Source organism: Halobaculum rubrum (genome assembly GCF_019880225.1).
Lineage (GTDB): Archaea > Halobacteriota > Halobacteria > Halobacteriales > Haloferacaceae > Halobaculum > Halobaculum rubrum.
Map to the genome: position 1 here is coordinate 2,796,374 of NZ_CP082284.1, position 112,712 is coordinate 2,909,085.

106 protein-coding genes, 3 tRNA genes and 3 rRNA genes (2 of these 112 running past the window's edge) are annotated in these 112,712 nt (G+C 68.8%); 43 read left to right on the top strand and 69 right to left on the bottom strand.

Annotated features, from left to right (window positions below):
- Nucleotides 1–76, bottom strand: partial view of a hypothetical protein gene (locus K6T25_RS14255; protein WP_222915215.1) — the 5' end (the start) only. 671 nt of this gene lie to the left of the window's left edge; only the first 76 of its 747 coding nucleotides appear in the window; its start codon is at nt 74–76; its stop codon lies beyond the left edge, outside the window.
- 59 nt (nt 77–135) lie between these two features.
- Here K6T25_RS14255 and K6T25_RS14260 point away from each other — a divergent pair, with 59 nt between their 5' ends.
- Nucleotides 136–354 carry a hypothetical protein gene (locus K6T25_RS14260; protein ID WP_222915217.1) on the top strand — a complete coding sequence of 73 codons (219 nt, stop codon included), beginning with the start codon at nt 136–138 and terminating at the stop codon, nt 352–354.
- A gap of 23 nt (nt 355–377) precedes the next feature.
- Here K6T25_RS14260 and K6T25_RS14265 read toward each other — a convergent pair whose 3' ends face one another.
- The 3 genes from K6T25_RS14265 to K6T25_RS14275 all read right to left on the bottom strand — a co-directional run bounded on the left by K6T25_RS14265 (nt 378) and on the right by K6T25_RS14275 (nt 3,223).
- The gene (locus K6T25_RS14265; protein ID WP_425600884.1) at nt 378–974 is read right to left on the bottom strand and encodes a uracil-DNA glycosylase; all 597 of its coding nucleotides are present in this window, start codon (nt 972–974) and stop codon (nt 378–380) included.
- A gap of 105 nt (nt 975–1,079) precedes the next feature.
- Nucleotides 1,080–2,954, bottom strand: coding sequence for a Glu-tRNA(Gln) amidotransferase subunit GatE (gatE, locus tag K6T25_RS14270; protein WP_222915220.1), 1,875 nt, complete (start codon nt 2,952–2,954; stop codon nt 1,080–1,082).
- Nucleotides 2,955–3,055: 101 nt separating this feature from the next.
- Nucleotides 3,056–3,223, bottom strand: coding sequence for an HVO_2901 family zinc finger protein (locus K6T25_RS14275; RefSeq protein WP_222915221.1), 168 nt, complete (start codon nt 3,221–3,223; stop codon nt 3,056–3,058).
- Nucleotides 3,224–3,426: 203 nt separating this feature from the next.
- Here K6T25_RS14275 and K6T25_RS14280 point away from each other — a divergent pair, with 203 nt between their 5' ends.
- Entirely contained in the window at nt 3,427–4,029 is a 603-nt protein-coding gene (locus K6T25_RS14280) for a winged helix-turn-helix transcriptional regulator (RefSeq protein WP_222915224.1), read from the top strand.
- Nucleotides 4,030–4,061: 32 nt separating this feature from the next.
- On the opposite strand, the gene K6T25_RS14285 is transcribed toward K6T25_RS14280, so the two are convergent.
- A complete protein-coding gene (locus K6T25_RS14285) occupies nt 4,062–5,486 on the bottom strand; it encodes a class II fumarate hydratase (protein WP_222915225.1) in 1,425 nt (474 codons plus the stop codon).
- 89 nt (nt 5,487–5,575) lie between these two features.
- Here K6T25_RS14285 and K6T25_RS14290 point away from each other — a divergent pair, with 89 nt between their 5' ends.
- The gene (locus K6T25_RS14290) at nt 5,576–6,061 is read left to right on the top strand and encodes an SRPBCC family protein (protein ID WP_222915227.1); all 486 of its coding nucleotides are present in this window, start codon (nt 5,576–5,578) and stop codon (nt 6,059–6,061) included.
- A 44-nt stretch (nt 6,062–6,105) separates the two neighbouring features.
- On the opposite strand, the gene K6T25_RS14295 is transcribed toward K6T25_RS14290, so the two are convergent.
- Nucleotides 6,106–7,029, bottom strand: a complete 924-nt coding sequence (locus K6T25_RS14295) for a DMT family transporter (protein WP_225917762.1) — start codon at nt 7,027–7,029, stop codon at nt 6,106–6,108.
- A gap of 284 nt (nt 7,030–7,313) precedes the next feature.
- Nucleotides 7,314–8,084, bottom strand: coding sequence for a 7-cyano-7-deazaguanine synthase QueC (gene queC / locus K6T25_RS14300; RefSeq protein ID WP_222915228.1), 771 nt, complete (start codon nt 8,082–8,084; stop codon nt 7,314–7,316).
- Nucleotides 8,085–8,269: 185 nt separating this feature from the next.
- On the opposite strand from queC, the gene K6T25_RS14305 reads away from it, so the two are divergent.
- Nucleotides 8,270–8,644: a 2Fe-2S iron-sulfur cluster binding domain-containing protein gene (locus tag K6T25_RS14305; RefSeq protein ID WP_222915230.1), complete on the top strand. Its 375-nt coding sequence runs from the start codon at nt 8,270–8,272 to the stop codon at nt 8,642–8,644.
- 98 nt (nt 8,645–8,742) lie between these two features.
- On the opposite strand, the gene K6T25_RS14310 is transcribed toward K6T25_RS14305, so the two are convergent.
- Nucleotides 8,743–8,816: transfer RNA gene (locus K6T25_RS14310), tRNA-Tyr, on the bottom strand.
- 117 nt (nt 8,817–8,933) lie between these two features.
- Between K6T25_RS14310 and K6T25_RS14315 the strand changes: the two genes are divergently transcribed.
- On the top strand, nt 8,934–9,710 hold the full coding sequence (locus tag K6T25_RS14315; protein ID WP_222915231.1) for a hypothetical protein: 777 nt from the start codon (nt 8,934–8,936) through the stop codon (nt 9,708–9,710).
- Between the two features lie 31 nt (nt 9,711–9,741).
- On the opposite strand, the gene K6T25_RS14320 is transcribed toward K6T25_RS14315, so the two are convergent.
- The 4 genes from K6T25_RS14320 to K6T25_RS14335 form a co-directional block, all read right to left on the bottom strand.
- The gene (locus K6T25_RS14320; RefSeq protein ID WP_222915232.1) at nt 9,742–11,700 is read right to left on the bottom strand and encodes a DEAD/DEAH box helicase; all 1,959 of its coding nucleotides are present in this window, start codon (nt 11,698–11,700) and stop codon (nt 9,742–9,744) included.
- An 86-nt stretch (nt 11,701–11,786) separates the two neighbouring features.
- The gene (locus tag K6T25_RS14325; protein WP_225917763.1) at nt 11,787–12,419 is read right to left on the bottom strand and encodes a hypothetical protein; all 633 of its coding nucleotides are present in this window, start codon (nt 12,417–12,419) and stop codon (nt 11,787–11,789) included.
- Between the two features lie 132 nt (nt 12,420–12,551).
- Nucleotides 12,552–13,112, bottom strand: a complete 561-nt coding sequence (locus K6T25_RS14330) for a TATA-box-binding protein (RefSeq protein WP_222915234.1) — start codon at nt 13,110–13,112, stop codon at nt 12,552–12,554.
- 77 nt (nt 13,113–13,189) lie between these two features.
- A complete protein-coding gene (locus K6T25_RS14335) occupies nt 13,190–13,381 on the bottom strand; it encodes a hypothetical protein (protein WP_222915236.1) in 192 nt (63 codons plus the stop codon).
- 95 nt (nt 13,382–13,476) lie between these two features.
- On the opposite strand from K6T25_RS14335, the gene K6T25_RS14340 reads away from it, so the two are divergent.
- Entirely contained in the window at nt 13,477–14,349 is an 873-nt protein-coding gene (locus K6T25_RS14340; protein WP_222915237.1) for a hypothetical protein, read from the top strand.
- A 37-nt stretch (nt 14,350–14,386) separates the two neighbouring features.
- Here the strand turns inward: K6T25_RS14340 and K6T25_RS14345 are convergent, their stop codons facing one another.
- Nucleotides 14,387–14,725: a DUF8124 family protein gene (locus K6T25_RS14345; RefSeq protein WP_222915239.1), complete on the bottom strand. Its 339-nt coding sequence runs from the start codon at nt 14,723–14,725 to the stop codon at nt 14,387–14,389.
- Between the two features lie 137 nt (nt 14,726–14,862).
- Here K6T25_RS14345 and K6T25_RS14350 point away from each other — a divergent pair, with 137 nt between their 5' ends.
- Nucleotides 14,863–15,144, top strand: coding sequence for a MoaD/ThiS family protein (locus K6T25_RS14350; RefSeq protein ID WP_222918078.1), 282 nt, complete (start codon nt 14,863–14,865; stop codon nt 15,142–15,144).
- A 59-nt stretch (nt 15,145–15,203) separates the two neighbouring features.
- On the opposite strand, the gene K6T25_RS14355 is transcribed toward K6T25_RS14350, so the two are convergent.
- The 4 genes from K6T25_RS14355 to K6T25_RS14370 form a co-directional block, all read right to left on the bottom strand.
- A complete protein-coding gene (locus K6T25_RS14355; protein WP_222915240.1) occupies nt 15,204–16,910 on the bottom strand; it encodes an aldehyde ferredoxin oxidoreductase C-terminal domain-containing protein in 1,707 nt (568 codons plus the stop codon).
- Nucleotides 16,911–16,970: 60 nt separating this feature from the next.
- The gene (locus K6T25_RS14360; RefSeq protein WP_222915242.1) at nt 16,971–17,270 is read right to left on the bottom strand and encodes a DUF7967 family protein; all 300 of its coding nucleotides are present in this window, start codon (nt 17,268–17,270) and stop codon (nt 16,971–16,973) included.
- Nucleotides 17,271–17,450: 180 nt separating this feature from the next.
- Complete coding sequence (locus K6T25_RS14365) at nt 17,451–18,932, bottom strand: MATE family efflux transporter (RefSeq protein WP_222915243.1); 1,482 nt, start codon at nt 18,930–18,932, stop codon at nt 17,451–17,453.
- Entirely contained in the window at nt 18,929–19,639 is a 711-nt protein-coding gene (locus K6T25_RS14370; protein WP_222915245.1) for a TetR/AcrR family transcriptional regulator, read from the bottom strand. Before K6T25_RS14370 ends, K6T25_RS14365 begins: the two co-directional genes overlap by 4 nt.
- A gap of 194 nt (nt 19,640–19,833) precedes the next feature.
- On the opposite strand from K6T25_RS14370, the gene K6T25_RS14375 reads away from it, so the two are divergent.
- Together K6T25_RS14375 and K6T25_RS14380 are read left to right on the top strand one after the other, a co-directional pair.
- On the top strand, nt 19,834–21,147 hold the full coding sequence (locus K6T25_RS14375) for a phosphoribosylglycinamide synthetase C domain-containing protein (RefSeq protein WP_222915246.1): 1,314 nt from the start codon (nt 19,834–19,836) through the stop codon (nt 21,145–21,147).
- A gap of 101 nt (nt 21,148–21,248) precedes the next feature.
- Nucleotides 21,249–22,109 (top strand): aldo/keto reductase, encoded by an 861-nt coding sequence (locus tag K6T25_RS14380; RefSeq protein ID WP_222915247.1) that lies wholly within the window; start codon nt 21,249–21,251, stop codon nt 22,107–22,109.
- A 60-nt stretch (nt 22,110–22,169) separates the two neighbouring features.
- Here the strand turns inward: K6T25_RS14380 and K6T25_RS14385 are convergent, their stop codons facing one another.
- The 7 genes from K6T25_RS14385 to K6T25_RS14415 form a co-directional block, all read right to left on the bottom strand.
- Entirely contained in the window at nt 22,170–22,364 is a 195-nt protein-coding gene (locus K6T25_RS14385) for a hypothetical protein (RefSeq protein ID WP_222915249.1), read from the bottom strand.
- Between the two features lie 94 nt (nt 22,365–22,458).
- On the bottom strand, nt 22,459–23,187 hold the full coding sequence (locus K6T25_RS14390; protein WP_222915251.1) for an energy-coupling factor transporter transmembrane component T family protein: 729 nt from the start codon (nt 23,185–23,187) through the stop codon (nt 22,459–22,461).
- Nucleotides 23,181–23,951, bottom strand: coding sequence for an energy-coupling factor ABC transporter ATP-binding protein (locus K6T25_RS14395; RefSeq protein ID WP_222915252.1), 771 nt, complete (start codon nt 23,949–23,951; stop codon nt 23,181–23,183). The genes K6T25_RS14390 and K6T25_RS14395 overlap by 7 nt, the downstream gene beginning before the upstream one ends.
- 9 nt (nt 23,952–23,960) lie before the next feature.
- A complete protein-coding gene (locus tag K6T25_RS14400; RefSeq protein ID WP_222915254.1) occupies nt 23,961–24,542 on the bottom strand; it encodes a biotin transporter BioY in 582 nt (193 codons plus the stop codon).
- A gap of 172 nt (nt 24,543–24,714) precedes the next feature.
- Nucleotides 24,715–25,503 (bottom strand): N-acyl homoserine lactonase family protein, encoded by a 789-nt coding sequence (locus K6T25_RS14405; RefSeq protein ID WP_222915256.1) that lies wholly within the window; start codon nt 25,501–25,503, stop codon nt 24,715–24,717.
- Nucleotides 25,504–25,602: 99 nt separating this feature from the next.
- Nucleotides 25,603–26,751: an SDR family oxidoreductase gene (locus K6T25_RS14410; RefSeq protein ID WP_222915258.1), complete on the bottom strand. Its 1,149-nt coding sequence runs from the start codon at nt 26,749–26,751 to the stop codon at nt 25,603–25,605.
- Nucleotides 26,748–28,451 carry a succinic semialdehyde dehydrogenase gene (locus tag K6T25_RS14415; protein WP_425600873.1) on the bottom strand — a complete coding sequence of 568 codons (1,704 nt, stop codon included), beginning with the start codon at nt 28,449–28,451 and terminating at the stop codon, nt 26,748–26,750. The genes K6T25_RS14410 and K6T25_RS14415 overlap by 4 nt, the downstream gene beginning before the upstream one ends.
- A gap of 184 nt (nt 28,452–28,635) precedes the next feature.
- Between K6T25_RS14415 and K6T25_RS14420 the strand changes: the two genes are divergently transcribed.
- Both K6T25_RS14420 and K6T25_RS14425 read left to right on the top strand, forming a co-directional pair.
- A complete protein-coding gene (locus K6T25_RS14420) occupies nt 28,636–29,388 on the top strand; it encodes an MBL fold metallo-hydrolase (RefSeq protein WP_222915263.1) in 753 nt (250 codons plus the stop codon).
- A gap of 951 nt (nt 29,389–30,339) precedes the next feature.
- Nucleotides 30,340–31,629 (top strand): Cdc6/Cdc18 family protein, encoded by a 1,290-nt coding sequence (locus K6T25_RS14425; RefSeq protein WP_222915265.1) that lies wholly within the window; start codon nt 30,340–30,342, stop codon nt 31,627–31,629.
- 257 nt (nt 31,630–31,886) lie between these two features.
- Here the strand turns inward: K6T25_RS14425 and K6T25_RS14430 are convergent, their stop codons facing one another.
- Nucleotides 31,887–33,533, bottom strand: a complete 1,647-nt coding sequence (locus K6T25_RS14430; RefSeq protein WP_222915266.1) for a hypothetical protein — start codon at nt 33,531–33,533, stop codon at nt 31,887–31,889.
- A 325-nt stretch (nt 33,534–33,858) separates the two neighbouring features.
- Here K6T25_RS14430 and K6T25_RS14435 point away from each other — a divergent pair.
- The 3 genes from K6T25_RS14435 (at nt 33,859) to rrf (ending at nt 38,847) form a co-directional block, all read left to right on the top strand.
- Nucleotides 33,859–35,330 (top strand): 16S ribosomal RNA (locus K6T25_RS14435).
- Nucleotides 35,331–35,679: 349 nt separating this feature from the next.
- Nucleotides 35,680–38,611 (top strand): 23S ribosomal RNA (locus K6T25_RS14440).
- A gap of 114 nt (nt 38,612–38,725) precedes the next feature.
- Nucleotides 38,726–38,847, top strand: a 5S ribosomal RNA gene (gene rrf / locus K6T25_RS14445).
- The 16S, 23S and 5S rRNA genes sit together here, the layout of an rRNA operon.
- A 522-nt stretch (nt 38,848–39,369) precedes the next feature.
- On the opposite strand, the gene K6T25_RS14455 is transcribed toward rrf, so the two are convergent.
- The 5 genes from K6T25_RS14455 to K6T25_RS14470 form a co-directional block, all read right to left on the bottom strand.
- A tRNA-Glu gene (locus K6T25_RS14455) sits at nt 39,370–39,444 on the bottom strand.
- 103 nt (nt 39,445–39,547) lie between these two features.
- Nucleotides 39,548–40,888 carry an amidase gene (locus K6T25_RS14460; RefSeq protein WP_222915270.1) on the bottom strand — a complete coding sequence of 447 codons (1,341 nt, stop codon included), beginning with the start codon at nt 40,886–40,888 and terminating at the stop codon, nt 39,548–39,550.
- A 101-nt stretch (nt 40,889–40,989) separates the two neighbouring features.
- The gene (locus tag K6T25_RS15840) at nt 40,990–41,145 is read right to left on the bottom strand and encodes a DUF7563 family protein (protein ID WP_284062460.1); all 156 of its coding nucleotides are present in this window, start codon (nt 41,143–41,145) and stop codon (nt 40,990–40,992) included.
- Nucleotides 41,146–41,280: 135 nt separating this feature from the next.
- Complete coding sequence (locus K6T25_RS14465; RefSeq protein ID WP_222915272.1) at nt 41,281–42,429, bottom strand: metal-dependent hydrolase family protein; 1,149 nt, start codon at nt 42,427–42,429, stop codon at nt 41,281–41,283.
- A 152-nt stretch (nt 42,430–42,581) separates the two neighbouring features.
- Entirely contained in the window at nt 42,582–43,913 is a 1,332-nt protein-coding gene (locus K6T25_RS14470) for an ABC transporter substrate-binding protein (protein ID WP_222915273.1), read from the bottom strand.
- Nucleotides 43,914–44,030: 117 nt separating this feature from the next.
- On the opposite strand from K6T25_RS14470, the gene udk reads away from it, so the two are divergent.
- Nucleotides 44,031–44,708, top strand: coding sequence for a uridine kinase (udk, locus tag K6T25_RS14475; protein WP_222915275.1), 678 nt, complete (start codon nt 44,031–44,033; stop codon nt 44,706–44,708).
- A 180-nt stretch (nt 44,709–44,888) separates the two neighbouring features.
- On the opposite strand, the gene K6T25_RS14480 is transcribed toward udk, so the two are convergent.
- Complete coding sequence (locus tag K6T25_RS14480; RefSeq protein WP_222915277.1) at nt 44,889–45,218, bottom strand: DUF5785 family protein; 330 nt, start codon at nt 45,216–45,218, stop codon at nt 44,889–44,891.
- 123 nt (nt 45,219–45,341) lie between these two features.
- Between K6T25_RS14480 and K6T25_RS14485 the strand changes: the two genes are divergently transcribed.
- The 7 genes from K6T25_RS14485 (at nt 45,342) to K6T25_RS14515 (ending at nt 53,515) form a co-directional block, all read left to right on the top strand.
- Nucleotides 45,342–46,676: an MFS transporter gene (locus K6T25_RS14485; protein WP_222915278.1), complete on the top strand. Its 1,335-nt coding sequence runs from the start codon at nt 45,342–45,344 to the stop codon at nt 46,674–46,676.
- A gap of 104 nt (nt 46,677–46,780) precedes the next feature.
- The gene (gene rqcH / locus K6T25_RS14490; protein ID WP_222915280.1) at nt 46,781–48,895 is read left to right on the top strand and encodes a ribosome rescue protein RqcH; all 2,115 of its coding nucleotides are present in this window, start codon (nt 46,781–46,783) and stop codon (nt 48,893–48,895) included.
- A 2-nt stretch (nt 48,896–48,897) separates the two neighbouring features.
- On the top strand, nt 48,898–49,620 hold the full coding sequence (locus K6T25_RS14495) for a DUF4013 domain-containing protein (RefSeq protein WP_222915282.1): 723 nt from the start codon (nt 48,898–48,900) through the stop codon (nt 49,618–49,620).
- A gap of 24 nt (nt 49,621–49,644) precedes the next feature.
- Nucleotides 49,645–50,364, top strand: coding sequence for a DUF4013 domain-containing protein (locus K6T25_RS14500; RefSeq protein ID WP_222915284.1), 720 nt, complete (start codon nt 49,645–49,647; stop codon nt 50,362–50,364).
- Nucleotides 50,365–50,446: 82 nt separating this feature from the next.
- On the top strand, nt 50,447–51,514 hold the full coding sequence (locus tag K6T25_RS14505; RefSeq protein ID WP_222915285.1) for an mRNA surveillance protein pelota: 1,068 nt from the start codon (nt 50,447–50,449) through the stop codon (nt 51,512–51,514).
- A 2-nt stretch (nt 51,515–51,516) separates the two neighbouring features.
- On the top strand, nt 51,517–52,098 hold the full coding sequence (locus K6T25_RS14510; RefSeq protein WP_222915287.1) for a GNAT family N-acetyltransferase: 582 nt from the start codon (nt 51,517–51,519) through the stop codon (nt 52,096–52,098).
- 85 nt (nt 52,099–52,183) lie between these two features.
- A complete protein-coding gene (locus K6T25_RS14515; protein WP_222915289.1) occupies nt 52,184–53,515 on the top strand; it encodes an MFS transporter in 1,332 nt (443 codons plus the stop codon).
- A gap of 1 nt (nt 53,516) precedes the next feature.
- Here the strand turns inward: K6T25_RS14515 and K6T25_RS14520 are convergent, their stop codons facing one another.
- Entirely contained in the window at nt 53,517–54,521 is a 1,005-nt protein-coding gene (locus K6T25_RS14520; protein ID WP_222915291.1) for an ornithine cyclodeaminase family protein, read from the bottom strand.
- 104 nt (nt 54,522–54,625) lie between these two features.
- Between K6T25_RS14520 and K6T25_RS14525 the strand changes: the two genes are divergently transcribed.
- Nucleotides 54,626–56,230: a hypothetical protein gene (locus K6T25_RS14525; protein WP_222915293.1), complete on the top strand. Its 1,605-nt coding sequence runs from the start codon at nt 54,626–54,628 to the stop codon at nt 56,228–56,230.
- Between the two features lie 32 nt (nt 56,231–56,262).
- A complete protein-coding gene (locus K6T25_RS14530) occupies nt 56,263–57,234 on the top strand; it encodes a DNA-3-methyladenine glycosylase family protein (RefSeq protein WP_222915296.1) in 972 nt (323 codons plus the stop codon).
- Nucleotides 57,235–57,325: 91 nt separating this feature from the next.
- Here the strand turns inward: K6T25_RS14530 and thiD are convergent, their stop codons facing one another.
- Together thiD and K6T25_RS14540 are read right to left on the bottom strand one after the other, a co-directional pair.
- Complete coding sequence (gene thiD, locus K6T25_RS14535; RefSeq protein ID WP_222915298.1) at nt 57,326–58,744, bottom strand: bifunctional hydroxymethylpyrimidine kinase/phosphomethylpyrimidine kinase; 1,419 nt, start codon at nt 58,742–58,744, stop codon at nt 57,326–57,328.
- Between the two features lie 3 nt (nt 58,745–58,747).
- Nucleotides 58,748–59,677 carry a sulfide-dependent adenosine diphosphate thiazole synthase gene (locus K6T25_RS14540; RefSeq protein ID WP_222915300.1) on the bottom strand — a complete coding sequence of 310 codons (930 nt, stop codon included), beginning with the start codon at nt 59,675–59,677 and terminating at the stop codon, nt 58,748–58,750.
- Between the two features lie 89 nt (nt 59,678–59,766).
- Between K6T25_RS14540 and K6T25_RS14545 the strand changes: the two genes are divergently transcribed.
- Nucleotides 59,767–60,306, top strand: a complete 540-nt coding sequence (locus K6T25_RS14545; protein WP_222915302.1) for a DUF555 domain-containing protein — start codon at nt 59,767–59,769, stop codon at nt 60,304–60,306.
- Between the two features lie 101 nt (nt 60,307–60,407).
- On the opposite strand, the gene K6T25_RS14550 is transcribed toward K6T25_RS14545, so the two are convergent.
- Nucleotides 60,408–60,641 carry a UPF0058 family protein gene (locus K6T25_RS14550; RefSeq protein ID WP_222915304.1) on the bottom strand — a complete coding sequence of 78 codons (234 nt, stop codon included), beginning with the start codon at nt 60,639–60,641 and terminating at the stop codon, nt 60,408–60,410.
- Between the two features lie 253 nt (nt 60,642–60,894).
- Between K6T25_RS14550 and K6T25_RS14555 the strand changes: the two genes are divergently transcribed.
- Nucleotides 60,895–61,299, top strand: coding sequence for a translation initiation factor IF-2 subunit beta (locus tag K6T25_RS14555; RefSeq protein ID WP_222915306.1), 405 nt, complete (start codon nt 60,895–60,897; stop codon nt 61,297–61,299).
- A 39-nt stretch (nt 61,300–61,338) separates the two neighbouring features.
- Here K6T25_RS14555 and K6T25_RS14560 read toward each other — a convergent pair whose 3' ends face one another.
- Nucleotides 61,339–61,518: a DUF7836 family putative zinc-binding protein gene (locus tag K6T25_RS14560; protein WP_222915308.1), complete on the bottom strand. Its 180-nt coding sequence runs from the start codon at nt 61,516–61,518 to the stop codon at nt 61,339–61,341.
- 200 nt (nt 61,519–61,718) lie between these two features.
- Nucleotides 61,719–62,747, bottom strand: a complete 1,029-nt coding sequence (locus tag K6T25_RS14565) for a transcription initiation factor IIB (RefSeq protein WP_222915310.1) — start codon at nt 62,745–62,747, stop codon at nt 61,719–61,721.
- A gap of 324 nt (nt 62,748–63,071) precedes the next feature.
- On the opposite strand from K6T25_RS14565, the gene K6T25_RS14570 reads away from it, so the two are divergent.
- The 3 genes from K6T25_RS14570 (at nt 63,072) to K6T25_RS14580 (ending at nt 66,218) form a co-directional block, all read left to right on the top strand.
- Nucleotides 63,072–64,244: a thiolase C-terminal domain-containing protein gene (locus K6T25_RS14570; RefSeq protein WP_222915311.1), complete on the top strand. Its 1,173-nt coding sequence runs from the start codon at nt 63,072–63,074 to the stop codon at nt 64,242–64,244.
- A complete protein-coding gene (locus tag K6T25_RS14575) occupies nt 64,241–65,743 on the top strand; it encodes a zinc ribbon domain-containing protein (protein WP_225917765.1) in 1,503 nt (500 codons plus the stop codon). The genes K6T25_RS14570 and K6T25_RS14575 overlap by 4 nt, the downstream gene beginning before the upstream one ends.
- Nucleotides 65,744–66,023: 280 nt before the next feature.
- Nucleotides 66,024–66,218 carry a cold-shock protein gene (locus tag K6T25_RS14580; protein WP_222915313.1) on the top strand — a complete coding sequence of 65 codons (195 nt, stop codon included), beginning with the start codon at nt 66,024–66,026 and terminating at the stop codon, nt 66,216–66,218.
- A gap of 4 nt (nt 66,219–66,222) precedes the next feature.
- On the opposite strand, the gene K6T25_RS14585 is transcribed toward K6T25_RS14580, so the two are convergent.
- Together K6T25_RS14585 and thrS are read right to left on the bottom strand one after the other, a co-directional pair.
- On the bottom strand, nt 66,223–66,591 hold the full coding sequence (locus K6T25_RS14585; protein WP_222915315.1) for a DUF8009 family protein: 369 nt from the start codon (nt 66,589–66,591) through the stop codon (nt 66,223–66,225).
- A gap of 340 nt (nt 66,592–66,931) precedes the next feature.
- Nucleotides 66,932–68,866 carry a threonine--tRNA ligase gene (gene thrS / locus K6T25_RS14590; RefSeq protein WP_222915318.1) on the bottom strand — a complete coding sequence of 645 codons (1,935 nt, stop codon included), beginning with the start codon at nt 68,864–68,866 and terminating at the stop codon, nt 66,932–66,934.
- Nucleotides 68,867–69,034: 168 nt separating this feature from the next.
- Between thrS and K6T25_RS14595 the strand changes: the two genes are divergently transcribed.
- Complete coding sequence (locus K6T25_RS14595; RefSeq protein WP_222915320.1) at nt 69,035–70,300, top strand: Zn-dependent hydrolase; 1,266 nt, start codon at nt 69,035–69,037, stop codon at nt 70,298–70,300.
- Nucleotides 70,301–70,308: 8 nt separating this feature from the next.
- Here K6T25_RS14595 and K6T25_RS14600 read toward each other — a convergent pair whose 3' ends face one another.
- From K6T25_RS14600 to K6T25_RS14635, 8 genes are all read right to left on the bottom strand, one after another.
- On the bottom strand, nt 70,309–71,148 hold the full coding sequence (locus K6T25_RS14600) for a ZIP family metal transporter (protein WP_225917766.1): 840 nt from the start codon (nt 71,146–71,148) through the stop codon (nt 70,309–70,311).
- A gap of 144 nt (nt 71,149–71,292) precedes the next feature.
- On the bottom strand, nt 71,293–72,495 hold the full coding sequence (locus tag K6T25_RS14605; RefSeq protein ID WP_222915322.1) for a mechanosensitive ion channel family protein: 1,203 nt from the start codon (nt 72,493–72,495) through the stop codon (nt 71,293–71,295).
- Nucleotides 72,496–72,602: 107 nt separating this feature from the next.
- Entirely contained in the window at nt 72,603–74,363 is a 1,761-nt protein-coding gene (locus K6T25_RS14610) for a tRNA uridine(34) 5-carboxymethylaminomethyl modification radical SAM/GNAT enzyme Elp3 (protein ID WP_222915324.1), read from the bottom strand.
- 160 nt (nt 74,364–74,523) lie between these two features.
- Complete coding sequence (locus tag K6T25_RS14615; RefSeq protein WP_222915326.1) at nt 74,524–76,677, bottom strand: DHH family phosphoesterase; 2,154 nt, start codon at nt 76,675–76,677, stop codon at nt 74,524–74,526.
- Nucleotides 76,678–76,815: 138 nt separating this feature from the next.
- The gene (locus K6T25_RS14620) at nt 76,816–77,418 is read right to left on the bottom strand and encodes a YIP1 family protein (protein ID WP_222915328.1); all 603 of its coding nucleotides are present in this window, start codon (nt 77,416–77,418) and stop codon (nt 76,816–76,818) included.
- 86 nt (nt 77,419–77,504) lie between these two features.
- Nucleotides 77,505–78,092, bottom strand: coding sequence for a thymidine kinase (locus tag K6T25_RS14625; protein WP_222915330.1), 588 nt, complete (start codon nt 78,090–78,092; stop codon nt 77,505–77,507).
- 268 nt (nt 78,093–78,360) lie between these two features.
- Nucleotides 78,361–78,445, bottom strand: a tRNA-Leu gene (locus K6T25_RS14630).
- A 129-nt stretch (nt 78,446–78,574) separates the two neighbouring features.
- Nucleotides 78,575–78,712, bottom strand: coding sequence for a DUF1660 family phage protein (locus K6T25_RS14635; RefSeq protein WP_222915332.1), 138 nt, complete (start codon nt 78,710–78,712; stop codon nt 78,575–78,577).
- 192 nt (nt 78,713–78,904) lie between these two features.
- On the opposite strand from K6T25_RS14635, the gene K6T25_RS14640 reads away from it, so the two are divergent.
- Nucleotides 78,905–79,498 (top strand): DUF420 domain-containing protein, encoded by a 594-nt coding sequence (locus K6T25_RS14640; RefSeq protein WP_425600874.1) that lies wholly within the window; start codon nt 78,905–78,907, stop codon nt 79,496–79,498.
- Between the two features lie 341 nt (nt 79,499–79,839).
- Here the strand turns inward: K6T25_RS14640 and purF are convergent, their stop codons facing one another.
- The 3 genes from purF to K6T25_RS14655 form a co-directional block, all read right to left on the bottom strand.
- Nucleotides 79,840–81,375: an amidophosphoribosyltransferase gene (purF, locus tag K6T25_RS14645; protein ID WP_222915334.1), complete on the bottom strand. Its 1,536-nt coding sequence runs from the start codon at nt 81,373–81,375 to the stop codon at nt 79,840–79,842.
- A 299-nt stretch (nt 81,376–81,674) separates the two neighbouring features.
- Nucleotides 81,675–81,851: a 50S ribosomal protein L37e gene (locus K6T25_RS14650; RefSeq protein WP_222915336.1), complete on the bottom strand. Its 177-nt coding sequence runs from the start codon at nt 81,849–81,851 to the stop codon at nt 81,675–81,677.
- A complete protein-coding gene (locus K6T25_RS14655; RefSeq protein WP_222915338.1) occupies nt 81,848–82,063 on the bottom strand; it encodes an LSM domain-containing protein in 216 nt (71 codons plus the stop codon). Before K6T25_RS14655 ends, K6T25_RS14650 begins: the two co-directional genes overlap by 4 nt.
- 335 nt (nt 82,064–82,398) lie before the next feature.
- On the opposite strand from K6T25_RS14655, the gene K6T25_RS14660 reads away from it, so the two are divergent.
- The 3 genes from K6T25_RS14660 to K6T25_RS14670 all read left to right on the top strand — a co-directional run bounded on the left by K6T25_RS14660 (nt 82,399) and on the right by K6T25_RS14670 (nt 85,863).
- Nucleotides 82,399–83,751 carry a ribonuclease J gene (locus K6T25_RS14660; RefSeq protein WP_222915340.1) on the top strand — a complete coding sequence of 451 codons (1,353 nt, stop codon included), beginning with the start codon at nt 82,399–82,401 and terminating at the stop codon, nt 83,749–83,751.
- Nucleotides 83,752–83,753: 2 nt separating this feature from the next.
- On the top strand, nt 83,754–84,803 hold the full coding sequence (idsA3, locus tag K6T25_RS14665; RefSeq protein WP_222915342.1) for a geranylfarnesyl diphosphate synthase: 1,050 nt from the start codon (nt 83,754–83,756) through the stop codon (nt 84,801–84,803).
- Between the two features lie 148 nt (nt 84,804–84,951).
- Nucleotides 84,952–85,863, top strand: coding sequence for a DMT family transporter (locus tag K6T25_RS14670; RefSeq protein WP_222915344.1), 912 nt, complete (start codon nt 84,952–84,954; stop codon nt 85,861–85,863).
- 84 nt (nt 85,864–85,947) lie between these two features.
- Here the strand turns inward: K6T25_RS14670 and bcp are convergent, their stop codons facing one another.
- From bcp to priS, 3 genes are all read right to left on the bottom strand, one after another.
- Nucleotides 85,948–86,430 carry a thioredoxin-dependent thiol peroxidase gene (bcp, locus tag K6T25_RS14675; RefSeq protein WP_222915346.1) on the bottom strand — a complete coding sequence of 161 codons (483 nt, stop codon included), beginning with the start codon at nt 86,428–86,430 and terminating at the stop codon, nt 85,948–85,950.
- Nucleotides 86,431–86,561: 131 nt separating this feature from the next.
- Nucleotides 86,562–87,599 (bottom strand): hypothetical protein, encoded by a 1,038-nt coding sequence (locus K6T25_RS14680; protein ID WP_222915349.1) that lies wholly within the window; start codon nt 87,597–87,599, stop codon nt 86,562–86,564.
- A gap of 21 nt (nt 87,600–87,620) precedes the next feature.
- Nucleotides 87,621–88,790: a DNA primase small subunit PriS gene (priS, locus tag K6T25_RS14685; RefSeq protein ID WP_222915351.1), complete on the bottom strand. Its 1,170-nt coding sequence runs from the start codon at nt 88,788–88,790 to the stop codon at nt 87,621–87,623.
- A 142-nt stretch (nt 88,791–88,932) separates the two neighbouring features.
- On the opposite strand from priS, the gene K6T25_RS14690 reads away from it, so the two are divergent.
- Nucleotides 88,933–89,787 (top strand): eIF2B alpha/beta/delta subunit family protein, encoded by an 855-nt coding sequence (locus K6T25_RS14690; protein WP_222915353.1) that lies wholly within the window; start codon nt 88,933–88,935, stop codon nt 89,785–89,787.
- 82 nt (nt 89,788–89,869) lie between these two features.
- Here the strand turns inward: K6T25_RS14690 and K6T25_RS14695 are convergent, their stop codons facing one another.
- The 12 genes from K6T25_RS14695 to K6T25_RS14750 form a co-directional block, all read right to left on the bottom strand.
- A complete protein-coding gene (locus tag K6T25_RS14695; protein WP_222915355.1) occupies nt 89,870–90,994 on the bottom strand; it encodes a Gfo/Idh/MocA family protein in 1,125 nt (374 codons plus the stop codon).
- Nucleotides 90,995–91,006: 12 nt separating this feature from the next.
- Nucleotides 91,007–91,975: a sugar phosphate isomerase/epimerase family protein gene (locus K6T25_RS14700; RefSeq protein WP_222915357.1), complete on the bottom strand. Its 969-nt coding sequence runs from the start codon at nt 91,973–91,975 to the stop codon at nt 91,007–91,009.
- A gap of 111 nt (nt 91,976–92,086) precedes the next feature.
- Entirely contained in the window at nt 92,087–93,166 is a 1,080-nt protein-coding gene (locus tag K6T25_RS14705; protein WP_222918085.1) for a CNNM domain-containing protein, read from the bottom strand.
- Between the two features lie 65 nt (nt 93,167–93,231).
- Nucleotides 93,232–94,314 carry a Gfo/Idh/MocA family protein gene (locus K6T25_RS14710; RefSeq protein ID WP_222915359.1) on the bottom strand — a complete coding sequence of 361 codons (1,083 nt, stop codon included), beginning with the start codon at nt 94,312–94,314 and terminating at the stop codon, nt 93,232–93,234.
- Between the two features lie 66 nt (nt 94,315–94,380).
- Nucleotides 94,381–94,575, bottom strand: coding sequence for a DUF8005 family protein (locus tag K6T25_RS14715; RefSeq protein WP_222915361.1), 195 nt, complete (start codon nt 94,573–94,575; stop codon nt 94,381–94,383).
- A gap of 1 nt (nt 94,576) precedes the next feature.
- Nucleotides 94,577–95,755, bottom strand: coding sequence for an ABC transporter ATP-binding protein (locus K6T25_RS14720; RefSeq protein WP_222915363.1), 1,179 nt, complete (start codon nt 95,753–95,755; stop codon nt 94,577–94,579).
- A 4-nt stretch (nt 95,756–95,759) separates the two neighbouring features.
- Nucleotides 95,760–96,695 carry a carbohydrate ABC transporter permease gene (locus K6T25_RS14725; protein WP_222915365.1) on the bottom strand — a complete coding sequence of 312 codons (936 nt, stop codon included), beginning with the start codon at nt 96,693–96,695 and terminating at the stop codon, nt 95,760–95,762.
- A complete protein-coding gene (locus tag K6T25_RS14730) occupies nt 96,692–97,696 on the bottom strand; it encodes a carbohydrate ABC transporter permease (protein ID WP_425600875.1) in 1,005 nt (334 codons plus the stop codon). Before K6T25_RS14730 ends, K6T25_RS14725 begins: the two co-directional genes overlap by 4 nt.
- A gap of 90 nt (nt 97,697–97,786) precedes the next feature.
- Nucleotides 97,787–99,277, bottom strand: a complete 1,491-nt coding sequence (locus K6T25_RS14735; RefSeq protein WP_222915367.1) for an extracellular solute-binding protein — start codon at nt 99,275–99,277, stop codon at nt 97,787–97,789.
- Between the two features lie 219 nt (nt 99,278–99,496).
- Entirely contained in the window at nt 99,497–100,564 is a 1,068-nt protein-coding gene (locus K6T25_RS14740; protein WP_222915369.1) for a TrmB family transcriptional regulator, read from the bottom strand.
- A gap of 75 nt (nt 100,565–100,639) precedes the next feature.
- Nucleotides 100,640–101,617: an aldo/keto reductase gene (locus K6T25_RS14745; RefSeq protein ID WP_222918087.1), complete on the bottom strand. Its 978-nt coding sequence runs from the start codon at nt 101,615–101,617 to the stop codon at nt 100,640–100,642.
- Between the two features lie 117 nt (nt 101,618–101,734).
- Complete coding sequence (locus tag K6T25_RS14750) at nt 101,735–102,703, bottom strand: aldo/keto reductase (RefSeq protein WP_222918088.1); 969 nt, start codon at nt 102,701–102,703, stop codon at nt 101,735–101,737.
- A gap of 151 nt (nt 102,704–102,854) precedes the next feature.
- Here K6T25_RS14750 and K6T25_RS14755 point away from each other — a divergent pair, with 151 nt between their 5' ends.
- The 8 genes from K6T25_RS14755 (at nt 102,855) to K6T25_RS14790 (ending at nt 108,350) form a co-directional block, all read left to right on the top strand.
- Nucleotides 102,855–103,343, top strand: coding sequence for a 50S ribosomal protein L11 (locus K6T25_RS14755; RefSeq protein ID WP_222915371.1), 489 nt, complete (start codon nt 102,855–102,857; stop codon nt 103,341–103,343).
- A 287-nt stretch (nt 103,344–103,630) separates the two neighbouring features.
- A complete protein-coding gene (locus K6T25_RS14760; protein WP_222915373.1) occupies nt 103,631–104,269 on the top strand; it encodes a 50S ribosomal protein L1 in 639 nt (212 codons plus the stop codon).
- Nucleotides 104,266–105,318: a 50S ribosomal protein L10 gene (locus K6T25_RS14765; protein ID WP_222915375.1), complete on the top strand. Its 1,053-nt coding sequence runs from the start codon at nt 104,266–104,268 to the stop codon at nt 105,316–105,318. The genes K6T25_RS14760 and K6T25_RS14765 overlap by 4 nt, the downstream gene beginning before the upstream one ends.
- An 18-nt stretch (nt 105,319–105,336) precedes the next feature.
- Nucleotides 105,337–105,684 carry a 50S ribosomal protein P1 gene (gene rpl12p / locus K6T25_RS14770; protein ID WP_222915377.1) on the top strand — a complete coding sequence of 116 codons (348 nt, stop codon included), beginning with the start codon at nt 105,337–105,339 and terminating at the stop codon, nt 105,682–105,684.
- A 180-nt stretch (nt 105,685–105,864) separates the two neighbouring features.
- Nucleotides 105,865–107,094, top strand: a complete 1,230-nt coding sequence (locus K6T25_RS14775; protein ID WP_222915379.1) for a tripartite tricarboxylate transporter permease — start codon at nt 105,865–105,867, stop codon at nt 107,092–107,094.
- Nucleotides 107,095–107,199: 105 nt separating this feature from the next.
- On the top strand, nt 107,200–107,385 hold the full coding sequence (locus tag K6T25_RS14780; protein ID WP_222915381.1) for an HVO_2753 family zinc finger protein: 186 nt from the start codon (nt 107,200–107,202) through the stop codon (nt 107,383–107,385).
- 1 nt (nt 107,386) lies between these two features.
- The gene (locus tag K6T25_RS14785; RefSeq protein ID WP_222915383.1) at nt 107,387–107,653 is read left to right on the top strand and encodes an elongation factor 1-beta; all 267 of its coding nucleotides are present in this window, start codon (nt 107,387–107,389) and stop codon (nt 107,651–107,653) included.
- Between the two features lie 250 nt (nt 107,654–107,903).
- Nucleotides 107,904–108,350, top strand: coding sequence for a universal stress protein (locus tag K6T25_RS14790; protein ID WP_222915385.1), 447 nt, complete (start codon nt 107,904–107,906; stop codon nt 108,348–108,350).
- A gap of 81 nt (nt 108,351–108,431) precedes the next feature.
- Here the strand turns inward: K6T25_RS14790 and K6T25_RS14795 are convergent, their stop codons facing one another.
- The 4 genes from K6T25_RS14795 to K6T25_RS14810 form a co-directional block, all read right to left on the bottom strand.
- Nucleotides 108,432–109,385 carry a biotin--[acetyl-CoA-carboxylase] ligase gene (locus K6T25_RS14795; RefSeq protein WP_425600885.1) on the bottom strand — a complete coding sequence of 318 codons (954 nt, stop codon included), beginning with the start codon at nt 109,383–109,385 and terminating at the stop codon, nt 108,432–108,434.
- A gap of 77 nt (nt 109,386–109,462) precedes the next feature.
- Nucleotides 109,463–109,915 (bottom strand): universal stress protein, encoded by a 453-nt coding sequence (locus tag K6T25_RS14800; protein WP_222915389.1) that lies wholly within the window; start codon nt 109,913–109,915, stop codon nt 109,463–109,465.
- A gap of 96 nt (nt 109,916–110,011) precedes the next feature.
- The gene (locus K6T25_RS14805) at nt 110,012–111,553 is read right to left on the bottom strand and encodes a bifunctional metallophosphatase/5'-nucleotidase (protein ID WP_222915392.1); all 1,542 of its coding nucleotides are present in this window, start codon (nt 111,551–111,553) and stop codon (nt 110,012–110,014) included.
- 64 nt (nt 111,554–111,617) lie between these two features.
- Nucleotides 111,618–112,712, bottom strand: the 3' portion of a protein-coding gene (locus K6T25_RS14810) for a YcaO-like family protein (protein ID WP_222915394.1). Its footprint extends 624 nt past the window's final position; 1,095 of the gene's 1,719 nt are visible here — the last part of the coding sequence; its start codon lies off the right edge, out of view — the gene reads right to left on this strand; its stop codon occupies nt 111,618–111,620.

Sequence of the window (112,712 nt, forward strand, 5' to 3'; positions counted from 1 at the left end):
GCGGCGTCGTCTCGACGAGTTCGGGCAAGGCGAGTCCGGGGCGTGGCGGGTCCGCGAGGACGGCAACGACGGTCATACTCCGCAATCGGGCGGCACGGGCAAAGGGGTTATCACACGTCCCGACGCAGGCGAGGCATGGAGTTCACCGCGTCGTTGGTCCGCATGGGGTCGCTGCTGTCGGTGCTCACCGCCGCCGCCGCCGTCGCGTTCCTGCTCGCGACCGGGGGCGCCGTGCGCGACGTTCCGACGGTCGGCCTGGTCGCGACGGCGGGGCTGCTCGTCGTCGCCACCCTCGCGGCCGTCGCGTGGGGGCGTCGGTCCGCCCGTGTTCCGTGGGAGACGCCGTACTGGTAATACGGAGAGGCGACCGGAGGTCGTCAGCGACTCCGGCGACCCTTGGTCTGCCGGTAGTCGCGCGAGAAGACGTTCTCGCGGACGTGCTCGAGGAACGCGTCCGCGTCGGCGTCGGTGAGGTCGTCGAGGTCCTTCATCGGGAGTAACTCGAACCCGCGACCGCGGACGGTGGTCGCGTGTTCGGCATCGGCGTCGAAAGAGTCGGGCGCGCGGGTGGTGTACTCGAGGGCCAACGCCTCCAGCGCGCGCTGGCCGACCGGGACGATCAGCTCGGGGTTGATCATCCGCACCTCGGCGTTGAGGAACGGCTCGCAGTTGCGCTCCTCCCCGTCGGTCGGGCGTCGGTCGGGGTGCCGACAGCGCGTGAGGTAGGTCGTATAGACGTTCTGGAGGTCGGGCTCGTCGGAGTCGGGCGGCGAGCGCGAGAGGCCCAACTCGCCGAGCACGCGCTGGATCCGTCGCCCCGCCCCGTCGCCGGTGAAGGGGACGCCCGTGCGCTCGGCGCTCTCGGTCGGCGCCTCCCCGAGGAACAGGATCTCCGCCTCGGCGTCGCCGTAGCCGTGGACGACGCGCTCGCGACAGTCGACGAGCGCGGGACAGTGCTGGCAGTCGGTGTCCATCCCGTAGGGGTTCGACAACTCCTCTTGATGCGGCACTATGTCCCCATCCGATCCGGGCGAGAATAACAGTGCGGGTCGACACCGGTGGCAGTCACCCGCCCCGGCTCAGGCCCGCTTCTGGATCTCCTCGCGCAACACGTCGCTGACGACCTCGCCGTCGGCCTTCCCGCGCAGCGCTCCCATCGCCTCGCCCATCAGGCCCGAGAAGGCACCCATGCCCTCGGCCTCGACCTGCTCGGCGTTACGATCCACAACCTCCGCAACCGCCTCGCGCACCTCGTCCTCGTCGACGCCCGAGAGGCCGGCCTCCTCGACGGCCTCCTCGGCGGCGAGGTCGGGCTGCTCCGCGAGCACGGTCAACACGTCGCTGACGCCCTCCTTCGCGAGGTCGCCCCCATCGATGAGCGTGAACACTCCGCGCAGGTGGTCGTCGGTCAGCTTCTCCACGGGCACGTCGTGGCGACTGAGTTCGGTGAGCGTGGACTCCAGCGTCGTCGCCGCGAACGTGGGATCGACGCCGTCGGCGACGACCTCCTCGAACAGCGGCATCCGGTGGCCGTAGGCGACCTGTTCTGCCAAGCCGGCGCCCAGGCCGTGTTCCTCCTGATAGCGCTCGACTTTCTCCGTGAGCAGTTCGGGCGTCTCGACCTCGCTGGGGTCCGGCTCGACCGGCGGCACGTCCGTCTCGGGGTACAGCCGCGCGGCGCCGGGGAGCGGCCGGAGGTAGCGCGTGGTGCCGTCGTCGTTGGCGCCGCGCGTCTCCTCGGGGACGCCCTCGATGGCCGTCTCCGCGCGCTCGGCGGCCGCGTCGATCGCGAGGTCGGCGGTCTCGGTGTCGTCGGCGACGAGCGCGACCGCGTCGCCCTCGTTCGCGTCGACCGCCTCGCGGAGCGCCTCGACCTCCGCCTCGGTGACGCCGTAGGCCGGGAGTTCGTCCGTGTGGAAGATGCCGCCGGCACCGTGGCGTTTCGCGTGGTCGGACAGTTCGGTGCCGAGGCGCCGGTCGGGGGCGATCTCCGTCCCGACGAGACCGTCGAAGCCCGCCAACCGGACCGCGCGGACGACACCGCCCGAGTCCAGCGCGCCGGCGATGACGCCCGAGTCGGTGTCCGCGAAGGTGTCGGTCACGTCGACGGGGTCGCCGACGGCGGCGTCTCGCTCGTCGAGTTCGGCGGCGATGTCGACCAGCTCCTTCTGTCTCCTGACCTCCGTCTCGACGATCTCGTCGATCTGGTCGAGCGCCTGCACGCCCTTGATCTCGACGCGCGCTCCCGCCGCGATGGAGACGTTCACGTCCTGCCGAATGGTGCCGAGGCCGCGTTTCACCGTCCCCGTGGACCGAAGCAGCATCCCGATGCGCTGGGCTGCCTCGCGAGCCTGTTCGGGCGTCGAGATGTCCGGCTTCGTGCCGATCTCGACGAGCGGGATGCCGAGTCGGTCCAGCGAGTAGCGAACCCCCTCCTCGGTCTCGTCGACGCGCTTCGCCGACTCCTCCTCAAGCATGAGGTCCTCGATCCCGACAGGGCCGTCGTCGGTCTCGATCTCGCCCTCCTGGGCGAGCAGCGTGGAGCGCTGGAAGCCCGAGGTGTTCGACCCGTCGATGACGATCTTGCGCATCACGTGCGCCTGATCGACCACGTCCATGTCGAGCAGGTCCGCGATCTGCATCGCCACCTCGAGCGCCTCCTCGTCCAACTCGTGGGGCGGTTCGTCGTCCTCCTCGACGAGACAGGTGCTGTCGTACCCGAGGTACTCGAAGGTCCGATCCACCTGCGACTCCTCCAGGGCCGCGTCGTCGATCTCTCCCAGCTCCGACTTCGTGGGGTGGAGATAGCGCGTGATCGTGCGCGCCGCGTCCTCGGGCTCGCGGAGCGTCGTCGGCGAATCGCAGAAGAGCTTCGTCGCCGTGTCGAGCTGCTGGTGGATCTCCAGCCCCGCGACGAGGCCGAGTTCCTCGGGGTCGAACGAGCGATCGGTCATTGCGCGGACCTGCGGCGGCCGGGGAGAAAAAAGGGTGTGAGTCGGTGCGGCCATCCGGCCGTCCTCACAGCCGTGGTCGCGGCGGCGGCGCGCGGGTTCCGCTACTCGACGCGCTTGAGGCCATCCCCGAGCCCGCTCGCGTTACAGCCCTCCTCGGGACACGCGTAGTGCCAGCCGTCCTCGGTCGCACGTCCCTCCGGGAACTCCGCCCCGCATCGTCGACACCGCAGGAGATCCCGACCGGTCGCTCGCGCTGTGAGCTGAGGCATACCCGATATCTTCGAGCGGGAGGAATTGAACGTACCGGTCCGTTCCGGCGGTAGCCGGCCGGAAGCGGCCGTCTGGGAGATCGATAGCCGGCGCCGTGATCGCCGGCGACCCATCGTGGTCTCCCGTCGGAGACGCGCCGAGTCACGACACGGGGTTCGGTCGAGGGCGTCGTTTTTCACCGCTCCGCACGTCGGGTCGGCCGATGCGCGATCTCGACGAGACCGACATGGAGATCCTTCGTATGCTCGCTGCCGACGGACGGCGGTCCTACAGCGACATCGGCGAGGCGATCGACCTCTCGGGACCGGCGGTGTCCGACCGCGTCTCGCGGCTCCGGGAGTCCGGCGTCATCAGACAGTTCACGATCGACGTGGACCGGTCCCTGCTGCGGGCGGGTACGCCGGTGTTGCTCCGCTTCGAACTCCCGCCGGGCGGCGCCGGCGACGTTCGCGAGTCCCTGCGGGCGAGCGAGGCGGTCGAACACGTGTTCACGACCGCCGAGAGCGACGTGGTCGCGTACGCGCGGGTCGCGGACGAGGCCGTCGACGAGTGGGTCGCCGCGGTGGTCGGCGCCGACGCCGTCGACGACTACGCGGTCGAACTCGTCTCCGAGGTCGACTGGAGTCCCAGCGTCAGCGCCACGGAGTTCGCGCTGGAGTGCGCCGAGTGCGGCAACAGCGTCACCAGCGAGGGCGACGCGAGCCGCGTCGGCGGGACGCTGTACCACTTCTGTTGTCCCACCTGCGAGTCGACGTTCGCGGAGCGGTACGAGCGGATGGAGGAGGGCGCGGGCGAGTCCGACTGAGGCCGACCGAGCCGTGCTCGGTCGCGGTTCCGTTACTCCTCGCCGAGGATGCCGCGGTGGGTCATCGCTTCCGGATCGAGCACTTCGTCGGCCTCTTCTTCTGTGAGGTACCCCTTCGCCAAGACGACCTCGCGGACCGTCTTGTCCTCCTTCAGCGCGGTCTTGGCGACTTCGCTGGCCTTGTCGTAGCCGATCGCGGGGTTGAGCGCCGTCGCCAGCGCCATCGACTGCTCGACGCGCGCTTCGGCGTACTCCTCGTTGGCCTCCAGCTTCGCGACGAAGCGCTCGCCGAACACCTCGCTGGCGTTCGCGAGCAGCTCGGCCGACTGGAGGAAGTTGTGCGCCAGCACCGGCTTGTAGAGGTTGAGGTCGATCTGGCCCTCGGCGGCGCCCGCGGAGACGGCGGCGTCGTTGCCGACCACCTGCTTGTGGACCTGGTTCACCGCCTCGGCGACGACGGGGTTGATCTTCCCCGGCATGATCGACGAGCCGGGCTGGTTCTCGGGCTGTTCGATCTCGCCGAGGCCGTTGCGCGGGCCCGACGCCAGCAGCCGGAGGTCGTTCGCGATCTTGTTGAGGCTCCCGGCGACGGTGCGGAGGGCGCCGTGTGCCTCCGACATGGCGTCGTGGGCGGCCTGCGCCTCGAAGTGGTTGTCGGCCTCGCGGAACTGCGTGTTCGTCTCCTCGGAGATGTACTCGGCGGCGAGTTCGGGGAACTCCGGGTCCGTGTTGAGCCCGGTTCCGACGGCGGTACCCCCGAGCGCCAGCTCGCGGAGGTGATACCGGGTGTCGCCGACGCGCTTGATCCCCTTCTGCACCTGGGCGCGGTAGCCGCCGAACTCCTGGCCCAGGCGGACGGGCGTCGCGTCCTGCAAGTGCGTCCGGCCGGTCTTGACGACGCCGTCGAACTCGACCTCCTTCTCCTCTACGGCGGCGTGAAGCTCCTCAAGCGCGGGGAGGAGGTCTTTCTCGACGGCCTCCAGCGCGGCGACGTGCATCGCCGTCGGGATCACGTCGTTGCTCGACTGCCCGAAGTTGACGTGGTCGTTCGGGTGGATGACGCGGTCGCCGATCTCTGCGCCCGAGATCTCGGCCGCGCGGTTGGCGATGACCTCGTTGGCGTTCATGTTCGAGGACGTGCCCGACCCCGTCTGGAACACGTCGACCGGGAACTGGTCGTCGTGCTCGCCGGCGATGACCTCGTCTGCCGCCTCGACGATCGCCGCGGCGATGTCCTCTTCCAGATGGCCTAGGTCGCGGTTGGCCTGCGCGGCCGACTTCTTCACGACGCCCAGCGCGCGGACGAACCGCCGTCCGAACGTCACGCCGCTGATGGGGAAGTTCTCGACCGCCCGTTGGGTCTGTGCGCCCCAGTAGGCGTCCGCGGGAACATGCATCTCGCCGAGGCTGTCGGACTCGACACGGAACTCCTCGTCCTCGTTGGTGTCCTCGCTCATACGCGACGCCTCGGGGGGAACGGTCGTAAAAGCCACCGATACCCCGCCGTCGCCGATGCGTGTTTCACCCTGCGGCCCCTGGATCGACTATGTCAACCTATCGACGACGCGTCCGCGTGGCGGCACCGTTCGACGAGGTGTGGACGTTCCACGCCGAGATCGCCGGTCTCGAGGCACTGACTCCCGAGTTCATGAATCTCCGCGTCGAGGGCGTCGTCGGTCCCGACGGCGAATCGGATCCCGAAACGCTCGCCGCGGGCACCGAGATCGAGATGAGCGCGCGGCCGTTCGGCGTCGGCCCCCGCCAGTCGTGGATCTCCCGCATCGACGAACGGGAGGAGGACCTCGACGCCGGCCGCGCACGGTTCGTCGACACCATGGAGGGCGGCCCGTTCCCGATGTGGCGTCACACCCACCGGTTCTACGAGCGCGGCGACTCGACGGTCGTCGACGACGAGGTCCAGTACGAACTTCCGGGCGGCGCCCTCGGACGGACGGCGTCGCCGCTCGGCTGGATCGGCTTCGAGCCGATGTTTCGGTATCGACACCGAGAGACGCGCGAGCTGTTGGAGTAGCGGTCGCTCCGGGCGGGTCAACGCGATTGCGAACCGGACCGCCGTTATGCGCCCCGAGCGCGAGCCGTCGTGATCACGCCGGCGAGCACGACGCTCCCGCCGACGAGCGTCACGAGCGAAGGGAACTCCGCGAGCAGCACCATCGCGAGGATCGTGCTACCGACGGGCTCGCCGAGCAACGAGACCGAGACGACGCTGGACTCGACGTGTGCGAGCGCCCAGTTGATCACCGTGTGGCCGAACACGCCGGGTCCGGCGGCCATCGCGAGGAAGAGTATCCACTCGTCGGTGCCGTAGCCGAACAGCGGGTGGCCGCGAGCGAGCGTCGCCGCCAGCAACGCGAGCGCGCACGTCGCGTACACGACGACGACGTACGGGAGCAGCGGCAGCCGCTGTCGGAGGGACCGACCGAGAAGCACGTACGCGGCGGCCGTCGCCGCGCCCAGCACCGCCAGCGCGTTCCCGTAGAGCGGGTCCGGACCGGTGACCGCCGGTGCGGCCCCCAACAGCGCGTCGCCGACGCTCATCACGGCCATCCCGACGAGCGCGACGGCGATACCGGCGATCGTCCTCGGGCCGACCCGCTCGTCGAGGAGCGCCCACGCGCCGGCGACGACGAACAGCGGTTGGGCCTGCACGAGCGTCACGCTCGCGGCGACGCTCGTCCACCGGAGGCTCTCGAACCACGACGCGAAGTGGACCGCGAGCGCGACCCCCGAAAGCACCGCCAGCAGGAGATCTCGGGTCCCGATCTTCCCGAATGCGGCCCGGTCGCGCGGGCGGGCGAGCGTGATCGGGAGCAACAGCGCGATCGTGAACACGACCCGGTACAGCGCCTTCACGAGGCTCGGGGCACCGCTCCACTCGACGAGGATGGCACTCGTCGAGACGGCGACGACGGCGACGGCGAGGCCAACGATCGGGGGAACGCGCTCCTCCAGCGCGTCGATAGCGGCGAGCGTCGACACACCCGGTGCTACGTGGGTGCGTGGGTAGCGCTTGCGGTTCCGGCCCGGGCGGCCGGAACCGGTCCGCCGCTCGCGGTCGAGTCGGGGGCCCGTCGATGTGGCGAACTGGCGACGCGGAAGTGCGTCCGTCGGCGGCCGGAGGTCCGACGGCAGGGTCCGCGGGCGTCGCGTCGCGCGACCGCTGTACGCCCGCGGGCGGGAAGTCAGGTCACGAGGGTGGTGGTCCCGCCATCACCCAAGAAGGTTCGCGGGGTCGCCCGTTCGTTCATTCGGCAGTGGTAGCGCTACGACTCCCCGGGTGTGTCCGCCTCGTCGATGTAGTCCGGACGGGTCTCGTACTCGATCGGGTCCTCGACCCCGAGTCGCTGAAACGCCTGCAGGCGGAACGCACAGGCGTCGCAGGTGCCGCATGCGGGCGCCTCCTCGCGGTAGCAGCTCCACGTCAGCTCGTAGGGAACGCCGAGTTCGGCGCCGCGAGCGGCGATATCCGTCTTCGAGTCCTCGACGAACGGGACGACAATCCCGATGTCGGTCTCCGGCTTCGTACCCACGTCCACCACCCGCTCGAACGCCTCGAAGAACTCGGGGCGGCAGTCGGGGTAGCCCGAGTAGTCCTCCGAGTGGGCGCCGACGAACACGGCCTCGCAGTCGTTCGCCTCGGCGTACGAGACGGCCATCGAGAGGAGGTTCGCGTTGCGGAACGGCACGTACGAGGAAGGGACCTCGTCGGCGTCGAGGTCGGCGTCCTCGACCTCCATCGACACATCGGTGAGCGAGGACGCGCCGATGCGCGCGAGATGGTCCGTCTCGATGTGGAGGAACTGATCGGCCGGTACGGCCAACGCCTCGCACAGCGCTTCGGCGCACTCCCGCTCCTTCGTCTCGGTGGTTTGGCCGTATGAGGTGTGCAGGAAGTGGAGGTCGTAGCCGCGCTCGCGGGCCTCGTAGGCGGTCGTCGCGGAGTCCATCCCGCCCGAAACGAGGACGACCGCGTCGGGACGATCGGACAGATCCTCGTTCGATGCTGCGGTGTCGGTGGGGTCGTTGGTCGGCATGGGTTCAGACACCGGGGGCGTCGGGGTCGATTCGTCGGTTGTCCTCCGCGGGTTCCCGTTCGGTCACGTCCGAAGGATACCGAGTACAGAAGAAATAGCTGTTCGAGTTGGACGCGACACGGTGTCGGGGAGCGGTCGGAGGCGACGCGGCGACGGTTTTTGTTCGTCCCGGTCGAAGAACGCCTGTGAGGCTTGACGGCGAGGCTGCCGATTCCCCGAGCCGCGTTCCGGTTCGGGTCCGCCACGACGACGGCGAGGTGACGCTTCACGTCGAGCGCGGCGCGAGGCTCCGGGACGCGCTGCTCGCCGCCGACAGCGACACCGACGCGGATCTGGATCTCTCGCCGTACGCGAACGCGACGGAGCGCCTCAACTGCGGCGGGCGCGGGCTCTGTGCCACCTGCGGCGTCCGCGTCATCGACGGCCCCGAGGCGTCCCACTGGCACGACTCCCTCGCCGAACGGTTCGGCTACCCGCGGCTCTCGTGTCAGATCGTCGTCTCGGAGCCGATGACGGTCGAACTCCTCACGGAGAAACGGGTGTGGGGCGGCCGCGAGTAGCGCTCGCTTCGCGGGCTGTGACTCGTCTCTTCAGATCGTGTTACGCAGGAGTTCACACGGCTCGCTCACTTCGTTCGCTCGCGACGTGCCGCGAGAAATCCGGGTTCCCCGATTTGAACGGGGGGCAAGCCGATCTACAGTCGGCTGCTCTACCAGGCTGAGCTAAACCCGGATACATCAACAGATACCCGCCGATTCGGACTTAAGGGTTCTCATTCGCCCCCGCCCGGTCACGTCGATTCGCGGTTCCGTCGCGGGGTTTATCGCCCGCGGCGAACACCGCGCGGACATGGCCGACGACGAGAGCAGACAGGCGACGTTCGGCGCCGGCGGCGAACTCTCCGAGCGCGACCCGGACGCCGACGGTGCGAACGACTTCGGCGAGCCGAAGGGAGCCGACGAGACCGACGGCGGGTACAACCGGTATGCGGTGTCGAGTCTGCTTCAGAAGGCGGTTCGCCGCTCGGACGAGGAGGTCGCCGCGTGGGCCGCCTGGGAACTCGCGCGCTCGGGGTTCGCGTGGAACCTCTGGGATCGGCTCCACCTGTACGTCGTCGAGGACCTCCGGGCCGGCCAGGCAGTCGCGCTGCTCGTCGAGCGCTACGAGCAACTCGCGACCGAGCGCTGGGAGCCCGGCGAGTGGCGCGGCCGGATCTGTGCGGTCCACGCCGCCCTCGCGTGCGCCCGGGCGACCTCCTCGCGGGAGTCGCCGAACGCCGACGAGTTCTTCCGCAACGCCGCGGAGGCGAGAGCGGAGGCCCGCGACCGCGGTGAGGAGCCGCAGATCGACTTCCCGGTCGGCGAGTTCGAGCCCGGCAGCGAGTACGACGTCGCCTTCGACAAACACACCGGCGAGGGCAGCCGCTTGGGCCGCGGCGGCGAGTTCTTCAAAACCCACGGCGCCCGGGTCGGTCCGGAGGGCGAGGACGAACTGAGCGCCCGCTGGCAGCGGCTGAACATGGCGCTCCACGAGGCTGAGTTCTCCGAGGAGCAGATCGAGCACGCCCTTGACCCGGTGGACCCAGACGGGAAATGGGAGGAACCGTCGTTCGACACGGAGAACTGACCGCGCCGGGTTCCCGTCGGTGACGGGTCGGCTACTCGACGGTGCGCTCGTGGACGCGGACGCCCTTCTCCGCGAGGTGGTTCATCTGCCGCTGGGCGAAGTCCTCCTCGCTGGTCCCGCGCGTGGCGAGCACGTACACCAACGCGGAGCCGGTGGGGCGCATCGTCCGGCCGGCGCGTTGGGCGCCCTGGCGGCGGCTTCCGCCGAGCCCGGACGCGACGATCGCGAGCCCGACGTTCGGCAGGTCGATCCCCTCGTCGGCGATCCGCGAGACGACGAGGGTGTCGCGCTCGCCCTGCCGGAACTCCTCGAACAGGCGCTGCCGGACGTGATGGCGCGTTTCCCCGGAGACGAACGGGACGCCAAGCGCCGCCGCGAGCGCCTCGCCTTGGTCGAGGTAGTCGACGAACACGAGTGCCCTCGCGTCGCCGTGGCGCTCGCGGAGGCGACGCACCTCCTCGATCTTCGCTGGGTTGCGGGCGGCGGCCATGTGTCGCTCGCGGCCGTCCGCGCTGGCCCACTCGTTTTGCGCCTCGTCGTCGCGCCAGGGAACGTACCGGATCTCCACCTCGGGCTCCTGCACGAACCCGGCGTCGAACAGCGCGCCCCAGTCGGTGCCGATCGGCGGGCCGATCAGCGTGAATATCTCCTCCTCGTTGTCGTCCTCCCGTATCGGGGTCGCCGACAGTCCGAGACGGTGTTTGCTCTGGAGATCGGCGGCCCGACGGAATATCGGCGCGGGAATGTGGTGTGCTTCGTCCGTGATCACGAGCCCCCACTCGCGGGAGTCGAACAGCGACCGGTGGCGGTCCATCCCCGCGGTCTGGTACGTCGCGATCGTCACCGGGGCGATCTCCTTCTCGCCGCCGTGGTACTCGCCGATCTGTGATTCGTCGAGGTCGGTGTGTTCCAGCAGTTCGGCGCGCCACTGGCCCGCGAGTTCCCGCGAGGGGACGAGGATCAGCGTCTCGCCGCCGACCGCCTCCAAGACGCCGAGCGCGGCGACGGTCTTGCCCGACCCGGGCGGCGAGACGAACACCCCCGCCCGCTGCTCGATGAACCGGTCGACCCAGTCCGTCTGGTACGCCCGAAGCTCCGTCTCCAGCGTCACGTCGAGCGGCTCCCCGGACTCCAGGTCGCGCTCGTCGATCACGGGGTAGCCCGCCTCGTACAGCACGCGCTTCACGTGGCCGATCTCCTCGTCGTTCACCCACGACTCGGTGTCCGAGAGGTCCGCCTGCAACGCCGCCCCGTCGAGCTTCTGTCGGGCGACGTTGCCCATCAGCTCCTCTCGGTCGGCCTCCAGCACCACGTAGCCGTCCTCGTGGGTCCGCAGGCGGAACTGGCGGGCGCGCTTCCACTGGTTCTCGGCCCACTCCTCCAGGTGCGGCGAGCGGCGCGGCAGCACCGACCGCATCCGCGCGAGCAACCCCGAGAACTCCTCGAACGGCGCGGCCCAGATGTCCTCCTGGCGGATCTCGTAGAGGTAGCCGCGGGTTCCCGGCTCCGTCCCCGTGGAGTCGACGAGGTGCGCGAAGTCGGCGAGCATCGCACGAGTGTACTGCGTCGGCTGATCGACCACGATCTGGCGCCGCGTGGGGAACATGACCACCCGTTCGCGCTCGGCGAGGTCGCCCCACGAGGTCGGGTAGTACACCACCGGGTCCGACTCCACGTCGACGCGCTCGACGGTACCCTCCTCCGCGAGCGCGTCGAGATGATCGCGCGCCTCCGCCTGCGTTCGGTCGGTTTCGCGGGCGACCTGTGTGGCTGTGAGCACCGGTCGCTGGGCCGCCTCGACGGCGTCGTAGAAGCGATCGATAGTGAGGTCGGCGGCGGTCTCGTCGGAAGCACTCTCGTCGAAAGCATGCTCTCCGGGAGCGGCCTCGTTGTCGTCGCTAGTGGCGACGCGGTCGTCGACGATGTCGCCGTCCGTACCGGTGCTACCGCCGTCACCGCTTACGGGCGACTCGTCGCCGTCGTCAGTCATCACTCGCGGTACGTCGCCGGCCCCTAAAGGGACCGCGCTCGGCGACCGGCTCGGGAGGGGAGCCGAAAAGTGGGTGCTCCCCGCGGTCAGCGCGCGTCGCAGGGAAGCTCACACAGCTCGCGCTTCGAGCGGAAGCGCGCGCCGCACTCGACACACTCGACGTACCCGTCGCCGGCGGCGGTGCGGACGCGGTGGCCCCCGACCGCGAACGGGCGGGTGACGACACGCGGGCGGATCCGACCGGGGATCTGTCGCTCCTTGTGTTCGGAGAGGTCCGCGCGCAGCTGGATCGTGTTGACGTCGGCCTCGTCCCAGCGGTCGGACGCCGTCGCGGCCTCCCAGTCGGCGATCGTCGTCCAGCCGGTGACCAGCACGGGAGAGGGCGTGTCCGTGTCGCCGATGACGATCACGAACCTGACGCCGTCGCGGACGAGCGCGAACCGCCAGCCGTCCGTGGAGTTCCAGCGGAGCTGGCCGTTCTGGATGGCGTCGCCGGCGACGGGAAGGGTTATGTAGCGACCCTGCTGGCGCAGCCGATGTCGAAAGTGGTCCGTCTGCGCATACTGTCCGGGGTCGCGTTCGGGCGGAGCCGAGACGTCACGCGCCCGGTCAGGGGTGTCGGGCGTGCGGGTTCGTGCCCGGGTGTTCGTGGACGAGCCGCCGCGACCGGTGTGCGCCGACGCCGCGCGGGCGTCGGCGGCGCCCTGTCGGGAAGCCACTGTGTCGGGGACTGTGCGCTCCGGGTATATACCTATTTCCCCGATAACGCGGCGTTCGGACGCCGGTCTCGGCACGGACGGATCGGTCTGTGGTCGCGACTCGTGAGAACGGGAACCGGTGGGGTGGCGGCGTTAGCCGAGGAGGCCGAGCGCCTCGATGCGGTCGACGATCTCCTCGACCGCCTCCTCGGCGTCGTCGGTGCGCTTGCCGCCGGTGATGACGATCTTCCCCGAGCCGAACAGGAGGATCACCACGTCCGGCTCGTCCATCCGGTAGACGAGGCCGGGGAACTGCTCGGGCTCGTACTCGACGTCCTCGAGCCCGAGGCCGATCGCGAGGGCGTTGAGGTTGAGCTGGTGGCCCAGGTCGGCCGACGAGACGATGTTCTGGACGGTGATGTCCGGGTCCTCCTCGACCGGGATCTTCAGCCCGCGGAGCTTCTCGAAGATGATCCCGAGGGCCTCGTGCACGTCGTCGATGCTCTTGGCGCCCGTACAGACGATCTTCCCGGACCGGAAGATCAGCGCGGCCGCCTTCGGCTCCTGCGTTCGGTACACCAGCCCGGGGAAGTTGTCCGGGTTGAAATCCGCGCCCGGAAGGTCCTCGGCTAGGGCTTCGAGGTCGAGCTCCTGCCCGATCCCCGTCGATGCTACAACGTTTTGAATCTCGATGGATTCTGCCGGGTCCGTCATGCGTCGTCGTTCCTCTGGATTCCTTTATAAACCGTGGGGTTATAAAGCCGGGTGTCTCTGCGGTCGCCGCCTTCCGGTCAGTAGTCGCTCGGAGGGTCGTTCGCCGAGTTGCCCGCGCCGCCACGTTCGACGAGCGCCTGTCGGACCGCCGATACCCCACAGCCCGCGAGCGATGCGGCGAACGCCGGGGACAGATCGAATCGCTCGCAGGCGACGGCGGCGTTCTGTACGGCCGCGACCGGTCGGTCCGGATCGCGCTCGCGGCTCATCGCTCGCGTCCGGCGGGAGGTTCGACGACGTGTGACATCAGTTCCGATGTCGTTCCCGTAAATTTATGTCTGGTGCGTGTGCCGTAGACGGTAGTATGTCCGGCGAGGTGACCGAGCGGTCCGTCGGCGCTATCCACGCCGACGAGGCGTCGGTCGCGAGCGCGGTCGCCGCCGTCGGCGGCGTTCACGTCGCGCTCCTCGCCGACCGCTCGGTCGACGGGTGGCACCGCGCAGTCGAGGCGGCGGGGCCGTCCTCGCCCGGACGATCGTCGCTTATCAGCGTCGACGAGACGGTCCGCGGCGGTGCAGTCTCCGCCTCGCCGGCGTCCGGCGGGCAACCCGTCGGCGACGGAGTCACCGTCGCCACCGTCGAGGCACCCCTCTTTGAGCCGAGCCAGTATCTCGAGACGGTGCTGGCCGACCTCGGCGACGACCTCGGCGACGACGGAACGGTCGTCGTCGACGACGTCGGCGCGCTCGTCCCCGCCGACGCCGACGTCGACTCGATCGTCCCGGGTCTCGTCGAGGCGGCCGCGGCGTCCGGGTTGGAGTTTCACACGTCGGTCACGACCAACGACGACGCCGTGCTCTCGGCACTGTCCCGCCGGGTTCCGGCCGACGACGACGCCGAGCGGCCGCTCACGGAGCGGCTGATCGCGCACCTTCGGCGCAGCGACCCGACCAACTTCGGATACCTCCGGCACCACTGGCGCGAGGCGCGCCGGGGACTGACCGCCGTGGAGATGAGCTACCCGCAGTCGAAACAGATCCACGCGAGCATCCCCGACCCGGAGACGACGCCCCGAACGCTCGGGGCGGCGCTGCAGGCGCTCGTCACGCTCGGCGCGCTCGACGTGTGGGGCGACACCGTCGCGGCCAATCGGTACGACCTCACCCGGTACGACCCGGCCCGCGTCGACACGATCGGATCGATTCTCACGAGGTCCGCCGAATCGCCAGCCGGCTGACCCGGCTCGCGACCGCACACCGGCGAGTTCCGTCGAGTCACTCCCCAGGCGGGGCGAGCGAGTGATCGATGACGTCGCCGCCGGGACGCATCGTCACCGTGCCCAGCGTCACCGTCTCTCCCTCCGCGGTCGTCCGTGCGACCGCGCGAAGCGTCTCCGGTCGGTCGAGTCGGTCCCAGGTAGCCACCTCGATCAGCCGCTGGAACTCGTCGGGGTCGCGCCACCCGGAGTCGATGTCGGAGGGGACGTGGACGACGAACCGGAACTCGTCGCTGGTCACGTGGATGCCGACGCCGAAGGTGTCGCCCTCGTCGTCGGCGGACTCCGCGGTTTCGGGGGCGGTCGGGTCGGCGTCGCCGGCGCCGTCGTCGCTCATCCATCCGTAGTTCTCGGCGGGGCCGCAAGAGTCCGTCGGGTGGGCTGGGACGCGTCCGAACGGCGAGGCGTCTGCAGCGACGGCGGCGACGCGTCCGAAGCTACATACCCGCTCGCGACCGACGCCGGAGTATGGCGATCGAAGTCGAGTGTCGGCTGTTCGGCCCCTTCCGCGAGGACGCCGGCGTCGAGGCGGTCGTCCGTGAGACGGACGCTGCCACCGTCGGCGACCTCCTCCGGGAGGTCGAGCGGAGCTACCCGGAACTCGGAGGACGGCTGGTCGACGAGAGTGGGGAGACGATCGCCGGATCGACGGTGGTGACGAAGGCGAAGAAGGACGTCCGCCACCTCGACGGCGTCGACACCGCGCTCGACGACGGCGACGTGATCCGGCTGGTTCCGTCGGTGTACGGCGGCTGACGCGGACGGTGTCGCCGCGGCGACTCGATCTCGCCGGCGCCGCAGCCGTCCGCGCCGCCTCAGTCGTCGGCGACGGCCTGGACCCCGACGGCGGTGTCCGCGGGCGAGTCGAGCGCGTTCTCCGGAACGGTGCCGTCCGCGTTCCACCCGCGGGCCTCGTAGTACTCCGCGATCGCGGCGTCGAGGTCGGGCACCTCGTCGGCGTACGGAAGGCCGTCGTCCGCGGCGTCCGTCCCGCGCCGGTTGTTGAAGTGGCGCTCGCGGGCGACGACGCGGGCACCGATCTCCAGCAGGCGCTCGTAGTCGGTTTCCAGCAGCGCGGCGAGACGCTCGTCGGTGACGTAGTCGCCGGCGAACGCGCAGACGATACCCGAGTCGCGGACGACGTTTCGGTTCTCCTCGTGGACCAGTCGTTCGGCCTTCCCGAGGGTGCCCTCGGGGTCGAGTTCGCCCGAGTATTCCAACCCGAGCATCCCCCCGTACATGTGGTCGGCGCCGCGGTTCGCGACGGCGTACGAGAGTCCCTGTCCGTGGAGGACGCGGCCGTCGTGGGCGGCGAACTCCATCCCCTTCACCGTGTAGTCGGCCACGCCCAACTCCTCGTGGGCTCGGTGGACGCCCTCCGCCAGGAGGTCGCCGCGGTCGGTCTCGCGGGTCGCGATCTCCCGCAGCACCTCCCGCGCCAACTCGGCGTCCCCGAACGCCTCCTCGCTCTTGAGGTAGGCGGCGACCGTGACGCCCGCGGAGATGGTGTCCATCCCGAGTTCGTCACACAGCTCGTTGGCCTCCATCACGTCGACGATGTCGCCGACGCCCTGACACGAGCCGAACGCGTAGACGGTCTCGAACTCCGGCCCCTCGGTCTCGACGCCGCGCTCCTCGTCGCGGGTCGGAAGCTTACACGCGTACGCACACTGCGAGCAGGCGCCCTTCCTGTACTTCTTCTCCTCGACGGCGTTCCCGCCGATGCCCGCCGCGGACTCGAACTCGTACTCGTCGAAGTAGCGCGTCGGGAGCGCGAAGTTGTCGTTGATGAACTCCGTCCCCCCGGTCGTCCCCTGGCGCTTCATCCGGTCGTCCGAGGTCGCGGCCTCCCGGTGAACGTCCATCGCGGGCGGATCCGACACCTCGATGTCGGGGCGGGCGTTGCCGTCGCCGGCGAACGTCACGCACTTGACGTTCTTGCTCCCGAGGACGGCGCCGAGGCCGCCGCGACCGAACGCCCGGGAGTCGAACGTCATCACCGAGGCGAACCGCACGAGGTTCTCGCCGGCCGGCCCGATCGTGATGCAGTGCTCGGGGCCGAGGTCGTGCTCGTCGGCCATGTACTCGGACACTGCCGAGACCGCAGCGCCCGCCAACTCGGGCACGCTCTCGAAGGAGACGCCGTCGTCGCGGACGTGGACCGCGAGCGGCTCGTCGCTCGCGCCGACGAACTCGACGACCGAGTAGCCCGTGTCCGCGACGTTGCGCGAGAGGTAGCCGCCGGCGTTCGTCGACGCGAGCCCGTCCGTCAGCGGCGACAGCCCCGTCATGTTCATGCGGCCGGTGAAGCTCATCCGGCTCAGTTGGAGCGGTCCCGTCGAGAGGTACGCGCGGTTCTCGGGGCCGAACGGGTCGGCGTCGGCGGGGATACGCTCGTGTGCCAGCGCCGTCGCGGCCGCGCGGCCGCCGATGAACTCCGAGAGCGTCCCCGAGATGTCCGTCTCCTCGACAGCGCGCTCGGTTACGTCGACCGTCAAAAGCGGTCCCTTCGCGGTGAGCATACGACCCGGTTTCGGCGCTCGGAACAAAACGGTACCTCCGCCGGCGGAACGAGCGGCGCCTCAGACGGTGTCGTCGGGGTCGTGGGTGTCCGCCATTCGATCGGCCTCCGCGGCGTAGCGCTCGCGGTCCGCCTCGTCGGTCCGACCGAGATCGTCCGCGGAGACGGTCTGCGACACCGGCGTCTCGCGCTCGTCGGTGAAACTCGTCAGCGCGCGCTCCTTGCGGAAGTAGCGCTCGCCCGTCTCGTCGGCGTACACGAGGATGACGATGTTCAGTTCGTCGTCGCCGTACGTCCGCTCGACGAGCCACACGCGAACGGAGTCGCTGTCGCCGGTCTCGCTCGAGTCTACGGTGCTCATACCGGTAGCTAGCATGAGCGTGAGTAAAGCGCCCACGGTGATTCCCGGTCGGCGCGCGCACCCGCGTCCGGTATGGTTGACCGGTACTGCGTCGCGTCGTCGCCCGACACCGAGTCACCGCCGTGGCCCGCGCAGCCCGAAGTTCCCCCACCGGAGCGCCGTACCCGGGGCAGGAAGCCGTCAGTCGTCGGTCGGTGCGACGGTCGCGTCCGAGCGATCCTCGTCCTCGTCGTCGTCGCCGACGGGCACCTCGCCGCGGGGGTCGGCGTCGCGCCAGGTGCCGCGCCGGTACCAGAGGTACGCGATGATCGCGCCGGCGGTGTTCGAGACCGCGAACGCCATCCAGATCCCGGTCGACCCGAACGCGGGCAGCGGGAGGCCGAGGATGTCGGGTCTCGCCAGCCCCAGCGCCACCGGCAGCCGGATGAACCCGAGCATCAGGATGGAGATGGCGGCGGCGGTCATGGTCTTGCCAGCACCCCGGAAGCTGCCGGTGTAGGCGCGCATCACGCCGATGAAGCCGAACGTCGGCGCGACCCAGCGGAGGAAGTCGGCGGTCACGGCGATGACGGCGGGGTCGTCCGTGAACACCGCCGCGATCGGCCGGGCCGTGAGGATCACCACGATCCCGAGACCACCGAGGATCGCCAACATCGTCTTGGCGGCGATCCCGGCGGCCGTCGCCGCACGGTCGGGCTTCTCGGCGCCGATGTTCTGTCCCGTCATCGTCTCGACCCCGCGAGCGACGGCGATCGCCGGGAGGAAGATGACCGAGAACACGCGGACGCCGATCCCGTAGCCGGCGACGACCGTCGTCGGGAACAGCCCGACGATGACGAGCATCAGGTTCACCGACAGCGACCGGCCGGTTCCCTCGATCGAGGCGGGAACGCCGATGCGGACGATCTTCTTCGCGTACGTGAGATTCGGCACCATGTCCGCGGGGGTGATCTGCACGCCGCGCGTGCCCCGGAGCATGATCGCCATGCCGACGACGAACGCTAAGGCCCGAGAGAAGATGGTCGCGTAGGCGGCGCCGGCGACGCCGAGTTCGGGGAAGATCCACCACCCGAAGATGAGGAACGGGTCGATGACGATGTTCACGACGACCGTGAGAAGCATCACCAGCATCGGCGTGATCGTGTCCCCGTAGCCGCGCATCAGCGCGGTGAACACGAAGAACCCGAACATGAACACCAGCCCGGAGGAGATGACCCGCATGTAGTCCGTCGCGAGCGGGAGCACCTCCGGCGACGCGCCGAGCAGGCCGAGCAGATCCCCGACGACGAGGTAGCCGACGCCGCCGAGGACGAGCGAGACGATGATCGCAAAGGAGACCGTCTGAGAGGCGGCGTACTTCGCCTCCTCCTCCTCGTCCGCGCCGATGTGTTGTGCCACCAGCACCGATCCAGCGACGGTGACTCCCATCCCGAGCGAGAACAGGAGAAACACCATCGGGAACGCGAACGAGATGGCCGCCAGCGCCTCGGTGCTGTAGCGACCCAGCCACAGCGTGTCGGCGAGGTTGTACGCCGTCTGCAGGAGGTTGGTGACGACGATCGGCAACGAGAGGTAAAACAGCGGCTTGCCGATGCTCCCGTCGGTGAGGTCGAACTCGTCTCGCCCCTTGAACACAGACGAGAGGCGGTCCGGAACCGTCATCCGGATCCCACCACGTCGTCCGATCCGTCACCCGTGATCGCGTCGCCGTCGCCCGTCGCGGTCGCCTGCTCGTCGGTCGCCTCGACGCTTATAGGAACGGTCGCGTCGTCGACGAGCAGGTCGAGCAGGTCCTCGACGAGGTGCTCGCGCATCGTCACCACGTCGGCGCCGATGGCGGCTGCGCGCGTCCACGTCCCGTGGATATACGTGAGGACGTGTTCGGCGACGGCTTCGGGGTCCGTCCCGTCGTCGTACTGTCCGTCCTCGATCGCCTTCCGCACCAGGTCGGCGACCTCGGTTCGGAGATCGGCGTCGAATCGGCGCAGTATCTCGCGGTAGCCGTCGCGGTACGGCGCCTGCGCTTTGATCTCCATGAACGCCGTATTGAACTGATGTTGGGACCCCTCGTCAACGGGGTCGAGCACCCGGCGAACGAGCGCGACCAACCGCTCGACCGGGGTTCCGTCGGGGTGATCGGCGATCTTCTCGGCGAAGCCGTCGTGGAGGTACGCGAGGAACTCCCGAAAGAGGTCGTCCTTCCCGTCGAAGTGGTAGTGGAGGGCCGCCTTGCTCTTGTCCGTCTCGTCGGCGATGTCCTGCATGGTGAGGTCGGCGTACCCGTGCGTACACAGCGCGCGGTACGTCGCCTCCATGAACGCCGTCTGGGTGTCATGCTCCTGACTCATCGTGTGATCCGGGTGCGGCATGTTGGTCCCGACGGACCGGTCGCCGCGTCTATCTTAACTAACTGGCCAGTCAGTCAAAAATGGTTCGGGTTCGGAGCGGTTCGAGGTACGGTGGCACGCGTCGTCTTCTCGCCCTCTTCCCGTGGATTGGAACCGTCGACATCGCATGTGAGGCGTGGCGCCGGCTATAACTCCGTTCGTGTCGCTGTAGCGGTATGGACGAGCACAGGTTCCTGTTCGTATCCGCCGACGCGGCGTTGATCACCGACCTCGCGTGGCAGGTACACCGCGAAGGCCACGCGGTGAAGTACTACATCGAGGCCGAGAGCGACGCGGAGATCGGCGATGGGTTCGTCCCGAAGACCGACGATTGGCGCGCGGAGGTCGAATGGGCCGATGTCATCATTTTCGACGACATCTGGGTTGGATCGGAGATCGGGACGGGCAAACTCGCTCAGGAACTCCGTGAGCAAGGAAACGCCGTCGTCGGCGGCACGCCGAACACCGATCTCCTCGAAGAAGATCGCGGCTACGCGATGGAGATCCTCGAAGAGCACGGTGTCAACACCGTCGAACACCACATCTTCCACGATTTCGACGCGGGCATCCAGCACGTCCAAGCGAACCCAGCGCCGTACGTGATCAAGCCGCTCGGGGAGGTGCAGAACGTCAAACGACTGCTCTACGTCGGCAACGAGGACGACGGCAGCGACGTGGTCGACGTGCTCCGAGCGTACAAGAAGGCGTGGGGCCACCGAATGAAGGGGTTCCAGCTGCAGCGGAAAGTCGAGGGCGTCGAGATCGCTATCTGCGGGTTCTTCGACGGCAACGGATTCTGTGACCACGTCAACTTCAACTTCGAGCACAAGAAGCTGTTCCCGGGGAACATCGGGCCGTCGACGGGTGAGATGGGCACGTCGATGTTCTGGGCCGGACAGAACAGGTTGTTCGAAGCGACGCTCGGCAAGGTCGAAGAGTGGCTCGCCGATGAGGGTTACGTCGGGAGCATCGACATCAACTGCATCGTCAACGAGACCGGGATCTATCCCCTGGAGTTCACGCCGCGGTTCGGATACCCGACGATCGCCTTGCAGGAGGAGTCCATCGAGTCGTCCACCGGCGAGTTCTTCTACGACCTCGCCCACGGCAACGACCCCGATCCGGCGGTTCACAACGGCTACCAGATCGCCGTTCGGGTCGTCCTCCCGCCGTTCCCGTTCGACGACGAGAAGACGTACGACGAGAACTCCCGGAACGCGGCCGTGGTGTTCGAGACGGACAGCCGCGAGGGGATCCACCTCGAGGACGCGAAGCAGGTCGACGGCCAGTGGCGCGCGGCTGGCGACAACGGCATGCCCATCGTCGTGACCGGCACGGGCGACACGATGCAGGCCGCTCGTAAACAAGCATACGACCGGATCGACGACATCGTGATGCCCAACATGTACTACCGCGACGACATCGGCGAGCGCTGGATCGACGGCGACGGCGACCGGCTGCAGGCGTGGGGATACCTCGGGCCGGCGTAGGCCGTTCCGCGAGTACCGCTCCCGCCGCTGCGGAGGGTCGGTGCCGTCGCGGGGGGTTGGCGCCGCCGCGACTATACCGACGGGCGACGTCACGGCGACGTATGAGCGAGACACCCGACGCGGCGGCCGCGGGGACGTTCGATCTGGACGGCGAGACGACGGTGAACCGGCTCGGATTCGGCGCGATGCGTCTGTGCGGTGACGACATCATCGGCGCCCCCGACGACGAGGAGAACGCCCGCGAGGTCGCCCGCAACGCCGTCGAACTCGGCGTCGACTTCGTCGACACCGCCGATTCCTACGGACCGGGCACCTCCGAGCGCCTGCTTCGGGAGGCCGGGATCGTCGACGAGGCGGTCGTCGCCACGAAAGCGGGGTTGCTCCGGGAGGCCGGCGGTGACTGGCTCCCCCATGGCGACCCCGACTACATCCGCAACCAGGTGCTCGTCAGCAAGGACCGCCTCGGCGTCGAGACGATCGACCTGTACCAGTTCCACCGCCCGGACCCGGACACGCCGTTCGCCGACAGCGTGGCCGCGTTCGCCGAGCTGAAAGACGAGGGCCACGTCAAGCACGTCGGTCTCTCGAACGTCACGGTCGAGCAGTTGGACGAGGCGCGCGAGCACGTCGAGATCGCGACCGTCCAGAACCAGTACAACGTGGCCAACCGGGAGGACGAGGCGGTCCTGGAGGCGTGCGAGGACGCGGAGATCGGCTTCGTCCCGTGGTTCCCGCTCGCCGCCGGCGACCTGGGCGCCGTCGGCGACGCGCTCGATTCGGTCGCCGCGGCACACGACGCGACCCGGAGGCAGGTCGCGCTCGCGTGGCTGCTCGCCCACTCGGACGTGACGATCCCGATCCCGGGCACCTCAAGCGTCGACCACCTGCGGGAGAACGTGGCCGCGGCGTCGCTGTCGCTGTCGGACGAGGAGGTCGCCCGGCTCACCGACGCCGGAGAGTAACTGTCGCGATCGGTCCGATCGGCGGGGTCGATCGGTTCGGCGGGGTCGATGCGTCCCGTGTTACGCGGTCCGCCACGACCGAAGGTCGAGGACGATGACCGCCGTGACCGCCGCGAGCGCGACGACCGCGCCGGCGGTCAGGGCCATGCTCGGCGCGAACACGAGCCCGTAGATGAGCATCAGGAGGGCCGTCGCGGCGACGACCATCACGACCAGATACCGGATCAGCCAGTCCTCAGCCTCGCGTTCACTCATCGTTGTGGGAGGTTGCTTCGCGATCCGGTAAAAGCGCGTCGGCATGAGCCGGGTCGATCGGCGCGGTCGGGACCTCGTCGCGAGCACGACGCCGCTACCACGACGCCGCAGTCACGGTCGGCCACAGCGCCCACCCCACAAGCGACGCTGCCAGCGCCAGCGCCAGGACGTCGTCCCGCCCGAACGTCGCCTCCGGCGGCGTGGGGTCCCACGAGAGGCACCGCGCGCGCAACGCGACGGCCAGCCGGTCCGTGCGGGAGAGCACGCGATTCAGTCCCGCGGTCGCGACGAGCCGCACGCGGTCGCGCAGCGGACGCTGGTCGCCGAGTCGTGCCGCCATCGCCTCCCGAGTACGGGCTAGATCCGCCTGCAGCACCGGAAGAAACCGGAACACGAGCCCGACGCCGAGGCCGAGGAGTCGGCCGGGCTTGCCGGGGACGAGGCGCGCGACGGCGGCCTCCGACTCGCGAACCGGCGTCGTTCGGACGTACGCCGCGACGAGCGCGAGCAGGAGGAGCGTGCGGTACGCCGCCAGCGCCGGATCGACGGCTGCGGCGGGGTCGATCCAGGGGGCTCCCAACCGCAGGGATTCGATCGCCGGGGCCGCCGCCAGAAACGGGAGGATCCCGCGGTACTCCGCGAGAACGACTCCCGGCGTCGTCGACGCGAGCGCGATCAGGACCGCCGTGACCCCGGTGAGTACGGCTAGACCGATCGGATCGGTGTGTCCGAACGCCGCCGCCGCGAACGCCGCCTGCAACAGCAGCTTGCTCCGCGCGTCGAGGCGATGTCCCAGGGAGTCTCCCGGCTCGTACGTCAGCATCGCTCGGGGCGACGAACCGGGAGGTCCTCGAGGGCGTCGAGTCCGGCGGAGGGGGGCGCGTCGACCGCGACCTCGCCGTCCGCGAGGACGACGAGCCGATCTGCGTGTTCGAGCACGTCCCGCAGGTCGTGCGTCACGAGCACGATCCCGGTGCCGTCGCGGTTGAGTTCGAGGAGGTGAGCGAGCACCGACTCGCGTGCCGACTCGTCGAGGCCGGTGAACGGCTCGTCGAGGACGAGATGCGACGGCTCCATCGCGAGCGCGCCGGCGACGGCGACCCGCTCCTGTTCGCCCCCCGAGAGCCTGTCGATGCGCTCGTCGCCGCGGTCGGTCATGTTCACGGCCACGAGCGCGCGGTCGACACGGCGATCGATCTCCTCGCGGGGCAACCCGAGGTTCTCCGGCCCGAACGCCACGTCGCGGGCGACCGTCGCGGCGACGAAGCAGTCGCGCGGCTCCTGGAACACCATCCCGACCCGTGTGCGAGCGGCGACGAGGTCGTCGCTCACGGGGGTTCCGTCGACGAGCACCTCGCCCTCGTCGGGCGTGAGCAGGCCGTTGAACTGTCGAACGAGCGTCGACTTCCCGGAGCCGTTGGCGCCCGCGAGCACGAGGAACTCCCCGTCGGGGATCCGAAGCGACACGTCGCGGAGCGCGATCGATCCGCCGGCGTCACCGTCCGAAACGGAGCCGTCGGCGCCGCCGGAGTCGGCTCCGGCCTCCCCGCCGCCGTAGCGGTGTGTGAGATCGCGAACCTCGATCACGGCTCGACGTTACCGCGCGACGACGGCGTCGCTGCGGACGATCGCCACCGTCGCTGCTGCCTTGATCGCCTCCGCGGGGACGAACGGAACCGCCGCGGCCAGCACCGCGGTCGCGAGACTCACCTCGCCGACGAGCGCGTAGCCGACGGTTCCGAACGCGTAGATCACGAGGGTCCCGGCGGTCATCGCGGCGATCAGGCGACCGAGACCCACCGAACCCGGGTCGACCAGATCGCCCGCGCCGTGGACGCCCGCGCCGACGACGGCGGCGGCGAACGGGTACGACCACAGGTACCCGCCCCACTGCCCGAACAGCGACCCGAGGCCGGCGGAGCCGTAGGCGAACACCGGCGCGCCCACGGCCCCGGCGACGACGTAGATGACCATCGACGCGGCGCCCCACACGGGCCCGAGGAACACCCCCGCGAGGAACACGCCCAACACCTGCAGGGTGAACGGGACCGAGGTCACCGGAAGCTGGAACGACACGTACGCGAACACGCCGGTCAGCGCCGCGAACAGCGCGGCGCGCGCCACGTTGGCGACGATCTCCTCGCCGACGAGGTCGACGTCCTCCGTTGCGGTACTCATGTGTCCCTCGTAAACCGAGACGGCTGTTAGACTTTACGAGATGGCCCGGGGAGGTCTCGGTGCCGCCGAGCGTCGAAGACGGCCCTCGTTCCCGACGCTCGTCGGTTGAGAGGAAGGACGGACCACCGCTCCCACGTGTACGCGGATCACGCCGCGAGCGTGTCGAACCCGATCAGTAGCGCGCCGCGAGCGTGTCGAACCGATCGAGGTCGTGGCCGTACAGCACGTCGGCGTCGGTCCGCCGCTCCAGTTCGCGGAGCGTCTCGAGGCTCTCGTGCCAGTCCCGCTCGCTCCACAGCAGTCCCGGTCCCAGCGGCGCGCCCTCCGCGTAGTTCGCGTCGACGTAACACTCGTCGCCGGCGACGAGGAGGGTTCCGTGGGGCGTTTCGATCCGTGCGCCGAGAAGGCCCGGGGTGTGCCCCGGCAGGTGGAGCAACTCGAACCCGTCCGCGAGCGTGTGGCGATGGCGGTGGACCACGCGCCAGTTCAGGTCGCCATCGAAGTCCGACGCGAGGTACGCGATCGACCCCTCGTCGGTGTGCGCCGAGTAGAAAGCGAACGGCAACTCGTCGCGATGGACGTACACCGGGGTGTCGGTGCCGGCGAACGCGTCGAGTTCCCCCGCGTGATCGAGGTGGAGGTGGCTCATCACCACCGCGTCGACGTCGTCGAACTCGTACCCCGCGTCCGCGAGATCGCCCTCTAGGGAGTGCTCGCTCGCGTCGTGCGCCTCGAACGCGCCGTACAGCGGATCGGGCCAGTACTCCGCGGCGTCGGTGGGCACGCCGGTGTCCCACAGATACGTCCGCCCGCCGGCCTCGATCACGGCGTTCCAGACGACGAACTCGATGCGGGTGTGCTCGGGATCCGGTTCCGCCGCGCTGGCCATCGACGCGCCGTCGACGACGTACGCCTGGTCCGCGCGGACGCGACCGCGATCGACGAGAGTGACCTCGGGCATGCCCGTGCACACGACCGCCGGGGGCTTCAACGTACGCCCGGCGTCGGGCGTCCGCTCCACGCCGAGGCCGTGTTCTCGGGGTCTCATCTCGCGCCGATCTCACATCATCGCGTCCGGCGTCACCTCGGGATGGTCGCGAACGTACGCCACGAGGGTCTCGACGTACGACTCGAACGCCGGCGGCTCGATCCCGGTTCCGACGAGCGCGGCTCGCGTCGCACCGTCGGCGTACTCGGTCGGGTGCGTGAGGTACGGCACGGTCTCCGATTCCAACCCAAGGATGTCGCCGATGATCGGCGCCTCGCAGGCCGCCTTCGCCACGCGCGCCGTGGTCGGGACCGGCACGATCCGGCGCCCGGTCGCGCGCCCGAACGCCCGATACAGCCCCGCGATCGTCGGGGGGTTCGGATCGCACAGCTGGTAGGTGCCGCCGACGGTGTCGGGCATCCCGCTGAGCGCGTCGATCGCGTCGACGGCGTAGTCACGGGGAACGAGGTTCAGCGTCGTCGCCCGCGGGTCGCCGATCCGCGGGACGAACGCGACCCGTCGCTGCCGGCGTACCAGATCGAGCAGGTAGTAGGGGCCGTCGTACTTCTGCGTCTCCCCGGTCGTCGAGTCGCCGACGGCGATGGCCGGCCGGTACACCGTCGCCGGGAGGTCGCGTTCGGTCAGTGCCTCGCGGACCAGCACCTCCGCGCGGTGTTTCGTCGCCTCGTAGTGGTTGTTGAACGGGCCCGCCTCCGCGAGCATCTCCCCCGTGAAGGTCCCCTCGTATCGGCCGCTGACGTAGCAGGTGCTCACGTAGTGGAGTCGATCAAAGCCTCCGGCTTCGCGCGCGTCAGCGCAGAAGTCGAGCACGTGGCGGGTGCCGTACACGTTGACTGCCTCCGCGAGTTCGCGCTCGACGCCCAGGTCGTACACGGCCGCGAGATGGTACACGAGGTCCGTCCGGGCGGCGAGCGCGTCGCGTCGGTTGTCGCCCGAGTCGCCGAGCGCGAGGTCACGCTCGGTGATATCCCCCTCGACGAGGTCCACGCTCGGAAGATCGGGGTTCGAGTCGGGAGCGCGCTCGCGTCCGTCGGCCGCGGCAGCCGACAGCAGCGCGTCGCGGCGGCGCTCGGCCGCCTCGCGGTAGCGCGGCTGCACGAGGAGCACGAGCGCGTCGCCGTCGCCGTGGCGGTCGAGCAGTCGCTCGACGAGCGCGGAGCCGAGGAACCCCGGGAACCCGGTGAGCAGGACGGTCGTCATCGGGACCCTCCGCGGCCCACGAACGGCAGGCGCCGGACGGCCCGCGAGAGGCGACTCGCGCCGCGAAGGAGCGCGCTTCCGACCCGGACGGCGGGCCCGCGCCACGGCGACCCGGGGAGCGAGAGTTGGCCGGCCCGGGAGACCGCGACCGTCTGCGCGTCCGTGTACTTCAACAGGCCCTCGCGGCCGTGACGGCGGCCGACTCCGGACTCGCCCATGCCGCCCATCGGCGCGTCGACCGCGCCGTACGCCGAGACGTACGCGTCGTTCACCGAGACCGTCCCCGTCCGGATCCGTTCGGCGACGCGCTCGCCGCGCGCGGCGTCGCGAGTCCAGACGGACGCGTGGAGCCCGTACGCGGAGTCGTTCGCCCGATCGATCGCCTCGTCGGCGTCGGCCACGCGGTGGAGCGTCGCGACCGGGCCGAACGTCTCCTCGCGGGCGATCGCCGCGTCGTCGTCGACGCCCTCCAGCAGCGTCGGCTCGTACACGTACGGCCCCACGTCGGGACGGTGGCGTCCGCCGGTGAGCACCCGCGCGCCGTCCGCGACCGCGTCGTCGACGGCGTCGCGGACCCGGTCGAGTTGATCCGGGCCGATCAGCGAACCCACGTCCGCGTCGTACGAGAAGCCGACGCCGAGATCGAGCGCCCGGGTCGCCGCGACGAGCCGATCACGAAACTGCTCGTAGACGGCGTCCGCGACGTAGATCCGCTCCAGAGAGACGCACAACTGGCCCGCGTTTGGGAAACAGCCGGCGACCGCGCCGTCGACGGCGTCGTCCAGGTCGGCGTCCGCGAGCACGACCATCGGGTTCTTGCCGCCGAGTTCCAGCGAGGCGCCGACGAGACGGCGTCCGGCCGAGGCGGCGACCTCCCGGCCGACCGCGGTGCTTCCGGTGAAGCCGACGAAGTCCGCACGCTCGACCAGCGCGGCGCCGGCGGTCTCGCCGGTTCCCGGAACGACGTGGACGCACTCGGGCGGTACGCCGGCGTCGATCAGGAGTTCCCGTCCCGCGAGGGCGGTGTAGGGCGTCGCCTCCGCGGGCTTGATCACGACGCTGTTGCCGGCGGCGAGCGCCGGGAGGGCGTCGGAGACGGCGAGCGTGAGCGGGTAGTTCCACGGCGTCACGAGGCCGACGACGCCGAGCGGGTGACGATGCTCGGTCGTTCGGGTCGCTCCCGGGATCGCCGCGGCGCGGCGGGTCGACGCCAGCAGTTCCGGCGCACGTTTGGCGTAGTACTCGGCGTTGGCTGCGATGTCCCACACCTCGTTCACGGCGCCCTCCCGCTCCTTGCCGGTCTCCGATTGGACGACGTCCGCCAGCGCCGCTCGCCGGTCGAGAACCAGATCGGCCGCTCGTTCGAGGACGGTCGCTCGTGCGGACGGCGAGCGTTCGCCCCACGAGCCCTGTGCCGCCCGTGCCCGGTCGACCGCCGCGGCGACGTCGTCGACGCTCGCGGCGGGCAGCGGCCGGAGCGGCGTTCCAGTGTGGGGCGACGGCTCGCGCAGCCGTTCGCGATCCCGGCCGTCTCCGGGGGTGTCCTCGTCGACGCCACGGCTGTCGCCTGCGTCGGTGGTATCGTCGCCCCGTTCGTCGGGAGCAGCACGTGTCGCGAGGGCGCCGAGTTCGGACAAGCGCGACCGTGAGAGGCGGGATCGAAGCCGTCGAGATCGCCGGTCGGCGGCGGAGCGCGTCATCGTCTGTGACACACGGCGAACCGTTGTAACTGCACGGGTGGTGAGGTGAGTCGGTCGATCCGCTCGGTCCGACGGCGGCGAAAGCGGAGGCGACGGCGGCGAAAGAGGCTTCGACAGCGGTGTCGGCGGCGACAGCGATGCCGGCGGCGACAGCCACATACCTCCTGCGGACGCGGTCACCTCCATGTCGAGAGACCCGGCTGCAACTGTGCAGCTCGTCCGCCATGCAACACTCCTAGTCACGGTCGGCGACACGACACTGCTCGTGGACCCCATGCTCGCAGCTCAGGGTGCCGATCCGCCTGTCGAGAACACACCCAACCAACGCCGCAACCCCCTCGTCGACCTTCCGCCGGTGGACCTGGATCACGATGCGGTGCTTGTCACCCACCGCCATAACGACCATTTCGACGACGCCGCACGCGACCGACTCGACCCCGACGTGCCGTTGATCGTCCACCCTGAGCAGGTCCAGGAGTTCGAGTCGGAGGGGTTCGCCGACGTTCGTCCCCTCGACGGGGAGCTCTCGGTCGGAGACGTGCGGCTCTCGCCTACCCCCGCTCGTCATGGCCATGGAGATCTCGCGGCGGCGATGGCGCCCGTGACAGGGGCCGTCGTGTGCGGTTCGGACGCGACCCCCTCGATCTACCTCACCGGCGATACCGTCTGGTACGACGGGGTGGCCGAGACGCTGTCGGAAACCCGACCCAGCGCCGTGATCGTGAACGCGGGCGGCGCGCGGTTCCGCGACGGCGAGCCGATAACGATGGACGGCGACGACGTGAGGCGTGTTCGTGAGGCAACCCCGGACGACGTGACGGTCGCCGCCGTGCACATGGATGCGATCAACCACTGTCTCGTGACGCGCAGCGACCTCCGTGACGCCGTCGACGATGTCGTGACTCCCGACGACGGCGACGTGCTCCGGATCGAGTAATCCGGTCGGATTCTGCAGGCGTCCGCTGACAACCGGAACCCGACAGCGACCTCTCGGCAGTGGCGTCGCTCGAAAGCACTCGAAACACGGTGTGGGCGGTCGCAAACGCGGCGATGCTGTGAACAGCCGCTACCGCCGACGCCGGCCCGATCGGTACCCCTCTGTGAAGCACTCGCAAAGTGGTGTGGAACGGAGACTCCCTGACACCAGTTTTCGTGTGCTTTTCCCACGACAGGGAGGGGTGGAGGCGAGGCGAGACGCTCTCGCGTTTATTATATCGTTATCGATCCTAGCTAGAAGAAGAAGAAGAGTACCTGTGTACTCGTTGGATTCGGCAGTCTCGTGGAACACGAAATGATAAGCTAGTTACAACACGACACCATTTATATGTCCCATTCCACCGATTCGTGGTCGGGGGAGACCGAACCCACCTACGACCGACCCAAGCACTCGAAATACGGTGTGAGGGAGGTGGCCGAACCAGTCCGCCAGGCATGTCGTATTTGTTACTATCCTCGAGACGGTTGTCATCCGGAACTCCGTCTCCCAGGCCGAACACGCCAGATCTGAGGGATACCCCCGACTCATGCGAGTTTCGAGCGAGGAGAGCACACGAAATCCGGTGTCGCACTCCTCGGTCGCCGGGTGACTCGACACCTCGTTCGTGCGCCGACCTGAAAGCACTCGAAAACCGGTGTGTCCCCGGACGTGACTGGGATGTTCGCGGGTCCGGTGCGTTCTCGGATGTGGCCGTCCACCGCACCATCCGATCATCCCACCGAAGCACTCGAAAATCGGTGCTGCCATCCGTGTCGTCAGCCGGAACACTCGCAGTCACCCGCAGTCACTCGCAGAGCACTCGCAACCCCCCGGTGTAGCACTCGAAAGCACGCGAAAGCACTCGAACTTCCACAGCCTTATCACTCGGGTGGCCGCAGTGGCTGGTGCGACATGGGGTCGAGTTCGATATTCGAAGACGACGTGGAGATCATCCGGAACGCGGACCTCTTCACGGAGGAGCATACCCCGGCGGAGATCCTCTGCCGCGACGACGTGATGCAGGACTACGTGAACGCCCTGAAACCCGTCTACAAGGGAAGACCACCGAGAAACGCCTTCCTCTACGGCGACACCGGCGTCGGAAAGACGGCGGCGACGAAGTACCTACTTCAGGAACTCGACGCCGACATCGACTCGCGCAACGCCGACGCGCCCGGCGACGAGCGGGGGTTCACCTACGTCCGCGTCAACTGCCAGAACCTCGCGCCGGCCGACGGGACCGCCTCCTCGTATCAGGTCGCCATCGCGCTGGTGAACGAGCTGCGCGACGGCGAGACCGTCTCGTCGACGGGGTACGCCGCCCGGGAGGTGTACGAGATGCTGTACGACGAGCTCGACGCCATCGGCGGCACCGTGCTCATCGTGCTCGACGAGGTCGACCGCGTCGGCGAGTCCGATACGTTGCTGTACGACCTTCCGCGTGCGCGCGATATCGGCTACGTGGAGAACACGCGCATCGGGCTCATCGGGATCTCGAACGACTACACGTTCCGGTCGAACCTCTCCCCGAAGGTCCGCGACACGCTGTGCGAGACGGAGATCAAGTTCCCCGCGTACACCGCCGAGGAACTGGAGGAGATCATCGAGGCGCGAGCCGAACGGGCGCTTCACCCCGACACGTACGGGAAAGAGGTGCTCTCGCTGTGTGCCGCACTCGCCGTTCGCAACTCCTCCGGGAGCGCGCGTCGCGCGATGGACCTCCTCAAACAGGCGGCCGAACACGCCGAGAACGAGGGCCACGTCCCGATCGAACCCGACGACGTGTACGCGGCGAAGGAGGAACTCGACTACGGGGACATGGTCGAGTCCGTCGCCGATCAGGACCAGCACAAACAGCTCATCCTCTCGGCGGTCGCGCGCCTCGACGCCGACGGCCGAACGCCGGTGCGGACGAAGGCCATCCACGCGGCGTACCGCCGGCTCGCACAGGCCGCCGGCGACGACCCGCTCAGTCAGCGCGGGATGTACAACCACCTCACTCGACTGGACATGCTCGGATTCCTCCACTCGTACCAGAACAACGAGGGCCTCCGCGGCGGCCAGTACAACACCTACGAGCTGTCCGAGGCGCTCACCGTCGAGCAGGTCCGGGACGCCATTGCAGAGTCGGAACTTCCACTCGACGGCGTCTCCCTCGACATCGAACGGATCCTCCGCGACGCCGGCCTCGTCGACACCTGAGACCTCCTCGTCCGGCGGTTCGATCCTGCCTGGCTCTCGTCATCCTGTTCGGTTGCTCCCCACTCCAACACCGGTTTTCGAGTGCTCTCGGCGTGATATGACGGAGACGCTCAGATCGAACATACTCTCTCGTCTGGCGTCCGCCCGTCCGCTAGCACCGATACCCACCCGGTCAGCACCGATACCCACCCGGTCAGCACCGATACCCACCCGGCCAGTATCCGACATCCCTCGATCAGTCTTCGACAGTTACCCGATTAGCAGGTATGCGTTCGCACCCGAACCTCCTCTACCGGCTCAGTTGTGTTCAACCGAGTCGGCTGAGACAGTACGTGTATGGTGTGTGTTTCGACGTGCGTTCGATGGGTCGCGTTCCACCGCGTACACAGCGCGGACGCGAACCGTTCGCGTAGTGCATCGTCGCCGGTCCAGCGGACGACCTCCAGGTACTTGCGCCAGCGTGCGCTGGGGTAGGTACTCCACCGACGATCCGACCGCTGTAGACTCGGGTCACCGCCGTGGATCACGTCCACTTTCTCCCCGGATTCGAGCCTCCCGACGGCGACGTACCACACGTCCTCGGTCGGCGGCGACGGGGCGAACATGTCCCATCTGGTCTCCTGCGGACTCACCCCGATCGCGTCCGTCTCGGGGACGTCGACATACCCCAACGCGGCAGCGTTCCACAGCACGACGACGACCAACAGCGCCGTCGCGACGCTTCGGCCCGTGCGTTCGACGGCCGCGGCGATCCACGTGCGATCGACGGGGCCGAGGAGCGATCTCGCTTTTCGACGTGTATCACCGGACTCGACCCGACCCGGAACAACTCCGCCTAACGCCGATAGAGCCGGGTCGAGTGCCGCGAGGTCCGCTCGCACGCCGGCACTGAGTCGGCGTCTGAGCCGCCGGCCCGATCGGATCATCCGGCCCGTCGGAGTCCTTCCGATAGTCGATTCCGGTTCGACCGCCCGAGTCGTCCCGACGGCCCAACCCGCCCAGCCGTCAAACCGCTCTCCGCCGTCCGAACGACCCGATTCCACCGCCTTTCGATCGACTCCCACACGGCCGGGGGAAGATACGGGAGCAACGCGGCGAGACTGACGAGCGGGAACAACCCGACCCCGAGTGTGAACGCCATCCCCGTGTGCGCGGCCGCGAACACGGCGACGACGGCTGTTCGTCTCTGGCCCGTGGTGAGCACGAACAGCGGCGAACAGCACAATAGGACCACCCATGCGGTACCGAGTCCGGCAAGCAGACCCGGATACGCCGCGAGTCGCTCTCCGAGGAGGACAGTCAGCGAGTCGATACTGAACACCAGTCCGTATCGCCCGTCCGCTCGGCCAGGCGTCTCCCCGCAGCTTGATCACTGCGTTGACCAGGTAGAGAATCAACAGGGCGACGGCGGCCGGATGCCGGCACCGTGTCCGATCGTCGAGAACCAGCCCCGAGCCGAGCGGAACGAAGAGACTCCACAGTAGGGTTCGTCGCAGCAGCGAGTCGCCGCCGTTCAACACGAGCGGATTGCGTGCGTGAAGCGAGACGAGGAGGACCAGCGAACAGACCGCCGCTGCCTTGGTACGATAGCCGAACACGAGCGCGAGGGCGGCGACACCGGCGGCCACAAGCAGGAGCGTAACCCACCAGGGATCTCCGAACCAGGTGTGCACCGAGAGCGTCGCCGTGATCGGGTAGCGGATGAACAGTATCGACCGCGGAAGCGCGCCCGCATCCGCGTAGAAGAACGTCAACGACCGTGCGCGCAACAGGAGATCCGCGAGCAACAACGCCCCCAGCGAGACCCTGAGGGCGACGAGCGCCCGCCGGTCGACGAACAGCCGGCGCGCGAGCACGGACCGGACGCCCCGATAGACGGCTGTGAGCTGCGTTCGGAGGGCCACGTGGCCGAGATTCAGTCAGCAAGTTGAATAGTTTGTGACGGACTGGCCGCCGGTACCGTCTCGGTTGGGCGAAGGCTGTGAGATACGTACCCACGTGGTGCAGTACCTCGCCGACCCCGAGACGACGGGCTTATACGTACCACTGCCGTTCGATGTGATGTGAAGCGCGCCGCGGTCGGCGCGGCGACACGCTATGAGGATTCCGCCCCTGCGGTCCGCCGCAAGACGGTATCTGATGTGAGCCCCGATAGTTCGGTGACATCTGGTCGGTTCCACGATGTCGCCACGATATGACCCGCCACCCCCTCCCTTCGCGGGGAGGAACATTCCGGTTGATCCTGCCGGAGGTCATTGCTATCGGAGTCCGATTTAGCCATGCTAGTCGCACGGGTTCAGCCCCGTGGCGAATAGCTCCGTAACACGTGGCCAATCTACCCTACAGACAGGCATAACCTCGGGAAACTGAGGCTAATTCCTGATACCACTCCCACGCTGGAACGCCGAGAGTGAGAAACGTTCCGACGCTGTAGGATGAGGCTGCGGCCGATTAGGTAGACGGTGGGGTAACGGCCCACCGTGCCAATAATCGGTACGGGTTGTGAGAGCAAGAACCCGGAGACGGAATCTGAGACAAGATTCCGGGCCCTACGGGGCGCAGCAGGCGCGAAACCTTTACACTGCACGACAGTGCGATAGGGGGACTCCGAGTGCGGAGGCATAGTGCCTTCGCTTTTGTACACCCTAAGGCGGTGTACGAATAAGAGCTGGGCAAGACCGGTGCCAGCCGCCGCGGTAATACCGGCAGCTCGAGTGATGACCGATCTTATTGGGCCTAAAGCGTTCGTAGCCGGCCGAGCAAGTTCGTCGGGAAATCTACCAGCTCAACTGGTAGGCGTCCGGCGAAAACTGCCCGGCTTGGGACAGGGAGACTCAAGGGGTACGTCCGGGGTAGGAGTGAAATCCTGTAATCCTGGACGGACCACCGATGGCGAAAGCACCTTGAGAGAACTGATCCGACGGTCAGGAACGAAAGCTGGGGTCTCGAACCGGATTAGATACCCGGGTAGTCCCAGCTGTAAACGATGTTCGCTAGGTGCGACGCAGACTACGAGTCTGTGTTGTGCCGTAGGGAAGCCGAGAAGCGAACCGCCTGGGAAGTACGTCCGCAAGGATGAAACTTAAAGGAATTGGCGGGGGAGCACTACAACCGGAGGAGCCTGCGGTTTAATTGGACTCAACGCCGGACATCTCACCAGCCCCGACTGTTCGAATGACGCTCAGTGTGATGAGCTTAGCAGACGATCAGAGAGGAGGTGCATGGCCGCCGTCAGCTCGTACCGTGAGGCGTCCTGTTAAGTCAGGCAACGAGCGAGACCCGCATCCCTAATTGCCAGCAAGACCCACGAGGTCGTTGGGTACATTACGGAGACTGCCGCCGCCAAGGCGGAGGAAGGAACGGGCAACGGTAGGTCAGTATGCCCCGAATGGGCTGGGCTACACGCGGGCTACAATGGTCAGGACAATGGGTTCCTACTCCGAAAGGAGACGGTAATCTCAGAAACCTGGTCGTAGTTCGGATTGTGGGCTGAAACTCGCCCACATGAAGCTGGATTCGGTAGTAATCGCGTGTCACAAGCGCGCGGTGAATACGTCCCTGCTCCTTGCACACACCGCCCGTCAAAGCACCCGAGTGAGGTCCGGATGAGGCCTGGGTTGCCAGGTCGAATCTGGGCTTCGCAAGGGGGCTTAAGTCGTAACAAGGTAGCCGTAGGGGAATCTGCGGCTGGATCACCTCCACAGAACGGGACCAGGCCGACGCGCCTGGCCCACCTAGAGGTCTTCGTGGCGTCCGTGGTTGCGACCAGACACCTTCGAACTATCGGGGCTCACACTCAGACCTCGTTGGTACCTCGACAGGGTTCGATTCCCTGTGGGTCACTCTCGTACCGCGATTCGAATCGTGCCCCTTAACTGTGGCACGAGGAGATGAACTGGTACACACGACCGATGCACCATCCCGCGAGAGCGGGGATGGGAAGGGTTGAGCACGCTCGCGTGACACCCACGTGACGTGCGATGACGACCGTATGTACGTGCAATCCAGACACCCACTGAACCCGATTCATCGGGTCCATTGGGTTCCACTCAGTATTGGCTACTGTGCCAGCTGGTGGATGGCTCGGCTCGAGAGCCGACGACGGACGTGCCAAGCTGCGTTAAGCCGTAGGGAGCCGCATGGAGGCGAAGAACTACGGATCTCCGAATGGGAATCCCTCTACAATTGCCTAGCGCAATGGGGAACGCTCCGAATTGAAACATCTCAGTAGGAGCAGGAAGAGAAATCAAACCGAGATGTCGTTACTAACGGCGAGTGAACGCGACACAGCTCAAACCGAAGCCTCGAGGTTCAAACCTCGCAGGCAATGTGGTGTTCGGGCTGATATCAAACAGACTCGATCGACGAGAAGTCTCCTGGAACGGAGCACGATACAGGGCGACAGTCCCGTATCGTCGACCGATTCTGTGGATCAGTTCCCAGAGTAGCGGGGGTTGGATATCCCTCGTGAATATCTCAGGCATCGACTGAGAAAGCTAAACACTCCTCGAGACCGATAGCGAACAAGTAGCGTGAGCGAACGCTGAAAAGCACCCCGAGAAGGGCGGTGCAATAGGGCCTGAAATCAGCTGGCGATTGAGCGACGGGGCTTACAAGGCCCCGCACAGAATGACCGAGACGCGAGTCTCCAGTAAGACGTGCGGGGAGCCGAAGTCGCGTCGTGCGTTTTGAAAAACGAACCAGGGAGTGTACTTCTCCGGCGAGTCTAACTCGATCATCGAGGAAGGCGCAGGGAAACCGATATGGCCGCAGTCTTACGACGAGGGCCACCGTGTTCAAGCGCGGGGAGTCGACGAAGTACGACCCGAAACCGAGTGATCTACTCCGAGGCAGGATGAAGCGTGCCGAAAGGCACGTGGAGGTCCGTTAGCGTTGGTGTCCTACAATACCCTCGCGTGATCTTGGAGTAGGGGTGAAAGGCCCATCGAACTCGGCAACAGCTGGTTCCGACCGAAACATGTCGAAGCATGACCTCTCCTAAGGTAGTCCGCGCGGTAGAGCCACCGATTGAGAGACCCGCCTCCGAGAGGAGTCGGCCTCTCTGTCGAACTCCGAACGTGCGGACGCTGTCGACGGAGGGAGTCCGGTGTCCCGGGGTAAGCTTGGGCACCGTGAGGGGAACAACCCAGAGTTAGGTTAATGACCCAAAATGTGGATTAAGTGTAATCCTCTGAAGGTAGTCTTGAGCCCTAAACAGCCGGGAGGTGAGCTTAGAAGCAGCTACCCGCTAAGAAAAGCGTAACAGCTTACCGGCCGAGGTTCAAGGCGCCCAAAATGAACGGGACTCAAATCCACTTCTGATACCTAACCGCCCCCATCACAGGGGGACCGTGTAGGTCGGCGTACTGTGCGGATGGAAGCACGGGCTAGAGCTCGTGTGGACCGCTCAGTAACGACAATCCTGGTCACAGTAGCAGCGATATTCGGGTGAGAACCTCGAAGGCCTAAAGAGTAAGAGTTCCTCGGCACTGCCAATCAGCCGAGGGTTAGCCGATCCTAAGTCCGGCCGCAATTCGAACCGGACAAACGGGGAACTGGTTAATATTCCAGTGCTACCACGCACTGAAAGTCGACACCTCCGGAACCGTCTGGCCGGGCATTCGCCCGGTCGAACTCGTGAATTCCGTGGAAGCCGTAACGGCACGAAGCGAAAGAAGACGAGAACAGCGAAAGCAGGCGTTACCAGGGGTCCGTGAAAAGACGAGCGTGGTATTCGTATCGAGATCCGACACAGGTACTCTGGCAGAGCAAGCCAAGGCCGACGGGAGCAACCGACGTTAGGGAATTCGGCAAGTTAGTCCCGTACGTTCGCAATAAGGGATGCCTGCCCTCGACGGGGCAGGTCGCAGTGACTCGGTGGCTCCGACTGTCTAGTAACAACACAGGTGACCGCAAATCCGCAAGGACTCGTACGGTCACTGAATCCTGCCCAGTGCAGGTATCTGAACACCTCGTACAAGAGGACGAAGGACCTGTCAACGGCGGGGGTAACTATGACCCTCTTAAGGTAGCGTAGTACCTTGTCGCTTCAGTAGCGACTCGCATGAATGGATCAACGAGAGCCACACTGTCCCAACGTTGGGCCCGGTGAACTGTACGTTCCAGTGCGGAGTCTGGAGACCCCCAAGGGGAAGCGAAGACCCTATAGAGCTTTACTGCAGGCTGTCGCTGAGACGTGGCCGCTGACGTGCAGGATAGGTAGGAGTCATCACACAGGTACCCGCGCCAGCGGGCCACCGAGACATCACTGAAATACTACCCGTCAGTGGCTGCGACTCTCACTCCGGGAGGAGAACACCGGTAGCCGGGCAGTTTGACTGGGGCGGTACGCGCTCGAAAAGATATCGAGCGCGCCCCAAGATTTCCTCACGCGGGACAGGAACCCGCGGAAGAGCGCAAGAGCACAAGGAAGTCTGACAGTGTCATTCCAAGCGAGTGACGCTGACGCGAAAGCGTGGTCTAGCGAACGGATCACGGGCCTCAATGGCCCGGATTTACGACAGAAAAGCTACCTTAGGGATAACAGAGTCGTCACGCGCAAGAGCACATATCGACCGCGTGGCTTGCTACCTCGATGTCGGTTCCCTCCATCCTGCCCGTGCAGAAGCGGGCAAGGGTGAGGTTGTTCGCCTATTAAAGGAGGTCGTGAGCTGGGTTTAGACCGTCGTGAGACAGGTCGGCTGCTATCTATTGGGGGTGTTACGGTACTTGACGAGAACGTTCGTATAGTACGAGAGGAACTACGAATGGTCACCACTGGTGTATCGGTTGTCCGAGAGGGCAGCTGCCGAGAAGCTACGTGACACGGGGTAAGAGCTGAACGCATCTAAGCTCGAAACCCACTTGAAAAAGAAGTACCACCGAGGTCACTCGTAGAAGACGAGTTCGATAGACTCGGGGTGTACGCGTCGAGGCAACGAGACGTTCAGCCCGCGAGCACTAACAGACCAAGCCACACTCATATACTGGAGCCCGATGTTCCGTTGAATCGGGTTCAGGTGTTACCTGGATTGCACGTACATATTGGTCGGAGACCGACGCAGGCACACATCGGATCGTTCCCGATGGTCGGCCTTCGGGCGGCCACAGCGGCGGGGCACCACCCGTACCCATCCCGAACACGGAAGTTAAGCCCGCCAGCGTTCCGGTAAGTCCTGGAGTGCGAGAGCCTCTGGAAACACCGGTTCGCCGCCCACCACTCATACAGTTTCACGCCCACCAGCACCGCGCTGGTGGGCTTTTTCCATTTTCACACGCCGTCGAAGCCGAACAGTCACAACGCCCGCCGACGAAGCCTCCCCGCGACCAGCGGGTTCCCGAACTAATCGCGATCCGAACCACCACAGAGACGATCGCGAGGACGACGGAGACGGCCACGAGCTACTTCGCGATCGTCATGCTCATCCCAGCGATCCCTCTCGCAGTGATTACAGCCGCGACGAGCGCCAGCGCGAAGAACACGATCGCAGACCGAAGGAACCCGGCGCTAAAGAACTGAAGTGACGGGCCGACCGACAGCGGATCGAGTCCGACTTCTCCACCCGTTAGCGACAGGTGTATCGACCCACACACTGCAAACGCATCGGTACGACGGACGTACGGGGTGACTCGTCGCTGAGTAGGAACGGTACCTGTCATCCGACCGGACAGACGCTGCTCGGAGTGAACACGCGAGAAACTGAACGAACCGGGTCGGTACCGAGCGAAGGAAAATGGGAGTGCTCCGGCAGGGATTTGAACCCTGGTCATTGCCGTGAGAGGGCAATATGATTGGCCGGACTACACCACCGGAGCGCGGTGATGCACTACGTCTGTGCAACTCTGCGTATGCCTGTGGACTGTAAAACGGTGTCGGTTCGCCACCGCCGTGTGTGGGTTTGGCGTGCTGGCTGTCGGGTTAGACGGCGTCTCCGACGACGCCGGCGATCTCGTCCGCCAACGCGACCAGCCGTTCGTCCGCACCGAATCCCGTGGCGACTTGCACGCCGACGGGGAGCCCGTCCACGTCGCCGGCGGGGAGACCGATCGTCGGGAGCCCGGCGTGCGTCCACGGGAGGTTCATCACCGGGTCCCCGGTGTCGTCGATCCCCTCGGGCGCGGGCCCGAGCGCGGCCGGCGCGATCCACGCGTCGATACCGTGGTCCTCTACCGTCGACGCGAGCGAGTCGCGCAGCGCGTCCCGCCCGCGTCGACCGCGGACGAGCGCCGACACCGGCGCGGACCGCCCGTCCTCGATCAGCTCGCGGGTCGCGTCGGCGTAGCGGTCGGCGTATCGGTCGTACCACTCCCCGTGTGCGAGCGCGGCTTCGGCGGCGACGAGCGTGTTGTGTCGATCGTTCACGTCGTCGATATCGGAAATCGCCTCGACACCGACGAGTTCATAGCCCGCGTCGGCAAGCGCGTCCAGCGCTTGTTCGAACGCCTCACGCCCTATATCGGACACTTGGTCGAGATACCGACCGCTCGGAACGCCGAGCGTCGGCTTGCCGGTTGGCCCCTGCCCGTCCCAGTCGTCCCAGCCGTCGAGAAGGACGGACGCCGCGAGGGCCGCGCCGGCGACGTCACGCGTGAAGGTGCCGACGTGATCGACCGACGCCGCTAACGGGATCACTCCGTCGGTCGGAACCCGACCGCGGGTGGGTTTGAACCCGACGACGCCGCAGAACGCCGCGGGTCGGATGACCGACCCGACGGTTTGTGTGCCGAGCGCGAGCGGAGTCGTTCCGCTCGCGACCGCGGCCGCGGATCCGCTCGACGACCCTCCGGGCGTGTGGTCGAGGTCGTGTGGATTTCGCGTCGGCGCGGGGGCGAAATACGCGAACTCCGTCGTGTGTGTCTTCCCAGCGACGGTCGCTCCCGCCGCGCGGAGCCGTCGGACGGCGGTCGACTCCTGTCCGGCGAGCGCGTCCGGGGGAAGCTCGGAGCGCGCGCGCGTCGCCAGCCCGTCGACGTGGAAGATGTCTTTCACGCCGACTGGAACGCCGAACAACGGCGGCCGGTTCGTCCCGTCGCTCGCGTCGCTCTCCGACTCGGTTCGGGAATGTCGCGCGCGAAGGGCGTCCGTTTCGTCGGTCAGCCACGCGCGGGATTTCGCTCCGTCGACCCACGCCCGTATCTCCGGGTCGCGGGTTTCGATCCGATCGCAAAGCGTGTTCGCGTACGCCGTCGGGTCCCGATCGCCGGTCCGGAACGCGGCGGCGAGCGGTGCGAGCGCCTCGCCGGTTCGATCGTTGTCCATGTGAACGGATTCTGTGGGGCTCGGTAGTAGTTCTTCGGAGCCGGTTCCTCGATCGCCGCTCGCGTCTGGACCGCGAGCGGCGGCTTGACGATCGATCCGGATCAGGTCCGCTTCGACCGGGCCTCGCGTACGTCAGCCCCGTCTCGAAGCTTGTCCTCGCAGTTCGGACACACGCGCACGGTCTCCCGTTCGCCGGGCGCGAACACCCGAACGTACCTCTCGGTTACGAATCCGCCACAGTTTGCACACTCCGGCATCGAGCGGACCAATTCGTTTGATCGCTAAAAAGGCACCCCCGAATACGTCGTTCACCCGTCGGATACCGGATGCGACGGGGATACTCGACGACGATCGCAGAACCCCCGGCCGACATGGGGCGCCGCGGACGCCGGTTACGCGACGCGGTCGCCGCCGGCGAACACCGCGGCGGGGTCCTGCCACGCGTCGGCGTCCGCGGCGGGGTTGTCGTCGAGGACGACCAGATCCGCCCGGTAGCTTTCGGCGACGCGACCGACGTCGTCGAGTCCACACAGCTCCGCGGCGGTGACGGTCGCGGCCTCCAGCGCAGCCTCGGGGCTCATGCCGAACTCGACCATGTACGCCAGCTCGTCGGCGATGTCGTCGAAGTGGTTGAACGGCGTACCGGCGTCGGTGCCCATCGCGATGTCGACGCCGGCGGCCTCGGCGTGCTCGAAGGAGGAGGCGAACGCCTCGCTGGCCTCGACAGCCTTGTCCATCGCCGATTCGGGGATCCCGGCGTCGGGGTTCTCGACGATGTTCTTCAGGGCGGCCGCGGTCGGGACCCAGTAGGTCCCCTCGGCGGCCATCGCCTCCGCCGCCTCCCGGTCCATGAACGTGCCGTGCTCGATGCTCGTGATGCCGGCGTCGACGGCGTTGAGCAGTCCCTCCTTCCCGTGGGCGTGTGCGGCCGTCGGGACGCCCTTGGCGCTCGCGGCGTCGACGAGCGCCGCCAGTTCCTCGGCGGTGAGCTCCGGCGCGCCGGTCTGGGCGCCCTCCGTGAGCACGCCGCCGGTCGCCATGCACTTGATCACGTCCGCGCCGCGTTTGAGCTGTTCGCGGGCGGCCCTGCGGACCTCGTCGGGGCCGTCGGCCTCGCGGCCGAACCAGTGGCCGTGGCCGCCGGTCATCACGACGTTCTCCCCGCACGCGAGCACTCGCGGGCCGACGAGTCGCCCCTCGGCGACCGCGCGGCCGGCGTCGAGCGCCAGCGCCCCAGTGGCGCCCAGGTCGCGGACGGTGGTGACACCCGCCTCTACGGCCTTTCGGAGGTTCGCAGCGGCGATGTACGCGTGGTCGAAGTCGCTCTCGTTCTGGGCGGTCGCGACGTCCGGACGCCCGTCCATCATCAGGTGAACGTGCGAGTCGATCAGACCCGGCGAGACGAACTGGCCGCTCACGTCCGTCTCGGAGTCGCCGCGGCCGATGTCGCCGACGGCGACGATCTCGCCGTCCGCGATCGCCACGTCCGCCTCGCGGGCGCCGTCCGCGTCGACGACGGTCCCACCGTTGAGTACGTGCATACGGTTCCGTATCACGGAGAGCGCCTAAAGGCGGTGGTCCCGGCGGCCGAGGGGGAGTTCTCCGGCGGCGTTCGAGAGCGGAACCGTTCGGGACGCGCGCGGCCAGTCGAAAAACGGGGGATCGGCTCGCTCCTCGGGGCTCCGGCGGTCGGTTACGCCTTGAAGTCGATCGTGTCGAGCTGCTCGATGTTCCCCTCCACGTCGGTGTTGAACGTGAAGTACTCGTAGCTGACGGCGGTCATGTCGCCGTTCTCGTCGAAGTCGACCGACGAGGACGCGCCGGAGTAGTACACCTGTTCGCCGTTGAGTGCGGCCCGCATCCCCTCCGCGAGGTTCTCCGGGGTGACCTCCATCCCGTCGTTCGGGTTGGCGACCGCGGTCATGTTCTCTTTGATCGCCTGGCCGTCGTTCTCGCCGGTGACGGCGTTGGCGAGCAGACAGACCGCGGAGGCGTCGTACGCCTGCGCGTTGAACGCGCCCGGAGCGCGGTCGTACTCCTCCTCGTACAGCGAGGTGAACGCCTCCTGGCCCGGACCGGTCGCCAGCGGCGCGGTGCCGTAGACGTTGGACATGTCGTAGCCGACCTCGTCCGGGAGCGTTGAGTCGCGCAGCCCGTCGGTCACCATGATGTCGGTGTCGTTGCCGTACTCCGCGTAGAAGTCGCGGAAGATCTGGATCCCCGAGGCAGGGTAGCCGATCACGACCAGCAGGCTCGGCGAGTCGTTCATCGCCGAGGACAGCGGCGAGGAGTAGCTGGACTGCTCCTTCTCGAAGGCGATGGACTCCTGGACGCTCCCGGAGTGCTCCTCGGTGAAGGAGCTCGCGAACACCTCCGCCAGCTTCTGCCCGTAGTCGTTGTTGACGTACATGATCGACGCCGACGAGTCGCCGAGGTTGTTCGCGGCGACGTCGGCCATCACCTGCCCCTGCAGCGCGTCCGAGGGGGCCGTCCGGAAGATCAGTCCGTCGTCGTCGAGGTCGGTGACCGCCGGCGACGTCGACGAGGGGGAGACGCCGACCATCCCGTTGGGGATGAACACCTGTTGGGAGACCTGCAGGTTCACGCCCGAGGAGGCCGGTCCGCACACGGTCGGGTAGCCGGCGTTCGCGAGGCCGTTCGCCGCCTGAATCCCCGCCTGCGGGTCGGTCTGTGTGTCCTCGACCGTCTGGTCGAACTCCGCGGGGACGTCGCCCGCGGCCTCCAACTGCTTGACCGGAAGCGTGCCGCCGTCGCGGATCGGCCCGCCGAGCGACGCCAGATCGCCGGTGAGCGGCATCAGCACGGAGTGCTGGATCGTCCGCGCCGACCCGGAGTCGTCGGACGCCTCGGTGGTCTCCCCGCCGGCGTCGGTCTCCCCGCCGTCACCGCCGCCGTTGCCACCGTCGCCGCCCGAATCGTTCTGGGTGATACATCCCGCGAGTCCGACGACGCCTGCCGTTCCGGCGCCCTTCAGGACGTCACGGCGATCGATATTGCGTGCCATGTGAGAGCCAATGCCGTAGCAGTTTATAAATTTGACCGAACGCGAGCGACACGCGGCGGTTCGTGTGAGACCGGCGGACCGACACGCCCAAGCCGTCCCGCGGGGGACGACTATCAAATGACGTACCCCTCGTTCGTCGTCGGCATCGCCGGGGGGACCGGCGCTGGAAAGACGACGGTCACCCGGCTGATCACCGAACGCGTCGCCGACTCGGTGACGCGGATCCCGGTCGACAACTACTACCGGGACCTCTCGCATCTCGATCTCGAGGAACGCGCGGAGGTGAACTACGACCACCCGGACGCCTTCGAGTGGTCGCTCCTTCGCGACCATCTCGAGACGCTGCTGTCGGGCAACAGCGTCGAGATGCCGCAGTACGACTTCGAGATCCACAACCGAAAGGGGGAGACGGAGACCGTCGAGCCGACCGACGTGATCGTCGTCGAGGGGATCCTCGCGCTGTACGACGAGGATATCAACGACATGTTGGATCTCCGCCTGTACGTCGAGACCGACGCGGACGTGCGCATCCTCCGGCGCATCGAGCGCGACGTGGTCGAACGCGGCCGCGACCTGGAGGGCGTGATCGAGCAGTACCTCTCGACGGTGAAGCCGATGCACGAGCAGTTCATCGAACCCACGAAGAAGCACGCCGACCTGATCATCCCCGAGGGGGCCAACCGGATGGCGATCAATCTGCTCGAGGAGAAGCTCCAAAACGAGGTCGAGGGCGAGGGGACGCGCACGTGGGAGCGCGAGGACTTCGAGCGCGAGATCGGCGGACGAACGCGCTGAACGCGCGGGCGGCGAGATCCGACCCCGGCGAGCCGCCCTGTCGGCTCGATCGGCGTCCGCGCGACGGCCGGCCGGGATCGATCGGACGCCCCCGATCGGCCGGGATCGATCGGCGGGCTACGCGATGGCTCGGTCGGACGCTCGACGAGAAACCGCTGCGATCGGTCGACTCGACGCGGGCTACCCGCGGGTACGGGTGAACGCGTCGGCGCCCTCGTACGTCCAGAGGTCGTTGGCGCGCATCGTCTCGCCGACGGCCTTGTGGAAGGCGACGATGTCCTCGAACTCCGTGTCGTCGTCGATATCTTGGAAGACGTCGTCGACGGAGACGACGGTGTCCGCGTCGAGCCGCACCGGATGGTCGGCGAACTCCTCGCGGTAGTCGCCCGCGCGCAGCGGGAAGTCGTCCTCCTCGTCGACCTTCTTCACTAGCACCGCGTGCCCGTACTTTCGGCGCCCCTCGCTTCCCTGTTCGCCGTCGGGGTCGTGGGGCCAATCGTGCGCACTCATTACACGGCGGTAGTCGCGGGGGGCGATTAGTCGTTTCGTTCCCCGCACCGCTCCTCGGTGGGCGCCGGTCCCGAAGCAGTCCGTGGCGATCCCACGGCGGTCCGTGCCGACACCGACGCGTACATGGCGTCGGAGCAGTCTCGTTCGCGTGTGAACCGGAACGACAGATCGATCGTCGGGCTCACGATGCTGGCCCACGGGATGGTCCACACCTACGAGCTGTCCATCCCGATCTTCATCCCCATCTGGCTGGCGGAGTTCGACGTCGTGGCGCTGGGCCCGGTCGAGGTCGCGGTCACCTCCGCGACGCTCGGCCTGCTGGTGACGGTCGGATACGGCCTGTTCGGCCTGGGCGCGCTCCCGGGCGGCGTGCTCGTCGACCGCGTGGGATCGAGCCGTCTCATCACCGCCTGTCTCGTCGGGATGGCGGCCGCGTTCGTTTTGCTCGGGGCCGCGCCCGGACTCGTGGCGATAACCCTCGCGATGGTCGTGTGGGGCGTCTCCGCGTCGGTGTATCACCCCGCGGGGCTGGCGCTGCTCTCGAAGGGCGTCGAGGAGCGCGGCACCGGCTTCGCGTACCACGGCATCGCAGGCAACCTCGGGATCGGTCTCGGGCCGCTGCTCACGACGCTCCTGCTGTTGGTCCTCGACTGGCAGACGGTCGCCGTGATCCTCGCGGCGCCGGCGCTGTTGGCGGCGCTGTACGCGGTCCGCGCGAGCTTCGACGAGACCGCGGCCGTCGAGACCGCCGCCGACGGCGGCGAGGACGCGGGCGACTCGAAGGCCGACGCCGGCGTCGAGTCGCTCACGGAGTTCGTCGCCGAGTCGCGCGTGTTGTTCTCGGGGGGATTCGCGCTCGTGTTCCTCGTCGTGATGATGTCCGGGCTGTACTACCGCGGCGTGCTCACGTTCATGCCGGAACTGCTCGACGGCCTCCCCGGATTCGAGCCGGTGGTCGTCGGGTCGCTGTTGCCCGGCGGGATCGCCGACTCCCTCGGCGGGCTCGTGGCTCGGGAGGTGTCGCCCGCGAACTACGTCTACTCCGGGCTGCTCATGATCGGCGTCGTCGGCCAGTACGTCGGCGGGAAGCTCACCGACCGCATCCCCGTCGAGCGCGGCATCGCGCTCAGCTTCGGGCTGCTCGGCGTGCTGGCGCTGTTGTTCCTCCCGGTCGCGAACCTCGGGTTCGGTCCGTTCCTCGTGTTCGGGGCCGTGCTCGGGATGGCGCTGTTCGTGGTGCAGCCGTTCTATCAGGCGACCGTCGCCGAGTACACCCCCGCGGGCACCCGCGGGCTGTCGTACGGCTACACCTACCTCGGCGTCTTCGGCGTCGGCGCGCTCGGCGGCGCCGTCGCCGGCACCGTGTTGACCTACGCGAACCCGCCGACGCTGTTCGGCGTGCTCGCTGGCTTCGGGTTCGTCGCGTCCGCGACGGGCGTGGTGCTGGCCCGGAGGTAGGCGCGGGAGGGCCGCGGCGACGCGACCACTTCCGACGGGCGGACCGGGGCGATGCGCGTCCCGCAACGCCCAAACATCCGCCCGGAGTATACGTAGCCAATCAGATGGACCCGAAAACCGAGATGACGAGCGTCGACCTCGCGGCCCTCGCCGGGGAGCTCTCCCGGTACGAGGGAGCGAAGGTGGACAAGGTCTACCTCTACGGCGACGATCTCGTCCGCTTCAAGCTCCGCGACTACGACCGCGGGCGGGTCGAGCTCCTCGTCGAGACGGGCGACGTGAAGCGGTGTCACGTCGCCGATCCCGCGAACGTCCCGGACGCGCCCGGCCGCCCGCCGGAGTTCGCCAAGACCCTCCGCTCGCGGCTGGCGGGCGGCGAGATCGTGGACGTGGCGCAGTACGAGTTCGACCGCATCCTCACGTTCGACTTCGAGCGGCCCGACGCGAACACGCGCGTCGTCGCCGAACTGTTCGGCGAGGGGAACGTCGCCGTCCTCGACGAGACCGGCGAGGTCCAGCGCAGTCTGGAGACGGTCCGGCTCAAGTCGCGGACCGTCGCGCCCGGCAGCCAGTACGAGTACCCGCAGTCGCGGATCAACCCCTTCGACGTGCGCTACGAGGTGCTCGAGGCCCGGATGGAGGAGTCCGACACCGACGTCGTCCGTACGCTCGCCACGCAGCTCAACATGGGCGGCCTCTACGCCGAGGAGTTCTGTACCCGCGCGGGCGTCGAGAAGACGCTCGATATCGCCGACGCCGGCGAGGAGCAGTACCGCGCGATCTACGACGTGATCCAGCGCATGGGCGAGCGCCTCCGCTCCGGGGGTCTCGACCCTCGCCTGTATCTGGAGGACGACGCCGTCGTCGACGTGACCCCGTTCCCGCTGGAGGAGCGGGAGGGCATGGAGGCGGAGGCGTACGACGACTTCAACGCGGCGCTGGACGAGTACTTCTACCGGCTCGATCTCACCGAGGACGAGGAGGTCGACGACGCCCCCGACTTCGAGGCGGAGATCGCCAAGAAGCAGCGCATCATCGACCAACAGGAGGGCGCGATCGACGACTTCGACGAGCGCGCGGCCGCCGAGCGCGAGAAGGCGGAGGCCGTGTACGCCAACTACGACCTCGTCGCGGACGTGCTCTCGACGATCCAGTCCGCCCGCGAGGAGGGGCGAGGCTGGGCGGAGATCGACGAGACGTTCCTCGAGGGCGCCGACCGCGGCATCCCCGAGGCGGAGGCCGTCCGCGGCGTCGACGGCTCGGAGGGGACCGTCGACGTCGACCTCGACGGCACGGTCGTCACCCTCGACGCCGGCACCGGGCCGGAGAAGAACGCCGACCGGCTGTACACGGAGGCCAAGCGGATCGAGGAGAAGAAGGAGGGCGCGCTCGCGGCGATCGAGAACACCCGCGAGGAGCTGGAGGCCGTGAAACAGCGCAAGGAACAGTGGGAGCGCGACGACGGCGACGACGGCGACGCCGCCGACGATGGCGACGGCGACGAAGACGTCGACGAGCACGCGGATGTCGACTGGCTCACCCGCCAGTCGATCCCCGTCAGACAGCAGGACTACTGGTACGACCGCTTCCGGTGGTTCGAGACCAGCGACGGGTTCCTCGTCATCGGCGGGCGCAACGCCGACCAGAACGAGGAACTCGTGAAGAACTACATGGAGGGCCGGGACCTGTTCTGTCACGCGCAGGCCCACGGCGGCCCGGTCACGCTGATCAAGGCGACCGACCCCTCGGAGGCCGCCCGCGACGTGACGATCCCCGAGCAGTCACGGAAGGAGGCCGCCCAGTTCGCCGTCTCGTACTCCTCGGTGTGGAAGGACGGCCGCGGCGCCGGCGACGCGTACGTCGTCACCCCGGACCAGGTGTCGAAGACGCCCGAGTCGGGCGAGTACATCGAGAAGGGAGGGTTCGTGATCCGCGGGGAGCGCGACTACTACCGCGACATGCCCGCGGAGGTCGCGGTGGGCGTACAGGTCGAACCCGAGACGCGGGTGATCGGCGGCCCGCCGAGCGCGGTCGAGCCGCGCGCGGAGACGACGATCCGGGTCACGCCCGGACGATACGCCCAGAACGACGCCGCGATGAAGTGCTACCGACGACTCAAGGAGCGGTTCGCGGACGAGGGCTTCGTCCGCAAGGTCGCCTCCGCCGACCTGATCCAGGAGTTCCTCCCCCCGGGCGAGAGCGACCTGCTCGGGGAGTAAGCGTGCTCCGGGAGGCGCTCCGGTACCCGCTCGGGGCCGCGGACGACCGCGGCGCGACCGCGGAGGCGCTCGCGACCGGCGGCGGACTCCACCTGCTCGCCGCGCTCGTCGCTCCGCTGTGGCCGCTATCGCTGCTCACACCGGTCGCGACGGTGCTCGTCGTCGGCTACCTGGTCCGGGTGTTCGGCGCGGCCGGCGAGGCGGAGGACCCCGCAACGCTTCCCTCGTTTCGCCGACCGGTCGGCCTGCTTCGCGACGGACTCGTCGCGAGCGCGCTCTCTGTCGTCGTCCTGCTGGTCCCGGTCGTCGTCCTGCTCGTCACCGTCGCCGGTGCGACGTCGGGCGGGGCCGCCGGCGGCCCGATCGACCCGACGACGCCGCTTGGATACGGGGTGACGCTCGTCGGCGGGACGGTGAGCCTGCTGCTGGCGGTCGGGGTCGCGTACCCGCTGCCGGCGATCCTCGCCGGATACGCGCGCGCGGACCCCGATTCCGCCGTTCGCGCGCGGGTCGCCGAGGGGGTCTCGGTCGGGTCCCTGCGCCGGACGGCCACGTCCGGGCGGTACTTCTACGCGTGGACCGTCGGCGCGATTCTGCTCGCGTTCGGGGCGGCGCTTGCCGGTGCCGGCTCCCGCCCCGTCAAACTCGTCGGCTTCTTCGGGCTGTTCTACCTGGAGGTCGCCGGGGTCGCGGCGTGGAGCCGGGGGATCGGTGAAAACCGTTAACCACGCCGCTGGTAACGGTTCGGTATGTTGGAAGACGCGCTCGGGTACCCCCTGCGAACCGACGACCGCGTCGCCACGCTGATCGTCGGCGGCGCGCTGATCGTCGCGAGCGTGTTCGTGCTCCCGGCGTTCGTGCTGCAGGGCTATCTCGTTCGAGTGCTGCGTTCGGCGGCGACGGGCGAGCGGGCCGCCCCGTCGTTCATCGACTGGGGGGAGCTGTTCGTCGACGGGCTGAAGCTCGTCGTCGTGCAGGCGGCATACAGTCTCGTTATCTCGGTTCCGACCGTCGGGGCGGTCGTCCTCTTCGTCGTCGGCGGCGCGACCGGAAGCGAGGCGGGCGTCGCGGCGTTCGGGACGGTCAGCCTCCTCCTGCTCCTGGTCGCGACCCTGCTGTCGATCCTTGTCGCGTACGTGCTGCCGGCGGCGATGACCAACTTCGCGCTCGCGGGCGAGCTGAGCGCGGCGTTCGATGTCGAGGCGGTTCGCGAGGCTGCGCTTTCGGGACGGTACCTCGTCGGCGTCCTCTTCGGCGTCGTGCTCGGGGGCGTCATCAGTGCCGTCGTGAGTCCGGTCGCGTTGATCCTGATCGGGATCCCGGCGCTGTTCTACGGCCAGGTCGTCGCTTACTACTGCTTCGGCCGCGGATTCGCCGAGGCGACCGACGCGACGGCCGGCGAGGACACGAGCGAACCGACCGACGTGCCCGACAGGTCCGGACTGGAGCAGCCCCGAGTGGGCCGATGAGTCGATCCGAACCGGGCGCACACACCCCGGCGAGAGCCGGCGTCTCGGAGGGCCTTTGTACGCGCCCGACGCACTCGTCGATATGCGAATCGACTCGCGCGGCCGCGGCGAGGAGGGGCGCGAGCGCCTGACGGTCACGCCCGAGACCACCGACGACCTGTGGCACCTCTCGCACGTCCTCGAGCCGGGCGATCACGTCGAGGCGGACACGACCCGCAGAGTCACCCGCAACGACGATCAGCTCCGGGACAAGGGCGGCGAACGGGAGCACATGCGCGTCACCATCGAGGTCGAGGACGTGGAGTTCGCCCGCTTCGCCAACCGCCTGCGCGTCGGGGGCGTCATCGTCGGCTGCTCGCGCGAGGACGAGATCGGTCACCACCACACGCTCAACGTCGAGGAGCGCTCGGAACTCACCGTCGAGAAGCGCTTCAAGCCCGACCAGATCGAGCGCATCGAGGAGGCCGAGGCGGCCACCGGCGCGCCCGACGTGGCCATCGCCACCGTCGAGGAGGGAGCGGCGTTCATCCACACGGTCCAGCAGTACGGCACCGAGGAGTACGCGAGCTTCACCAAGCCGACCGGGAAAGGCGAGTTCTCCCGCCCGCGCGACGAGCTGTTCGACGAGCTCGGCTCGGCGCTGTCACACCTCGACCCCGAGGCGGTCATCCTCGCGGGACCGGGGTTCACCAAGAACGACGCCAACGACTACGTCGACGAACACTACCGCGACCTGAGCGACCGCGTCACGGTCGTGAACACCTCCGCCGCGGGCGACCGCGGCGTCCACGAGGTGCTCAAGCGCGGCGCCGTCGACGAGGTGCAACGCGAGACGCGTATCGCCCGCGAGGCGGAACTCATCGACGAGCTCACCGAGCGGATGGCCGAGGGCGCGAAGGCCACCTACGGCGTGAACGAGACGATGGAGGCGGCGGAGTTCGGCGCCATCGAGACGCTGCTCATCGTCGACGAGCGCCTGCGCGCCGAGCGGCAGGGCGAGGGCGACTGGGACATCGACGTGAACGACCTCGTCGAGACCGCCGAACAGAAGGGCGGCGACGTGGTCGTCTTCTCGGAGGAGTTCGCGCCCGGCCAGCAGCTGAAGAACCTCGGCGGCGTCGCCGCGCTCCTGCGGTACCGACTCCAGTGACGATGGGTGACGACCGACCGGGCCCCGACGGCGCCGACCTCGCTCCGGCCGACGCCGACTGGACCGCGACGGTCGCCGCCACCGCCCCCGACTGGGACGCGGTCGTCGATCTCCGGATGCGCGTGTTCGTCGAGGAGCAGGGCGTTCCTGCGGAGCTCGAACTCGACGAGCACGACGAGGACCCGCTGGACTCGGAGGTGGACCACCTGCTCGTGCGTGAGGGCGACGCCGCTCCCGACGCCGACGCCGAGACGACCGACACCCGAACGGGCGAGGCCGTCGCAACCGCCCGACTCCGCGTGGTCGCTGCCGACGACTACGGCGCGATCGATGAGGCCACGGAGCGGATCGCGAAGGTCGAACGGGTCGTCGTCGCCCGCGACCGTCGCGGCCAGGGATGGGGTGCGCGCGTGATGGCGGCCGTCGAGGACCGCGCCCGAACTCGGGGACTGAGCGAAGTGGTACTTCACGCACAGGTCCAGGCGGCCGGCTTCTACGAGCGCCTGGGGTACGCCGTCGACGACGCGGTCGGCACCTTCGACGAGGACGGGATCGAACACGTACGGATGCGGCGCAGGATCTGAGTCGCCGCGACCGATCCAGTCTCGCCGTCGATCGGATCGCCGTGGCCCGAAGCTACAAGCCTCGGTATCTAACACAGGGCACACAATGGCGATCCCCCGCCGGTATCGACGCCACCTCATGTGGGCGACGCTCGCGTTCGGCTTCCTGTTCGTCAACTTCTTCCGCAACTCGACCGCGGTGCTGTCGGGCGATCTCGCCGCAGTGTTCGACGCGACCGGTTCGGAGTTGGGACTGCTCCATTCGTCGTTCTTCTACATCTACGCGGCCGCGCAGCTCCCGTCCGGACTGCTCGTGGACCGGTACGGGCCCCGTCGGGTCGTCTCGATCGGACTCGTCGGCATGGCCGCCGGTGTCGCCGGATTCGCCGCGGCCGATTCGCTCGCGATCGGGTTCGCCGCGCGGTTTCTCGCCGGGCTGAGCGGGGCGTCTATCTACGTCGCTGTCCTTCGATTCTGCGCCAACTGGTACGCGCCCGAGGAGTTCGCGACGATGACAGGGTTCACCATCGCCGCCGCGGGGATCGGCGGCGTGCTGGCGACGACGCCGCTGGCGCTGGCGGCGGAGGCCGCCGGCTGGCGCGCGGTGCTGTACGCCGCCGCCGTGGGTGTCCTCCTCGCCGGCCTCGCCGTCGGCGCCTTCGTCCGGGACCGACCGACCGATCCGGCGGACCGTCCCGAGGGCGCCGACTCCGGAACGGAGACCGACTCGATGCGGGAGGTGTTGGCGGGCGCGCGGCGCGTGCTCGGCGATCTCGACACGTGGCTGATGGGGACGGCGCTGTTCCTCATCTTCGGGCTCAACTTCACCGTCGTCGGCCTGTGGGGGGTGCCGTACATCGTCCACCTGTACGACGTGCCCGTCTCGAGGGCCGCCCTGGCGGTGCTCGCGGCGAACATCGGCTTCGCGCTCGGCTCGCCCGCTTTCGGGGCGATCTCGGACCGGACCGGACGCCGAACCGAGGTTATCGTCGCGTCGTGTCTCGCGTTCGTGGTCGCCTACGGCGTCGTGTTCGTCACCGTGACGCCGCCGCTGTTCGTCGTCGCGCTCGCGCTGTTCGTCGGGATGGGGATCACCGGCGGGGCGTCCGTGGCCTACACCGTCGCGAAGGAGCGTCACGCCGAGGACAGCGGCGCGGCCACGGGCACGGTCAACGGGATGGCGTACCTCGGGGCGGCCGTCTTCCCCGCGGTGCTCGGCGCCGCGCTGGACGCCTACTGGACCGGGCGCGTGGTCGACGGTGCGCGCGCGTACTCCGTGGCCGGCTACCGCGTCGCGTTCGGGATCGTCGTCCTCGGCGGGGTGATCGCGACGCTGTGTGCGATCGCCCTCCACGTGCGCGTTACCAGGCGTGAACGACGGAGGAGCGCCGCCGCAGCTGCCCCCGGCGGAGCCCAGACCGAGGGCGTCGACGACTGATCTACTCGCCGGTCAGCGCCTCGCTCGCGGGCGCGAAGTCGATGGATCGTCCGAGTCCGGCGTCGACGGCCTTCTCGTACAGTAGGTACGCCGAGGCGGCCGTCTCGATCCCGGTCCCGCCCGAGTCGAAGACGGTGATCTCGTCGTCGCTCGTGCGCCCCGGCTCGACGCCGGCGACGACCTCCCCCAACTCGGCGTGTATGTGGTCCTCGTCGACGACGCCGGCCTCCAGCGCGGAGAGGAACGATCCCGCGTCGCCGTCGGGCGCAGCGCGGGCTCGCAGATCGGGGACGTACGTCGCGCGCTCGATCGTCGCGTGGTCCAGTTCGCGTTTGTGCTCGTTGTACTGGCCCATCGCGGTGACGTGCGTCCCCGGCTCCAGCACCTCGCCGTCGAACACCGGATCGGCGGCGTTCGTCGCGGTGATCACCACGTCGGCGTCCTCGATCGCGGCGGCCGCGCTCGCCACGGCGGCGACCGCGGCGTCGATCTCCCCGTTCATGTCGCCCGCGAACGCCTCGCGGTGCTCCTTCGTCGGCGAGTACACCCACACGGTCTCCAGATCGCGAACCGTCGCGGTCGCCTTCAGTTGTCCGCGCGCCTGCGCGCCCGACCCGATCACCGCCACGGAGCTCGCGTCCTCGCGCGCGAGCGCGTCGACGCCGACGGCGCCGGCGGCGCCCGTCTTGTAGGGATTCATCGAGGCGCCGTCGAGCAGCGCCAGCGGCTCGCCCGACTCCGCGTCGAACAGCGGCGTCATAAACCACGCGTCGCGCGCGCCGAACCCGGCGGAGTAGGTGTACCCGCCCATCACACCGGTCTCGGGCAACACCGCGGCGTAGGTGGTGAGAAACCCCGGCGGCTCGTCGTTCACGAGCTTCGTCCGCGGCTCCGCGGGGGCGCCCTCGCCGATCTGGCGGTAGGCGTCGCGAACCGCGTCAACGTACTCGGCGGGGTCAGCGAGCCCGGCGACTTCCTCGCTCGTCAGGAACAGCGTCTCCGTCATGGGCGGAGATTGGACGGCGGTGGTGAAAAGCGTGGGCGGCGACGACGCCAACGGCGCCGTCCGGCCGCCCGCGGACTTTTGCTACTCCGTGCCACAGTGCGGGCATGGACTGGGGTCGACTCGGCGCGGTCGCCGCCCGGACGGCCCGCCCGGCCGGCGTCGGACTCGCGGCGACGCTCGGCGGCGGGCTGTTGTACCTTCCCGGCGGCGTCGCGGGGGGCGCCGGCCCGCAGGCGCCGCTGGCGTACCTCCTCGCGGGCGGCGGCGCCGGCTGCCTTGCGGTCGCGTTCGCGGTCGTCGCGTCGGGCCCGTTCGCCGAACGGGGCCCCGTGTACGGCGCGGTCTCGCGGGTGTGGGGCTCGCGACGCCTCGGCGCCCTCGCCGCGTGGGGTGCGCTGGCGGGCTACGTTGCCCTGCTGGCGCTGTTGGCGGAGTGGCTCGGCCGCCTCGCGCCCCTCCCGGCGAGCACGGGCGCGTACGTCTCCGGGACCCTCGGGGCGCCGACGGGGCTCGCGGCGCTTTCGGGAGTCGGATTGCCCGGACCGCTGGTGGGCGACGCGCTCGCGGCGACCGTCTGTCTACTTGCGCTCGGCGTCCACCTCGCCGGAACGCGCCGCGCCGTCGTCGCGGCGGCCGTGCCAGCATGGGGGGTCGTTCTCGGTGTCGGCGCCCTCCTGGTCGCGGCGTTTCTCCCCGGCGTCGGGGAGTTCGTCCCCGCGAACTTCGACCCGCTGTACCCGACATCCGGCCTCCGACGGGCTCCCCTCCGGAGCCTCGTCGGCGGCGTCGGCGTCGCGCTGTTCGCGTTCCTCGGGGTCGAGGCCGCCGCCTACGCTGCCGCGGTCGACCGCGCCGAGGGTGACGGTCCCCGTACGCTCGGTCTCGCCCCGGTGGTCGCCGCCGCGGTCGCCGGCGCGCTCGTCTCGCTGACGGCGCTCGTCGCGCTCGGGGTCATCGACTGGACCCGGCTCACCCTCGCGGACATCCCCGCCGCCGCCGCGATCGCCGCCTACCTTCCGGTCGACCCGGTCACGCTGACGGTCGTCGTCTCCACGGCGGCGGGGTTCGCGGCGTTGGTCGCGCTCGGGGTGCCCGCAGCCCGCACGCTCGTCGGGCTGGCCGAACTGTACCCGCCGCTGGGTCGCGGTCCCGCGGAGCCGCCGGTCGTCGCGCTCGTCGCCGTTTACGGCGCCGCCGCCGCGCTCGCGGTCGCGGACCTCGTCGCCCCCGCGCTGTACGTCGCGGTCCCCGGCCTCGCGCTGTCGTATCTCGCGGTCGCGGCGACCGCGGCCGCGATGCCCGTTCGCCGACCCGACCTGTGGGCCGAGTGTGGGTTCCGCCCGACGGGCGCGGCCGGCCGGGTCGCGCTGGCCGGGGCCGTCGCCGTCGCGGCCGCGCTGGTCGGCGTGACGCTCGCGAGCGACCCCGCGACGACGCTCGGGCTGACGCTCCACCGGGACGCGCTCGCGGTGTTCGAGTTCGAGCTGGTGTCGGATCCGCTCGGCGGGGTCGTCCCGGCGATCGTCGCGTGGGAGCTGATCGGAGTCGGACTGCTGCTCGTGGTGCGCGACTACCGGAAGTCGCTCGGGATCGAACTCCCCGCGCTCGAAGAGCCGGGGGAGGACGACCGCCGGGAGAGGGACTCCGCCGGGGGGACCGACTCCTCCGACGCGGCCGATCCCGCCGACGAGTCCGTGCCGGAACCGTAACCCGCAACCCCGTGGCCGCCCTGGATCCGGCAATGGAATCCGGGGCGATCCCCCTCGAATCGGTCGGGCCGTTCGACCTGCAGGCGACCGTCGAGAGCGGCCAGACGTATCTGTGGGACCGCACGGACGGGAACATGTACGAGACGATGTCCGCACACGGCGGCGACAGCTGGTACGAGACGGTCGTTCCCCCGATCCCGGGCGTCAGCGACGAGCGCGCGGTCGTCCGCGTTCGACAGACCGACGGGCTGCTGGAGTGGGAGTCGACGACGGACGCGGTGCCGATACTCACGCACCTCCTGCGGCTGGACGACGACCTCGACGCGATCCTCGACTCGACGCCGGATCTGCCCCTTCTGAACCGCGCGTACGAGGAGTATCGGGGGATGCGACTCGTCCGGGACCCGCCGTTTCCGTGTCTGATCTCGTTCATCTGCTCGGCGCAGATGCGCGTCAGCCGCATCCACGGGATGCAGATGCGCATGGCCGAACAGTTCGGCGACCCCGTCGAGTTCGACGACCGGACGCTTCACGCGTTCCCGACGGCCGACCAGCTCGCCGAGCGCACCGAGGCGGAACTGCGCGACCTGTCGCTGGGCTACCGCGCCCCCTACGTGCGACGGACCGCGGAGATGGTCGCCGAGGCCGAGGGTGAACGGAGTGACCCCTCGAAGCGAACGGCGAGCGACGCGAGCCGTGAGCACGGCGAGGCCCACCCCGCGGCGGCACGCGGGATGGAGTACGAAGAGGCCCGCGAGTACCTGACACGGTTCGTCGGCGTCGGCGACAAGGTGGCCGACTGTGTCCTGCTGTTCTCGCTCGACTTCCTCGAGGCGGTGCCGCTCGACACGTGGATCCGGACGGCGATCGCGGACCACTACCCCGAGTGCGACGCCGGCGGCTACGCCGAGACCAGCCGGGCGATCCGCGAGCGCTTCGGCGGAGAGTACGCCGGTTACGCGCAAACATACGTCTTCTACTACCTCCGCGCCGGCGGCGAGTGAGGCGGGGGCGCCTCGGTTCGCGTGGAGGGCGGTCAGCGGGACCGAAGAACGGTGACTCGAGGACCGGGAATACGGGGATCGCCCTCCCGGCTCAGGGCTCGTCGACGCCGGCGGCGATCAGCACCCGATCGACCACGGTCTCGGCGGAGTCGCCGAACACGCGCGCCATCGGCTCCTTCCCGTGGGCGCCGTCGTCGACGACGGCGACCGGCGCGCGCGACCTGTCGCTCATCGACGTCGCGGCCGTCCAGTCCATCGTCCCGTCCGAGTCGGGCGGCTCCTCGCGTCGGTCCACGCGGACCACGTCGCCGATCTCGTTGAGGCGATCGACGGCCGCGTCGGTCGGTCGGACGTTCGCCACGGCCCGCGTCGCCGGGTCCGTCTCCCGCACGCCGCACAGGAGTCGCGCGAGGTGATCGGAGGCGCCGCGGGCGACGCCGCCGGCCGCGCGGACGCCCTCGCCGGTCGGGCGGAGTCGTCCCTCGACGGCCACCAGCTCGTCGGGTCGACACGCGCCCGGCGGCGCGAGCGCGACGTTCGTCCCCACCTCGGGGACCGCGTCGGCGACCGCCGAGCCGGCGCGTTCGAGGCGGCCGACCTCGGCCCGGAGTCGCGCGCAGGCCTCCGGTGTCGCGGCGTCGGTCCGCGTCGCCCCGAGGTGATTCACCGGGCCGGGTCCCTCGCCGTACGGGAGTCCGCGTGGGAGCGTCCGGTCGAGATACGACTCCGCGGCCTCGACGGCGGCCAGCGGGTCCACGCCGTCGGCGAGCTCGGCCGCGATCGCCGCCGAGAGCGTGCAGCCGGTGCCGTGGGTCGCGTCCGTGTCGACGCGGTCGCGCTCGAAGCGCGTCTCGCCCTCCGGACCGACGTACGCGTCGACCGGGTCGCCGTCGAGGTGGCCGCCGGTGACCAGCGCCGCCTCGGCGCCGCCCCCACGGAGGTCGCGGGCGGCCGCAAGCGCGTCCGCGGGCGTCGACACGTCCCGGCCCGTCAGGAGTTCCGTCTCGGCGACGTTGGGCGTGAGAACGGTCGCGCGCTCGATCAGCCGATCACGGAGGGCCTCGACGCCCGACTCGTCGAGCAGGCGCGCCCCAGAGGCGGCGACCATCACGGGGTCCACGACCAGCGGGAGCGACTCGGGGAGCGCCTCGGCGACGGCCTCGACGCGGTCTGCGTCGCCGAGCATCCCCGTCTTGGCGGCCGCGACCGGGAGGTCGGAGACGACGGACCGGATCTGGGCGGCGACCTCGGCTGGCGGGACGGGGTGTGCCGAGTCGACGCCGGCCGTGTTCTGTGCCGTGACGGCCGTGACGGCGGCCGTGCCGAACGCGTCGCGGGCCGCCATCGCCTTGAGGTCCGCGGCGACGCCGGCGCCCCCGCCGCTGTCGGTCCCGGCGACCGTCAGGGCGACCGGCGGGGTCGCCGTCGAGTCGATGGTGCGGGCCGGATCCGTGTGATCCGGATCCGCGTCGCTCGGATCCGTGTGCGCCGGAGCCATGTCCTCGGACACGGCTCAGTCGTCGGCCGGGGCGGGCGTCGTCCCGCCCAGCTCGACCGGTGCGGCGTCGACGCCGAGCTCCTCGAGCGCGACCTCGGCGGCGCGCTTGCCCGAGACGAGCATCGCGCCGAACGTCGGCCCCATCCGGGTGAGCCCGTGGGTTGTCGCCGTCGCCAGCCCCGTCGCGATCAGCCCGTCGTGGACGACGCCGGTCTCCTCGACGACCTTGTCCTCGCTGTCCGCGACCCACATCGAGTCGTGGCCCGGCGAGTCGTGGCCCGGGGCGCCGTACTCGCCCTCGGCGGTGCCGTCCATTCCGATGTTGTGCTCGCCGGCGTGTCCGATCCCCGGAGCGTCGATCACGCCGCGCTCGTGGAGCTTCGAGACGACGACCGCCTCGTGACCGGTCGCGTCGATGACCAGATCCGACTCGACGGCGATCGGGTCGACGCAGGTCAGCTCGCGCGGCAGCGAGTGCACCGGCGTCCAGTTCATCACGACGCCGGCGACGCGGTGGTCCTCCCGGACGACCACGTCGGTGAACTCCGTCATGTTCTGGATCCGCGCTCCGGCGTCGCATGCCCGCTCGATCAGCGCGGACGCACAGTGCGGGGCGTCCGCGACGTGCAGGCCGGCCGCCTCGTCGCTCTCCTCGTACGGGACCCCGAGCTCGTCGAGGATCCGCTGTGCCGGGTCGCGCACGGTGAGCTTGTTCATCAGGAACCCGCCGAGCCAGAAGCCGCCGCCGAGGTAGTTGTTCTTCTCGACGACGGTCACGTCGACTCCCCGGTCCGCCAGCTCCGCGGCGGCGGTGAGCCCCGAGGGGCCGCCGCCGACCACGATGGCGTCCGTCTCCGTTCCCGCCATGAACTCGCCGTGCCAGGAGTCGCCGATGGCTCGAGTGACCTGTGCCTCGCCCGCGTCGGTGAAGCCGTCGAACTGCATGCAACCACTTAGTGATACCACTAACTATTAACAGTTTCTCACGCCGCCTCGGCCGAACATTCTTGGCCGATCCAGTGGTACAATGTGGCATGGACTGTAGGGTCGTCGTCGAAGCCGCAGTGCCGGTGTACGATGTCGAGACGACCGACGAGGCGGTCCGGATCGCGATCTCGAAGACGGGGGAGATGCTCAACCCCGATCTCAACTACGTCGAGATCTCGATGGGGACGCGGACGTCGCCCGAGGGCGAGCAGCTGCCGCCGGCGTTCGTCGCGGCCGAGGAGGCGCTCGTGGCGCTGGAGCTGGAGATGTCCGTGTTCAACGTCGAGCGGGAGGAACACGCCGCGCGGATCGCCCGCAAGGAGATCGGGCAACGGCTTCACGATATCCCGCTCGAGATCGTCAGCGTCGAGCCGCTCGCGGACGGCGACGACCTCGGCGACGATGGGGAGGACCACGACGGCGGAAGCGACGACCGTGATGAAACTGACCGTGACGCCGGCGGCGACGGCGAAGCGGACAGCTCGGCGGTCGGCGACGGGAACCGTTCGTCCGAGAGCCCGCCGGACACGGGCGATGACGACGAACTGCTGCCGGAGTTCGAGGAGATGGTCGAAGACGAGCGGTAGGTTCCCCCACGCGCCGCTCACGGTCGGTGTGGTCCGGCAGTCGCGAGGCCGACGCCGTCGCTGTGGGGCGTCGGTCGCTACGGGGGAGTAACTTCCGTGATTCAGTCGGCGCGAGGCGCGACGGGCTCGGTCGTCTCCTCCTCGGCGGACGACGTGATCCCGGACGCCAGCTTGAACACGGCAGCCTTGTGGTCCGTCTTGGATCGGTGAATCGACGTCGGTTTGACGCCGAGTTCCTTGTATTCGGTCAGGTCGATGTCTGTGCCCCACTCGTCGTACTCGCTGCGTACCTCGCTGAGAAGGCCGTGCAGGTGAATGAGCTCCTGCTTTTTCATGGACGAATTCGCGTTGCGACCCAAGGGTTAAAGACTTATCTTGAGGTTCGTTAGCACGATCCCCGGCGGATTTAGGTAGGCGGAGTAAACCGGTCGGATATCGGAGACGTTTTTGGGGTTCGTTTCGGCCGGCTCGGCGGGAAACGACCCGTTTTGCGGCCGATCGGCGTCTCGCGCGGACGGCGTCTCGAAGCAGTCGATCCGACCGTCGGGCCACGAACGCTTTTCAGGCGGCGCACGTCTACGGGCGTGTATGGAGTACGACGACATGCTCGACCGCGCGATCGAGGAGACGCCCGAGATCGACGAGCGGGGCTCCCGATTCGAGGTTCCCGAGCCGGAGGTTCGCATGGAAGGGAACGTTACGGTCGTCGAGAACTTCCGGGAGCTGGTTGACACGCTGAACCGGGAGGAGTCGACGCTGTTGAAGTTCCTGCAGGACGAACTCGGGACGGCCGCGCGCATCGACGAGTCCGGGCGCGCACGGCTCACGGGCGAGTTCAAGCAGGATCGGATCGCCGGCGCCGTGGACGCGTACACCGAGGGCTTCGTCATCTGCTCGGAGTGCGGCCTCCCCGACACCCGCGTCGTCGAGGAGGGCGGCGCGGACGTGCTCAAGTGCGACGCATGCGGCGCGATCACCCGGCTGGGAACGTAGTCGCGTCAGCGTGCACGGCAGCCGGGTCGCCGGCGACGCTCACTCGAACTGCTTCACCGCGTCGAGGTCTCGCTCGGTCCGCATGAACTCCGCGAGCCGTCGCGTCGCGTGACAGGAGGGGCACGAGAAGTTCTCCCTGTGGTTCGGGAGGTCGGTGGGCGCCTCTTCCCAGTCTTTCGAGCACTCGGGACACTGCAGTCGGACGAAGGCTTCCACCATACGATGCCCAGTTGCTCGGCGCCCCAATAAAGACTTGTGGGGCTTCCGGACGCCTGCCGTGGACGCGAGTAGACGATGCTGAGCAGCAGAACTCGTGGATATCGGACGGCTCAGCCGGCGGTGAGGTGCGTGGTCGGCATACACAGTCGGTAGTCGAACGAAAAGAGATCGGCGGCCGCACGTCGACGGGAGCAGCGGGATCAGGCGTTCGCGCGCCCGCGGTCGGGCCCGCCGGAGCCCGGAGCGCCCTCGGCGTCCTCGGCCGCGTCGAGCAGCTCCTTGTAGCGGTTTCGGATGGTCACCTCGCTAACCCCCGCGACATCGCTCACCTGGCTCTGGGTCAGCGCCTCGTTGGTGAGCAGCGCGGCGGCGTAGACGGCGGCGGCGGCGAGCCCGACGGGGGACTTCCCGCTGGTGACGCCGGCCTCCCCGGCCGTGCTCAACAGCCCGCGGGCGCGCCACTCGCCCTCGTCCGACAGCCCCAGCTCGGAGGCGAACCGCGCGAGGTACTGCGCGGGGTCGGCCGGAGCGACCTCCAGCTTCAGTTCGCGGACGATGTAGCGGTACGTCCGCGTCAGCTCCATGCGGTCCACCCGCGACACCGCCGTCAGCTCGTCGAGCGAGCGCGGGGTGTTCGCCTGCCGGGCCGCGGCGTACAGGCTCGCGGAGGCGACGCCTTCGATCGAGCGACCGGGGAGGAGGTCCTCGTCGAGCGCGCGGCGGTAGATGACGGAGGCGGTCTCGCGGACGTTCTCGGGCAGCCCGAGCGCGGAGGCCATGCGGTCGATCTCCCCGAGCGCCTGCTTCAGGTTGCGCTCCTTGGAGTCGCGCGTGCGGAAGCGCTCGTGCCACGTGCGCAGCCGCTGCATCTGCTGGCGGCGCTCCGTCGAGAGCGTGTTGCCGTAGGCGTCTTTGTTCTGCCAGCCGATGTTGGTCGACAGCCCGTTGTCGTGCATCATGTTCGTCGTCGGGGCGCCGACCCGCGACTTGCTCTCGCCGTCGTTGTTGAACGAGCGCCACTCGGGACCGTGGTCGATCGCGTCCTCCTCGACGACGAGTCCGCAGTCGCGGCAGACCGTCTCGCCGTGCTCCTCGTCGGCGACGACGTTGCCGCCGCACTCGGGACAGACGCGGACCGATTCGGTCTCCTCGGTCCGTTCGCCCGATCGTTCCTTCGACTCCGTCTCGTTCTCCGCATACCTGCTGATTGTGGTTTCTGATTCGCTCATTGTGTGCTCCCGGATCGACGGCGGACCGAAGGCGAATACAGGGCTTCCGTCCGTGTCGTCCTTACTACTTGTTACGCACAGCAAGTATATAAACACTTCGCTGATATGTATGCGACACTCACGCCCCAATAGAGGCCGCTATTGGCTGAATTCTGTATTTGATTGGCTATCCGCTCCGGCAGATGTATCGATAAAAATCGTTCGGTACTCGGGGGAGGTGTAGAATATAAATATTTCGGCTGCGTTGGGCCGTCCGCGGAGGGGGGTCCCCATGGGAGTCCGACGACCGGCAACACTTACCACGGCTCGGGATCGGGTTCCGCCATGACCGACGCCTACATCGTCGGGGCCGGCCAGTCGTCGTTCGGCTCGTTCCCCGAGGAGACGTATCGGACCCTCTTTCGCGAGGCGTACGAGGCCGCAGTGCCCGCGGATCTCGGTGCGGCCGACGTGGACGAAGCGTTCATCGGGACGCTCGGCGTCGGCGGCCGCCAGATCGGGCTCGCTGGTCCCGCCGTCACCGAGCACATCGGGCTCCACGGGGTCCCCTGCACGCGCGTGGAGAACGCCTGTGCAGCCTCGGGCTCCGCGCTCCGCCAGGCCGTGATGGCGGTTCGCTCCGGAATGGCGGACCTCGTCCTCGCGGGGGGCGTCGAGGTGATGACGGACGCGTCCGCGGAGGCGACGAAGTACTGGCTGGGCGTTTCCGGGGAGACCGAGTGGGAGCGCATGGCCGGGACGACGTTCGCGGGCGTGTACGCCCAGCTGGCCGACGCGTACCTCCGCGAGTACGACGCGCCGCGCCGGGCGCTCTCGGCGGTCGCCGCCAAGAACCACGCCAACGGCGCGTCGAACCCGAAGGCACACCTCGGCTTCGAGTGCTCGATCGAGGACGCCGAGACGGCCGATGTCGTCGCCGACCCGCTCACGCTGTACCACTGCTGCCCGACGAGCGACGGCGCCGCCGCGGTGCTGGTCGCCAGCGAGGACGCCGCGGCCTCGTTCGACGAGCGGGTCCGAGTCGCCGGCGTCGGCGCCGCCTCCGACCGCGTCGGGCTGTTCCAGCGCGACACCTACACCGCGATCCCCGCCAGCGAGTCGGCCGCGACGACGGCCTACGACCGCGCGGGGGTGGCCGATCCGCGTGCCGACCTCGACTTCGCGGAGGTACACGACTGCTTCGCCATCGCCGAACTCCTCGCGTACGAGGACCTCGGCTTCTGCGACCGCGGCGAGGCGGCCGCGCTCGCGCTCGACGGCGTCACGGCCGCCGACGGCGACCTCCCGGTCAACACCTCCGGCGGGCTGAAGTCGAAGGGTCACCCGATCGGCGCCACCGGCGCCGGGCAGGCGGTGGAGGCGTTCGACCAGTTGACCGGAACCGGGGGCGAGCGCCAGCTCGACGATCCCGAGCGCGGGTTGACACACAACGTCGGCGGCTCCGGCGGCGCGGCCGTCGTTCACGTGTTCGAGAGCGAGGGGGTGACCGGCGCGTGAGCGACCTCGAGCCCGGAATCGGAACCGGATCGGGGGCCACCGAGCCCGCGGGGGAGTCCGAAACCGACGCGCGGATCCTCGGCGCCGGCGTGTACGTCCCCTCGGCCGGGCTGGCCCGCGAGGCGGTCGTCGACGCGTGGGGTCGATCCCGCACGCGCGGCGTCGACGCCGTCGCGGTCCCGGCGCCGGACGAGGACACGCTCACGATGGGCGTCGCGGCCGCCGAGCGCGCGCTTTCGGCCGCCGGGATCGACGCCGGCGACCTGGCGGGGCTCGCGTTCGCGACGACGACTCCGCCACTGGCCGAGGCGGACCTCCTGCCGCGGCTCGGCGCCGCGCTCGGTGTCCCCGCGGACGCACGGACTCACTACGCCGGTCGAAGCACGCGGGCCGGGACGCGGGCGTTGCGGGCCGCGCGCGACGCCGGGGCGGCCCCGGCGCTCGTCGTCGCCGCCGACGCGCCCCGGGCGGCGCCGAACTCCCCGGAGGGCCACGCGGCCGGTGCGGGGGCCGCGGCGGTCGTCTTGGGCCCCGGATCGAGCCACGGCGCCCGCCTCACGGGCGACGCCGAGGCGTCGGCCGACTACCCGGGAACGAGATTCCGACGGACGGACCGGGAGGAGACGGAGGGGCTCGGCGTGACGACGTACGACCGGGCGGCGTTCACGCGGCCGATCCGCGCGGCCGTCGACCTCCTCGTCGACGAGGCGAACGTGCCCGCCCCGGACGATGCCGCCGCGCTCGCGATAACCGCGCCGGACGGCGATCTCCCCGCTCGGGCGGCGCGGGCGGTCGACCTGGACGCCGACGCGGTCTCGACGCCGGTGGGGACGCTCGGCGACACGGGCGCGGCCGGACCGCTCCTCGGGCTGGCTGCGGCGCTTCGCGAGGGAGCATCCCCGACGCTCGTCGTCGGCTGGGGCAGCGGCGCGGGAGCGGACGCGGTGATCGTCGACGGGCTCGCGCCCGTGGAGGGCTTCCTCGACACCGACCGGGAGTTGTCGTATCCGGCGGCGCTCAGACGCCGCGGCGAGATCACGGACGACGAGCCGCCGGCCGGGGGCGGTGCGGCGGTGTCGGTCCCGACGTGGCGGCGATCCCAGCCCGCGCGGTACCGGCTCCTGGCGGGTCGCTGTCCGGACTGCGGGGCGCTCACGTTCCCGCCGGAGGGAGCGTGTCCGGACTGTCACGACCTCGTCACCTACGAGTCCGTCCGCCTGCCGACTGAGGGTGTCATCGAGACTGTTACCGGCGTTTCACCCGGAGGCGCGCCGCCCGAGTTCGCGCGGCAGGCCGAGCGCGGCGGCGACTACGCGGTCGCGATCGTCCGGTTCGAGCGCGACGGCGCGGCCGCGAGCGTGCCTCTCCAGGTCGTGGACGCCGACCCTGACGCCGTCGCGGCGGGCGACCCCGTTGGGGCGGTGTTCAGACGGATCTACGAACGGGAAGGTGTCGTGCGGTACGGTCGAAAAGCACAGCTCGCGTCCGACGGTCGGTGAGATCGACGGAGTCGCGGTCGATGGGACGAGCGGAGCCTCGAAGGCAAAAGTGCCCGCGGGGGCCTCGTCGTACCTGGGGGGGATGAGAGAGGCACACGACGGGACGGCCGTCCGCAGGCAGTTCGTAATAACTCCGGTGTGTGTAATCAGCGTTACGGCTGCGGGCCGGCGATATGCCCCCGAGGCGGCGATGCCACTCGAACTTCCCGGGGTATCGTGTCACCACGATCCATAAATATAAATACGATACCCGCTTCATTGTCGGACGAGGTACACGCGAATGGCGAAAGGCACGGTCGCATTCTTCAACGACACTGGCGGGTACGGATTCATCGAGAGCGAGGACGCGGACGAGGACGTCTTCTTCCACATGGAGGACGTCGGCGGTCCCGATCTCGAGGAGGGACAGGAAGTCGAGTTCGACATCGAGGAGGCCGAGAAGGGCCCGCGAGCGAACAACCTCCAGCGCCTGTAAGGCGCTACCCGAGGTATCGAACCCGGACCGTCAGCGGTCCGTCGGAGCTATCCACTTCGATCCGTTCTTGCAGGGACTCGCGCGCCGCCGAGCGCCAGCCCTCCGCGCCGCTCCCCGGAAAGCGCGGAAACCCGTCGGGGAGGAACGCCCGCGGGTCGACGTGGATCGGCTCGGCGTCGCCGTCGGACTCGTAGGCTCCCTCCGCGCCGGCGATATGGAGCCGCGCGCGCATCCGACCGGAGAACGGGGGCGTGACCCTGAGCACGGCCTCCCGACGTCCTCGGTCGCGGGCTTCGAGCGCGGCGATAACGTCGTCCGTGGTCACTGCGAGCCGGCGGATAACCGAGGGGTCGCCGTCGGCGGACTCCGACACGCGGAACTACGTCCTCGTGTGGGTTCGCTGTTCGAGCGGACCCGAGCAGTCCGGGCACGTCGCCCGGTACGAGAGGGAGCTGACGCTCGTTTCACACTCTCGACAGATGAACGACTGTCCGACCATCGAACTGATGTATGAGCGATACACTGTTAAATGTTACCACGTCTCGGCGGGTGTGACTCCCGCGACCGTCGACCCGGATGCCGACGCGATCCGCCCCGCTCGACGCGACAGACGCGAGTCCGGTCGTCTCGGAGCTATCCGCGCGGCTGTCGAGGACCGGGCACGGGCCGAAACACGAACACGGGGTGTTGTCCGAGCGGAAGGGAGTCGTCGCCTACGACTCGTGGTCGGTGACGAAGTCGGGCTTCACGGTCTTCTCGTCGACCTCGCCGCGGAGGTGATCGACGAACTCGCCTGTGTCGACGTCGTTTCGCTCGTTCTCGAAGCGGTCGCGCACGGAGATAGTCCCGGCGTCCTCCTCGTCGCCGCCGACGACGACCATGTAGGGGACGCGGTCGTCGTGGGCCGCGCGGATCTTCCGGCCGACGGTCATGTCGCGGTCCTCGACCTCGACGCGGAACTCCGAGAGCTCGTTTTTCACGCGGTGGGCGTAGCCGAGGTTGTCGTCGGAGATGGGGAGAACCCGCACCTGCTCGGGCGCGAGCCAGAACGGGAAGTCGCCGCCGAAGTGCTCGATGAGCACCATGAAGAAGCGCTCGTAGCTCCCGTACAGCGCGCGGTGGATCATCACCGGACGGTGCTCGGCGTTGTCCTCGCCGGTGTACGTGAGATCGAACCGCTCGGGCATGTTGAAGTCGAGCTGGACCGTCGGGCCGTCCCACGAGCGCCCGAGGGCGTCCTCGAAGCTGAAGTCGATCTTCGGGCCGTAGAAGGCGCCGTCGCCGGGCTCGATCCCCCACTCCATCGACGACGACTCCAGCACCGACTCCAGCTGGGACTCCGCCTGCTCCCACACCTCGTCGCCGCCGACGGACTTCTCGGGGCGCGTCGCCAGGTCGACGGACACGTCCAGATCGAACGTCTCCAGCACCCGCTCGATGCCGTCCATCACCTGTCGCACCTCGGCTTCGATCTGGTCGGGCCGCACGAACAGGTGGCCGTCGTCGATGGTGAACGCCCACGTCCGCGACAGTCCCGATAGCTCGCCGCGCTGTTCCTTGCGGTACACCTTCCCGTGTTCGGCATAGCGGACCGGGAGGTCGCGGTACGACCACGAGCCCTGGTCGAAGATGGTCGCGTGGCCCGGGCAGTTCATCGGCTTCAGGCCGTACTCCTCGTCGTTGACGTCGAACAGGAACATGTCGTCCTGGTAGTTCTCGTAGTGGCCCGACTCCTCCCACAGCTCCGTGCGGAACACGTGCGGGGTCTCCACCTCGCCGTACCCGGCGGCCTCGTTCAGCTCGTCGACGTACTCCTCCAGCTCCGAGAGGACCGTCTTGCCGGGCGGGTGATACAGCGGAAGGCCCGGACCGGTGATCGTCGGGATGGAGAACAGGTTCATCTCGCGGGCGATCTTGCGGTGGTCGCGCTCCTTGGCCTGCTCGCGCATGTGCAGGAACTCCTCCAGCTCCGACTCGGACTCGAAGGCCGTCCCGTACACGCGCGTCAGCTGGTCGTTCTCCTCGTCGCCGCGCCAGTAGACCGAGGAGATGGACAGCAGCTCGAACGCGCCGATCTCGCCCGTCGACTCGACGTGCGGGCCCTTACAGAGGTCGCGCCAGTCGTCCTGCTCGTACACGGAGACGGGGTCCTCGCCCGCGGCCTCCTCGCCGAGGATCTCCGTTTTGTACTCGTTGTCCTCGTACTCCGCGAGGGCGTCCTCGCGGGACACCTCCAGGCGACGGATCTCGTGGTCCGCCTCGACGATGTCGGCCATCTCGGCTTCGATCGCCGCGAAGTCGTCCTCGGCGATGTCGACGCCGGCGACGTCGTAGTAGAAGCCGTCCTCCGTGGGCGGGCCGATCGCGAGCTTCGCCTCCGGGTACACCCGCTGGAGCGCCTGTGCGAACACGTGCGCCGCCGAGTGGCGCAGCACCTGCAGGTACTCCTCGGACTGGTCGGTGACGATCTCGATCCGCGCGCCGTCGTGGACGGGTGCGGCCTTGTCGACGAGCTCGCCGTCGACGACGCCCGCGACGGTGTCGTTCCCGAGTCCGGGTCCGATCTCGTACGCCACGTCCTCGACGGATGCACCCTCCGGGACGGACAGCTCCGAGCCGTCCGGCAGGGTGACGACGATGTCGCTCATACGCGTTCGGTGCCGGGGGGCGCGAATAAGTCTTGTCGAACCGTGCGAGAGCGCTACGGAGGCGGTCGCATCGGGCGCACGCTCCGGCTCCGAATCGAGCCGCTCGCCCAGCGCCGCCCGGATCCCCGGTTCGGAAAGAGCCAACACCGGCGGCTTCGAATCCGGCGTATGGATACCACCGTCGACGCAGACCGACTCCGCGACGACATCGAGGCGACCGCCGCGTTCGGGCACATCGACGCGGGCGAGGGCCGCGGCCGGACCGTCCTCGCCGGCACCGAGGCGAACCGCCGCGCCCGCGAGTACCTTCTCGACCGCATGGAGGCCGCAGACCTCTACGTGACCGTCGACGCCGTCGGCAACGTCGCCGGCACGTGGATGCCTGACAGCGCGGACCCCGACGCCGCCCCCGTCGCCGCCGGGAGTCACCTCGACTCGGTCCCGGAAGGCGGCATCTTCGACGGTCCCCTCGGCGTGTACGCTGCGCTTGAAGCCGTCCGCGCAATGCAGGACGCCGTCGTCTCGCCGGATCGCCCGATCACGGTCGTCTCGTTCACTGAGGAGGAGGGACAGCGCTTCGCCGACGGCCTGCTCGGCTCGTCCGTCGCCGTCGGTGAACGCTCCGTCGAGGAGGCGCTCGCGCTGACGGACGACGACGGCGTCACGCTGGAGGCGGCGCTCGAGGACATCGGCTTTCGCGGGGAGGGGCGGCTCGACGCGAGCGACTGGGACGCCTTCTACGAGCTCCACGTCGAACAGGACACCACCCTTGAGGAAGCGGGCGTCCCGGTCGGCGTCGTCACAACCATCACGGGGATCACGCATCTCGACGTGGAGATACTGGGCGAGGCGAACCACGCCGGCGCGACGCACATGCACGACCGGACGGACGCGCTCGCGGCGGCCGCCGAACTCGTGCTCGACGTGGAGACCGCCGCGAACGGCGTGGTCGACACGAGCAGCGACTCGGCGGTCGGCACGGTCGGCTCGCTTTCGGTGTCCCCCAACGCGACGAACGTCGTCCCGGGGCGCGTCGAGGCCGGCGTGGACGTCCGCGACGTGGAGTACGAGTCGATGGAGACGGTCGTCGGCGCCGTCCGCGACACGCTCGCCCGGATCGAGGACGAGCGCGGCGTCGAGACCGAGCTCGCCCGTCCGTTCGATCTCCGACCGACGCCGATGGCCGAGCGACTCCGCGAGGCGGCCCATCGCGCCGGCGACGACGCCGGGATCGAGACGCTCGACCTACACTCCGGCGCCGCACACGACACGATGCACGTCGCCGACGTGACCGACGGCGCGCTGCTGTTTGCTCCCTCCCGGGACGGCATCAGTCACAACCCCCGCGAGTGGACCGACTGGGACGACTGCGCCGCCGCGACGCGAGTGCTCGCCGGGGCAATCGCCGAGGTCGCCGGCGTCGTCGAGGAGTAGGCGGCCCCTCACGCCGCGAGGGCAACGTCCAAGTATAGCATCACCACGACACCGACCATCGTCCCGAGCGTCGCGACCCGTTCGTGACCTCGCGAGTGGGTCTCCGGGAGGATCTCGTCGGAGATGACGAACAGCATGCCGCCGGCGGCAAACCCCATCGCGTACGGGAGGATCGGCGCCGCAAGCGCGACGGCGACGGCGCCGATCACTGTCAGCGGGATCTCCACGAGCCCCGACCGGATCCCGGTGAGGACCGCGTACGACCGGCGGTCGAACCCCGCGTTGACCGCGGCCACGGACACCGCGAGCCCCTCCGGGATGTTCTGGAGCCCGATCGCGAGCATGAGCGAGAGCCCGTTGGCGACCTCCCCGGAGCCGAAGCCGACGCCGACGGCCAGCCCCTCGGGCATGTTGTGGATCGTGATGGCGACGATGAACAGGATCACGGAGGCGACCTTCGTGTCGACGACCGTCTGGTCGGGACGCGACCGGCCCGTGATGAGAACGTGGACGTGGGGAACCCAGTGGTCGGCCTGATCGAGGACGAGGACGCCGATGCCGATCCCGACGAGGACGGGAACCGGCGAGAGCAGTCCGGTCGCGGGGATCCCGGGCGCGACGATCTCGGTCAGCTCGATCCCGGGGACGATGAGCGAGGTGAACGACGCCGCGAGCATGACGCCCGCGGCGAAGCCGAGCGCGCCGTCGAGCGCGCGCTCGCTGGGGTCGCGCACGACCAGCACCGACAGCGCGCCGATCATGTTCATCCCGGCGATGACGACGCCCCCGACGAACGCCTGAACGACGGGGTTGGTCCCGGCGACGGCGACGAACAGCTCCTCGAGCACGTACGCGACAGCGATCGGTGCCCATCAAAAGGTACCGGTCGCCGCGGCGGTCCGCCCGCCGAACGGGGCGGTTCTCCCGGCGCAGCGTCGGAACTCCCCGGCGCACCGTCGAGATCCGTCGTCGACACGCACCGGCCGCTGAACTCAGTCGTCGGTCGACGCGTCGGGCGATGCGACGGGACGGTGGCCGGACTCGTCGCCGTCGGCGACGCGGAAGCCGCCGGTCTCCTCGCGACCCGTGACCTCCCGCTGTGGGTACGGGATCTTGATCTCCGCCTCGTCGAGGGCCGTCTTCACCGCCCGGACGACCGCCGCCGTCGCGAGCGTGCGCTTGGGCGCGCTCGGCGTGTCGATCCAGAAGCGGCACTCCAGCACGACCGCCGAGTCGCCCAGCGACTTCGGCACCACCTGTGGCTGGGGGTTGTCCTCGATCACGCTCACGTCCGCGAGCGCGTCGTCCACGACGGTCTCCGCGGTCGCGAGGTCGGCGTCGTAGTCGACGCCCACGTCCACTGACAGCCGGAGCTGCCCGAGCCGCGTCAGGTTGGTGACGACCGCGTTCGCGACCCGGTCGTTCGGGATGACGACCACCTCGCCACCGGCGGTGCGGATGCGGGTGTTGATCACGGTGATATCGGAGACGATCCCCTCCTCGCCGTCGACCTCGACCCAGTCGCCCAGCTCGAACGGCCGCGAGAACATGAGCACGAAGCCGGCGATGAGCGAGCCGATCGTCGAGCGCGCGGCGGTGCCGACGACGATGCCGAGGAAGCCGGCGCCGACGAGCAGGCCGCCGAGGTTCACGCCCCACACCGTGAGCCCCCCGACGATAGCCGCCACCAGTACGGACACCTGGAGCACCCGGAAGACGATCCCCTTCTGGTGTTGGTTGATCGCGTCGGACTCCTCCGCGTAGTCGTCGAGCCGAGACTCCAGCACGTCGATGGCGACGAGCGCGGCGCCGACGAGCCCGATCGACACGGCTAACCGGACGATCCGCGGCACCACCGCCGCCATCGCGTCCACCGCCGCCAGCGCCACGTCCACGTAGCCCCACACGATCAGCGTCGCGAGGCCGGCGCCGAGCAGCACCGCGAACTGAAGCGTCCGCACGATACTCGTGACCGGCAGGCTCCAATCGAACTCCGACACCTCGACGGGAACCCGCTCGTCACCGAGCACCCGGTCGCGCACGACCCGGTGGACGATCCGTACCGTGCGCGGCGCCAGGAGGAGGGCGGTGACCGACGCGGCCGTCAGCAGAACGACGGTCGCCGCCACGCGCGCCTCGACGGTGACGAACCCCTCGAGGGTCTCCCTAAGCGTGGCGAGGAAGGCGTATTGCATACAGTCGACAACGAAAGCGAACCCAAAAACGCGGCGGTGTGGCTATCGCTCCCGATTTTTCCGGACCCGCACATCGATCGTCGATCGACCGTGGTCGCCCGGCCGCCTCACAGCCGTCTGCTCAGATACGGCCCGTCCTGGTGATAGCCGAGCTTGTCGCGGTAGTAGCCGCGTACACCGATGCCCGAGATGACCGAGAGCTTCTCGAAGCCGGCGTCGGCGGCGATGTCCTCGGCCGTCCGGATCAGCCGCCGGCCGTAGCCACGGTGCTGCCAGTCGCCGTCGTCCTCCTCGGCGTCGGGTCCGCGGCCCGCGTCGTCGAACGTCGCCGGCGAGCCGTACACGTGGAGTTCCCGAACGAGCGCCGCGTCCGCGAGCTCCCGGCGCACGGGGTCGCCGGCGGCCGCGGGGCCGGCGCCCGGCGCGGCGTGGGAGTACGACGGGAACCGCAGGCGGCAGAAGCCGACGAGGAGGTCCTGTTCGGTATCCTCCACGGAAATGAAGTGTTCGAGTCCCCCGCCGGATTCGTAGGTCGTCACGTCCGACTCGATATCCTCGGGGCGGGGGTCGGCGTCGTTGTGCCCGACCTCGCGCGCCCGGATGTCTCGAAGCTCGTACCCCTTCTCGTCGGCGCGCTGCTCGGCCAACTGTCGGAGGTTCGACTTCCAGACGCCTGCGTCGATGAAGTCGGCGGGGATGTCGCGCTGGACGCGCTGGAGCCGGCAGTACTTCGGAATCTGGGCCATCGCGTCGGCGACGAGGTCGGCGGCGCCCTCGTTGTCCAGCGGCTCGAACTCGTCGCGGCGCCACGAGTCGTACACCCGCGTCCCGCGGACGACGAGCGTCGGATAGATCTTCAGGTAGTCCGGCCGCCAGTCGGGGTTTTCGAACAGCTGGCGGAAGTCCTCCCGGCACATCTCCCGGCTCATCCCGGGCTGGCCCGGCATCATGTGGAAGCCCACCTTGAACGCCGCGTCGCGCAGCCGGCGGTTCGCGTCGATCGACGCCTGGTTGCCGTGGCCGCGGTGCATCTCGCGGTTGACGCGCTCGTAGGTGGTCTGGACGCCGACCTCGACTTTCGTCCCGCCGAGATTCAGCATCCGGTCGATCTGCTCGGGGTCACACCAGTCGGGCTTCGTCTCGAAGGTGATGCCCACGCAGCGCACGTCCGCCGACTCGTTGCGCGCCTTCACGTCCTCGAGATACTCGAAGTCGTACTCCGCGGGATCCTGCGCGAAGCTGCGCCCCTCGGCGGGGTTCGGTCGCGCGTCGGTGTCGTACTCGTTCATCGCCTGGAGCGCGCGCTTGACGAACCACTCCTGGTAGTCGTGGCTGCGGGCGGTCATCGTCCCGCCCATCAGGATCAGCTCGGCCTTGTCGACGGGGTGGCCGATGTGGCGCAACTGTTCCAGCCGGAGGGTGACCTGCCCGTACGGGTCGTAGTCGTTCTGTTTCCCGCGTGCGGCGGCGGGTTCGTGGCCGGTGTAGCTCTGGGAGGAGTCGAACTCCGAGGCGGGGCCGCCGGGGCAGTAGAGGCACTTCCCGTGCGGGCACGTGTGCGGCGAGGTCATGATCGCGATCGGCGAGACGCCCGAGGCGGTGCGTACGGGCTTGCGCCGGACGACCTCGCGGACCTCCTCGCGGCGGCCCTCGGGGGCGCGCTGCAGGAGGTCGGTGTTCTGCGGCACCTTCGGTGAGGAGAACGTCGAGCAGGCGTCGCGCTTGGCCGATTCGAGGTCGTCGCGGCCGATCTCGCCGTCGAGGATCCGCTCGACGAGCCGGGCGCACGCGCGCTCGAACGCCGCCGGTTCGTCGGACTCCTCGGCGTAGTCGGTGAGTTCGGGGTCCGCCTCCGCGGTGCCGCTCATTGGGTGTGAGTGGTCGCGTTCTGGGCGTAAGGGTTTCGTTCGTGACGATCAGCGCGGATCGGTTCGATCCAGCTCGCCCCCGTTGACTTCGTCCGGCAGCGTCGCAACTGACCTGTTCGGAACTGCAGTCGAGAAGTCGCGCGAACTGTGCCCTGTCGAGTTACTGCAACTGGCCGGCGACCGCGTCGACGACGGCGTCGGTCACCTCGTCGCGGCGGCCGGCGAGGTACTCGATGCGACCCTGGCGGACGCCGACGGCGGTGACGCCCGCGTCGGGCACCGCCATCGCGGCGTCGCCGGCGGCCGCGCGCACGTCGACGCCGTCGTCGGCGCGGACGTACAGCTCGTCGGTGCCGTACAGGACCGTCGCGTCGCGGTCGCCCCGGCGCTGGAGCTCGTCGGCGAGCAGCGTCGTCGACGGGAAGTCGAACCGGTGGCTGTACGCGTCGGCGTCCAGCGTCGCGAACGTGCGGCCGTCGACCTCGCGCTCCTCGATGTTGGCCTCGGCGGTGTCCAGTTCCGTCTCCAGCTTCTCGCGGAACTGCCCCGCGATGTGGCCCGCGAGGTCGCCGCCCTCGGAGTCGAAGAGGATGTCGGTGATGAGCTCGCGTTTGTCCTGGTAGCTCTGGTAGTACGCCTCCAGCGCGACGGCCTCGCGCAGTTCGGCGACGCGGTCGGCGTCGTGGCCGGCGGTGGCCGCGAGGTCGACGTACGTCTCGGGCGTCCCCTCCCAGTAGCTCACGGCGGGAAGGTGGACGACGTCGTCGGCCACGTCGTCGTTCACGGTCGCCGCCAGCACCGACGCGAGCGCGCCCGTCGTCAGGTCGGCGGTTTCGGCGCCCGCGAGCCCGGGGTTGACGAGCGTCGCGACGGCGTCGGCGATCTCCGGGTCCGCCGTCGCGGCGTCGACGACGACGCGCTCGGCGTCGTACACGCCCAGCAGGTCGAGGCCGTCCTGGGACTCGACGGTGGAGCCGGTGCCAAGCAGGAGGACGAGCGGGAGCTGCTCGCCGTGGCGGTCGCGGTCCTGCAGCATCCGGGTGGTGTCCTTCGTCGCCGCGTCCATGTCGTACACCGGGTCGTCGAGCGGCCGGCGCTTGAAGTAGTGGTACTCGGCGTCGCTTTTCGCGTGCTCCTCGCGGACGAGCGGGAGCACCGCGCGCTCGACGGCCGCGCCGGCGACGTAGCCGTCGGCGGTGGCGGCGTGGCGAACGACGATCGGTCGCGATTCGATGACGGCGCGGCGGATCGACTCCGCGGCCTCGAGCAGGTCGTCGCCGACCGCCTCGATCGCCGGGTGATCGCCGAGCGTCGCGACCCCGTCCGGGCGGGCCTCGTCGCTCAGCGCGTCGGCGAGCCGTCGTTCGACGGCCGCGGCTTCATTTCCCTCGAGCGCCACCAGCGCCTCGGTCTCGACCTGAATCTCGTTGCGTCGGACCTCGACGTCCCCCTCGAGGCGGACGATGTCGCCGACCTCGATCTCGGGGTACGCGCGGACGCCGGCCTGCACGAACGCCGCGCAGTCGACGACGCCCGTCTCGTCGCGCAGTTCGAACACCGTCGGCCCGCCAGTCTGTCGCGCGCCCACGACCTCCCCCTCGATGCGGACCGTCTCGCCGACGCGGTCCGACAGCGAGCCGATGTCGACGCGCTCGCCGTCGCCGTTTGGCGTCGACTGCTTCCGCTCGCGAACGGCCTCGATGTCGTCGTCGTCGGGCCCGTCCTGCGACGGCTCCGACCGGTCCTCGACCGCGGCCCCGTCGGCCTCGAGGTCGCCGGTCTCGTCCTCGGCGGACGCGCCCCCGGCCTCGTCGTCGGCCGCGGGCTCACTGTCGTCGGATGCGGACTCGTCGCCCTCGCCGGGAGCGTCCGGGGTCGGCTTGTGAGTCACGGCGGAACCGTCGTCGCCGTCGTCGTCCTCCTCGTCGTCGCCGTCGTCGGGGTCGACCTCCTGCGTTCCCTCCTGAACGAGCACGCCACGGAACTCCCGTTCCGCCTGCCGAATGGACCACGCGAGGTCCACGTTCCCGTTGTCGCGCACGTTCTTCACCTGAACGAACACCTCGTCTCCGGGCTCCCAGTCGAGCGACTCGATCCGGCGGTCGAGCTCGGACCGGTGAAGGAGACCGGTGACGTTCGACGACAGGTCGATGAACACGCCGAAGTCGGCGTAGCCGTCGACGATGCCGCTGTAGAATCGGTTCGGCTTCAGTTGATTCGGGTCGTTGCCACGGAACTCGAAGACGACGTCTTCCTCGTGGGAGGAGCAGATGCGTCCGTCGACGGACGCACCACAGATGATACACTTACCCATTTGTGTGAATTCTGTGGCCCCTGCCTAAAACGGTTGTCGAAACGTCGGCGTACGTGCCCCCCACGTGAGTGCCACGTTGGCGCCCGATATCGCCAGACTCGACGGTTGCGGGGTCTCTCGTCGGTCGAGGCGACGCCGTCAAACGATGTACCACCGCGTCAGCAGGGTCGCGATCGCGTCGAACCCGCGGAAGCCATAGCCGAACACCAGCGTCGCCGGAACGGCTGTCGCCGCGACCGCCCGCCACGTCTTCGTTTCGTGGACCTCGCGGATGCCCACGACGAGCAGTCCCGTGCCGTACAGCGCACACGCGGCTCGAAGCGACGGAATCGGCGCGCCGGCGAGCGCACAGGGGGCGCTCGCGTACGCGATCACCTGTACCGTCTCGCTGATCCCTGCACGGTCGCGGACGAACAGGATCAACAGGACGGTCTGCAGCGCCGCCGTCAGGTGAAGACTCGCGGGCGCGATGAACACGGCCACGAACAGCAACGAGACGATCGACGAGATCGCCGGGCCGCCGAACGCCGACGGGATCGTCGCCGGATCGAGGAGGAACCGGCCGCCGACGAACGCGACGGCGACACAGACGCCGAACACGAGTCCCGGCGCCTGATCGCCCGGAGCGATCCCGGTTCGGAAGAACCGGACCGGACGAACGAGCACCTCCGCCCAAGCCCGCGCAACTGCGTCCGGGCCGCGCGCCCGTCCTCCCTCGGGGTTGTCGACCCACGTCGTCACACCCAAGCTATCGACGGCGCGGCCATGACCGTTGCGGTCTCCGACCAAAACTGCCGTTCACGCCCGCGGTCGAGGCCCGTTCGAGCTCAGTCGCGACGGAGGACGTGACAGTCCCGACACCGTGCCTGGTAGCTCTCCTCGGCGCCGACGAGGATGGTCGGATCCTCCGCGTGGGCCGGTTCGCCCTCGATGAGCCGCTGATTTCGGGTCGCCGGCTCCCCGCACTCCGCGCAGATCGCCTGGAGCTTGTCGACGTACTCGGCGACGGCCATCAGGTCCGGGAGCGGGTCGAACGGCTCGCCGCGGTACGTCTGGTCGGTGCCCGAGACGATCACGCGACGGTCGTCCTCCGCCAGCGCCTGGCAGACGTCGACGAGCGCGTCCGAGAAGAAGTTCGCCTCGTCGATCGCGACGACCATCTCGCCGTTGAGTTCCTCGGTGATGTCCCACGGCCCGTCCCCTTCGTTGTCGACGACGTTCGCTTCCCACGACCGGCCGTTGTGGGTGCCGATAGTCGTCTCGCCGTACCGGTTGTCGAGCGCGGGGGTGAAGACGGCGATCTCCTGTCCCGCGATCTCCGCGCGACGGAGCCGCCGGAGGAGCTCCTCGGTCTTCCCGGAGAACATCGAGCCCGAGATGACCTCGATCCACCCGGAACCGGTGATCGCGTGCATACCAGTTGCGGGCGGTTGCTTCGCGGAAAACCGTTTCTCTCCGTGGACCGGACGAGGTTCCGGACCGACACCGTGGCGGTCGCTGGCGGGTGTAGCGGTCCGCGAAGGATTGTGCGTGGGTGCTGTCCGTAGGGCGCCCCGAAGGGCGCACAGCACCCGCATCCTGTGGTGCGATGCACCACGTGAGATGCGTGGGACCGGATTTGAACCGCGGTCGCGCGTTGCGCGCTCCCTGATTCGAATCCGCTCGTGTACGCATCCTGTGAGATGCGTGGGACCGGATTTGAACCGGCGGACCTCTACAGGACAGCGCCCTCAACGCTGCGCCGTTGGCCTGGCTTGGCTACCCACGCATCGTGCATCAGTACGCACCCAGACGTATCTCGGTTTCGGATAAAGGGCTTTCCATTCGAACGGGCCCTCGGGGTGGGATCGCACACGGCGGCGACCGACGCCGACGGAGCCCGTGCGGCGGCCGGCGATCAGTTCTGACGCCACTCCGCGGCGTCGCAGCGCCGACAGACCACCCGCCCGTGAGTGACCCGCATCTCCGTCGCTTCCCACTCGTGCCCGACGAACCGACAGAGCAGTCCGAGGGTCGACGACCGTCCGAACCTCATTGTTCACGATCACATAGTGATATTGCTTAAATACTGTTGATCAGGAATAAGATCGTCTATATCTCAATGTATAACGCGATTCATTGGGCGATCGTGGGTATATATCTACGCTCGACTGTCCGACCGGCGCCGTCCGGGATCCCGCTCGTCGATCCGACAACGGCTTTGGTGCTCCCGTCCGTTTCCCCGACAATGAGTACGGACGTTTCGTCGTCTGGTGGTCGAGTGTCCCGGTTCGCGCGCGAGCACAGCCTCGGCGTCGCCGGGACCCTCTCGGCGGTCGCGCTCGGCCTCGTGTTCGCGGTCGTCGGGGGCGTCGTTCCCTCGACGGTCCTTCCCCGCGCGCCGGCGGCGGTACTCGAGGCGATCCCGACGGTAAACGCCGCGGTCTCGCTCGCCGCGATAGCGACGATCACGCTCGGCGTTCGGGCGGCACGGAGCCGCGAGTTCGAGACGCACCGGCGGTACATGGTCGCATCGACCGGGCTGTTCGCCACGTTCCTCGTGTTGTACCTCTACCGCCTCACGCTCCTCGGGACGACCGACTTCGGCGGACCGGCGACCGTCGAGCGGTTCGTCTACCTCCCGGTGCTCGCGGTGCATATCCTTCTCGCGATCGTCTGCGTGCCGCTCGTCGTGTACGTCCTGACGCTCGCGGCGACGCGACCGGTCGCCGACCTGTTCGACACCGCACACGGGCGGATCGGCCGGATCGCGGCCGCGCTGTGGCTCGTCTCGTTCGGGCTCGGCGTCGTGGTGTACGTGCTCCTGTATCTCGTGTACTGAGGGCCGCTGTCGCGGGCTCCGGTTCCCTCCCAGTGCGAGCCGAACATTGAAATGCGATACCGTGACCAACACCGGCGATGCGGTGAGCGTCGCCGCGAACCGACAGCGGGTGTGCGACACGACGGTTCGCGGGCGGGCTGTGTGTCGCCTGTTCGCCAGACAGCTCGGGCCCCGGCCGCGGGAAGGGCCGGCCTCACAGTCGTTCGACCGCCCACAGTTCGTCGTCCCTGTGTTCGGCAGAAGTCCCACTCCGGTCGACCCCGGATTTCGTGTGTGGCTCGGGGTTAAGGCCTCGTCGCGGTCACCCGGGGGCTCGTCCGCGTCGCTCACTCACCCTCGCGTCAGTCGTCCGCGGGCGACGGCTCCCCGACGGTCGGCCGACTCACGTCGCGGTCGGTCGGCTCGCCGTCGATATCGTACGGATACTCCCCGGTGACACAGCCGAGACACAGATCTGCTTTCGTCGACGACAGCGCGTCCGCGACAGCGTCGACCGACAGGTACGACAGCGAGTCGGCGCTGATATTCTCGCGAACCTCCTCGACCGATCGGTTCGCGGCGATGAGCTCCTCGCGGGTCGCCATGTCGATCCCCATGTAACACGGCGCGATGATCGCGGGCGCGCCGATCCGAACGTGGACCTCCTCAGCGCCGGCGTCCCGTAGCAGCTGCACGAGCTGCGTCGAGGTGGTGCCGCGCACGATGGAGTCGTCGATCAGGGTGACGGATTTCCCCTCGACGGTCGAGCGGATCGGGTTCAGCTTGAGTCGCACTGCTCGCTCACGCTCGTCCTGCGTCGGCATGATGAACGTCCGCCCGACGTACCGGTTCTTCATCAACCCCTCGGCGAACTCCACGTCCGCGCCGTCCTCGGCCGCGGCGTCGGCGTAGCCGGAGGCGAACGCCCGCCCGGAGTCGGGGACCGGCATCACGACGTCGGAGTCGACGCCGGCCTCCTCCCACAGCGCCCGGCCGAGGTTCCGCCGAGCCTCGTACACGAGCGTGTCGTCGATGACCGAGTCCGGCCGCGCGAAGTACACGTGCTCGAAGAAGCAGTGTGCGGTGTTGTCCGCCTCGAACAGCTGATAGGAGTCGAAGCCGCCGCCGTCCCGTTCGAGGACCACGAGTTCGCCCGGCCGTACGTCGCGGACCAGATCGCCGTCCAGCGTGTCGATGGCTGCCGACTCGCTGGCGAGGACGTAGCCGTCCTCCAGTTCGCCGATACACAGCGGTCGGTTCCCCTGCGGGTCGCGCACGCCGATGACGGTGTCGTCGTGCATCACCGTGAGCGAGTACGACCCGTGGATCCGACTCATCGTCCGCTTGACGGCGCGGATCAGGTCGGACTCGAGGAGGTTGCGCGCGAGGTCGTGCGCGATGACCTCCGTGTCCCCCTCGGAGGTGAACGCGTGGCCCGAGGACGCGAGTTCCTCGCGGATGTCGTCGGCGTTGACGAGGTTTCCGTTGTGCGCGAGCGCGAGCGCGCCGGACTTGAACGACACCGAGAACGGCTGGGCACATCGGGCGTTGACGCCCCCGGCGGTCGGGTAGCGAACGTGGCCGATCCCCGCCGACCCGGTGAGGCCGTCCAGGTCCGACTGCGTGAACGCGTCGCCGACGAGACCCATCTCGATGTGGCTGTGCTGCTGGAAGCCGTCGTGGGTGGCGATCCCGGCGGAGTCCTGCCCGCGGTGTTGGAGCGCGTACAGCGAGTAGTACAGCGGCCGCGCGGCGGCGCGGTCGTCGAGCGCGATGCCGACGACGCCGCACTTCTCGGTCGGGCCGTCCACCCGGGCCGGCTCACGCGAGCCGTCGCCGAGCGGTTCGGTGAGCGATGTGACCGGCGCCGCCCGGTCCCCGGAGTCGCCGTGTGACATGGTCGCTACTGAAAGCCGATTCCACAAAAACCCTCGTTATCGTGCGTAGGTCGTCACGAGAAACCACAGAGGTGTTCACGAACATGAATACATATCGGCGTCCGACGACTCCGCCGATTCCTCCCCACTCGTTCGGATACGACCGGTGTTGGCCCATTTCAGCAACTCGCAGTAGGGGAGAGTTGGTTACACACGAGCCGCTGTGCATCGTGCACGAGGCGGGACAGACACTCTCGACCGGTGTCGGTGCGTCGCTAGACGACGGTGATATCGAGTGAAGGAGAGAGAGGAGACGCGAGTCAGTTGTCGCCGGCCTTCGACTGCCACTCGTAGTCGCGGCGCTTGGCGGACTTGCCGAAGCCGCACGAGGAGCACTGCTTCTTCTTCACGTGGTAGGACTTCTCGCCGCAGCGTCGACACTTGACGTGCGTCGTCTTGTTCTTCTTCCCCTGAGACGGCGTTCCGGCTCCGGTCATACGTTGATCGAGACGACGTTGTCGCCACGGATAATCGTTGTGTCTTCCACCTCGTCGTCGGTCGAGTCCTCCAGTTCGGTGGGATCGAGCACGACGTTCATGTGCTGATCGTAGCCGGCGAGTACGCCGAAGTGAGCGGTACCATCCTTGAGGTGGACCGTGACGGGAGCGTCCAGGGCCTCCTCGAGCACGTCGAGCGGGCGGCCAGTCATGTTCGACCCGTCGGCGGATTCGGGTTTAAGCGTACCGGACGCCGCCGCTCCGCGCGGCTGTTCGTCCGTGGTACACGCAGCGATCCCGAGCCTCCGACCCACGGAGCCGGCGGCGGCGTGCCGCTCGAACCCGAGCAGTTTTAACAGATGACCGAGACTGTACAAGTACCATAGCCCGCGGGTAAGTACGGGGATCGCCCTCGTATTGCGGGATCGCGGACCGACGCGCTGTAAGACGCCGGGGTCCACAGTGACCCGTACCGGGGCTTTCCGTACGAGCATCGGCCGCGCGCGACGCGCGGGATTCACGCTCGCAACGCAGACACCGAAACACAATGGAAGTAGAAATCGCAACGATCGGCGGCTACGAGGAAGTCGGCCGCCAGATGACGGCAGTTCGCGCAGGGAACGACATCGTCGTGTTCGACATGGGCCTCAACCTGAGTCAGGTCCTGATTCACGACAACGTCGAGACAGAGAAGATGCACAGCCTGGACCTCATCGACATGGGCGCCATTCCGGACGACCGGATCATGAGCGACATGGAGGGCGACGTGAAGGCCATCGTGCCGACGCACGGTCACCTCGACCACATCGGCGCCCTCTCGAAGCTGGCCCACCGATACGACGCGCCCATCGTCTCGGCGCCGTTCACCATCGAACTGGTCAAACAGCAGGTCCAAAGCGAGAACAAGTTCAACGTCGACAACGACCTCGTCAAGATGGAGGCGGGCGAGACGATGTCCATCGGCGACTCGGGCAACGTCGAACTGGAGTTCGTTCACGTCACCCACTCGATCATCGACGCGATCAACCCGGTCCTCCACACGCCCGAGGGCGCGGTCGTCTACGGACTCGACAAGCGCATGGACCACTCGCCCGTCCTCGAGGACCCGATCGACATGGAGCGCTTCCGCGAGATCGGTCGCGAGGGCAACGGCGTCCTCTGTTACATCGAAGACTGTACCAACGCCGGCCGGAAGGGCCGCACGCCCTCCGAGTCGCACGCCCGAAACCACGTCAAGGACACCCTGATGAGCATGGAGGACTACGACGGCGGCATCGTCGCCACGACGTTCTCCTCACACGTCTCGCGGGTCTCCTCGCTCGTCGAGTACGCACAGGAGATCGGCCGCGAGCCGGTGCTTCTGGGGCGCTCGATGGAGAAGTACAGCGGGACCGCGGAGCGACTGGACTTCGTCGACTTCCCGGACGACCTCGGGATGTACGGCCACCGGAAGTCCGTCGACCGGACGTTCAAGCGGATCATGCAGGAGGGCAAGGAGAACTACCTCCCAATCGTCACGGGTCACCAGGGCGAACCGCGCGCGATGCTCACCCGGATGGGCCGCGGCGAGACCCCGTACGAACTGGACGACGGCGACAAGGTCGTCTTCTCGGCCCGGGTCATCCCGGAGCCGACGAACGAGGGCCAGCGCTACCAGTCCGAGCGGCTCCTGAAGATGCAGGGCGCGCGCATCTACGACGACATCCACGTGTCGGGCCACCTCCGCGAGGAGGGGCACTACGAGATGCTCGACGCGCTGGAGCCTCAGCACGTCATCCCCGCCCACCAGGACATGAAGGGCTTCGCGCCCTACGTCGACCTCGCGAGCCGGAAGGGGTACACGCTGGGGCGTGACCTCCACGTCACGGAGAACGGGAACATGATCCAGCTGACGGAGTAACGATGACGCAGGACGGGACTGCAGAGCGGGTGCTCGCGGCCGTCCGCCAGCGCCGCGACCGCGTCAACGACGCCATCGACGAGGACCTCCCGATGGCCGAGCCCGAACGACTGTACGAGGCCAGTCGGTACATCCTCGAGGCGGGCGGCAAGCGCCTCCGGCCGACGGCGGCGCTGCTCGTGGCCGAGGCGATCGCCGGCGTCGACGCCGACGCGACGACCGACTACCGGTCGTTCCCGGCGCTCGACGGCGAGCCGTTCGACCTCATGCGCACGGCCGTCAGCGTCGAGGTGATCCAGTCGTTCACCCTGATCCACGACGACATCATGGACGACGACGACCTCCGGCGCGGCGAACCGGCGGTCCACCGCGCGTACGACACGGAGACGGCGATCCTCGCCGGCGACACGCTGTACGCGAAGGCGTTCGAACTGCTCTCGGACACCGGCGCCGACCCGGCGAACACGGTCGAGGCCGTCAACCGGCTCGCGTCGGCCTGTACCCGGATCTGCGAGGGGCAGTCGCTCGACGTGGAGTTCGAGACCCGTGACGACGTGACGCCCGAGGAGTACCTGGAGATGGTCGAGCTGAAGACCGCCGTGCTGTACGGCGCGTCGTCGGCTATCCCGGCGGTGCTCATGGGCGCCGACGACGAAACCGTGGAGGCGCTGTACCGGTACGGCGTCGACTCCGGACGCGCGTTCCAGATCCAGGACGACGTGCTCGATCTCACGGTCCCCTCGGAGAAGCTGGGCAAACAGCGCGGCTCCGACCTCGTCGAGGGGAAGGAGACGCTCATCACCCTCCACGCGCGCCAGCAGGGCGTCGACGTGGACGGGCTCGTGAGCGCGTCGACGCCCGCCCAGGTGAGCGAGGCGGCGGTCGACGACGCCGTCGCGGTGCTCGAGGACGCCGGCTCCATCGACTACGCCCGCGAGATGGCCGAGGACCTCACCGAGCGATCGAAAGAGCGGCTCACTGTCCTTCCCGACGGCCCGGCCCGTGACCTGCTCGCGGACCTGGCAGACTACCTCATTACCCGGGGGTACTGAGGAACCCCACCCGGGCTACCGACGGTCCGCGGCGACACCCGGTGGGCGCACGGGGTATGCTCGCCGACAACCCTCCCGATCCGGTCGTCCCGTCCGGAACGGAAACGCCGAAGTCGTTCCCGATCGCTCGTTCGGTCGTGAGTCTTCCGTGAGCACGTCCCGAAACGCGGCACTGTTTCTCGCGCTCGGGATCTGCTGGGGCGGCAGCTTCCCGGCCATCGAGGTCGGACTGACCGAACTGCGCCCGCTGCTGCTGGGCGCGTATCGCTTCGACATCGGCGCGCTCGTCGCGCTCGCGTACGTCGGCTGGCGCGCGGAGGAACCGGTGCCACGCTCGCGGACCGATCTCGGCGCGGTCGTCGTCGCCGGACTGCTGTTCGTCGTTGCCAACATCGCCTTCCTCGCGTACGGCCAGCAGTACACGACCGGCGGGATCGCCTCGATCGTCTACAGTCTCAACCCCATTTTGACGACGTTCTTCACGGTGTGGCTGCTCGACGAGGGGAGCCTCGACGCGCGCGGGTACGTCGGCGTGCTGCTCGGGATCGCGGGGGTCGGGCTGGTCGCCCAGCCGTCGCCGTCGAACCTCGGCGGCGACACGACGATCGGCGTCGCGCTCGTGTTCGTCGCCGCCGTCGCCGTCTCCTTCGGCAGCGTCGCGACCCGCTGGTTGGAGCCGGACTCCGAGGCGCTGCCGCGAACGGCGTGGGGAATGGCGCTCGGCGCCGTCGTGCTTCACGTGCTCAGCGTCGCCGCCGGCGAACCCCAACCGCTCCCGACGGCGCTGTCGCCGGCAGTGGGTTTCTCGCTGGTGTTCCTCGGCGTGTTCGCCTCCGCGATCGGCTACGCCATCTACTTCGGGCTGCTCGACCTGCTGGGGCCCTTCGAGATCAACCTCGTGAGCTACGTCGTGCCGATCGTCGCGACGGTCGCCGGCGCGCTCATCCTCTCGGAACCGGTCACGCCGCTGACCGTGGTCGGGTTCGTCGTCGTCGTCGCCGGCTTCGTGCTCGTGAAGCGGGAGGCGATCCGGCGGGAACTCGACGGGCGCCACTGGTGACGGGGGCGACAGCGCTCGGGGAGTGACAGCCGTGTGGCGGGCGCGCGCAGTCGAGTCGTGTGGAGTCGCGGAGTCGAGCCGAGCCTACGAGTCGGCGTCGCCGTCACGGAGCTCGTCGATGTCCGCCAACAGTTCCTCGGCGTGGTCCTCGGGGGAGACGCCCTCGTAGACGCGCTCGATCCGACCGTCGGGGCCGATGAGATACGTGTTGCGGAAGACGCCCTCGACGACGTCGCCGAAGAGGTTCTTCTCGCCGTAGGAGTCGTAGGCGTCGGAGACGGTGCCGTCCTCGTCGGACAACAGCGGGAACGGGAGGTCGTGCTTCCGGGCGAACGCTTTCAGGTCATCGACGGGGTCGTCGCTCACGCCGAGGATCGCCGCCTCGCGCTCCTCGAACTCGTCGTAGGCGTCGCGAAACCCGCACGCCTCGGTCGTACAGCCCGGAGTGTCGGCTCTGGGGTAGAAGTACAGGACGACGCGGCGTCCTTCGAACTCCGCGAGCGATACCTCGCGATCGACGTGGTCTGGAAGCGAGAAGGCGGGCGCCTCGGTGCCTGGGTCGAGCATACGCGTCGATCGGACGGCGGGATGAAAAGCGGTGTCGGTGTCGCAGTCGTCGGCGACGTGGAACGCGACGCCTGCGACGGGCCGGCCGTAGCCGTGGGTACTCGGCGTCGACGGGGCGACCGCGGCCGTGGCTACTCGATCGGCTCGGCGGCGTCCCGCTTGAGGAGTGGATCCGCGTTCTCCGTCGGCAGCGAAACTACGTCATCGTTCGCGAGTTCGTACTCGCGCTCGTCGACGCCCAGGATCTGTCCCACGTCGCGGGTGATCCGAACCGTTTGACGGTCGGTGTCGCCGCCGGACGGCTCCGTCTCTCCGTTGGGGGCGGAGTCGGTACCCGTGGCGCCCGCCCGGTCCGGTTCGGAACCGGGAACGAACTCCCCGGACGGATCGTCGGGGTCGCTCGCCGATCCGGCGTGCGACTCGCCATCCCCAGGTCCCGTCGGCCCGGCGTCGGCGACGGCCGACGACCGCGCGTCCGTCGTCGACTCGGACGTCGTGTCGCTTGCGGTCGCTCCGTCGCCGCCCATCGCGTCCGCGAGGACGCCGCTCCCGTCGGCCGCGTCGGCGGCGTCGCTGGGGGACCCGTCGACGGCGTCCCTCGCGTCGGTCGTCGCGTCGACCTCCGCTCCCCGTTCCGGCGGGGCGGCTTCGGCGGTCGACGGCTCGCCGACCTCCGGTGTCGACGCCGCGGGGTCGCCGGCGGGGACGGCCGTCGCCGCGGCTTCGGTGGAGGGATCCGCGGCCAGCTCGTCGGCCGCGTCGCCGGCGAGGTCCACGTCGGCGCCGCTCTCCAGCACGTCGAGGACGCGGCTCTTGTTCTGCTCGATGCGGACGACCAGGTCCTCGAACAGCTCGGCCTCCTGCGCGGTCATGCCCTCGGTGTCGGTGGGCGCGCCCGCGGCGGCGAACGACGCGAGCTTGACGACCTTGCCGACGCGACGCTCGTACAGCGACTCGACGACCTCCTCGGCGGTCTCGATCTCGTTGGAGAGCTTTCGCACCTGGTCGTCGGAGAACGGCTGGTCGACGCTCGCAGCGCGCTCGTCGCGTTGGCGCTTGCGCTCGCCGAGATAGGCGGCGACGTCCTCGTAGAAGGAGTCGCGCAAGTGCTGGAGGCTGTCCTTCGAGCGCTCCTTCGATTGTACCGAGCGTAGTTCGTCTAAGTCCATCGTGTGGTATCCGTCGGTGCGCTACTCTCGCGCCTTCTCCGCTCGTCCACGCGCCATGAGGAACACGCCGACGTACTCGGGGACCGATACGATTCCCTCCGGCACCTTATCTCTGTCGTCGCCGACGTCGACCGGCCCCGGATCGTGCACGTCGACGAGGATGTCGCGGCCGCGAAAGCGTCCGGGGACGGCGTCCGTCAGCGGGTCGAAGTCGTCGATGGCCTCTCGGTCCAGCGGACACACGAGCAGACCGCTCCCGCCGTGAATGGAGCCGGGAAGTCGGATCAACCGCCGGAGGTCGGTCGTCACCGGCTCGTCGATGGGCGCGGTCTGCTCGGCGGTGACGCGCTCGGCGATCGCCCGCACCAGCGTCGACGCGCCGGGCCCCAACTCGACGTTGCCCGACTTCACCCCCTCGGGGTTGCGTTCGAGGACGCCGTAGATGGTTCGGGCCGTCTTCTCGCCGACGCCGTCGAGTTCCTGTAGCTCCGCGAGCGCGTCGCTCTCGTCCATCGCCCGCAACCGTTCCGCGTAGGCGACGAGCTCCTCGTGGACGCGCCGCCCCCACCCGCCCTCGCGGCGGAGCTGCTTTTGGAGGGTCGTCCCGCGCTCGTTCGGCCGTTTCTCGATGAGGCCGTCGTAGTTGAGATCGACCGCGCGGACGTAGTCGACGACCTCCCGGCGGGCCGTGGAGTCGAGCTCGGCGACCGACTCGTCGCGAACGTGGACGTGGTAGCCGCGCCCGCCCGAGAAGACGACCTGCATGTCCGCGTCCGCGAAGCCGAAGTCGTCCTCGAGGATGGCGAGCAGCGCGAGCAGCTCCTCCTTGCAGGCGGCGAGCATCTCGCCGTAGCTCGTCTCCTCGGGGTCGACGCCGGGGAGGTGGTCGGCGTCGAGGTCGAACACGAGGTCCGCCGAGCGCCACCCCTTCTCGTTCATCCGCTTGTTCGCCGGCTCGTCGTAGCGGGCCGCCGAGAAGTAGGCGTGTCGCGGCGTCTCGCGTGCGAGGAACTCGCTCACCTCGCCGATGTCGAGCAGCGACTGGTGGCGGACCATCGTGGTGCCGTCGCCCGCGGTGAAAGGGATGTGTCCCCACTCGCGCTCGTTGGCCTCGGGCGGCGGGGAGACGGACGCGCTCCGGTAGTAGTCGCCGAAGCGGCCCTTCAGGTACTCGCGGGTGCGGCGGTTCATCTGACGACGCTTGGATAGTGGCGACGCCGGTATGAGTGTTGTCGTCTGCCCCCGCCGGACGACCCTCGCTGATCGGTCGACGAACGCGAGGGGGAGATCGAATCCCGGAACACCTAACCCCGAAACACGCGACCGCTCACGCATGATAGACGAGACGGTCGCCGAGATCCGTGAGATGCAGACGCACTCCTCGTCGGTCGTCGCGGTGAAGGCCGCGCGCGCGCTGGGCGACCTGCTCGACCGCGAGTACGCCACGCTCGACGAGTTCGAGCGCGACCTCGACCACAACACCGGCGCGCTCCGGCGGGCGAACCCGTCCCACGCCAGCCTTCACCGGGCGATGCGCGCGATCGCAGACGCGGTGATCGACGACGCCGAGACGGTCGAGGAAGGAAAACACCTGTTGGAAGCGACGATCGAACGGGAGGTCGAACGGATCGAGGCCGGCAAGCGTGAGGCCGCGGCCAACGCCGCGCGGACGTTCGAGGACGGGGAGACGTTCCTCACCCACGACTACTCGTCGACGGTGCTCGAGGCGGTGGAAGCGGCGGCCGTCGGCGGCACACACATGACCGCGTACGTCACCGAGGCACGCCCGCGCTATCTCGGACGCAAGACCGCGCGGACGCTCGCGGGGATGGACCGCGTCGACTCCCACCTCGCGGTCGACGCCGCCGCCGGCTACCTCCTTCGGGAGGCGGACCCGGACCGCGTCGTCGTCGGGATGGACTGCATCGTCGGCGACACGCTCTACAACCGGACCGGGACGTTCCCGATCGCTGCCGCCGCCGCCGAGGTCGGCGTCCCCGTCGTCGTCGTCGGCTCGGGCACGAAGATCATCGACGACGGGTTCCGCTTCGAGAACGAGTCGCGTCCTCCCAGCGAGGTGATGCTCGAACCCGTCGACGGCATCACGCTGGAGAACCCCGCCTACGACGCGACGCCGATCTCGCTCGTCGACCAAGTGATCACCGACGAGGGCGTCCGCGAGTTCTGAGCCGCCGCGGCGGTCGCTGACCTCGGCCGTACTTCGATCGCGCCTCGCGGCGGGCCCTCCGCGTCGGTCAGCTCGTCTTGTATCAGTCGAGGTCGACCCGGACGCCCTCGGCGTCCGAGCGCTCGACGGCGTCGAGCACGCGCTGGATCTCGTAGCCGTCGTCGAAGCTCGGTAGGAACTCGTCGGTTCCGGCGACGCTCCGCAGGAACTCGTAGTTCTCGTGGACGAAGGTGTGCTCCCAGCCGATAACGTGGCCCGGCGGCCACCAGTGCTCGATGTACGGGTCGTCCTCGTCGGTGACCAGCACGGTCTCGTACCCGCGGGCGTCGCCGGTCATGACCTCCAACTCGTTCAGCCGCTCCAGCGAGAACCGTAGGCTTCCCTGGCTCCCGTGGACGGTGATCGTGTGGTCGTTCTTGTGACCCTCCGTCACGCGCGAGGCCTCGAAGGTGGCCGTCGCGCCGGAGTCGTACTCCACCTGCGCGGAGTAGGCGTCGTCGACGGTGACGGGGCGGGTCTCGCCGTCCCCGCCCTCAACCGGGCGCTCCTCGGTGAACGTCTGCAGGTGTCCGGAGACGCTCGCGGCCTCGCCGACGCGGTCGCCGACGAGGAAGCGCGCGAGATCGATCGTGTGTGCGCCCAGGTCGCCGAGCGCGCCCGACCCGGCCAGCTCCTCGTCGTTGCGCCAACTCCACGGCGCCTCCGGGTCCGAGAGCCAGTCCTGCAGGTACCGCCCGCGAACCTGTCGGATCTCGCCGAGCTCGCCGTCGTCGATGAGCCGCTTCGCGTATCGGATCGCCGGAACGAACCGGTAGTTGAACGCGCAGCCGGCGGGCACGTCGGCCGCGGCGGCGGCGTCGCGCAGCCTCTCGGCCCCCGCGAGTGTCGGTGCCAGCGGCTTCTCACAGAGGACGGGCGTGCCGGCCTCCAGCGCCGCCACCGACGGCTCGACGTGGAGGTGGTTCGGCCCGAGGTTGTAGAAGGCGTCCACCTCCTCGACCACGTCGCGCCAGTCGGTGGCGGTGTGGTCGAATCCGAGCGTCTCCGCGGCGTCGGCCAGCGCCGCCTCGTCGCGTCCGATGACGGTATGTCGGTTCGTCTCGGGCGCGTCCTCGAAGAACATGGGCAGGCGGTCGAGCGCGTTCGCGTGCGCCTTGCCCATGAAGCGGTACCCCAGTACGCCGATGTCGATGGGTTCGTCGGTCATTTCGTGTTCACCTCACTCCGCCCAGTATGCGTCGCCGGGGGTGGTCTCGAATCGCGCGCGCTTCAGCAGGTCGACGGCCTTCTCCAGCCCCTCCCGGGAGGAGGTGAGCGCGTCCTCGTGTTCGATGGAGAGCGCGCCGTCGTAGCCGACCATCCGGAGCGTGCTGACCACGTCCTTCCAGTGCGCCTCGCCGTGGCCGTAGCCGACCGAGCGGAACAGCCACGAGCGGTTCTCGCTGTCGGCGTAGTCGGTCGTGTCGAGCACGCCCTTCTCGCGGGCCTGCGACTCGTACACCTTCGTGTCCTTGGCGTGGACGTGGTGGATCGCGTCGTGCTCGCCGAGCACGCGGATCGCCTCGGTCACGTCGATCCCCTGCCAGTAGAGGTGCGAGGGGTCGAAGTTGGCGCCGACGCGCCCGTTCGTCGCCTCGCGGAGCCGAAGCATGCCGTGCGGCTCGTACACGAGCATGTTCGGGTGCATCTCGATCGCCAGATCGACGCTGTGGTGGTCGGCGTGCGCGGCCAGATCCGACCAGTAGTCCTCGGCGATCTCCCACTGGTACGCCTCGGCCTCGGCGTGCTCGGTGGGCCACGGCGCCGTGATCCAGTTGGGAACCTCGTCGTTCGGACCCCCGGCGGGCAGCCCCGAGAAGCAGGTGACGGTGTCGACGCCGAACTCGTCGGCGAGCTCGACCGCCCCTCGCAGCTCGTGATCTGCCGCGTCGGCGGTTTCGTCGTCGGGGTGCAGCGGGTTGTTGTGTGTCGCGAACGCGCTCACGCGCAGGTCGTGTTCGTCAAGATCCGCCCGGAGCGTCTCGCGCGCGTCCTCGTCCGCCAGCAGCCCCTCGCGGTCGGTGTGGTCCTGTCCGGGATAGCCGCCGACGCCGAGTTCGACCGTCTCGACGCCGATAGCGGAGAGATACTCGAACGCGTCAGATCGCGATTCACCGCCGAGTGGGACGGTCAGTACGCCGATGTCCATACTCACAGATTGTACAACGATCCGAATAAATCTATATGTCGGCCCGGGGCCGGTGTCCCGTCACGGAACCACAGGGCTGTTGTCCGGAGCTACGGCTCGGGAGCTCTCGGCTCAGGCCGCGCCGTCCTCGCTCGCGGCGCGCCGGTCCATGGGGTCCTCCAGTTCGCCCATGATCTCCTCGAAGGCGTCCGTGGCGGTCACCAGCCCGCGGATCTCGCCGTCGGAAACGACGAGCGCGAGCTCTTGCCCCTCCACCTGGAAGCGGTCGATCGCGTCCGAGACGGTCGCGTCCGGCGAGAGCGTCATCGGCGGGGCGGCGACCTCCCGGAGGTCGTGGTCGGAGTCCGTGAGCCGGTCGGCCTCACGGATGAACGCCGGCACGTACACGATGCCGAGGAACTCCTCGCCGTCGTCCCCCAGCAGCGGGAACCGGGTGTGCGGGTACTCGCGCATCCGCGCGAGGTTCTCCGCCCACGGATCGCCGGTCGACAGCGACACTATCTCCGCGGGCGGGACCATGATATCCGAGACGGTTCGTTCCCCGACCCGGAGCGCGTTGACGACCTCCTCGCGGCGCTCATCCGAAAGATCTCCGGCCTCCAGCGTCGAGGACAGCTCCCGGCGGAGATCGGCCCGGGACTCGATGACGTCCTCCTCGGTCTCCAGCCACGCGCCGGTCATCTCCACGCCGAACAGCTTCAGGGTCGACTTCGCGACCCAGTCGCCGAAGGTGATGACCGGCGAGATCAGTGCGTGGAAGTAATACAGCGGGGTCGCCCCGTACCGCGACACCATCCGCGATCGCTCCACGCCGAGGTACGTCGGCGTCTGCTCGCCGTGCGTGAGGTGCAGGAGGTTGATGATGACGAACCCGAGTATCGCACCGGCCCCCACCGACGCCAGCGCGGTGTTCGCGAACACCGGCTCGAACAGCGCCGCGAGCGCCGGCTCGGCGACGATCCCGACGGCGATGCTCGAGGCGGTGATCCCGACCTGGCAGGTCGTCAGGTAGATCTCGAGGTTCTGGGTCATCTCCCAGGCGCGTTCGAGCGCGGGCGTGTCGCCGACGAACTCCGCCTCGGTGAACTGCCGCGCCCGCGTCAGCGCGAACTCGATCGCGACGAAGAAGCCGTTCGCGAGGATCAGGCCGATCCCCGCGACGAGTCTGACCAGAACCTCCGGCGTGCTCATCGCTGTCGTAACCATCGCTTCCGAGTTGCTCTCGACGGGACAAAAACCGGACGGCCGATCGAAGCCTACTCGTCGAGTCTGACCGCCCGCCCCTCCTCGGTCGAGCGGTAGATCCCGTCGATGACGCGCTGGACCGTCAGCGCCTGCTCGACGGTGTTGCGGGTGGGCGCCTCGCCGGTGGCGACCGCCTCGAGGAACGCCGCCTGCTCGGCGCGGTGGGTGTCGACCTCGCGGGTGTCCACGGCGGTGTCCGTGAGGTGGTGGCCGCCCCCGATCCCGTTATCGAACAGCGTGAGGTCGCCGCTGTCGCGGTCGAAGTGTGCGCCGGCCTCGGTCCCGCGGACGAAGAAGTCGTTGTTCTCCGGGCGGTTCGTCGCCCACGCGGCCTCGAGCGAGACGGTGGCGCCGTCGGCGGTGCGGATGAACGCCGAGACGGAGTCGTCGACGTCGAACTCCTCGGGACCGGCGTCGTCGCCCCACATGTCGATGTAGGTGTAGTCGTCGCGACCCCCGAACTCCGAGCGCGCGACGCCGGAGACCTCGACGACCTCCGTGAAATCGAGGAAGTACAGTGCGAGATCGATCGCGTGGACCCCGATGTCGATGAGGCTGCCGCCGCCCGAGACCGCCTTGCTCGTGAACCACGAGCCGCGACCGGGGACGCCCCGCCGCCGCACGTAGTTCGCCTCGACGTGGGTCACGTCGCCGAGTCGCCCCTCGCCCTGGTAGTGTTTCAGCACCTCGACGGGCGCCGCGAAGCGGTTGTTGAACCCGACCATGCAGATCCCCTCTGCCGCGCGGGCGGCCTCGGCGATGCGCTCGGCCGACTCCAGCGTGTGCGCCAGCGGCTTCTCCAGCAGGACGTCCAGCCCCCACTCCAGCGCGGAGACGGCGTACTCCTCGTGAAACCGGTTCGGTGTCGTGATGAGCACGGCGTCGACCACGTCGTACAGTTCGCCGGCGTCCTCGAACGCGTGCGCGTCGTACTCGCGGACGAACCGCTCGCGAGCGTCGCTATCGACGTCCATGCCGCCGACCAGATCCGCCCCGAGCGACTCCAGCCGCTCGGCGTGGTGGTGACCGATGCCGCCGAGCCCGACGATGCCGACGCGGACCCCGGACGGGTCGAAGCCGTCGACGGACGTCATCGTCGCACCCCGGAAGGACTACTCGATATCGAGTAACACATCATGGTCGGACGGAGGGGAAGGGGGTCAGTATAGTTGTCGTTCCCGTTCCTCGCGTTCGGCCTCCGCCTCCGCCTGCTCGGACCGGTTGCGTCGACCGCGGAGGTACTGACGGGCCAGCGGGAGGAATCGGTTCTTCCCGTCGCGAGCCAGCGCGTACAGCCCGTACACCCACGGAACGAACAGCAGCGTCACGGCCGCGAGGTACAGGGCGTCGACCATCCTACTCGGCCTCCTCCCCGCGAGCGTCGGCCGCCGACTCCGCCGTCCGCGAGACGCCGTGAACGAGCGCCTCGCCGGTCGCGTCGTCGAACAGGTGTACCTTCGCGCGGTCAAGCGCCACGTCGAGGCGGTCGCCCTCCTCGAGCGTGCTGTCCGGCGAGACGCTCATGAGGAGACTGTCGTCGCCGCTCACGTCTCCGCCCATTCCGGACTCGGTGTCCTCCGCGAGCATGAGGTAGACGAATATCTCGTCGCCCATCGGCTCCATGACGTCAACCTCGGCGTCGATCAGTTCGGTCGGGTCGGCCGCGTCGTCGCGGAACTCCTCGGGGTAGACGTCCTCCGGGCGGACGCCGAGCGTCACCTGGGTTCCGGGAGCGATCTCTGCGCCCTCGGTCGGGAAAGTGACGTCGTAGTGGGCCGACGAGAAGCCGGAAGCGGTCAGCTCCCCGTGAGTGAAGTTCATCGCCGGCGAGCCGATGAACCCGGCGACGAACTCGTTCGTGGGCTCGTTGTAGCAGGTCAGCGGCGCGGCGAACTGTTGGAGTTCGCCCTCGTTGAGGACGGCGATGCGGTCCGACATCGTCATCGCCTCCGCCTGGTCGTGGGTGACGTAGATGATGGTCGTCTCCAGTTCCCTGTGGAGCCGCTGGAGTTCGGTACGCATGTGGACGCGCAGCTTCGCGTCCAGGTTCGCCAGCGGCTCGTCCATGAGGAACACCTCGGGCTCGCGCACGATGGCGCGGGCGATGGCGATGCGCTGGCGCTGCCCGCCCGACATCTCGTCGGGCATCCGGTCGAGCATTCCCTCCATCTGAACGACGCGGGCGGCGTCGTCGACGCGACGGTCGATCTCCTCTTTCTCGTAGTTGCGCAGCCGCAGCCCGAAGGAGATGTTGTCGTACACGTCCATGTGCGGGAACAGCGCGATGTTCTGGAACACCATCGAGATGCCGCGGTCCTTCGGCGGCAGCGTCGTCACGTCGCGCTCGCCGATGTGGATCGTGCCGTCGCTGGGCATCGTCAGCCCCGCGATCATCTCCATGGTCGTGGACTTCCCACAGCCGGAGGGACCGACGAGCGTGATGAACTCGCCGTCCTCGATGTCGAGGTTCATCCCCTCGACTGCGGTCACGTCCTCGTACCGTTTCGTCACGTCCGTGAGTTGAACTCGTGCCATTGTCTTACTCCTTGAGTGCGCCCGCGGTCAGTCCGCTCACGATCTTCTCCTGGGCGACGACCACGAGGATCGCCACCGGAACCACGGCGATGATGCTGCCCGCGGCCATGATGCCGTACGTCACCTCGAACTGCCCCGCGCGCTGGAGGCTGAGGAGACCGCCCACGATGGGCGCCCAGTTGTCCGGCTGTCCGTTGTTCATCAACTGGCTGAAGAAGAACTCGTTGTAGACGGCGATGAACGTCAACACGCCCGCCGTCGCCACGCCCGGCGCCGACAGCGGGATGATGACCCGGAACAGCGCGCCCAGTCGGGTCGTCCCCTCGACGCGGGCGGCGTCCTCCAGCCCGTCGGGGATCTGTCCGTAGAACGTCGTGAGAATGAAGATCGACAGCGGCATGAACAGCGAGCTGAAGGGCAGGACCATCGATCCCGGCGTGTTGTAGAGTGTGAGCCCCGGGATCACGTTCCCCGTGAACAGCTGGTACAGCGGGACGAAGAACGCCGCCGGCGGGAAGTAGCTGATCGCGAGCACCAGCAGCATCAGCGGCGCCCGGCCGGGGAACCGCAGTCGGCCGAACACGTACCCCGCGAGGCTCGACAGCAACAGCACGATCACCGTCGTCGATAGCGCCAGAACGAGGCTGTTCACCATGTATCGCAGGAAGTTGATCTTCCGGAACACCTCGACGAACACGGCGAAGTCGACCGCCGCCGGGATCACGGCCAGCGGCACGTTCTCCGGAGTCACGCCCAACACCAGCAGGAAGTAGAACGGGAACAGCGTGGTGACCAGGAAGAAGATCGTCGCGACGTAGAACATCGCGCGGTACGCCCGCTCGGGGTCGTCGATCGACCGCGCGACCCACCGCTGGAGCGGACCGCGCTTCAGTTCCGGTTCGCCCGCGACGCCGCCGTCGGTTCGCGTGTCGTCTCTCATAGGTTCCCTCGTGCGTAGCCCACGATGTACACTGAAACGACGACCCCGATGATGGCCGCCGTGACGAACGCGATGGTCGCCGAGGAGCCGAGCATCCGGTTGCTCCACGTCGTCACCACCAGACACGACAGCGACGGGACGGTCGTACACCCCGCGACGGTCTCGATGAGCCCGTAGATCCGCATCGCCTGGATCGTGCGGAACAGCATCGCGACCAGCACCGTCGGCAGGATGATGGGCAGTGTGATGTACTTGAAGCGCTGCCACGGCGAGGCGCCGGCGACCTTCGCCACGTCGAAGAGGCTTCGGTCGATCGACTGCATCCCGGCGAGAATGAGCAGCGCCATGAACGCCGTCGTCTTCCAGATGTCGGCCACGATGACGATCATCGTCGCGTCCTGGGCGTTCGCCAGCGGCGTCGTCGTGAGCAGCCCCAGTTGGTTCAACAGCGCCGGGTCCTGGGCGGTCCCGACGAGGAAGCCGATGTTCGGCTGGAACATCAGGTAGAAGATCATCCCCTGGACGACGATCGGGATCGCCCACGGGAGGATGATCGCGACCCGGACCCAGCGGCGCCCGCTGAACTCCTGGTCCAACACGAGCGCCTGAACGAACCCGATGAGCGTCTCGAAGGAAACGCTGATCAGCGTGAACACCAGCGTCACCGCGAGCGCGCTGTTGAACAGTGCGTCGACCGTCAGGCTCTCCGGCAGGAACGGCGACGGTAACAGCGCGGATCGTTCGCCCGTGAGGATCGCCACGTAGTTCTCCAGTCCGACGAACGAACCGACGCTCGCCGCACCCACGCTGTCGGCGAACAGCGAGATCCTGAACGTCGACAGCAGCGGCCAGAACGCGATCACGGCCAACAGCAACAGCGCCGGTGACAGGAGAAGATACGCGTACTGCGTCTCAGAGAGGTTCTCCATCCACCTGACGGTGTTCACGTACACGCCAGATCGCTCCCCCGGTGGGCCGCCCGTCTGTTGTTCGGTGCTCATGACGGTCTGGAACTGTGGTACGATAGCTCGGTGCTCATGTCAATTGGTAACGATTGTATATGACGTTAATAAATGTATGGCCTGTTCCCGCTACACCGAACTCTCGATCGACTCGATCGCCTCCTTGAGGTCGCTCATCGCCTTCGTCGGGGTCTTCTGTTGCCGGAGGCTCGCGTTCACCTCCTTGGCGATCTGCGACGACTCCTGGGGCCAGACGGACGTGACCGGCCGCGGCAGCGCGTTCTCGCCGGCGACCTGCAGGCTGTCGACGTAGCGGCCGATGATATCGAGTTCCCGGGTGCGCTCGGTGTTGATCAGGTCCGAGATGGGCGGCGTCCACCCGCCGATCTCGAACATCCGGAGCCGTACCTCGTCCACCTGCAGCGCCTTGAACAGCTGGAGCGCCGCGCGCTTGCGCGACTCGGACGCGTTCGGGTTGAGCGTGAGGTGCCACCCGCCGAGCGCCGAGGTGCTCCCGCCGATCGAGTCGTACGGGGAGTCCTCCTGTGACACCGCGTACGGGATCGGCATGACGCCGAGGTCCTCGCCGAAGGCGTCCTCCGCGCCGTTGATGTTGATCGAGTACGGCCAGTTCCGGTGGGCGACCACGTCGCCGTTCGTGAACGGCTCACGCGAGGGCTCCTCGGTGTACTGGACGACCGCGTCCGGAGAGATGTCCGCGTAGCCGTCGAGCGCGACCTCGTCGTCGCTCCCGTTGATGAACGTCCGCATCATGCGGATCGCGTTGATGACGTTCTCCTCGTCGACCGTGACCGGCCGGTCCCCGATGGGGCCGAAGTAGTTCTCGAACTCGCCGAAGTACGAGCCGCCGTGCGAGCCCATGAACTCGACGAAGTCACAGCAGGCGAGCCCCTCGTAGGAGGCGCCCTGCCAGGTGAAGCCGGTTTGGGTGTCCGTGGCCTCCATCGTCTCGGCGACGACCGTGGAGAACTCCTGCCACGTCATCGCCTCGGTGGCCCACGTGTCGAAGTCCTCGTCGGTGTAGCCCGCCTCCCGCATCAGGTCCTTGCGGTACTGGATGGTCGGGAAGTCCGCGAACAGGGGGATCCCGAACAGGTCGTCGTCGGCGTTCTGGGCCGTCGCGACCATGTTGTCGATATAGTTGTCCTTGACCTGATCGGTGATCGAACTGGGCAGCTCCTCGCTGAGGTTCGCCAGCTGTTCGCGGGCGATAAAGGGGATCGTCCAGCCGTTGTCCATCATCAGGACGGTCGGTCGCTCCTGGCCGGCCGAGAGGATCTGCTGGTACTGCGAGCGTCGGTCGCCGGTCGTGAACGAGCCGGCGAGGAACTCGATGGAGATGTTCTCCGGGAGCCCCCCGTCCTCGCGAAGCGTCTGGACGATGTCCTCGGACGCGTTCGCGAAGTTGGAATCGGCCGCGATCTGAATGGTCACGTCCTCCTCCGGTGGTTCCGTGTTGATCGGCTCGCCTCCGCCGCCGCCGTCACCGCCGTCACCGCCGCCCATGCAGCCCGCCAGCCCGAGCGTCGCACCGGCGCCGCCAGCCGCAGCGAGGTAGTCTCGCCGCGATACCCCGTTCCGTGTCTTGTCGTTGGACATCACGCCGATATAGGGAACAATGATTAATATAGGCTATGGCTTTAACAACAGGAGTTGTTAACAAAGTGTGTCCGTGCGTATCGGTCGATCATCCCGGTTCGATCGCGGGCATACCCACTTGCAGTGGAACGATCCGAGCGAGATCGCGGCGCCCGCAGTCCCCCGGTGGCCGGTCGAGACCCGGCGCACGCCCCCGGTCGCTATGCGGCGGAGCAGTGCTCACTCGGTCGGCGGCGCGTCGACGACCGTGAGTCTCGTTCCCTCGATGTCCTCGACGATCGCGCCCCACCCGCCGACGCTGACGTGTTCGCCGTCGACGTCGAGGTCGACCGTCACCTGTCCGGCCAGTTCGAAGCCGGTGTCGGCCTCCGATTCGAACGGGACACGGACGTCGACGACGGTTCCCTCGACGGTGCACTCCTCCCCGGTCGCGGTCTCGTATCCCTCGACGCGAAGGCGGATCGGGTTGTCCCGCCAGCCCCGCTCCCGGAGGGCGCGGACGAGATGGCGAACGTCGAGGTGCTCGACCGGGAGCCCCGGATCGGTCGCGTCGTATACGGTCTTCCACGGCTCCCACAGCGTCGTGAGGAAGTACCAGTAGAACACGTAGGTGTGCGTCCGGTCGTTCACGAGCACGCCGTAGCGGTCGTACGAGTCGGGGTGGTGGGCGAACGACGCCTGTCTGCGGTCGGCGAGCGCCACGAACGGGGAGGGGAGCGGTCGAATACGCGCCTCGACGCAGATGTCCTCGAACAGGTCCGGGTCCGGGCGTTCGTTCGCGTCGTCCGTGTAGACTGAGACGCGCACCGAGACCCCGCGGTCGGTCGCGTCGCGGAGCGCGGGCGCGAGCCGCCGGAGGTTCGCCGCCGTCGTCGACAGGAGGATCTGATGGTTCGCCCCCTCGATGAACGTCTCCGCACGCTCGATGACGGTCCGAAACCGCGTGACGATACTGGCGCCGCCGGCCTCCAGCTCCGGCTGTTCCCACCGCTGTTCCACCTCATCGGCGGCCGCCTCCAGCCGGTCGGCTCGATGCCGAAGGTCGTCCAACACGACCGAGGGACTGTGCGCCCGCGCCTGCAGCGAGCCGGCCTCGTACGTCTCGATGTACTCCTGCTCCTCCAGCGTCCGCAACACGTCGTAGATACGGGGGCCGGGGACGCCGCTCGCCTCCGCGACGTCGGTCGCCGACGCCGTCCCCAACTCCAGCAGCGCGACGTACGCCTCCGCCTGGTACGGCGACAGGCCCGCCGCCTCCAGCGTCTCGACGAGCGACTCGGTCTCCATACCCGTACCCCGAACGGAACGGAGAAAACCGTACCGTCTATGTCGCGGCCGCAGCCCTGTGCCGGGCCGCCCGGGTCAGTCTTTCCCGGGCGCGGGCCATCGCGGGGTCTTCGGCGCCTCGATGCGTGCGGCCTCCTCGTCGGTCAGCTCGACCGACACCGCCGCGACGTTCTCGCGGAGATGCTCGCTCGTCCGTGGCCCGATGATCGGCGCGGTGACGACGTCCTGTCGGAGCAGCCACGCGAGCGCCACCTGCGCCGGTGTCGCGTTCTTCGCTTCAGCGAGCGCGCGGATCTCCTCCAGCACGGCCCAGTTCTCCTCGGAGAACCGGTTCTTCGTGTATTCGTCCGTGCCCGCGCGCAACCCCGAGTCCGGCTCGGCGTCGCGTTCGTACTTGCCGGTGAGGAAGCCGCCGGCCAGCGGCGACCACGGGATGACGCCGACTCCCTCTCCCTCGCACACCTCGAGGAGGTTCGCCTCCTCGTGCCGGTCGACGGCGTTGTACTCGGGCTGCATACAGGCGAAGCGGCTGTAGTCCTCGATGTCGCTCGTGTACAGCGCCTTCGTGAACTGGTAGGCGGTCATCGTCGAGGCGCCGATATACCTGACCCGCCCGGTCTCGACGAGGTGATCCAGCGCCGCGAGCGTCTCCTCGATCGGCGTCTCGTCGTCCCAGCGGTGGATCTGGTACAGATCGATGTAGTCTGTTCCGAGCCGGTCGAGACTGGCCTCGACCTGATCGAGGATGTGCTTTCGCGACAGGCCCGAGCCGTTCGGACCGTCGAACATATCCCCGCGCACCTTCGTCGCGAGGATGAGTTCGTCGCGGTTCGCGGAGGCGACGGCGTCGCCGACGATCGTCTCGCTCTCGCCGGCGGAGTAGACGTTCGCGGTGTCGAGGAAGTTGATCCCCAGATCCAGCGCCTCGTGGATGAGATCGACGCTCGCGTCGCGGTCGTCCATCATCCACGGCTCCCCGGATCCGAAGTTCATGCAGCCGAGACACAGCCGGGACACGTCCAGCCCCGTGTCACCCAGCTTCGTGTAGGCCATCCCGTCGAACTCGCGTGCGTCGCTCATGGAAACCACTGACACGACGTGGATGGATAACCCTCCCGACGAGGGATCTCTTCGGGGGTCGGACGGCCGACGCCGGCACGTTCGTCCGGGCTACGGGCTGGGGTACCGCGGGGTCTTCGGCTCGGCGATGCGCTCCACCTGATCCGGGCTCAATTCGACCGAGAGCGCCGCGACGTTCTCGCGGAGGTGCTCGCTCGACCGCGGGCCGATGATCGGCGCGGTGACGGCGTCCTGGTGAAGCAGCCACGCGAGCGCCACCTGCGCCGGCGTGGCGTCGATCTCCGCGGCGACGCTCCGAACGGCGTCGAGCACGGCCCAGTTCTCCTCGGTGAAGTAGCCGCGGACCGACTCGGAGGCGGCGCCGCGGGTGCCGTCCGTCGGCTCGGCGTCGCGTTCGTACTTGCCGGTGAGGAAGCCGCCGGCCAGCGGCGACCACGGGATAACGCCGACTCCCTCGGCCTCGCACACCTCGAGGAGATTCGGCTCCTCGTAGCGCGCGACCGCGGAGTATTCGGGCTGCATACAGGCGAAGCGGCTGTAGTCCTCGATGTCGCTCGTGTACAGCGCCTTCGTGAACTGGTAGGCGGTCATCGTCGAGGCGCCGATGTAGCGCACTCGCCCGGTCTCGACGAGGTAGTCCAGCGCCGCGAGCGTCTCCTCGATCGGGGTGTCCTCGTCCCAGCGGTGGATCTGGTACAGATCGATGTAGTCGGTGCCGAGTCGGTCGAGACTGGACTCGACCTGATCGAGGATATGCTTTCGCGACAGGCCCGAGCCATTGGGGCCGTCGTGCATCTCGCCGAACACCTTCGTGGCGAGGACGAGTTCGTCGCGATCGGCGGAGGCGACGGCGTCGCCGACGATCTCCTCTGACTCGCCGGTGGAGTAGACGTTCGCGGTGTCGAGGAAGTTGATCCCCAGGTCCAGCGCCTCGTGGATGAGATCGACGCTCGCGTCGCGATCGTTCATCATCCACGGCCGCTCGCTCCCGAAGTTCATGCAGCCGAGGCACAGTTGGGACACGTCCAATCCCGTGTCGCCCAACTTCGTGTACGCCATAGAGTCCGATTCGGGCATAGCTCCGTCAGCGTCGCCGTCCGGCATAAGCGCCAGTGGTCTCGCCGTCGATTGCGTGCGGTTCTCACCCACGCAGCCGCCGGGATCGGTCGCAAAGACAATCCTTAAACGACGCGACGGGGAATTCGAATGCATGGCTGGAACCATCGAAGTGCTCATTCCCGGCGGCGAGGCCAATCCCGGCCCGCCGCTCGGCCCCGAGCTCGGTCCGACGCCGGTCGACGTGCAGGCGGTCGTCTCCGACATCAACGACCAGACCGCCGCGTTCGACGGCATGGAAGTCCCCGTCACCGTGGAGTACGAGGACGACGGCTCCTTCAGCATCGAGGTCGGCGTCCCGCCGACGGCGGAACTGATCAAAGACGAGGTCGGCTTCGAGACGGGCTCGGGCGAGCCCCAGACGGACTTCGTCGCGGACATGTCCGTCGAACAGGTGAAGAAGGTCGCCGAGCAGAAGCTGTCCGACCTGCTCGCGTACGACGTGAAGGCCGCGGCCAAGGAGGTCGGCGGCACCTGCGCGTCGCTCGGCGTCACCATCGACGGCGAGGACGCCCGCACGTTCGACGACCGCGTCGACGCCGGCGAGTACGACGACGTCCTCGCCGACGAAGCGGCTGCGTAACGACGGGTTCCACTTCTCGCTCGCCGACCGACGGTGCTCGTCGGTCGCGACGCCTCGACCGCGGAGCCGCGGCGCTCCCCCGCGAGCCAGTTCCGCCGCTCGTCGCGCTCACGCCGTGTCGCGCCTGTGACGCGTCGCCGGCGACGAACACCGCCGTGTGACAGCGAACCGTGGGGGACCGTCCTTCGACGGCCTTAAGTGTCGCGTAGGCTGATTCCACGGTGAGACAGGCGTACGCCTGTTTCACTGACCCGTAGGAGCATTCCTGCGTACTACGGAGGTGAAAAATGGCAGATTCAATCGAGGACGCAGTATCCCAAGCACTGGAGACCGCCCCCGCTCGCAACTTCCGCGAGACCGTGGACTTGGCGGTGAATCTCCGGGACTTGGACCTCAACGACCCGTCGAATCGAGTTGACGACGAAATCGTGCTTCCGGCCGGAACCGGCCAGGAGACACACATCGTCGTCATTGCGGAGGGCGAGACCGCCCTCCGCGCGGAAGACGTCGCCGACGACGTCCTGTCGGGCGACGATCTCTCGGACCTCGCGTCCGAGGAGAACGACGCCAAGGACCTCGCCGATGAGACCGACTTCTTCATCGCCGAGGCCGACATGATGCAGGACGTCGCGTCCAACCTCGGACGCATTCTGGGGCCGCGCGGCAAGATGCCGACGCCGCTCCAGCCCGACGACGACGTCGTCGAAACCGTCAACCGCATGAAAAACACCGTCCAGATCCGCTCGGGCGACCGCCGTACGTTCCACACGCGCGTCGGCGCACAGGACATGACGGCAGACGAGATCAGCGATAACATCGACGTGATCATCCGTCGGCTGGAAGCGGACCTCGAGAAGGGGCCGCTCAACATCGACGCGATCTACGTCAAGACGACGATGGGCCCGTCCGTGGAGGTGCCCGTATGAGCAGCTCCGCGGGGGAGCGCAAGACCGAGACGATCCCGGAGTGGAAGCGCGAGGAGGTCGCCGAGCTGACCGAGTTCGTCGGCTCGTACGACGCCGTCGGCGTCGTCGACCTCACGGGCATTCCGAGCCGGCAGCTCCAGGACATGCGCCGCGACCTGCACGGACAGGCCGAACTGCGGATGTCCCGGAACACCCTCATCGAGCGCGCGCTCGATGAGGTGAACGAGGGCGCCGAGGGCCTGGGCCGGTTCGTCTCGGGTCACGTCGGCCTCATCGGGACGGACGACAACCCCTTCGGGCTGTTCAAGCAGCTCGAGGCGTCGAAGACCTCCGCGCCCATCGGCGCGGGCGAGATCGCCCCGAACGACGTCGTCATCCCCGAGGGTGACACGGGGGTCGACCCCGGTCCGTTCGTCGGCGAACTCCAGCAGGTCGGCGCGGACGCCCGGATCGACGGCGGGTCGATCAAGGTCATGTCCGACTCCCACGTGCTGGACGGTGGGGAGGCGGTCTCGAACGACCTCGCGAACGTGCTCGGCGAGCTCGGCATCGAGCCGAAGGAGGTCGGGCTGGACCTGCGCGCCGTCTTCGCCGACGGCGTCCTGTTCGAGCCCGAGGAGCTCGCCATCGACGTGGACGAGTACCGCGCGGACGTCGAGTCCGCCGCGGCGGCGGCGCGGAACCTCTCGGTCAACGCCGCCTACCCGACCGCCCGCACCGCGGGCACCCTGCTCGGCACGGCCGCCGGCGACGCGAAGGCCGTCGGCCTGTTCGCCGCCATCGAGGACGAGGAGCTGCTCCCCGACCTCGTGTCCCGTGCGGACGCGCAGCTGCGCTCGCTCGCGGCCGCCATCGACGACGACGAGGCGCTCCCCGAGGAGCTCCGCGGCGTCGAGGCACCCGCAGCCGAGTCGGCCGCCGAAGCCGACGCCGATGCCGAGGAGGAGACGGACGAATCGAGCGACGACGAGAACACGGAAGCCGAGCCCGACGACGCCGACGACGATGACGGCGACGGAGCCGAGGGCCTCGGCGAGATGTTCGGATAAGACACACTACACAGGACCATGGAATACGTTTACGCTGCACTCATCCTGAACGAGACGGACGAGGAGATCAACGAGGACAACGTCACGGCGGTGCTCGAAGCCGCCGGCGTCGACGTCGAGGAATCCCGCGTGAAGGCCCTCGTGGCCGCGCTGGAGGACGTCGACATCGAGGAGGCCATCGACACGGCCGCCGCCGCGCCCGCCGCGGGCGCCGCGGGCGGCGCCGCCGGCGGCTCCGCCGACGAGGCGGAGGCCGACGACGGCGACGACGACGAGGCCGAGGAGGAGGAGGCAGCCGACGAGGCAGCCGCCGACGACGATGACGACGAGGACTCGGGCGAGGGCCTGGGCGAGCTCTTCGGCTGACGCCGGCGACGCTTACCTCGTCTCGACCGACTCGATCGCGATCGAACTTCTTTCGACGCTGATCGCCGAGCGACCGCGCCGGCGACGCGACCTCGACTGACTGATAGGGTCGTCCACGGTGATCCGAGCGCTCACCGCGATCCGAGCGTTGAAACCTGATGACGGGCGCACTCCTGCCCGGTGTTGTCGCTCCCCGCCGCCGTCCCGCCCGTCGGAACGGTCCTGCTCGCGTACACGCTCGTCGGGTGCGCGCTCGGCTGTTGCAGCGGATTGGTCCCCGGGCTGCACGCGAACAACTTCGCGTTCCTGCTCGCGGCCGCGGCGCCGGGACTCGACGCCCCGCCGCTTCCGCTCGGCTGTGCGATGGTGGCCGCCGGCGTCGTCCACACGTTTCTCGACGTGGTGCCGTCGCTGGCGCTCGGAGTTCCCGATCCCGCGATGGCGGCCGCGGCGCTCCCCGGACACACGCTCGTCGCGGAGGGGCGCGGCCGCGAGGCGATGCGCCTCTCGGCGGTCGGGTCGGGGCTGGCGCTCGCGATCGCGGTCCCCGCCGCGGTCGTCGTCACCGCCGGGATGCGCGTCGCGTACCCGCTCGTACGCGAGTGGCTGTCGGTCGTGCTCGCGGTGGTGGCGCTGTCGCTCGTGCTCACGGAATCGACCCATCGGCGTCGGCTCGCCGGCGCGCTCTCGTTCGCGCTCGCGACGGCGCTGGGCCTCGCCGCGCTCGACGCGCCGACGGACCCGCTGGTGTCTGCCGGCGGGATACTCGCGCCGCTGTTCGCCGGCCTGTTCGGCGTGCCGGTCCTCCTCGACGCGTTCGGCGGCGCCGGCGTCCCGCCGCAGGGAGACGCCCGGCTGGGGCTGTCCGGCCGCGACCTGACGGGTGCGGCCGCGGCCGGCGCGGGCGGCGGTGCCGCGGTCGGCTACCTTCCCGGGGTTTCCGCGGGCGTCGCGGCCGTGCTGGCGCTCCCCGCGACCGCCGGTCGCGACCCGACCCGCGAGTACGTCGTCGCGACCAGCGGCGCGAACACGGCGACGGCGGTGTTCGCGCTGTTCGCGTACTGGTCGTTCGACGTGACCCGCTCGGGCGTGCTCGTCGCCGTGGACAAAGCCGCGGTCCCGGCCGCGCTCCCGCCGCTGCTTTCGGCGGTGGTGATCGCGGGCGCGGTCGGGGCCGTCGCGGTGGTGCTGGTCGGCGACGCCGCGCTCCGTGTCGTCGGCGGACTCCCGCACGCTCCGCTGGTCGCGACGGTGTTGGCGGGACTGGCGCTGCTGTCGGTCGGGTTCGCGGGAGCGCTCGGGCTGGCCGTGTTTCTCGCGGCGGCCGCGGTCGGGTTCGTCCCCGTCCGGCTCGGCTGCCGGCGGGTGCACCTGATGGGTGTGCTGATCGGTCCACTCGTGATCGCATGACCGCTCCCGTCGCACGACATCGACCCGCACGAACACGGGGTCGGGCGAGCGGTTCGTGCCGTCCGAAAGACAACCGTTAAAACCCGCGCGCCGGTTTATAGCCGTATGAGCCAGTCAGAGTCCGAGCAGCGTTCCGAGCGACGCTGCGTCTCCTGTGGCATCAACGTCGCGGGGACGGCCGCGGCGACGTTCAAGTGCCCAGACTGTGGCACGCAGATCAGCCGGTGTGCAACGTGCCGCAAGCAGAGCAACCTCTTCGAGTGTCCCGACTGCGGGTTCCGGGGGCCCTGACATGGGGAAGGTCGCCGCGAAGATGAAGGTCATGCCGAAAAGCCCCGATATCGACCTCGACGTGCTCCAGCAGAAACTGGAGGAGTCGCTCCCGCAGGGCGCGGAGATACGTAACGTCGAGCGCGACGACGTCGCGTTCGGCCTCGTCGCGCTCCTGCCGATGGTCGTCGTCCCCGACGACGCCGGCGGCACCGAGGCCGTCGAGGAGTCGTTCTCCGACGTCGATGACGTCGAGAGCGTGAGCGTCGAGGAAGTCGGCCGCCTGTAACCGGCCGCGTTCACCGCCGGATCGGCGTCCGTTCCGGCACCCACGGTCCACTGCTACCACGTTCCCCGTGAGCCGTCGGCTCGGTGCCCTGGCGTCTCTTCTCGACTCACCCTCCGGGCGTATCTCGCCGTGGCCCCGTCGCGGTATGCTCCACCGATTCGTTACGAATCGAAACCCGGATCCGCGAGACGGCGGATTGTTCGTGGGAAGATTAATACGACCCCGCTGTCTGGGTCCGGCAGACGTTCACATGGGGATGTACGACCGGATACTCGTTCCGACCGACGGCTCCGACGGCGTCGAGCGCGCGGTGCGCCACGCCGTCGACCTCGCCGTCCAGCACGGGGCGACCGTCCACGCGCTGTACGTCGTCAACTCGGCGTCGTACGCCGGGATGCCGATGGAGTCGAGTTGGGAGGGGATCGACGAGATGCTCCGGGGCGACGCGGAAGACGCCGTCTCGCTGGTGGAGGCGCTCGGTGACGACTACGACGTCCCGGTCGAGACGGCGGTGATCGACGGCTCGCCGAGTCGGGAGATCGTCCGCTACGCCGAGGAGAACGACTGCGACCTGATCGTGATGGGGACGCACGGCCGCGGCGGTATCGACCGGCTTCTGCTCGGGAGCGTCGCCGAATCGGTCGTCCGATCGTCGTCCGTTCCGGTGCTCACGGTCCGGGTCGCGGACGCGACGTAGCCGTCGACCCGGTCGAAACGGGGGCCCGGAACCGCCGTTCGGCGGCGACCCGGCGGTCGGCAGCACCCGGCCGGCAGTCGGTCAGCGGTCGGCCGGGCGTAGGTGCTCGCAGTCGCCGGCCGTCACCCGGACCGTCTCCTCGCCGGTATCGACGACGAGCGCCCCGGGGAACTCGACCGCGACGGCGTCACCCTCCACGACGCCGCCGGGCGTCTCCACCCTGACGCGCTGCCCGACGGTGTCGGCGTACTCCTCCCACGCGTCGACGGCCCCGCGGAGGTCGTCGGCGAGCGCGTCGAACTCCTCGAGGACCCGCTGGACGAGCACGCGCCGGTCGACCGGCTCGCCGCGCTCGGCGAGCAGGCTCGTCGCGTCGGCGGACGCGGGCAGGTCGTCGGGGTCGATGTTCGCGTTGAGGCCGACGCCGACGACGAGCCACGAGACCCGGTCGGCCTCCCCCTCCATCTCGGTGAGGATGCCGCACAGCTTCCGGCCGCCGCGCTCGGTCGGCTCCGCCTCCGTCTCCCGACCGTTGGCGACGAGCACGTCGTTCGGCCACTTGATCCGCGTGTCGACACCCGTCTCGCGGCAGGCACGCGTCACCGCGACGGCCATCGCGAGCGTGTACGCCGGGGCGTGCGCGGGCGGCGCCTCGGGGCGGAGGAGCACCGACAGCCAGACGCCGCCCGGCGGCGAGACCCATTCGCGGTCGAGACGCCCGCGAGAGGCGGTCTGTCGGTCGGCGACGACGGCGACGCCGGAGGCGCCGGCCGCGGCGAGTTCGCGCGCCCGGTCGTTCGTCGAGCCGACGCTGTCGTGGTAGTCGATGTCGAACGGGGCGTCGAGGCCGTACGCGATCGCCTCGCCGGAGTACCCCGACACGTCGGTCACGACGTAGCCGTCCTCGCCGCTCTCGACGGCGACTCCGGCCTCGCGAAGCGCCTCGACGTGGTTCCACACCGCCGCGCGCGACACGCCGAGGCGGTCGGCCAGCGTCGGCCCGGCCACCGGTCCCTCCGCGAGCGCGTCGACCAGCGCCCGGCGCGTCGCCGGAACGCCGACCTCGTGAGCGTCCCCGTCCCCGCGTTCGCCGCGGCGGTCGGTATCGTCCGTCACGAGTCGTCGCGTCCGCCGTTTGCGGACGCGAACTCCGTCGACTCCCCGTTCGCGCGGACAGTGATCACCGTCGCGTCGAGTTTCCCCTTCAGGAACGACTCGATGTCGGGATCGGAGAACAGCTTCCGGATGGTCCGCCGCCAGCGACTCGCCTGCTTGGCGCCGATGACGACCACGTCGGCCTTCTCGGCCGCGATCTCGTCGAGGATCGTCTCCTCGACGAGGAACCCCCGACGGACGACGTACCGAACGTTGGGCAGTCGGCTGAACTCGCCTTCGACCGCGCGCTTGAGCTGTGTCCGGGTCACCTCCTGACCGTCCTGGTACAGGTCGACGTGGAGGATCGTCAACTCGGCGTCACGCTCCTCGGCGATCCGGATCGCCTCCGCGAGCGTCGCCTTGGAGTGTTTCGAGAGCGGGTACCGAACCGGCACGACGACCAACGTCATTGTCGGCCGGACGTGCCGGCACGTGTAAACACTTCCTCTTGGACCACCGCTGACACGGGTCGCTCCGAGTCCACCGCCGTCACCGGCGGTCGCCCGTTACTCGTCGTCGACTCGGCCGGACGCTGACGCGTCGCCCGGATCGCTCGAATCGCTCGGGGAGTCGGTCGACGCGCCGCTGGCTGCCGTGTCCGCGGCGTCTGCGGCGTCGGAGGGAGCTTCGGCGTCCGCGGCGTCGCCCGACACGCGTTCGATCCGTCCCTCGATCTCGGGGTCGATCCCGTGTTCGCGGACGTACTCGGCCAGCACCTCGTGTTGGATCCCGTGCTCGCCGGCGCGGTGGCGCTGCTCGATAGTCGGGAACTCGTGGTCCGAGTGCAGGAGGTACTCCGGCGTCGCGACGCGGTATCGCCGGTCGGGGTCGATCGGTTCGCCGTCGACGCGCGCGTCGATCAGCTCCTCGCGGTCGTCGTCCCAGACGACCCGCGCGCCGCTGAGGTGCCCGTGCCACCAGCCGTCCTCGCCGAAGTCGACGACCGCCGCCGACATCTCCGAGAGCGCCGCGCGTAGCTCCGTCCCGCTGAGCTCGACGACGACGATCGGCTCCTCGAACGGGAGCACCGACAGGAAGTCCGCGAGGGTCACCTCGCCGGCCAGATCGTGACCTAGCCGGAGCCCGCCGGCGTTCTGGAGCCCGACATCGGCGGCGGCGGCCCACCGGTAGGCGTCGGCGACGAGGTTGCCGAGGCGGCACTCGCCGCCGTGGACCGTCTCGTCGCTGCGGACGATCGGTTCGTCGACGGTACCGACCGGTTCGTCGAGGCCCGCGGCGGCGATGCGCTGGCGTAGCGCGTCCGCGAGGTGCTCGTCGACGGGTGCGCCCTCGGGGCTGTGGCGGGTCACACTCGCTCCGTCGTCGTCGAGCGTCACCTCCAGTACCGTCTCGCCGTTGACGCCCGGGCGGGTGCACAACACGCCGTCGACCTCCTCGGCGCGCTCGCTGTGGACGTGTCCGCCGAGGATCAGGTCGATCCCGTCGATTCGCGCGAGTTCATCGTCGCCGCCGCCGAGGTGCGACACCGCGACGACGTAGTCGACGCCATCGCCCTCACTCTCGTTCCCATCCTCGCCCTCGGCTTCGACTTCAGCGTCCATCGCTGCGACCGCCTCGCGGGCGGCCTCGTACGGGTCGGTGAACGTCATGTCCGCCGCGGCCGGATTCAGCGAGTCCGTGTTCGGGTCGGTGACGCCGAGGAAGCCGACGCGCGCGCCGTCGACGCGTTTGATCGTCCACGGGACAACGCCCTCGGCCGCGCCGAACGGTTCGCCGGCCTCGTCGCGGACGTTGGCGGATACCCACGTCTGCGGGGAGTCGGCGACGATCTCGCGTGCGGCGTCGGTCCCGAAGTCGAAGTCGTGGTTGCCGAACGTCTCCACGTCGGTGTCGACGGCGCGGAAGAAGTCGATCGCCTGTCGCCCCTTCGAGACCGTCGCGGCGACGCCCGGGGAGGTGTCGTCGCCGGATCCGACGACCGCGGCGTCCGGGCCGTCGAGTTCCGTGATCAGGCCGGCGAGGCGCCCCGCGCGCTCGGGGTCGTCGTAGACGTTCTCGATGTCGGAGTAGTGGACGAACCGGGGCATTCGAGTGGGTGAACGGTGTGGGGTGGCGGACAAGAACGCTCCGGGTTCGATCGATCAAACGACTTCACGGGAACGGGTGGTACGCCTTCTCCGGCTCCGGCTCGAACCCCATCGACGCCGAGACAGTCTCCAGTCGGGCGCCGAAAAACGGGTCGCCGGTGAACAGCGGCTGCGCCTCGGGCACGAGCACGCGCACGCCCTCGAAGCCGATCGCGGCCACGTCGCGCGTGGTGAGGCGCGCGGCGTAGGCATCGAGGTCGGCGTCGTCGAGGCGGTCGACGACCGCCTCGACCTCGGCGACGCCGTCCAGGTTCGCCGCCTCCCCGTCGGTTACGTCGGCTGCGGGGAGCGTCACGTCGGGCGAGACGAACTCCCGGACGCGTTCGGGGAAGTCGGCGTACGAGCCGATGGCGCCCTCCTCGCGGCTCGCCTGCTCGGGCCCCATCGCGCGCAGTTCCATCCAGTTTTGCAGCGCCTCAGCGAGCGCTCCCCGAGCGGCGGCCGAAGCGTCGAGGTCCGCCGCCGAGCCCATCGCGAACCGCGGCCACTCGCCGGTCTCGGGGTCGCGGTGGACCGCCACGCCGACGACGGGCACGTCCACGTCCTGTGTGAGCAGCAGCGTGGTCACGGAGAGGTCCTCGGCGCGCGCTCGCTTGCGCAGCGTCTCGAACCCCTGGTCGTCGACAGCGAGACTCATCGGCTCGAACGTCGAGTACCACGACAGCATCGACGCGTCGCGCTCGACGGTCTCGTACAGCCCCGACAGCACCGCCTCCGCCGTCGAGTTCCCTAGCCCGAGCCCCGTCGTGATCGCCGGCGCGAACCGTTCCTCGGGCGGCGGAAACACGACGAACTCCGCCGGCAGCGACGCCGACTCCCGGGTCGACAGATCGATCCCGGGGACCCACGGGATGTGGTCGTCCGACTCGGGCGTCTCCGCGTCGGCGGGGCGGACGAACCGGTCGACCGGGACTGCGTCGACGACGGCGGCGGTCGGCGCCGACCGAAACGACGACGCGCGGTAGGTGCCCGCGCAGTAGCGTTCGAGCGCCTCGCCGATCGCCTTCCCGTAGGCGGCGTCCCAGTCGGCGGCGACGCCGGCAGCGAACTCCGCACAGCGCGTGTCCGCGAACGCGGCGGTGTCGGTCGTCCGCGCGAT

Coding starts and splice junctions, on each gene's coding strand:
- K6T25_RS14260 (WP_222915217.1), top strand. CDS start 136: ATGGAGTTCACCGCGTCGTTGGTCCGCATGGGGTCGCTGCTGTCGGTG.
- K6T25_RS14265 (WP_425600884.1), bottom strand. CDS start 974: ATGGACACCGACTGCCAGCACTGTCCCGCGCTCGTCGACTGTCGCGAG.
- gatE (WP_222915220.1), bottom strand. CDS start 2,954: ATGACCGATCGCTCGTTCGACCCCGAGGAACTCGGCCTCGTCGCGGGG.
- K6T25_RS14275 (WP_222915221.1), bottom strand. CDS start 3,223: ATGCCTCAGCTCACAGCGCGAGCGACCGGTCGGGATCTCCTGCGGTGT.
- K6T25_RS14280 (WP_222915224.1), top strand. CDS start 3,427: ATGCGCGATCTCGACGAGACCGACATGGAGATCCTTCGTATGCTCGCT.
- K6T25_RS14285 (WP_222915225.1), bottom strand. CDS start 5,486: ATGAGCGAGGACACCAACGAGGACGAGGAGTTCCGTGTCGAGTCCGAC.
- K6T25_RS14290 (WP_222915227.1), top strand. CDS start 5,576: ATGTCAACCTATCGACGACGCGTCCGCGTGGCGGCACCGTTCGACGAG.
- queC (WP_222915228.1), bottom strand. CDS start 8,084: ATGCCGACCAACGACCCCACCGACACCGCAGCATCGAACGAGGATCTG.
- K6T25_RS14315 (WP_222915231.1), top strand. CDS start 8,934: ATGGCCGACGACGAGAGCAGACAGGCGACGTTCGGCGCCGGCGGCGAA.
- K6T25_RS14320 (WP_222915232.1), bottom strand. CDS start 11,700: ATGACTGACGACGGCGACGAGTCGCCCGTAAGCGGTGACGGCGGTAGC.
- K6T25_RS14330 (WP_222915234.1), bottom strand. CDS start 13,112: ATGACGGACCCGGCAGAATCCATCGAGATTCAAAACGTTGTAGCATCG.
- K6T25_RS14335 (WP_222915236.1), bottom strand. CDS start 13,381: ATGAGCCGCGAGCGCGATCCGGACCGACCGGTCGCGGCCGTACAGAAC.
- K6T25_RS14340 (WP_222915237.1), top strand. CDS start 13,477: ATGTCCGGCGAGGTGACCGAGCGGTCCGTCGGCGCTATCCACGCCGAC.
- K6T25_RS14345 (WP_222915239.1), bottom strand. CDS start 14,725: ATGAGCGACGACGGCGCCGGCGACGCCGACCCGACCGCCCCCGAAACC.
- K6T25_RS14355 (WP_222915240.1), bottom strand. CDS start 16,910: ATGCTCACCGCGAAGGGACCGCTTTTGACGGTCGACGTAACCGAGCGC.
- K6T25_RS14360 (WP_222915242.1), bottom strand. CDS start 17,270: ATGAGCACCGTAGACTCGAGCGAGACCGGCGACAGCGACTCCGTTCGC.
- K6T25_RS14365 (WP_222915243.1), bottom strand. CDS start 18,932: ATGACGGTTCCGGACCGCCTCTCGTCTGTGTTCAAGGGGCGAGACGAG.
- K6T25_RS14370 (WP_222915245.1), bottom strand. CDS start 19,639: ATGCCGCACCCGGATCACACGATGAGTCAGGAGCATGACACCCAGACG.
- K6T25_RS14375 (WP_222915246.1), top strand. CDS start 19,834: ATGGACGAGCACAGGTTCCTGTTCGTATCCGCCGACGCGGCGTTGATC.
- K6T25_RS14380 (WP_222915247.1), top strand. CDS start 21,249: ATGAGCGAGACACCCGACGCGGCGGCCGCGGGGACGTTCGATCTGGAC.
- K6T25_RS14385 (WP_222915249.1), bottom strand. CDS start 22,364: ATGAGTGAACGCGAGGCTGAGGACTGGCTGATCCGGTATCTGGTCGTG.
- K6T25_RS14390 (WP_222915251.1), bottom strand. CDS start 23,187: ATGCTGACGTACGAGCCGGGAGACTCCCTGGGACATCGCCTCGACGCG.
- K6T25_RS14400 (WP_222915254.1), bottom strand. CDS start 24,542: ATGAGTACCGCAACGGAGGACGTCGACCTCGTCGGCGAGGAGATCGTC.
- K6T25_RS14405 (WP_222915256.1), bottom strand. CDS start 25,503: ATGCCCGAGGTCACTCTCGTCGATCGCGGTCGCGTCCGCGCGGACCAG.
- K6T25_RS14410 (WP_222915258.1), bottom strand. CDS start 26,751: ATGACGACCGTCCTGCTCACCGGGTTCCCGGGGTTCCTCGGCTCCGCG.
- K6T25_RS14415 (WP_425600873.1), bottom strand. CDS start 28,451: ATGACGCGCTCCGCCGCCGACCGGCGATCTCGACGGCTTCGATCCCGC.
- K6T25_RS14420 (WP_222915263.1), top strand. CDS start 28,636: ATGTCGAGAGACCCGGCTGCAACTGTGCAGCTCGTCCGCCATGCAACA.
- K6T25_RS14425 (WP_222915265.1), top strand. CDS start 30,340: ATGGGGTCGAGTTCGATATTCGAAGACGACGTGGAGATCATCCGGAAC.
- K6T25_RS14460 (WP_222915270.1), bottom strand. CDS start 40,888: ATGGACAACGATCGAACCGGCGAGGCGCTCGCACCGCTCGCCGCCGCG.
- K6T25_RS15840 (WP_284062460.1), bottom strand. CDS start 41,145: ATGCCGGAGTGTGCAAACTGTGGCGGATTCGTAACCGAGAGGTACGTT.
- K6T25_RS14465 (WP_222915272.1), bottom strand. CDS start 42,429: ATGCACGTACTCAACGGTGGGACCGTCGTCGACGCGGACGGCGCCCGC.
- K6T25_RS14470 (WP_222915273.1), bottom strand. CDS start 43,913: ATGGCACGCAATATCGATCGCCGTGACGTCCTGAAGGGCGCCGGAACG.
- udk (WP_222915275.1), top strand. CDS start 44,031: ATGACGTACCCCTCGTTCGTCGTCGGCATCGCCGGGGGGACCGGCGCT.
- K6T25_RS14480 (WP_222915277.1), bottom strand. CDS start 45,218: ATGAGTGCGCACGATTGGCCCCACGACCCCGACGGCGAACAGGGAAGC.
- K6T25_RS14485 (WP_222915278.1), top strand. CDS start 45,342: ATGGCGTCGGAGCAGTCTCGTTCGCGTGTGAACCGGAACGACAGATCG.
- rqcH (WP_222915280.1), top strand. CDS start 46,781: ATGGACCCGAAAACCGAGATGACGAGCGTCGACCTCGCGGCCCTCGCC.
- K6T25_RS14500 (WP_222915284.1), top strand. CDS start 49,645: ATGTTGGAAGACGCGCTCGGGTACCCCCTGCGAACCGACGACCGCGTC.
- K6T25_RS14505 (WP_222915285.1), top strand. CDS start 50,447: ATGCGAATCGACTCGCGCGGCCGCGGCGAGGAGGGGCGCGAGCGCCTG.
- K6T25_RS14510 (WP_222915287.1), top strand. CDS start 51,517: ATGGGTGACGACCGACCGGGCCCCGACGGCGCCGACCTCGCTCCGGCC.
- K6T25_RS14515 (WP_222915289.1), top strand. CDS start 52,184: ATGGCGATCCCCCGCCGGTATCGACGCCACCTCATGTGGGCGACGCTC.
- K6T25_RS14520 (WP_222915291.1), bottom strand. CDS start 54,521: ATGACGGAGACGCTGTTCCTGACGAGCGAGGAAGTCGCCGGGCTCGCT.
- K6T25_RS14525 (WP_222915293.1), top strand. CDS start 54,626: ATGGACTGGGGTCGACTCGGCGCGGTCGCCGCCCGGACGGCCCGCCCG.
- K6T25_RS14530 (WP_222915296.1), top strand. CDS start 56,263: ATGGAATCCGGGGCGATCCCCCTCGAATCGGTCGGGCCGTTCGACCTG.
- K6T25_RS14540 (WP_222915300.1), bottom strand. CDS start 59,677: ATGCAGTTCGACGGCTTCACCGACGCGGGCGAGGCACAGGTCACTCGA.
- K6T25_RS14545 (WP_222915302.1), top strand. CDS start 59,767: ATGGACTGTAGGGTCGTCGTCGAAGCCGCAGTGCCGGTGTACGATGTC.
- K6T25_RS14550 (WP_222915304.1), bottom strand. CDS start 60,641: ATGAAAAAGCAGGAGCTCATTCACCTGCACGGCCTTCTCAGCGAGGTA.
- K6T25_RS14555 (WP_222915306.1), top strand. CDS start 60,895: ATGGAGTACGACGACATGCTCGACCGCGCGATCGAGGAGACGCCCGAG.
- K6T25_RS14560 (WP_222915308.1), bottom strand. CDS start 61,518: ATGGTGGAAGCCTTCGTCCGACTGCAGTGTCCCGAGTGCTCGAAAGAC.
- K6T25_RS14565 (WP_222915310.1), bottom strand. CDS start 62,747: ATGAGCGAATCAGAAACCACAATCAGCAGGTATGCGGAGAACGAGACG.
- K6T25_RS14570 (WP_222915311.1), top strand. CDS start 63,072: ATGACCGACGCCTACATCGTCGGGGCCGGCCAGTCGTCGTTCGGCTCG.
- K6T25_RS14580 (WP_222915313.1), top strand. CDS start 66,024: ATGGCGAAAGGCACGGTCGCATTCTTCAACGACACTGGCGGGTACGGA.
- thrS (WP_222915318.1), bottom strand. CDS start 68,866: ATGAGCGACATCGTCGTCACCCTGCCGGACGGCTCGGAGCTGTCCGTC.
- K6T25_RS14595 (WP_222915320.1), top strand. CDS start 69,035: ATGGATACCACCGTCGACGCAGACCGACTCCGCGACGACATCGAGGCG.
- K6T25_RS14605 (WP_222915322.1), bottom strand. CDS start 72,495: ATGCAATACGCCTTCCTCGCCACGCTTAGGGAGACCCTCGAGGGGTTC.
- K6T25_RS14610 (WP_222915324.1), bottom strand. CDS start 74,363: ATGAGCGGCACCGCGGAGGCGGACCCCGAACTCACCGACTACGCCGAG.
- K6T25_RS14615 (WP_222915326.1), bottom strand. CDS start 76,677: ATGGGTAAGTGTATCATCTGTGGTGCGTCCGTCGACGGACGCATCTGC.
- K6T25_RS14625 (WP_222915330.1), bottom strand. CDS start 78,092: ATGCACGCGATCACCGGTTCCGGGTGGATCGAGGTCATCTCGGGCTCG.
- K6T25_RS14635 (WP_222915332.1), bottom strand. CDS start 78,712: ATGAGGTTCGGACGGTCGTCGACCCTCGGACTGCTCTGTCGGTTCGTC.
- K6T25_RS14640 (WP_425600874.1), top strand. CDS start 78,905: ATGAGTACGGACGTTTCGTCGTCTGGTGGTCGAGTGTCCCGGTTCGCG.
- purF (WP_222915334.1), bottom strand. CDS start 81,375: ATGTCACACGGCGACTCCGGGGACCGGGCGGCGCCGGTCACATCGCTC.
- K6T25_RS14650 (WP_222915336.1), bottom strand. CDS start 81,851: ATGACCGGAGCCGGAACGCCGTCTCAGGGGAAGAAGAACAAGACGACG.
- K6T25_RS14655 (WP_222915338.1), bottom strand. CDS start 82,063: ATGACTGGCCGCCCGCTCGACGTGCTCGAGGAGGCCCTGGACGCTCCC.
- K6T25_RS14660 (WP_222915340.1), top strand. CDS start 82,399: ATGGAAGTAGAAATCGCAACGATCGGCGGCTACGAGGAAGTCGGCCGC.
- idsA3 (WP_222915342.1), top strand. CDS start 83,754: ATGACGCAGGACGGGACTGCAGAGCGGGTGCTCGCGGCCGTCCGCCAG.
- bcp (WP_222915346.1), bottom strand. CDS start 86,430: ATGCTCGACCCAGGCACCGAGGCGCCCGCCTTCTCGCTTCCAGACCAC.
- K6T25_RS14680 (WP_222915349.1), bottom strand. CDS start 87,599: ATGGACTTAGACGAACTACGCTCGGTACAATCGAAGGAGCGCTCGAAG.
- priS (WP_222915351.1), bottom strand. CDS start 88,790: ATGAACCGCCGCACCCGCGAGTACCTGAAGGGCCGCTTCGGCGACTAC.
- K6T25_RS14690 (WP_222915353.1), top strand. CDS start 88,933: ATGATAGACGAGACGGTCGCCGAGATCCGTGAGATGCAGACGCACTCC.
- K6T25_RS14695 (WP_222915355.1), bottom strand. CDS start 90,994: ATGACCGACGAACCCATCGACATCGGCGTACTGGGGTACCGCTTCATG.
- K6T25_RS14700 (WP_222915357.1), bottom strand. CDS start 91,975: ATGGACATCGGCGTACTGACCGTCCCACTCGGCGGTGAATCGCGATCT.
- K6T25_RS14705 (WP_222918085.1), bottom strand. CDS start 93,166: ATGAGCACGCCGGAGGTTCTGGTCAGACTCGTCGCGGGGATCGGCCTG.
- K6T25_RS14710 (WP_222915359.1), bottom strand. CDS start 94,314: ATGACGTCCGTCGACGGCTTCGACCCGTCCGGGGTCCGCGTCGGCATC.
- K6T25_RS14715 (WP_222915361.1), bottom strand. CDS start 94,575: ATGGTCGACGCCCTGTACCTCGCGGCCGTGACGCTGCTGTTCGTTCCG.
- K6T25_RS14720 (WP_222915363.1), bottom strand. CDS start 95,755: ATGGCACGAGTTCAACTCACGGACGTGACGAAACGGTACGAGGACGTG.
- K6T25_RS14725 (WP_222915365.1), bottom strand. CDS start 96,695: ATGAGAGACGACACGCGAACCGACGGCGGCGTCGCGGGCGAACCGGAA.
- K6T25_RS14730 (WP_425600875.1), bottom strand. CDS start 97,696: ATGAGCACCGAACAACAGACGGGCGGCCCACCGGGGGAGCGATCTGGC.
- K6T25_RS14735 (WP_222915367.1), bottom strand. CDS start 99,277: ATGTCCAACGACAAGACACGGAACGGGGTATCGCGGCGAGACTACCTC.
- K6T25_RS14740 (WP_222915369.1), bottom strand. CDS start 100,564: ATGGAGACCGAGTCGCTCGTCGAGACGCTGGAGGCGGCGGGCCTGTCG.
- K6T25_RS14745 (WP_222918087.1), bottom strand. CDS start 101,617: ATGGCCTACACGAAGCTGGGTGACACGGGGCTGGACGTGTCCCGGCTG.
- K6T25_RS14750 (WP_222918088.1), bottom strand. CDS start 102,703: ATGGCGTACACGAAGTTGGGCGACACGGGATTGGACGTGTCCCAACTG.
- K6T25_RS14755 (WP_222915371.1), top strand. CDS start 102,855: ATGGCTGGAACCATCGAAGTGCTCATTCCCGGCGGCGAGGCCAATCCC.
- K6T25_RS14760 (WP_222915373.1), top strand. CDS start 103,631: ATGGCAGATTCAATCGAGGACGCAGTATCCCAAGCACTGGAGACCGCC.
- K6T25_RS14765 (WP_222915375.1), top strand. CDS start 104,266: ATGAGCAGCTCCGCGGGGGAGCGCAAGACCGAGACGATCCCGGAGTGG.
- rpl12p (WP_222915377.1), top strand. CDS start 105,337: ATGGAATACGTTTACGCTGCACTCATCCTGAACGAGACGGACGAGGAG.
- K6T25_RS14780 (WP_222915381.1), top strand. CDS start 107,200: ATGAGCCAGTCAGAGTCCGAGCAGCGTTCCGAGCGACGCTGCGTCTCC.
- K6T25_RS14785 (WP_222915383.1), top strand. CDS start 107,387: ATGGGGAAGGTCGCCGCGAAGATGAAGGTCATGCCGAAAAGCCCCGAT.
- K6T25_RS14790 (WP_222915385.1), top strand. CDS start 107,904: ATGGGGATGTACGACCGGATACTCGTTCCGACCGACGGCTCCGACGGC.
- K6T25_RS14800 (WP_222915389.1), bottom strand. CDS start 109,915: ATGACGTTGGTCGTCGTGCCGGTTCGGTACCCGCTCTCGAAACACTCC.
- K6T25_RS14805 (WP_222915392.1), bottom strand. CDS start 111,553: ATGCCCCGGTTCGTCCACTACTCCGACATCGAGAACGTCTACGACGAC.